Below are 113,017 nucleotides of genomic sequence, written 5' to 3' on the forward strand. Positions count from 1 at the left end.
TACCCCTCCCAAACTCTAGCCTGCCAGTATCGAATGCAGTTCCAAGGTTGAGCCTTGGGATTTCACATCCGACTTAACAAACCACCTACGATCTCTTTACGCCCAGTAAATCCGAACAACGCTTGCACCTTTCGTATTACCGCGGCTGCTGGCACGAAATTAGCCGGTGCTTCTTCTAAAGGTACCGTCAAATCAGAGCGATATTAGCGCTCATCTCTTCTTCCCAATTGAAAGCGGTTTACAACCCGAAGGCCTTCTTCCCGCACGCGGCGTCGCTGCATCAGGCTTTCGCCCATTGTGCAATATTCCCCACTGCTGCCTTCCGTAGAAGTCTGGACCGTGTCTCAGTTCCAGTGTGACTGATCATCCTCTCAAACCAGTTACTGATCATCGCCTTGGTAAGCCATTACCTTACCAACTAGCTAATCAGACGCGGACTCATCTATCAGCACAAGGCCCGAAGGTCCCCTGCTTTCCACCGTAGTGCGTATGCGGTATTAGCTTGGATTTCTCCAAGTTGTCCCCCACTAATAGGCAGATATCCACGCGTTACTCACCCGTGCGCCACTAACTTTAAATCCGAAGAAATAAAGTCCGTTCGACTTGCATGTGTTAGGCACGCCGCCAGCGTTCGTTCTGAGCCAGGATCAAACTCTCCAAAGAAAGTTGATACTATTGTATTACTTAATCCCAGCATTGATCACTAGATCAAACTCAAATATTAAACGTTAACGTTCATTGCTGAACTGTTTAGTATCAGAGTCGATCCAATCAATGCTTGGAAAGATCCGACACGTCCACAGTTCAAATAAAAATCACTAATTGTAAAGAACAAAACTATCTTTCCGCTGCCTTCAAGCTTGCGCCCTAAGGTGCGCTATCTGGCTGCGGGCGGCGAACTATAGGTCTGCCGCTTGAGGTGTCAACCTCTATCTGTGCCACCCAAATCCTTGCGGATGTTTGACTCAGATCTGCCCCCTCAAACCAGTTGCCTGTCTTGCGGGGGCGGCGAACATTAGCGTCGCGAATCGGCGCGTCAACACCTTTATGATGAAGTTATCTTAACCCTGGATAGAAAGGTTGAAAAACCACCATTTATTGCCTCAGATTGAAGCCGAATCAGCAGCGCGTCTTTACTAACGAAGCAGTTGTGCCTGAACTATCCTGGCCTGCAGTGTATTGATCTGCTCCTGAGTCAGTTGCCCCGTCAGCCCAAGATCGAACATCTGCTGAGATCCGGCAGCAACAGAACCACGCAATGCGCGTTGAATTCGCTGCACCTGCCCTGCCGCATTCTGAAATTGAACGATCAGCACCAGAGCACCGACATTACGCGGTGTTGGATTGCTGATCTGGGCCACAATTCGACCCTGCCTGTCCTGCCCGGTCTGAATCTGAATGTATTTGCCGGGATTATCCTTCAGATCAATTTCAACCAGTGCGCCATAGGCCTGTTTACCAAGTTCCCCCTGCCCACCTGCCACTTTGGCATAATACTGCTTGGCTTCATCCATCCGCCCAGCTTTGCGCGCCAGATTACCCAACGCGTTATAAGCATTGGCTGTGGGTAGCAGTTTCACACTACGCTGCAGATCCGCCTGCGCCTGAGCACTACGGTTCAGTGACTCATTTGCCAAACCGCGCTGTAGATAGAAGTAGAAGAAGTTGGGGTTCAAGCTACTAGCCTTGTCATACTGCTTAACAGCAGCGTGCAAACGCCCGTGCTTCTTTTCAAGATCACCTTTCAAGCCATAGAAGAGCGCCTCTCTCGGCTCCGCACTGATCGCCCGGTCAGCCAGACGACTGGCCGTCGCCAGATCACCCTTTGCCAGTGCCTCGCGCCCTCTGTCATAGTTCTCATACGCTGGCTTGCTGCGTATCAGCTGTTTGGTTCTACTGCGATAGCGTTCAACACCGCGCTCCCCACCCTTGGGCAGCGTGGCCAGCAGCTCAATATTAGCGTTTACCCGCTCCTGTGATGGCGGGTGGCTGGCAAACAGCCCGCTTAACCAGTCCTGCTTTTTGCCTTCAGAGAGTTTGACAAAGGTACGCTGCAGATCGACTGCCCCCTGAGGATCATATCCGGAACGCACCATATACTGCATACCATAATAATCGGACTCACGTTCAGCATCACGCCCATACTTCTGACTGATCAGCTGGGCACCAATATTGGCCCCCATTTGCGCCAGGTTGGCATAATCGGATCCCTGCGTGGCAACAACAGTGCCCAGTACAGCGGTCTGCAACAGCATGCCTTTACTCATCTGCTGTGCACCGTGGCGGGCAGCGGCATGCACGATCTCATGGCCAAGCACAGCTGCCAGCTCGGACTCACTCTTCAGTTCGGTCAGCAGACCACGGTTGATGGAAATTTTACCACCGGGAAGTGCCCAGGCATTGGGTACAGAGTTATTAAGCACGCTGAATTCATAGGGCAGTTTTCTGTCACTGACTGCAGCAAGGCGCTGCCCCACCTCATTGACATAGGCCGTGAGCTGCCGATCCACCACATAATCACCACCCTGAGACTGGCGGGCGGGGCTATATTGCTGCGCCCCAATGGCAAGCTCCTGAGCTTCTGAAACCAGACTCAGTTCATTCTTTCCTGTCACCGGATTGGTCGCACAGCCGGTGAGCAGACCGACAGTAAGCAATAGTAATAAAAGAGCCCTCTTTGCCATTGCACTGCCTCCTGGTGTTGAACGTTATTTAATGAATATATCCTGCTGCCTGCAGCTTAACTGATACACCACCATTCACACTACCGTCAGGTTAGTGAATTTACGTTTACCGAGTTTAATCAGGTAGGGACCACCCGGCTTAAGCTGAAAATCCTTGTCAGTGATTTTTTCGCCATCTATAGACAGTGCGTTCTGCTTCACCATACGCATGGCTTCACCATTGGATGCGGTCAAACCAGCTTGGGTCAGCGCTTTGACAACCCATAGCGCCCCATCTTCAGCGGCAAGAGTTGCTTCAGGCACATCATCCGGAATCTCTTTCTTGGCAAACTGGGATTCAAAACCTTCACGTGCTGCCTGCCCTGCTCCTTCACCGTGGAAACGGTCAACAATCAGAGCGGCAAGGCTCTTCTTGGCTTCCATAGGATGCTTGGCTTTAACTTCATCCAGATCCAGATCGGTGAGCAGCTCATAGTATTTATACATCAGCTCATCAGAGACGCTCATCAGTTTACCAAACTGCTCTTTGGCCGGTTCTGCCACACCGACATAGTTGTTCAGGGACTTGGACATCTTATTCACACCGTCCAGACCTTCGAGCAGCGGCATGGTCAGAATCACCTGCTGCGCTTTGCCATAGGCATCCTGTAGCTGACGACCCATCAGTAGATTGAACTTCTGATCGTTACCGCCCAACTCCACATCGGCATCGAGTGCCACCGAGTCATAACCCTGCACCAGCGGATAGAGGAATTCGTGAATGGCAATCGATTGACCGCCTTTGTACCGCTTCTCAAAATCATCACGCTCCAGCATACGGGCCACGGTTGCCTTACCGGCAATGCGGATCAGATCAGCGGCAGTAAGATTACCCAGCCACTCGGAGTTAAATCGAACCTCGGTCTGTTTGGGATCAAGGATTTTGAATACCTGCTCTTTATAGGTCTCAGCATTCACCAATACCTCATCATGCGTCAGTGGTGGACGCGTCTCATTCTTACCTGTCGGATCACCGATGGTGCCGGTAAAATCACCGATCAGAAATACCACCTGATGGCCGCAGTGCTGGAACTGGCGCAGCTTCTCAATCAGTACGGTATGGCCAAGATGAAGATCGGGTGCAGTCGGATCAAAACCCGCCTTTACACGCAGCGGCCTGCCCTCTTTCTGAGCCAGCTTCAATTTCGCCTCAAGGCTGCCGGCTGGCAAAATCTCCAGCGTACCACGACTCAACAATTCCATCTGTTCTTGAATATTCATAAATCCCTCTGTCTTTCGAGTCACGAATCATGGCAAATTCACAGCAGCACCGCCACCGCAGAGTCAGATGCGAGCCTGATCACAGAGAAGAGGCTGGCAACAGCTAGGCTGCGTGCTATTCTAACCATCATCAAACATGGCAGAGTTGAACGTCTTATATATTAAGGAGAGCGACATGGCTGAGAACAGTAATGAAGAGATTATCACAGAAACGGTAGAGGAGAAAAAAGAGTCCTGCAGCGCACATAGCGCCTGCAAACCTCACACCTCACTCTACATCTCAATCATCGCGCTGCTCCTTGCCGCCTACGCCGCTATTGCAGCGGGCACTTCTACAGCTCCAACCAATGGAGAGGCGAGACTGGCGGGATTGGAGAGCAGTGTTCAAATTCTTGGCGATCAGGTTGTTGCGCTGAGCAAAGATGTCGAAAGCAACCGGGAAAATCTGGTTCAGAATCAGCTGAAGAAAGCACTGCTTAATATTCAGGAGATCAGCGGTATGGCCAGAGAAGAGACCAAAGCCACCATTGCCGAGATTGAGAAAATCCTGCATGACCTGACATCGCCGGCAGAGGCGCCTGCAAGTGACTCAGAAACTACGCCGCCAACCACAGAGGTCGAAGCACCCGCTGAGGAGCCAGTAGTAGTTGAGCCTCAAGTTGAAGAGCCTGCTGCAGAAGTGGCACCCGAGGCATCCGTAGAAGAGATCACAGAAGCACCTGCCGCAGAAACAGTAACAGAAGAGATGCCTGCAGCAGCAATCGAGGCACCAGCCGTGGAGGCTCCTGCAGTAGAAGCGCCCGCAACAGAAGCTCCAACTGAAACACCGGCTATAGAGGTTCCCGCAACAGAAACTCCTGCCGAAATGCCGGCAGCGCCAGAGCAGTCAGCCCCACAGGCTTTTTAAGCGCACATTATCCGCATGCAATCTGATCATCAGCTGTTCATCGGCATCATGTCCGGCACCTCCGCCGATGGCATCGATGTGGCAATCACGCGCATCTCCACTCAACCGGGAAGCCGTATGGAGCTGATCCACTTCTCTGAGTATCCGATGCCGCAGAGGCTGCGCGAACCTATTTTGCGACTGGCCGCACCCGGCCTGAATGAGATTGAGAGCCTGGGAGAACTTGATCGTGCGCTTGGGCACGCCTATGCCGATACGGTACTGGCAGCCATGCACGGGGTTGGTCTGAAGCGGGATGATATCACCGCTATCGGCTGCCATGGCCAAACCATTCGCCATCACCCCAAAGCCGATTACCCCTACACGGTACAGATCGGCTGCGCCGCCACGCTGGCTGAGCAGACCGGCATCACCACGGTGTCTGATTTCCGCAGCCGTGATATTGCGGCCGGCGGTGAGGGTGCGCCACTGGTGCCATTCTCGCATCGTCACCTGTTTACCCATAAACAAAAAAATATTGCTGTGGTCAATATCGGTGGCATTGCCAACGTCACATGGCTGGGTTTAGACGGCAGCACCATCGGTTTTGATACCGGGCCGGGCAATATGATAATGGATGGGCTGATGCTCGCCTTCAGTGATGGCCGCAATGCCTATGATCAGAATGGCGTGCTGGCTGCCAGCGGCACGGTTTGCCCCGCACTGCTTGAGAAGCTTATGTTACACCCCTTTATGCAACGCAAACCACCCAAATCCACGGGCCGTGAAGAGTTCGGTGAAGATATCGTTAATCTGATTCTCGGCTGGCCGGACATCTCTGATGCGGACCGCATGGCTACAGCCTGCCAGTACACCGCTGACTCGATTGCAAACAGCATCAATTTTATGCCGATAGAACCGGCTAAATGGCTTATCTGTGGTGGTGGCGTGCGCAATGAACACCTGATGGATCTGCTGACAAGACAGCTGGCACCAGCTTCAGTGACAACAACGGATGCGGAAGATATCCCTCCGCAGGCTGTCGAAGCACTCAGCTTTGCAGTGCTGGCACGACAAACGCTGATGGGTGAGACCAATACGCTGTGTGAAGTTACCGGTGCCCGTCATGCCGTTTGCGGCGGACAGATTACCCCCGGCAACAACTGGCAGACTCTGATTACATCTATTCCGGCATGGACCCGATAACCCACGCCATCTCAGGCGCAGCCCTTGCCCGAGCCATACCCAAACATCACCTGCCACCCCTGCAGTTGCTGTTTCTGGTGCTGCTCACCATGGCTCCGGATGCAGACATCCTGTTGCGCCTGTTCTCTGAGAATCTCTATCTCCAGCACCACCGGGGCCTCACCCACTCGATACTACTGATCCCCCTCTGGGGCTGGTTGATCTACAGCCTCAGTTCCAGAAAAATAAGAGCAAACACCACCATGCCGTGGCTTATTGGTGCGGCACTACTACTGCATATCTTTCTCGATCTGATTACCACCTTCGGAACCATGATTATTGCCCCCTTCTCGGACTGGCGCGCCAGTCTCGATCTGCTGTTCATTATTGACCCGTTTTTCACTGCCTGCCTGCTTATTCCTCTGCTGTTTGGCCTGATATGGCGTCAGCACAAACGCAAAATGGGGATTCTCAGCCTGCTGCTGATGTGCAGCTATCTCGGTTTAACCTATAGCAACCAGCAGCAGGCGATTGATCTGGCCCGCAAGGCGCATCCCGACGCGCTTGCCTATCACGCCTTGCCGATGGCCTTCTCACCTTTTCACTGGCAGATCATTATCAGCCTCCCCGACTATTACCTCAGGGCTGCCGTTAATCTTCAGCCCGGCTTTTCCGGTACACAGCCACTCTTTGATGAGGCATTTGCTACAGGCTTGATCTCAAATCAAATGAATGGGCCGGAGCAGATCAACTGGCAGCAATTGCCTGCCATGCAGAGCGTTAAAGGTGTCGAGCAACTGCCCGGAACAGCATTCTATCTCTGGTTCGCCCGTTTTCCTGTGCTGCTTGGGCAGGGTGATGGCTATATTGATTTTGGTGATCTCGCCTTTGGTGGTGGTGCTCCGGGGGTGCGGCCAGCCTTCCAGCTTCACATTGACCTGAATAGCGATCCGACAGCATCGCGCGCATGGCTGATCTGGCGTAATGATCGCAAGAGTGAACTCACCCTCTCCTCTGCCCCTTTTAACTGGCTCTAGCGATTCAGCTCATACCTGCTTTAATAGTAGAATATTACGCTTGCAGGGGGATGCCATGAAACAGTTATATTCCATTTTATTTGTAGTGATGTTGATGCTGCCCACGCATGGGCTGACTATGGAAATTGAAGGCGTCACGATTCCCGAATCTGTTCAACTCGAAAACAGAAACCTTAATCTGAACGGCGCAGGCATTCGTACCAAACTCTTCTTTGATATCTATATCGGGGCACTCTATCTCGAACAGAAATCATCCGATGCAAAAGAGATTATTAACAGCAATGGGACAAAACGTATTGTCATGCACTTTCTTTACGATGAAGTAAGCAGAGAGAAGCTGATTAACGGCTGGAATGAAGGCTTTGAAAAGAACCAGTCAAAAGAGCAGATGGGCCTGCTGCGCGAACGGCTGGATCAATTCAATGCACTGTTTGCTACTGCTCATAAGGACAACAGGATTATCTTCGATCTACTCTCCGATGGTCTGTCCAAAGTCCAGATCAATGGTACTGACACGGGTCAAATCGCAGGCGCTGATTTCCAGCAGGCTCTGCTGGCCGTCTGGCTCGGTAAAAAACCGGCAGACAAGGGACTTAAACAGTCACTGCTTGGTCATTAATCTACTCAACAATAGCCCGAATCTGCAGCTTTTAATCGGCGATATGTCGTCTTTCAGGAACGCTTACATACTCATCTTCATAATCAGCCAACGCAGCCTCAATCACTTTGGCTGCATGTTCAAAGCCATAAGGTTCGCCGATTTCGACATGGTGCGGTTTATTCGGCTCAAACTTATAAGTCAGGAAATAGTGCATCAGGCGATCAATAATTGCCGGTGGCATCTCTGAAATATCATCCACCTTCGACCAGAAGGGATCATCATCAATCACGGCAATAATTTTATCATCCGCTTCGCCATGATCACACATCGGAAGCCCACCGATCACACGCGCATTGACGATAATCTCAATACGTGAAATGGGCCGTTCGGAGATCACACAGATATCCAGCGGATCATTATCGCCGCACTGCGCGTGCGGCATGAGCTGGCCTACGCGATCAGCGCAAAGTGTGCGTGGAATAAAACCGTACAGCGCCGGATGCTGAGAGCTTGAACGCACCGAGCGATCCACACGCAGATATCCGGATTTTTTGTCGACTTCGAACTTCACCGTGTCAAAAGGGCTGATTTCGATATAGGCATGTACCCGCCTGGGCGGTTCGGCTCCAGAGTCCAGCCCGTGCCAGGGGTGTGGTCGCCATTGGGAGAATGATTTCATATCTCATTTCTAGCACAAAGCACGCCAAAGCGTACAAATAAGTTCAAGTTGTGATTCAACTTTTCCCAGATACATCGTTTCACATTTTCAGTTAGCCAGAGAAGACCAGCCGAGAGCATCAACAACATCTTTGAATGATGATTCCAGAGGGGCATCGATCTGCAGTAACTGGCCGGTTTCGGGATGCCTGAAAGCAAGCCCCGCTGCAGAGAGAAAAAGCCTGTGGCAATCGAACTTTTTACGGAAAAAATCGTTCTGTTTACCATCACCATGCGTGGTGTCACCGACAATGGGATGGAAAATATGTTTCATATGACGGCGCAGTTGATGTTTGCGACCTGTCGAAGGGGTAAGACGTACAAGTGAGTAACGGGCGGTTTGATAGCGTCCGACAGGATGAGGCAGCTCAACCGTGGCCAGTCTCTCATATGCACTAACCGCTTCCTGCGCAGCTTTATCCTGCTTTGCTTTGCTGTCACTTCTCCTGTCCAGCTCCTCTTTCAGCGGATAGTCAATCAGCCCCTTCTCATCAGTGAAACCGCGCACAATAGCCAGATACTCTTTTTTCGTCTCTCTGGCCGTGAATATATCCGTCATCTTCCGGGCTGTTTCGGAATTCAGCGCAAACAGCAGAACACCGGAGGTGGGCTTATCTAATCTATGCACCGGATAGACATGCCGACCGATCTGATCTCGCAGCATCTGCATGGCAAATCGGGTCTCAAATTTGTCGATCATGGAACGGTGTACAAGCAGCCCTGCAGGTTTATTGATCGCAACCAGCCACTCATCCTGGTACAGGATATCTAACATAAAGTAATAATTCTTTTAGGGCAGAAAAAGTACTGTTTAATCCCGTAGTGGGCCGTCGAGAAATGAGAGGTCATCCCAAATCGAGGTAGGCCTGCCTTCAGCATCACGGAACTTAAGGTTTTGACGACGGGGAACCAGACGGCGAGGGCGGCCAAAGCTGTCATTCTGCACATCACATGCGACATCAGCAGAGAGAATCAACAACCCCTCATCGTGCAGAAGGTCGGTCACCTCATAAGACTCATCAAGGTAGCGAACCGGCCGGCCAATCAAACCGAACATCTCCGCATGATCGTCAATCATCGTCTGCAATAGATGAACACCCATATGGAACCTCCTGCCTGATGAACCACTACAGGATATAAAACCGCTCAATCCACGTCAATCTTATATACATAGATAGCAGGGTCTCTATCCGCAGTCGGATATAAGCCGGAGATACTAGCGAGCGCGGATGAATTGGAGATGAAATGAGACGGGCACGGCCTGTGCAATGCTCGGCAGCTTGGCGATCTGGCGCAACGCTTCGATACCGGCATCCAGTCCAAAATCAGCAGCCTTTACAATCACCGGCTGCCTGCTTGTCACCAGCAGCTTGTCTGAAAGCACGATGATCTGAACATCTGCAACAACAGGCTTCTTCATGCCATGCAGGTTAAGCAGCATGGGCAGTTGTACAGCCACTGTATCGCCAGCCTTAAGCGCCTCATAGTTAACAGTGGAAAGATCGACGCTAACAGTGGCCGATGCAAATTGGCCTACCTCAAAGAGCATTGATCTCATGCGTTCATTGCGAATCGAAATGCCTGACTCAACCGTACTCAGATCAATGCTGATCTCAGCGCTGCGCTCTTTTATGGTGCCGCTCAGCCCTTTGAAGTGATGCACCTCGGCAACACTCCCTTTTTTCACTGAAACAAAGTTAACATCAGAGTGATTAACATCCAGTGTCCAGCCCTCGGCCCACGCCGTGGCAGGCAGTAGCATCAGAATAAGCATAAAAAGTTTTTTCATCTTCTCTCCGGAAATATATTTGATGCCGAAAAGCTATGAACAGCAAGATGAAACATTGATGAAAAAGAGACCCTATTCAGCGTATTGCCAATCACGGCCTCCACGGTGTGAGATGCTGTTTTTTCGGTTATGATTGGCGCCACGTTCGATTCAAGGAGAGAGTTATGCAAGCGATATGGACCCAGTTAAGCGATACCATGTTTCTGGATATACCACTGACCCGCTGGGTTCTCACTGCCACTATTATTCTCGCTACTGTTATCGCTCGAACCTTTGTGCTCGCAGCCTTTCAGCGCCTCAGCCAGACGCTGGCAGCGCGCACAAAAACCAAGCTCGATGATGTGCTGCTGACTGCTGCCGAGCGCCCTGTCGGTCTGCTCGTCTACGTGCTCGGTATTCTACTTGCTGTGCATATCCTGAATCCTCCAGCCGAGGTGTTTCCACTGGTATCGATCGCCGATAGTGCCGGACGCATCATCTCTATTCTGGTCACCATCTGGTTTCTCTGGCGTCTGCTTGAGGGCCTTTCAGCCTACTTCACAGCCCGTGCCCAGGAGACCGAGTCGGCTATGGATGATCAGCTGGTCCCCTTTATCGGCAAAACCCTTAAAATATTTCTGGTGCTAACCGGCTTGCTGGTGCTGGCGCAGAACATGGGCTATTCGATATCCGGCCTGCTCGCCTCGCTCGGCATTGGCGGTATCGCCATCGCCATGGCTGCCAAGGATACCATCGCCAACGTCTTCGGCTCGATCATGATTCTCGTGGATCGGCCATTTACCGTAGGTGACTGGGTAAAAACCTCGGAGTTCGAGGGGGTGGTGGAGGAGATCGGCTTCCGTTCTACGAAAATCCGTACCTTTGAGCGAACGCTGGTCAATGTCCCCAACTCATCTCTGGCCAATATGGTGATCGATAATATCGATGCCAGAAACGAGCGGCGTATCAAGATGCGCATCGGCCTGACCTATGACACCACACCTGCCCAGATGGATGCAGCACTCCAAGGCATCGAAGCGATTATCAGCAACCATCCGGGTGTTGATCAGAGTTACAAACTGGTCAAATTTGATGAGTTCGCTGACTCATCCCTCTCCATATTCCTCTACTACTTCTCCTCCAGCAAGGTGTGGGCAGAGTATCTGCAAGTGCGTCAGGAGGTTAACCTTGAGATCATGCATCTGCTTGAGTCGCTGCAACTTGAATTCGCATTCCCGACACAAACAGTTCATATCGAACAGGAGAAAACGCAGTGAGCGGAAAACCTGTAGTTGAAGCATTTACTGATGGTGCCTGTTCAGGCAATCCCGGACCCGGCGGCTGGGGGGTACTGATGCGTATGGGAAACCATGAGAAAGAGTTATGCGGTGGTGAGGCCCATACCACCAATCAGCAGATGGAGTTGCAAGCTGCAGTTGAAGCGCTCAAAGCACTGACCAAACCGTGCAAGGTCACCATCATCTCCGACTCCAAGTATGTTGTACAGGGCATGAGTGAGTGGATCCATAACTGGAAGAAAAAGGGCTGGAAAACCGCCGGTAAAAAACCGGTGTCCAATCTTGAACGCTGGCAGGAGCTGGACAAACTGGCTGCTATTCATGATGTCACATGGCAGTGGGTGAAAGGTCATGCCGGGCACGCTGAAAACGAACGCGCTGATGAGCTGGCGCGTCAGGGCATTCCTACAGGCTGAACCTCTGAATGCCCCTCTGCAGGCTCAAGTGCATCTGGAGTCTGCAGCTCTGTTTCATCCGCCGCTTCATCCACTCGGGGCTGATCAAGATTAAATTCAATCATGGTTACCGGTTGTGGTGACTGCATCAGCTCATCTGATGTGATCTGTAACGGCTTCCTACCCTGATATGGTAAAAATCTGTAACTATTGCCTCGCTCCAGCGTATCCAGAATCAATGTTTTATCGCCTGCCTGGCTACTGATGCCAGATCTTAACTCACAACAGAACGCAAAATCTTTATTGGGAAGACCCCTTGCATCGTATGATTTTAAATTCGCCTCAGAAAGCCTGACCACCTTGCCATCAACAATAAAACGCAACCAGACATCTCGGCTGGCAGGAGCTGGCTGTGCGGCAGGCAGGCTTCCATCGCTGAGAAACTGAATCACAGCTATCTGCTCATCAAGACGTTTGGCCAGCGCGTGATGATTGCCTCTGATAACAATATTGTGAGCCCATGGAAGGTGGGCAGAAGAGGGCGAAACAATCAGATCGCTATCCAACAGCTTCTGATCCGCCGCATAAGCATTAAGCACCTCAATCCCTTCCAGTTCTGCACCATGAAGCGCGTTCAACTGCCAGAGAAAATCACTGCCCGGCTGAATTTCAGTTGCCTGAATATTACCCTCAGGAATAACTTTACCGAGCTGAACCAGAACCTGTGCTACATTGGTGCCGAAATGGGGGGTTGCCAAAAATGCTACCCGTCGTACCCGATGCTCGGCATGATGACTCAAATACTGCCTGACCAACAGGCCACCCATGCTATGCGCAACCAGATCCACTTCCTGATAAGGGGCCAGATAACGGTCAAGCTGCTCTTCAAGCACCTCCAATGGCGGGTAGCGGTTGGCAAAAATACCTGTGCGATAGGTAAACAGAAAGATGTCGCGCTGCAGCTTCTGCTCCAGCTCAATCAACCGCTCAGGAACAGGCCATGTGAATTCGCCACCATTCCATCCATGCACCAGTACAACCGGTACAGCATCAGGGTAATCAACCTGAGAGAGAATCTCACTCTTCTCCCATGCCGCCCATAGATCATCTGCAACCTGTCGATCCTTTACTGTAGTTGTACAGGCAGAGAGAAACAGGATAAACAAAAACAGAGTGGTGAATTTAAGGGCGCGCTTATAGCAAAACATGCGCTGCATTATTGTCGATCCGGCATCAACTGCCAACCACGGCTACCATCCAACACTGTTATTGAAAAAAGTACCTGCTACTACTTGGCAACAGCCTCCAGCTGTGGTCGGATTCAAGCCATGAAAATGTTTTTTGACTTCCTGCCCGTACTACTCTTTTTTATCGTCTACAAAATGTATGACATCTACACCGCCACCGCAGTACTGATTGCTGCCTCTGCGATTCAGACTGTAGGCCACCGCCTGATTAAAGGCTCATTTGAAAAAACGCATGTGATCACGCTGGCTCTGGTGGCACTGTTTGGCGGGCTGACCCTTGCCCTGCAGGATGAGACCTTCATCAAATGGAAGCCGACAGCCATCAACTGGCTATTTGCCATCGTCTTTATCGGCTCACAGTTTGTCGGCAAGAAAACCATTATCGAACGCATGATGGGGTCAAATATCACCCTGCCCTCAGTCATCTGGGTTAAACTTAATCTGGCCTGGGCGCTCTTCTTTGTTTTCCTCGGCGCCATCAATATCTACGTCGCCTTCTCATTCGATACCGACACCTGGGTTAACTTCAAACTGTTTGGTCTGATGGGGCTGACATTTCTATTCATTATCGCCCAGAGCCTCTTTCTTGTTCCCTATCTCAAGGAGTCCTCTACAGGCGACCAAGAGGATTAACTGGCCGCTATTGATTCAACCTGATTGTGCAGCGGCAGAAAAATTCTGAACTCTGTGCCCCTGCCCGGCTGACTGGCAACCTCAATAATACCACCCACCTTGGTGATGGCACCATGTGCCATAGATAGTCCTAAGCCCGTTCCTTCACCCACTGCTTTTGTAGTAAAGAAGACCTCAAAAATATTTTGCAGTTTATCTTCTGGAATGCCATAACCATTATCTTTGACTGATATGCATGCGTAGTGACGCTCATGCATCTCCTCATGCCGCTTGGTGAATTCAGGAGTAGCTGTAAAACAGGACACCGCAACCTTCACCCATGGCGACTCAACATTCTGTACAGCATGGACTGAATTATTGATCAAATTAATCATAATCTGTTGCGCCTGAACTTCATTCCAGCAGACAGTCAAATCATGCTCCGGCAGCTCTGTAGAAATAGAGACCCCATCCTGAGAACCCATTGATGCCATTTCACAAGCCGTTTTCATACATGCGTTGAGACTGACAGGACTCATCTCCAGCGTCTCATTCCTGACAAACTTGAGCAATTGATGTATATGTTTAGCGGCCATATCACAAACCTGGTTGATCACTGAACTCCGCTTAAGTACAGCCGCACGATCCTCCGGTTTCCGCTCTAACATCAACGCATTTGCCTTGATTGCCGTCAGTGCATTATTAAAGTCATGCGCGATGCCTCCGGCCAGGATACCTGCAGTTTCAAGCTTCTGAGACTTATAGAGCTTCTCCTCCAGCGCCTCAAAGTCACTCATATCCTCCTGGCTGGCGATAAAATTAGTGATCTGATTCTGCTTGTTAAAAATTGGTGCTATCGACATAACTACCGGGAAGTGTGATCCATCCCTTTTTCGATTAATCAGCTCTTTATGCCACACCTTACCCCTGCCAATCACCTGCCAGAGCTTCTCATAAAATTTAGGGCTCTGGCTGCCAGAGTTCAGAATTGAGGTTTTCTTGCCTATTACCTCGCTTCGCTCGTAACCAGTCATCGAACAGAATGCAGCATTAACATATTCAATGATGGCGTTAGTGTCGGTAATAATGATCGATGAGCCCGAGTGCTCCAGTGCCTGCGCCAGTTTCATGTTCTTTTCAAACTCGATGGCATGAGCGATCCTGCTTTTCCTGAGCAGATTAAGCATTAACAGAAGCATTATAACCCATACAGTGAACAGTGCGGCGAACAGGGTGGGTTGATTCTCGAGGCTTTTACTAAACTGCTGATGAATTTCGTGATCTAACTCTGCTGCAGCCCATTCAGCAGATTTAAAATAGTCATCATGGATAACATCATCCTCAACAAGTTGTGCCAATTTTTCCCTGTACTCAAGCAGATATGCCGTCAATTCTTCCACGGCATGTTTCATCTCATCATTTTCGACCTGTAGAAAGTGTGGCCTCGATATAATTCCGGAGACATCCCCCATCTGAACATACCCTTGATGAATAGCCTGCGCATCAGCCTGAATCTTTTCTATCAGTGCAGTGACATCTGCTACCTCTATAGTTTGATGACCTTCTACATACTCATGAATGATTGAATGGGTTGCAGTAATATCAACTCGCAGCTGCATAATGGAATCGACTAGCGGAATCTCCTGCGACAGAAACTGCTTACCTGACTGATAAGCCCAGCCGAACAGAATCAGTGGAATCAAAACCCCTGCTGCGAGGAATATGATTTTGCTTCTTATATCGAAATATATCTGTTCGCTAGCCATAGCTGATTGGCAGCAAGCAGAGTGCCAATTCGATGCAGGTTAGCCATGTCAGAGTTGTGTGATGCGTGTGTTAGGGCATAAAAAAAAGGCCCCGCAACGCGGAGCCTTTTAGATTTAGTAGTTAAGCTGGAAGCTTAAACTTCAGTTGCCTCATCAGCAGTAGCGATGGTGTCAACCAGTTCGATGATTGCCATAGGTGAAGCATCACCGGCACGGAAACCGGTTTTGACGATGCGAGTGTAACCACCGGCACGATCAGAACACGCTGCAGCAACATCACCGAACAGACGATCAACGATCGGACGGTAACGCAGCTTAGAGAGCGCCTGACGACGGGCATGCAGATCGCCACGTTTGCCCAGTGAAATCAGCTTTTCAGCGTAAGGACGCAGTGCACGTGCTTTAGCTTCTGTAGTCTCAATGCGGCCATGTGTCAGCAGTGCTGTAGCCAGATTAGCCATCAACGCGCGACGGTGTCCGGTAGGCAGGCCCAAAGAACCATGATGTTTACGATGTCTCATCTCTCGTATCCTCTATTCAATCGTTAAATGCGATTCAGCTGTCGAGCGAATCGGTGGCATCCTGGGGTGGCCAGTTTTCCAGCTTCATTCCCAGTTCAAGGCCCATATTTTCAAGTACTTCTTTAATCTCGTTGAGAGACTTACGGCCAAAGTTCGGCGTACGCAGCATCTCCTGCTCACTACGCTGAACCAGATCACCAACGCGGAAGACATCATCAGACTTCAGGCAGTTCATAGAACGAACAGAGAGGTCAAGGTGTTCAATTGGCTGTGCAAGAAGATCATCAAGACCATCATCTACAACTTCAACTGGTGCACCCAGATCAATCGCCGCGAAATCAACAAATACTGCAAGCTGCTGCTCAAGGATAGCTGCTGCCGCATTGATCGCCTCTTCAGGACTCAATGAACCGTCAGTTTCGATCTCCATGATCAGTTTGTCGTAGTCAGTGCGCTGGCCTACACGAGCAGGCTCAACACGTGTAGCAACACGACGGGTTGGAGAGTAAGAAGCGTCAACCAGCAGAGAACCTACTGCACGCTCATCAATTTCACGCTCTGATGCCGGATCATAACCACGACCCTTGGCAACAGCAGCTTCAAATTTGAGGTGACCATCATCATTCAGGTGTGCCAGAACCAGCTCAGGATTAAGAACCATGAAACCGGCAGGGCATTTGATATCTGCAGCAGTAACGACTGATGATCCCTTTACATCCAGAGAGATGTTTGCTGTCTCATCACCTTCCATACGAATATCGAGCTCTTTCAGAGTTAGGATAATATCCATAACATCTTCACGAACACCCTTAATCGTATCGTACTCATGGGTAACACCATCAAAAGCAACGGATGTTACTGCTGCACCTGGTAGTGAAGAGAGCAGCATGCGACGCAGGCTGTTGCCGATAGTGGTACCATAACCACGTTCCAGAGGTTCGAACACGATCTTGGCAGAACGGCCGACCACTTTTTCTTCAATGGTAATATTGCGCGGATTGATCAACTGCATCTGTCGGCCCTCGTGATTACTTGGAGTAAAGTTCAACAATCAGCTGTTCGCGGATACCCGCATCAAGCTGATCACGAGCTGGAAGCTCACGGAAGGTACCCTGACGAGTTGGAAGATCAACATCCATCCACTCAGCAGTACCACGGTTTCCTGCAGCTTCTACTGCAGCAGTCACACGCAGGTGCTCCTTGGCAGAGTCAGCAAGCTCCAGACGGGCACCAACAGGTACACGCATAGAAGGAATGTTTGCTTCCTTACCATTAAGCTTAACCAGACCATGACGTACAATCTGACGCGCTTCAGTACGTGATGTTGCCATACCCATACGGTAGATAACATTGTCCAGACGTGCTTCAATCAACTGCAGCAGATTCAGGCCGGTAATGCCAGGCATGGAATCAGCTGACTTGAAATAGCTGCGGAACTGTTTCTCCTGCAGACCATAGATACGCTTAACTTTCTGTTTCTCACGAAGCTGCAGACCATAGTCAGATACCTTGCTACGACGGTTTTGACCGTGCATACCAGGTGCATACGGGCGACGCTCGATCGGACATTTGTCCGAGTAGCATTTGCTTCCCTTAATATACAGCTTTTCGCCTTCACGCCTGCATAGGCGACATTTGGCTTCCAGATAACGTGCCATTTAATAATACTCCTAAACGCGGCGCCGCTTGGGCGGGCGACATCCATTATGTGGAATTGGGGTAACATCACGAATTGATGTGACGTTAATACCTGCGGCTGAAATCGCACGCAGTGCAGATTCACGACCGTTGCCTGGTCCACGAACCAGAACTGAACAGTTCTTCACACCATGATCCATAGCCTTACGTGCAGCATCTTCTGCAGCAACCTGAGCCGCGAACGGAGTGCTTTTACGTGAGCCTTTGAAGCCTGAACCACCACTGGTTGCCCAGCAGATTGCGTTACCAGCATCATCGGTAAAGGTGATAATTGTATTGTTAAAGCTTGCTTTGATGTGAGCAACAGCGTTAGCAATATTCTTGCGAACGCGTTTCTTAGCAGGAGCAGCTTTTCCTTTCTTAGGTGCAGCCATCGTCTATCCCCTTACTTCTTCTTGCCGGCTACTGTACGACGCGGTCCTTTGCGGGTACGGGCATTGGTTTTACTGCGCTGTCCACGAACAGGCAGCCCTTTGCGGTGACGAAGACCACGGTAGCAACCAAGATCTGTCAGACGCTTGATGTTCATGGTCACTTCACGACGAAGATCACCCTCAACATCATATGACTCATCGATCACAGTGCGGATTTTTGCAACATCACTGTCACTCAAATCTTTCACACGCGTGTCTGCATCTACACCTGCTTTGGCTAGGATATTCTTCGAACTAGTCGATCCAATGCCAAAAATGTAGGTAAGCGCGATTACTACACGCTTCTGAGTCGGTATATTTACACCCGAAATACGAGCCACTTCTTGCCTCCTTAGGCCTTAAGAAAAAGGGCGCGAACCATAGCCATAAGGCTGCAGTTGCGCAACTTACTTAACCCTGACGCTGTTTATGTCGTGCGTTCTCGCAAATAATGCGGACTACGCCTTTACGGCGAATCACACGACACTTGTTACACATTTTCTTGACTGATGCTCGGACTTTCACGCCTGGCACCTCCTCAAATTACTTCTTACCGGAAACCGGCACAGGCCACGGATGGCCTGCCAAAACCGGTCACTTGCGCGACTGGTTTTGTAAACAAGGACAAAATTACACTTTTGGCCTTGCATCATGAAATACCACATGGAGGTAGTATTTCATCCAAACAAACTATTTTTCGCGGTAGCTAATACGACCACGAGACAGGTCGTACGGAGAGATCTCCACAGTAACCTTATCGCCAGGAAGAATACGAATGTAGTACTTCCTCATTTTACCTGAAATGGTGCACAGTAGTTCATGCCCGTTTTCCAGCTTAACCTTAAACATTGCGTTCGGAAGCTTTTCAACCACTTCCCCTGACATCTCAATAATATCTTCTTTCGCCATGTTTAATTCACTACCGCCTGTTTCAGTCCGGCATACACCAGATCCATTTCCCCGGAAGCATCAATCCTGCTGAATCCATCTCTACCCTGGTAGTAACCCAGCAGCGGTTCAGTCTGTTCTTGATACACTTCCAAACGGTGCGCAATCACATCTTCGCGATCATCATCCCGCTGGTAAAGCTCGCCATTACAGCGATCGCAATACCCCGATTTTTGGGGCGGTGAATACTGCCTATGAAATCCAAAACCGCAAGCCCTGCAAATCAATCGGCCGGAGAGCCTGACCAAAAGACTCTCTTTTGGTGCATCCATAAACACAACATGGTCAATGCTAACACCATGTTTAGCCAACATTGCATCCAGCGCCTGTGCCTGTGACACATTGCGCGGAAAACCATCGAGCAGGAAACCTGCATCTTTGTCAGCAGCAATTTTCTCTTCGATCATAGCCACAACCACGTCATCAGGAACCAGCTTACCGCCGTCCATAAACGTCTTGGCCTTCAAACCAGCATCAGTACCTTCGCGTACAGCCGCACGCAGCAGATCGCCCATGGCCATGTGCTGAATACCCTCTTCAGTCGCGAGCCTTTCACCCTGCGTGCCTTTACCAACACCCGGGGGGCCAAAAAGAATCAGGTTCATTACTTACCGGTTTTCAGACGGGCTTTTTTCATCAGACCTTCATACTGATGACTCATCAGATGGGACTGTATCTGACCCATGGTGTCCATGGTAACCACCACAACGATCAGCAGCGATGTGCCGCCGAAATAGAACGGCACAGAGAGCTCGGAGATCAGCCACTGCGGCAGTAGACATACCATGCTCACATAGGCTGCACCAACAACAGTAATACGCGTTAGTACTGCATCAACATACTCAGCAGTCTTCTGTCCTGGGCGAATACCCGGAATAAAACCACCGTTCTTCTTCAGGTTATCTGCGGTATCTTTAGGGTTAAAGACAATCGCTGTGTAGAAGAAGCAGAAGAAAACAATCAGACCGGTAAACAGCAGCATATAGAGCCACGCACCCGGAGATAGAATAGCAGAGATATCTGTCAGCCATTCAAAGCCAGGGGTACCCTTGGTGAACTGTGCAAATGTTGCCGGCAGCAGAATCAGGGATGAGGCAAAAATAGGAGGAATTACACCGGCAGTATTTACTTTCAGCGGCAGAAAGGATGACTTACCACCGTAGAGACGGTTACCCACCTGACGTTTAGCGTACTGAATCGGGATGCGGCGCTGGGCACGTTCAAACCATACAACCAAGCCGGTGACTAGCAGTGTCATGGCAAACAGTGCAAGCACAGTAAAAGCGGTGTACTCACCGGTACGTGCCAACTCGAGTGTGCCACCAATCGCTGAAGGAAGACCTGCAGCAATACCGGCGAAGATGATCAGTGAGATACCGTTACCGATACCCCGCTCAGTGATCTGCTCACCCAGCCACATCAGGAACATCGTACCGGTTACCAGCGTAATCACAGTCATAGCACGGAAAGCCAGGCCCGGTTCAATCACCACACCCATACCACCGACGGAGAACTGCTCCAGACCGATGGAGATACCAATGCCCTGGAAGGTTGCCAGAACCAGTGTGAAGTAACGGGTATATTCAGTGATCTTGCGACGACCGGATTCACCCTCTTTCTTCAACTGTTCAAGCTTGGGAGACACTACAGTCATCAGCTGAATGATAATCGCAGCCGAAATGTATGGCATAATACCAAGAGCAAAAATAGTCAGGCGTGAAAGCGCACCACCGGAGAACATGTCGAACATGCCCAGCAGAGACCCCTGTGCCTGACTAAAGAACTGAGCCAGAACAGCAGCATCGATACCTGGCACAGGAATATGTGCGCCGACACGATATACGATCAGCATTGCCAGGGTAAACAGGATGCGGGCTTTCAGCTCTGGAATCTTTCCGATGTTTCCAAAGCCGCCCATTGCTCCAGCTTGTGCCATAGAATTATGCCTCAGCCTTTGCCAGGTTCAGTGTACCACCAGCTGCAGTAACTTTCGCAGTTGCCTGCGCAGACGCTGCAGTGACAGAGACGGTTAGCTTCTTGGTCAGTTCACCAGTTGCCAGCAGTTTGATCGGACCCACAGCACTGCGAACCAGACCCGCATCAAAGAGTGCAGCCGCATCAACAGCAGCGCCATCATCAAATGCATTCAACTGACCCAGGTTGATCACCTGAAAATCGTTATCGATGCGAGCAGTAAAACCACGTTTAGGAACACGGCGGATCAGTGGCATCTGACCACCCTCGAAACCGCGGGCTACTTTACCACCGGAACGGGACTTCTGACCTTTGTGGCCACGACCACCAGTCTTACCATTGCCGGACGCGATGCCCTGACCTTTACGCTTACGATCCTTACGGGCACCGTCAGTTGCTTTCAGTTCATTCAGTTTCATCTCTTACTCTCCGGACTCAATACGAACGAGATGACGCACCTTGTTCACCATACCGCGAACAGAAGGGGTATCTTCCAGCTCTACAACCTGATTCATACGACGGAAACCCAAGCCTACCAGAGTTGCTCTCTGAGCTTTGGAGTAACCGATACCGCTCTTAAACTGGCGGATGCGAATAGTCTCTTTCTTAGCCATTTGAAACTCCTAATCCGATTAAGCTGACTTGCCACGACGGGTGGCAATCTGCTCAGGGCTTTCCAGTTCTTTCAAACCGTTGAAGGTAGCACGAACAGTGTTCAGTGCATTACGGGAACCGAGTGATTTAGTCAGAATATCTTTGATGCCGACAGCATCAAGAACAGCACGTACAGCAGAACCAGCGATTACGCCGGTACCTTCTGAGGCGGGCTTGAGCATAACGCGGCTCGCATCCTGAACGCCAATCACTTTGTAGTGAATGGTGCCCTCACGGCGTGGTACAAAAATAATTGATTTCTTGGCAATGTCAGTAGCCTTGCGGATCGCTTCAGGAACCTCTTTGGCTTTGGCGTGACCAAAACCGATGTGTCCATTGCCATCACCAACTACCATCAGAGCGGAGAAGCTCATGCGACGTCCACCGGATGTTGTCTTGGCAATACGGTTGATCGTAATCAGTTTCTCGTTCAGGTCCAATTCGTCTACATTGATCATCTTCTATAATCTCCTAGAACTTCAAGCCGCCGGCACGGGCGCCTTCTGCCAGTGCCTGTACGCGACCATGGTATGAGAAGCGGCCACGATCGAAAGCAACTTCACTGATACCCGCTTTAACAGCGCGTTCGGCAATTAATTTACCTACCTCTTCTGCGCCAGTTTTGTTGCCACCGGATTTCACGGCAGCATCAAGGCTGGATGCAGTTGCCAGCGTAGTACCACTAGCATCATCGATTACCTGCGCATAAATATGGCGGGCAGAACGAAAAATACTCAAACGAAGGCGGCCACCGGCCTTAACGCGAGCGCGAACCTTGCGAGCACGGCGCACAGCGCCATTGGATTCATAACGTTTAACAGACATCTCTTATCTCCTAACCTAACGCCCTTAAGCCTTCTTGCCTTCTTTCATCGCTACATGTTCACCAACGTAGCGAACACCTTTACCTTTATAAGGCTCTGGTGGACGGTAAGCGCGAATCTCTGCAGCAACCTGACCGACTTTCTGCTTGTCGATACCGGAAACAGTAATGATACTCGCTTCAACAGCCGCATCTACGCCATCAGGCAGCGCATAAATAACCGGATGTGAGAAACCCAGGGAGAGATTCAGACTCTTACCCTGTGACTGCGCACGATAACCAACACCGCGCAGCTCAAGTTTCTTCTCAAAACCTTTAGTCACACCAGTGATGTTGTTTGCAATCAGCATGCGAGCCAGGCCGAAGAAAGACTTGGTCTTCTTGGTCTCAAGATCAGCACAGCTGATGGTGAGTGTATTACCTTCCTGTGCCGCAGTGATATCTGCGAACAGTGGAGAGGTGAGCTCACCCTTTGCGCCCTTCACAGTAACTGAGTCGTCGTTCAGACGGATCTCAACACCGGCAGGGATATTAATAGGTTCTTTACCAACACGTGACATAACTTACCTCAAAATACCGTACAGATAACTTCGCCGCCAATTGATGCAGCACGAGCTTTCTTGTCGGTCATAATGCCCTGAGAAGTGCTCACTACTGCAACACCATAACCGGACTTCACACGCGGGATCTCATCGGAGCCGACATAAACACGGCGTCCAGATTTGGAAATGCGCTTAATCTCATGAATAATCGCTTTACCTTCGTCATCATAGCGCAGGGTCAGGCGCAGAAAACGGTGGCCCTTGTGGTTGTAGGCTTTCACAGCAGCGATATAGCCTTCTTCCTTCAGTACTTCAGCGATAGCCAGCAGAGCGTTACTCGCAGGCATCTCAACTTTTTCAATTCCAGCCGTCTGCGCGTTACGAATACGCGTCAACATGTCGGCAATACGGTCCATCATCATAGTTCTATACCCCTTACCAGCTCGACTTAACCATGCCAGGTATTTCACCGGCAAGGGCATGCTTACGCAGGCAGATACGGCAGATGCCGAGTTTACGGTAAACAGAGTGCGGACGACCGCACAACTGACAGCGTGTATAAGCGCGAACTTTGAATTTTGGTTTACGATTGCATTTGACAATCATTCTTGTTGAAGCCATGAGCTAACCCTCTTAAGTGCGGAACGGCATGCTGAACAGTTTCAGCAGGGCACGTCCCTCATCGTTCGTGTTCGCAGTGGTACAGATAGTGATATCCATGCCGCGAATCTTATCCACCTGATCATATTCAATTTCCGGGAAGATGATCTGCTCTTTCAGGCCCAGCGTGAAGTTACCGCGGCCATCAAATGATTTTGGTGAAACACCCTTAAAGTCGCGAATACGCGGCAGGGCAACATTAACCAGACGGTCCAAAAACTCCCACATCTGATCACCACGCAGTGTTACGCGGCAGCCAACAGCCATGCCATCGCGCAACTTGAAGTTCGCAATAGACTTGCGAGCACGAGTCACAACAGGCTTCTGACCGGTGATGGTGGTCATATCAGCCAACGCGCCATCAATAGCTTTAGAGTTCTGTGACGCTTCACCCACACCCATATTAACAACGATCTTGGTAATACCGGGGATCTGCATCGGGTTGCTGTAACTGAACTCTTCTTTCAGTGCAGGTGCAACCGTCTCTTTATAAAATTCCTTCAAACGAGCCATTGTCGAAACTCCTAGTTATCCAGCACTTCGCCACATTTGCGGCAGGTGCGGACTTTACGACCATCTTCAAGCAGCTTCGCGCCAAGACGGACACCAGATTTACATTTGGAGCAGTAGTACTGCACATTCGAGATGGCCATAGGGGCTTCTTTCTCGATGATGCCGCCAGCACTGGCCTGACTCTGGCGGGTATGACGTTTAATCATATTCACCTTAGTTACCAGTACACTGCTATCCTGCGGCATTACACGGATGACCTTACCACGCGCACCTTTGTCGCGACCGGCAACTACAACCACTTCATCATCTCTGCGAATTCGGGTTTTAACCAACGTTGTCATTATTCTTTCGCCTCTCTTTCCGCTTACAGCACTTCTGGTGCAAGTGAAACGATCTTCATGTAACCCTTGGCACGCAGTTCACGTGTTACAGGGCCAAAAATACGGGTGCCCATTGGCTCATTCTGCTTGGAGAGCAGAACTGCCGCATTTTCGTCAAAACGGATGGAGGAGCCGTCAGAACGACGGAACTCTTTGGCCGTACGCACAACCACTGCACGCTGAACCTCACCCTTCTTCACTTTACCACCTGGCATTGCTTCTTTCACAGCTACCACGATCACATCACCAACGCTGGCGTAGCGACGTTTAGAGCCACCCAGAACCTTGATGCATTTAACGCGCTTGGCGCCTGAGTTATCTGCAACCTGCAGTACGGTTTCATTCTGAATCATTGTAAAACCTCCGGATTACAGCTGCTCAGCACGTGTCAGAACTGCTTCCATTACCCAGCGCTTGCGGCGGGAGATTGGAGCAGATTCAATGATACGTACGGTATCACCTACATTGCAGGTGTTTTCAGCATCGTGAGCCATATATTTCTTGTGTGAACGAACCGTCTTACGGTAACGGGCATGCAGGAATTTACGCTCAACCTGCACCACCACGGTCTTCTCACCTTTATTACTAACTACTACCCCTTCCAGGGTGCGCTTGTTTGTTGTTGCCTCGGACATCTCTCTTTTACCCCTTAGCCGCGCTCAGCAAGAATAGTCTTGATACGTGCGATTTCGCGGCGTACCTGACCAACACGTGCGGTATTGTTCAGCTGCATCGTGGCCCTCTGGAAACGGAGCTTCATGTGCTCTGCCGCCAGTTCATCCATGCGCTCTTTCAGATCGACATCTTTCATGCCACGCAGATCTTTTGCTTTCTTGATATCACTCATCGTCCTACTCCACGCACGACAATCTTAGTACGGATTGGAAGTTTGGCAGCCGCACGCTGAAGTGCGCCATAAGCCATCTCTTCATCAATACCGTCCATCTCATACAGGATACGGCCAGCTTTAACTGCGGCAACCCAGTACTCAGGTGAACCCTTACCTTTACCCATTCGAACTTCAGCAGGTTTCTTGGAAACCGGAAGATCGGGGAAGATGCGAATCCATACGCGCCCCTGACGTTTAACGTGACGGTTAATGGTAATACGCGCCGCTTCAATCTGACGGGCACTAATACGACCAGGTTCCATCGCTTTCAGGCCATACTGACCAAAGTTCAGGCTTGCGCCACGCGGGCTTTTACCGCGAATGCGCTGCAGCTCTTTATGGTGCTTGCGCCAGCGAATTTTCTTAGGTTGCAACATCGTTACTAATCCTCTTCAACTCAATCTTTATGCGTTGTCAGCGGCGGTGTCGCCTAGCTTCAAACCATGGAATACCCAAACCTTAATACCAACAACACCGTAGGTGGTGTGCGCTTCGGCAAAGCCGTAGTCCACATCAGCACGCAGGGTGTGCAGCGGTACGCGACCTTCGCGGTACCATTCAGTACGAGCAATTTCAGCACCACCAAGACGACCGGCGCAGTTAATACGAACACCTTTAGCACCCATACGCAGTGCGCTCTGAACCGCACGCTTCATGGCACGACGGAAAGCCACACGACGCTCAAGCTGGAAAGCGATATTCTCTGCTATCAGCTGTGCTTCTGCTTCAGGGCGACGAACCTCTACGATGAATACCTGAACTTCCTGACCGAATGTTTTGACCAGCTCGTTACGAACAGCATCGATCTCGGCACCTTTCTTACCAATCACAACACCAGGGCGTGAGGTATGAACAGTTACTTTGATCTTATCAGCAGGGCGCTCGATGATGATACGAGATACACCGGCATGTTTCAGACGAGCTTTAACATGACGACGCAGCTTAATATCTTCACGCAGGTTGTTGCCGAAATTCTTGTCATTGGCGTACCAGATCGATTCCCAGTTACGAATCGTTCCAAGACGGAATCCAATTGGATTTACTTTCTGTCCCATGACTTCTCCCCTTAACCGCGTTCGCTAACAGCAACGGTCAAGTGGCTGTGGCGGTGGAAACGTTTACGCATACGACCCATTCCTTTCGGACGGAAACGCTTCAGCGTCATGCCTGCATCAGCTTTTGCTTCAGATACAAACAGTGTATCCACATCCAGGCCGTGATTCTGCTCGGCGTTAGCAATAGCGGACTTCAGAACTTTCTCATACAGGCGCGCTGATTTTGCCGGAGACAAAGTCAGAACTGCCAGCGCACGATCAACGTCCAGACCACGGATAGCATCGGCCATCAAACGCGCTTTCTGGGAGCTGATCTTGCTGTTTTTGTGCCATGCACGTACTTGTTCAGACATGCCGATTACCTCTTCCTAGCCTTTTTGTCAGCACCGTGACCATAGTAGGTACGGGTAGGTGAAAACTCACCAAGCTTATGTCCAACCATGTTCTCAGTTACGAACACAGGAATGAACTTGTGACCATTGTGTACTGCAAAATTCATGCCTACAAAATCCGGTGCAATCGTAGAACGACGTGACCAGGTTTTGATCACAGCCCTCTTCTCTGCGGCCAGTGCAGCATCAACCTTCTTCTGAAGGGAGGCCTCAATGTACGGACCTTTCTTTAATGAGCGTGCCATCTCTTACCTCACTTCTGGTTGCGGCGGCGAATAATATCACGGTTCGACGCCTTCTTCTTTGCACGGGTCTTATGACCCTTGGTTGGTACACCCCAAGGTGTTACCGGATGACGACCACCTGATGTACGGCCTTCACCACCACCATGTGGATGATCTACCGGGTTCATGGCAACACCACGAACGTTAGGACGAACACCCAGCCAGCGTGTACGGCCAGCCTTACCTACCTTGCGGTTGGAGTGGTCAGCGTTGCCCATCACACCAATCGTTGCCAGACAGCGGATATCCACACGACGGAACTCGCCGGATGGCATCTTCAGAATGGCACGACCGCCCTCTTTACCCATCAACTGAATAGATGCACCTGCACTGCGTGCCATCTGACCGCCCTTACCAGGTTTCATCTCTACGTTATGTACCTGAGTACCTACGCGGATACTGCCCAGTGGCAACGTGTTGCCCGGACGAATCTCTGCATCAGGTCCGCTCATCACTTCATCACCTGCACGCAGGCCTTGTGGAGCAAGGATATAACGCTTGTCACCGTTGCTAAAAACTACCAGCGCGATGTGCGCTGTACGGTTGGGATCATATTCAACGCGCGCAACCTTACCGCCAATGCCGAAATTGTCACGCTTGAAATCAACCATGCGGTAAAGACGTTTGTGTCCGCCACCACGATGGGAGCTGGTAATGCGTCCATTGTTGTTACGACCACCGGATTTGGTGAGGCCTACAACCAGGCTCTTTTCAGGCGCGCCTTTGTGCAGATCTTCATTAACTACACCGATGCGGCCACGGTTACCGTTTGTTGTTGGTTTTAATGCCTTCAATGCCATGGTTTATACCTCTTCCGCCACTTCCAGACTATGTCCCTCAGCCAGACGAACCACAGCCTTGCGGTAACCGGAACGAGCACCCGTATGGGCACCACGACGCTTCGGCTTGCTAGGCATATTGATAACCTGAACTCTATCAACCTTCACTTCGAAGACTGCTTCTACAGCGGCCTTAACCTGGGTTTTGGTTGCTTTACGGGCGACACGGAAAGTGTACTGATTGGCTGCGCCGGTACCTGAATAGCTCTTCTCGGTAATTACAGGCTGACGCAGGATGTCGAAATGATTGATGTTTGCACTCATGACAGACGCTCCTCAAGTTTATCTACAGCAGCTTCGGTCAGGATCACACGCTCACACTTAAGCAGATCATGAATTGTCATCTGACCATCAAGAACCACTTTGGTATGCGGGATGTTACGACCGGAGAGCTCTACATTGCTGTTGGCTGTATCGAGAACAAACAGACCGGAGGTCAGGTCGAAAGCGCCGAGCACTTCAAGGAAGGACTTGGTCTTTGGAGCTTCCAGCTCAAGCTTGTTCACAACAGTCAGTTTACCTGAACGCACGCAATCGGAGAGCACCAGGCAGAGTGCGCGACGGCGCTCTTTCTTGTTGATGCGCGAATCAAACGTGGTGTTTGCATTCGGACCATGTGCAGTTCCACCGTGACGCATCTGCGCAGCACGTGTAGTACCCTGACGAGCACGACCTGTACCCTTCTGTTTGAATGGCTTCTTGCCGCCACCGGATACCTGAGCAACAGTTTTCACTGCACTGGTTCCGCCACGCTGTGCTGATGCAAGTGATGCATAAACGCGGTGAACAAAGCCATCATCTGCATCCAGACCGAAAACGGCCGGGTTCAGCTCACGCTTGCTCACTTCTTTATTGTTCTGATCTACGATGGTGATCTTCGCCATCTTACGCTCCCTTCACGGCAGGGCGCACTTCAACCAGTCCGTTACGCGAACCGGGAACAGCACCCCTTACCAGAATACGATTGGACTCTGCGTCCACGCGAATCACTTCAAGGTTCTGAGTTGTAACACGCTCGTTACCGTAGTGACCAGGCATCTTCTTGCCCGGAAATACACGGCCCGGCCACTGACACTGACCGGTAGAACCCATCTGACGATGTACTTTTTCAGCACCATGTGTTGCACGGCCACCGGCGAAGTTGTAACGCTTCATAACACCAGCAAAACCGCGACCTTTAGAGGTACCGGAGACGTCGATCTTCTGACCGACCTCAAACTGAGTTGCATTCAACTCCTGACCCAACTCAACCTCGGTATCAGCAGCAACACGAAACTCTTTCAGTCCACCGGTTACTTCCTGACCCTGCTTGGCAAAATGACCCTGAACTGCACGGGTGTTATGACGCTTGGCAGCACCAAAACCAACCTGTACGGCATCATAGCCATCACGATCAGAGGTACGACGTGCAATGATTTTGCACGGCTCAATATTCAAAACAGTCACAGGAACCGCAGAACCATCTTCTGCAAAGATCTGTGTCATGCCCGCTTTCCGGGCGATCAATCCAATACTCATGATTATCCTCCCGATTAAAGTTTGATCTCGACATCCACACCGGATGGCAGATCAAGCTTCATTAGCGCGTCCACGGTCTGTGGAGTTGGCTTATCAATATCAAGCATACGCTTGTGGGTACGAATCTCGAACTGCTCACGAGAATCTTTGTACTTGTGCGGAGATTTGATTACGCAAAATTTGCGAATCTTGGTCGGAATTGGAATCGGACCACGTACTTCTGCACCGGTACGTTTTGCTGTAGCTACAATGTCAGCCGCACTCTTATCAAGAATACGATGATCAAAAGCTTTCAGGCGAATACGAATACTTTGAGTTGCCACGTACGGCCCCCTTACTTAGTTATGTCGGTCACGACGCCAGCGCCGACCGTACGACCACCTTCGCGGATAGCGAAACGAAGCTCTTTATCCATTGCGATTGGGGTAATTAGTTCAACATCCATAGAGATGTTATCGCCAGGCATCACCATCTCAGTTCCCTCCGGGAGGGTAACTGAACCGGTTACGTCAGTTGTACGGAAGTAGAACTGTGGACGGTAACCGTTAAAGAATGGGGTATGACGACCGCCCTCTTCTTTATTCAGGATATATGCTTCAGCTTTGAATGTGGTGTGTGGTGTGATTGAACCCGGCTTAGCCAGAACCTGACCACGCTCGATGTCTTCACGCTTGGTACCACGAAGAAGAAGACCTACGTTGTCGCCAGCTTCACCACTATCCAGCAGCTTGCGGAACATCTCAACACCGGTACAGGTAGTCTTAACGGTGTCTTTAATACCAACGATCTCGATCTCTTCACCAACTTTGATGATACCAGCCTCAATACGACCGGTAGCAACTGTACCACGACCTGAGATTGAGAACACATCCTCAACAGGCATCAGGAATGGCTTGTCTACATCACGTGCAGGGGTAGGAATGAACTCATCTACTGCAGCCATCAGACGCAGGATAGATGGAGCGCCGATATCAGATGTATCGCCTTCCAGTGCTTTCAGTGCAGAACCGATGATGATTGGCGTATCGTCACCCGGGAAATCGTAGGAGTCGAGAAGCTCACGAACTTCCATCTCTACCAGCTCAAGCAGCTCTTCGTCATCAACCTGGTCTGCCTTGTTCAGGTAGACTACCAGATGAGGTACGTTTACCTGACGGGCAAGCAGTACATGCTCACGAGTCTGTGGCATTGGGCCATCAGCAGCGGAAACAACCAGAATACCGCCATCCATCTGGGCAGCACCAGTGATCATGTTTTTCACATAGTCAGCATGGCCCGGGCAGTCAACGTGTGCGTAGTGACGTGCTTCTGTCTCATACTCAACGTGTGCAGTTGCGATAGTGATACCGCGCTCGCGCTCTTCCGGAGCACCATCAATGTCGCCGTAGTCCTTGAACACAGCGCCGCCTGTCAGAGACAGAACCTTCGTGATTGCAGCGGTCAACGTGGTCTTGCCATGGTCGACGTGACCAATGGTACCAATGTTTACGTGCGGCTTGTTACGTTCAAACTTTTCCTTTGCCATGATCTACTCCTTAACCTTTAACAGCAGCAATGATTTCTTGCGCAATATTGTTTGGTACTTCTTCATAATGTTTAAATGACATGGTGTAGGTCGCACGACCCTGAGACATCGAACGAACGTTGGTTGAGTAACCGAACATCTCGCTCAAAGGAACCTCAGCTTCGATAACCTTGGCGTTACCACGCGCCTCCATGCCGAGCACGCGGCCACGACGACGATTCAGATCGCCAACGACATCACCCATGTAATCTTCAGGTGTTACCACTTCAACATCCATCATCGGCTCAAGAATAACCGGCTTGGCCTGCGCACAACCAGCACGCATACCCATAGAACCAGCAACCTTAAATGCCATCTCATTGGAGTCGACGTCATGGTAAGAGCCGTCAACAACGGTAACCTTGATATCAACCATCGGGTAACCAGCCAGAACACCGTTCTGCATGGCCTCTTCAGCACCCTTACCAACAGCCGGGATATATTCGCGAGGAATAGAACCGCCGGAGATCTTATCAATGAATTCGAAACCGGCACCAACTTCATTCGGCTCGATTTCAAGCCAGCAGTGACCATACTGACCACGACCACCGGACTGACGAACAAACTTGCCTTCGGCCTTGGTGAATGAACGAATCGTTTCACGGTAGGCAACCTGAGGCTTACCAACATTTGCATCGACTGCGAATTCGCGTTTCATACGATCTACGAGAATCTCAAGATGCAGCTCGCCCATGCCTGAGATAATGGTCTGACCCGTCTCTTCATCAGTGCGAACACGGAAAGAAGGATCCTCTGCAGCCAGACGACCCAGAGCAACACCCATCTTCTCCTGGTCAGCCTTGGTCTTCGGCTCAATTGCAACCGAAATCACCGGCTCAGGGAACTCCATACGCTCAAGGATAATTGGATGCTCAGCTTCACAGAGTGTATCACCAGTGGTCGTTGACTTCAGGCCAACTGCAGCAGCGATATCGCCAGCACGTACTTCTTTAATCTCAGAACGCTCATTGGCATGCATCTGCAGAATACGGCCCAGACGCTCTTTCTTCTTACCCTTGGTAGAGTTGATGACATAAGAACCAGCTTCAGCCACACCGGAGTAAACACGGAAGAAGGTAAGCGTACCCACGAACGGATCGGTCATCACTTTAAATGCCAGTGCCGAAAACGGCTGATCATCAGATGATGGACGAACATCAGGCTCATCACTATCCGGATGAACACCGGTAATCGCAGGAACGTCAGTTGGCGCAGGCATGTACTCAATAACAGCATCAAGCAGCGTCTGAACACCTTTATTCTTAAATGCGGTACCAGCCAGAACAGGAATCACGGAGATATCAAGAACAGACTTACGAATGCACTCTTTCAGTGCCGCTTCGTCAACCTCTTCGCCTTCAAGGTAAGCCATCATCAGCTCTTCATCATTAACCAGAACAGCATCAAGCAGCAGCTCGCGACGCTCCTGAGCGACCTCAAGCAGATCTTCAGGAATCTCCTGAACTTCGTACATCGCACCCATAGCTTCGTCTTTCCAGACAATCGCCTTCATGGAGACCAGGTCAATAACACCCAGGAAATCTTCTTCAGCACCAATTGGAATATTCAGAGCCACAGCGTTGTGACCCAGACGCTCACGAATCTCGTCAATTACTTCAAAGTAGCGGGCACCGGTACGGTCCATCTTGTTGACGAATGCAACACGGGGAACTTTATATTTGTCAGCCTGACGCCAAACAGTCTCTGACTGTGGCTGCACGCCACCTACCGCACAGAACACGCCAACTGCACCATCAAGTACGCGCAGTGAGCGCTCCACTTCAATGGTGAAATCCACATGTCCAGGGGTATCAATGATATTAATCTGATGGTCTTTCCAGCTACAGGTTGTTGCAGCCGAGGTAATGGTGATGCCGCGCTCCTGCTCCTGCGCCATCCAGTCCATGGTTGCAGCGCCGTCATGCACTTCACCAATCTTATGACTTACGCCGGTGTAGAAAAGAATACGCTCAGTCGCGGTAGTTTTACCAGCGTCAATATGAGCCATAATGCCGATGTTACGTACACGTTCCAGTGGGGTCTTACGAGCCACGTCGCCACTCCTTTACCATCAAATTAAAAGAACAAACTGTTCTCGGATACCGGGCTTCGCCCTCTATCCAGCAGAGAGGCAACCCTCTTCTGCAATGAACCTGTCAAACAGGTCCGGGTTCAAACAGCAGGCCGGAACCTGCAAATCGTTTTACCAGCGGAAGTGCGAGAACGCCTTGTTCGCTTCAGCCATACGATGCGTCTCATCACGCTTCTTCCATGCTCCGCCGCGCTCAGAGATAGAATCAGCAATCTCATTACCCAGACGCTGAGCCATAGTGTGCTCGGAACGCTTACGTGAAAACTCAATCAACCAGCGCACAGCCAGTGAATGCTGACGACGATCAGAAACTTCGATCGGCACCTGATAGGTCGCGCCACCAACACGGCGAGACTTCACTTCTACAGCAGGCCTAATAGCTTCAATCGCTTCCAACAATGAAGTCAGCGGATCTTTGCCGGTCTTCTGGGATGCAAGGTCCATTGCATCATAAACAATCGCTTCTGCTACGGTTTTCTTACCGTCCAGCATTACCTTGTTTATAACGTTGGAAACTGTTGTATCACCATACTTCGCGTCCGGTGTAACCGGACGGCGTGGGGCAGGTCCTTTACGTGGCATTATTCAAACTCCTCAATCTTTCCGCTATTACTTCGGACGCTTCGCGCCGTACTTAGAACGAGCCTGCTTACGACCCTCAACACCAGTTGTATCCAGCACACCACGGAGAACATGGTAACGAACACCAGGCAAATCCTTTACACGACCGCCACGGATCAGAACAACTGAATGCTCCTGCAGCTTGTGGCCTTCACCAGGAATGTATGCAGTAACTTCCATACCATTGGTCAGACGTACACGAGCAACTTTACGAAGTGCCGAGTTCGGCTTCTTCGGGGTAGTGGTGTAAACACGGGTGCAAACGCCACGACGCTGAGGACAAGCCTGCAGAGCTGGGACTTTATTGATCTTGCGTTTGTCTACTCGCTGTTTGCGAATCAACTGATTAATCGTTGGCATTGTTACCTCTTCTCCAAACTTTCACCCCGCCAATCCGCTGAAAAAAAGCACAGCCCTGGCGAAGGGTCGCGAACCTTAGTGTCGCTCTCTATTGCTGTCAACCGCTTTCATCACTAAAAAAACAGACTCGACACATTCATGCTTTTTCTTCCGCGCTTTCTGCCCTGACTGCAGCAATCACAGCGCTGAAAAACCACCTTTAACATGCTATATATATTATTAACATAGAAGATCACCGCAGGGGAGTCAGCAGCAATCAGGTTGACGACGCTCAAGCAGCCAGAGGATTAATCCAGCGCCTGAACAATCGCCTCACAGGCTTTTTTAGCATCCGAAAACAGCATCATGGTCTGATCCATATAGAACAGATCATTATCCAGCCCTGCATAACCCGCAGCCAGTGAACGCTTCACCACGATCACATGCTTGGCTTTAGAGGCCTCAAGAATCGGCATGCCGTAGATCGGACTGGCCGGATCGGTCTTGGCGGCCGGATTGACCACATCATTGGCGCCAATCACCAGCGCCACATCGGTATCTGCGAATTCAGAGTTAATCTCATCCATCTCAAAAACAATATCATAAGGCACATCAGCCTCAGCCAGCAGCACATTCATATGGCCCGGCATGCGCCCTGCCACAGGATGAATAGCAAACTTCACATCCACACCCTGCTTGAGCAGCACATCCACCATCTCTTTCATCGCATGCTGGGCACGCGCTACAGCCAGTCCGTAACCCGGAATAATCACCACAGAGCGGGCATTACCGATCATAAACGCAGCATCTTCAGCCGCACCACTCTTCACAGGCCGCTGTTCAACCGCGCCGCCAGCCGAAGAAGCCGCCACGGCATCACCACCGAAACCACCCAGCAGCACATTAAACAGCGAGCGATTCATCGCCTTGCACATAATATAAGAGAGGATCGCACCGGATGAGCCGACCAGTGCACCGGCGATAATCAGCATATTATTGCCCAGTGTAAAACCGATGCCCGCTGCAGCCCAACCGGAGTATGAGTTGAGCATCGAGACAATCACCGGCATATCGGCGCCACCAATCGGCACGATCAGCAATACACCCAGCACCAGCGCAACCGCCAGCATAATCAAAAACGGCAGCCATGCCCCACTGACACAGAACATGATACCAGCGCCAATCATTACCAGACCCAGCACCAAATTGAGCATATGCTGGCCGGCAAACTGTAGCGGTCGACCCGAAAGAAGCCCCTGCAACTTACCAAAAGCGATCAGTGATGCGGTAAAGGTGATGGCACCGATAAAGGTGCCGAGAAACAGTTCAATGCGACTGGCCAGATAGAGACCGCCCTGCGCATTGGCAATGCCATAAGCCACCGGATCATAACAGGCTGATACGGCAATCAATACCGCCGCCAGACCCACCAGTGAGTGCATAAAGGCCACAGTCTGCGGCATATGGGTCATCGGCACCTTGCGCGCCACCACACCACCAATCAGGCCACCGATAGCGATAGCCGTAACAATCCAGGCGTAGTTCTGCACCGCATCAAGCTGCAGTGTAACCAGTGCCGCAATACCCATGCCGAGCATGCCAAAGGTATTACCACGGCGGGCAGAGGCCGGACTAGCCAGACCTTTAAGGGCAAAAATAATCAGTACGGATGCGGCGAGATAGGCCAGCTCCACCATGTTTGCAGATAACATGAGTTCCCCTTAAGTCCGTTTTTTGAACATGGCCAGCATACGCTGCGTCACCATAAAGCCACCGAAGATATTCACTGAAGCAAGGCCCACAGCAATCAGCCCCAGTACGGTCGCCAGATTCATCTCCAGTGGCCCTGCCGCCAGCAGTGCACCGACAATAATAATACTGGAGATGGCATTGGTTACGCTCATCAACGGCGTGTGCAGGGCGGGTGTTACGTTCCAGACCACGTGGTAACCGACAATGATCGCCAAAACAAACACAGTGATAGAGAGAACGATAGGGTCAGCCGCCCCATCCTGTGCGACCTCTGCCGCATTCTGAACAGCATCTACATTCACGACGTCTCTCCTTTACCCAACAGATCCGGCTTGAGGAATTCGCCGTCCCGACAGATCAGCGAGGATGCGATCACCTCATCTTCCATATTGATAGTCAGACCACCAATCTCCTTGTCCAGCATTGGCGTCAGGAAATTCAGCAGGTTGCGCGCATACAAGCCACTGGCATCTGTAGCCATCAGGGCCGGAATATTGCCAACACCCACCAGCGTTACGCCATGCTTGGTGACAATCTTATCCAGCTCGGAGAGTGGGCAGTTGCCACCCATCTCAACAGCCAGATCAACAATCACCGAGCCGGGTTTCATGGTTTTCACCATCTCTTCTGTGATCAACACAGGTGCAGGCCTGCCCGGAATCAGTGCAGTGGTAATAATAATATCGGACTTGGCAACGCGCTCGGCTATCAGATCAGCCTGACGCTGCTTATAATCATCATCCATCTCTTTGGCATAACCACCGGCATCTTCGGCATCTTCATCCGAAGCCACCTCAACGAAACGGGCGCCCAGACTCTCAACCTGCTCTTTGGCAGCTGCGCGCACATCAAACACCTCGACATTGGCACCCATACGCCTTGCCGTAGCAATCGCCTGCAGACCGGCCACGCCAGCCCCCATGATCAGCAGTTTGGCCGGCTGCACAGTACCTGCAGCGGTCATCAGCATCGGGAAGAAACGCTGGTAATGTTCCATAGCCAGCAACACCGATTTATAACCGGCAATATTGGCCTGCGAAGAGAGCACATCCATGCTCTGGGCTCGTGAAATACGCGGCACCATCTCCATACAGAAGCAGGTCAGCCCCGCATCGGCATAGTTTTTAAGTAACGGATTGGTAAATGGTGAGACAAGGCTGACAACCACAGCACCCTTTTTAAGGACTTGGATCTCAGCCTCATTGAGCGGACGAACCTTTAATACCAGATCAGCACTGCCACAGGTGGCGGCAAAATCGTCTGCCAGCTCAGCACCTTTTTCGACATAAGCAGCATCCGGATAGTTGGCAGCAAGACCCGCCCCTTTTTCGACCACAACACGGCAACCGGCAGCCATAAATTTGGCTACGGTTTCAGGTGTGGCTGCAACGCGTTTTTCGTGAAGCTGGGTTTCGGCTGGAACCGCAATCAACATCTGTTCATTTTCCCCTGTGAGCAAGTTGTCTGAACTGTGATCATCATGATGACAACTCAATGGAAGTGGCATTGTAAAACCACTGCCCCGTATTACAAGCGCAATTCGACTAAGGTTACTGCATCCCCGGCACGGTCGGGAAGATCAATCGCCACCAGTTCAGCGGCAGGCACATAGGCATGCGCATAACGATAGAGCTCATCATCAAGCACCTGACCATCATACATCAGCACATCAAGATCGAGCGTGCGAGGTTTCCACGAGCCTGCAGAGCGGTCCCGCCCCTGCGCATCTTCCAGCTCTTTCAACCGGGTTTTGACCAGCGCCGCAGAGAGCTCTGACTCAACCCTGCAGCAGGCATTAAGAAAGTCCGCGCCGTCCATGCCTACAGCTGGCGAATGGTAGACCGAGGAGAAGCAGACCTCCTCAAAATCCCTGCGCAGCGCAACCGCCGCCAGCCTGAGATTCAACTCAGGCTCAATATTAGACCCCATGCCTATCAGCACTTCTGCCATCAGCCGATTTCACCCCGTTCGATAAGCACAGCCACATTCTCAGTGCCACGCACCGCCCCCGGCTTGGACATTTTCAGTCGCACCCATGGCACACCGAACTCTTCTATAATAATTTGCGCACACTGCTCGGCCAGCCTCTCAATCAGCCCGAAACTCGAAGCCTCAACAAACGAGATCAACCGTTTGGATACCGATTTGTAGTCCAGAGCATCTTCAATATCATCCGATACTGCTGCCCGTGAGATATCCCAGGCCATCTCCAGATCAAGCCTGACCGTCTGGCGAATCTCCCGCTCCCAGTCATAAATCCCGATCACAGTCCGGATCTCCAAACCCTCAATCAGTACAAGGTCTTTAGCACCCATAACACTCTCCATATATCTTTCTCAGATGATGAAAACTTGACACTTTTCCATTTTATACCAGTATTCGCCGCGCTTTTTTTTGGTACAAGGAGAGGGGTCCCAATGAGTAGTGTCGTAATCAAATCAACAGAAGAGATCGTTTCATGTTCGGACAACGGACAGCATCCCCTGATCTACATCAGCCTGAAACCGGGCAACGGTCAGTGCCAGTACTGCGGTCAGAAGTTCATCCGCACCACAACCAACACATCTGAGAACAACGAAAAAATCGCTGCCTGAAGCAGCCTTCACGGAAACATTCTCACAATCAGCCTTCAAAGCGCTGCCTGTTGATCTCAAACAGGGCAACACCTGTAGCAACCGAAACATTCAATGACTCCACATGCCCGGGCATCGGGATACTGATCAACTGATCACAACCCTCGCGCACCAATCTGCGCATCCCCTTGCCTTCAGAGCCCATCACCACTGCAGTCGCACCTTTTAATCCCGCCGCATAGATCGAACTATCCGCCTCACCTGCCAGCCCGACAATCCAGAAACCCGCCTGCTGCAGCTTCTCCATCGAACGCTTGAGATTGGTCACCTGCAACAGTGGCAATCTGGCCAATGCCCCACAGGCCGCCTTGCTCACCACAGGTGAATGCAGATCGGCAGCATGATCCTTGGGTACAATCACAGCAAGACAACCCGCCGCTTCGGCTGTGCGCACACAGGCACCGAGATTATGCGGATCAGTCACCTGATCCAGCAGCAGCACCATAGGTTTGGCATCCATATCCACGGTTTCAAGCCACTGCTCAAAGGAGAGTGCCTTTTTCGCTCCTGCAACAGCCGTGCGGGCCACCACACCCTGATGCGGAACCCCTCCAGCCAGACGAGCCAGCGCATCCTTCTGCATAAAATTAACCCGTATGCCTTTTTTCTTGGCCAGATGTATCAGCTCATTCAAGCGCGGATGCGATTTACCCCGCTCAATCATCAGCTCATCAATCGCATCACCTGCATCGAGTGCATGTTTGACGGCATGAATGCCCGCAATCACATTTCCATTACTGTTCATACTTCTCCCTGAATGCGTCGATAAATGCATCATACATCGCTGCCGGCAGTGCATTGATGCCTGCTGCCGCTTTTCTGCCGCCACCGGTCGGGAACATCATACAGAGCTCATCCGCACCGGTTTTATTGTTCAAAGGTGCCCGCACACTGATGCGGTAGTCGCCACCGGGCAGCACTGTCAAAAGCGCATGCGCCCGATCCGGATGCTGACGTGCAAGCTCGTTGCCATAGACACCGGAGACACGCCGCGTCCACGGTGCATCCTGTAACATCACCACAGCGATATGCTCCTCTTCTACCGCCACAGGAAGATTTCGCGCCTGAGTGATATCCTGCTCATATCCAGTTGCCAATTGCTGATAATCGGGCGACTCGGCAATAAAAGCGAAGGGATCAGTGTAGGGTGAGATAGCACGATAGAGATCAGCCGGATGAAAGTGTAGATCTTCGGGTGTGACTCCGTAACCGTTGTAGTTGATCAGCGTGCCTAGCAGCTCCAGCTGTGAAAGTTGGGCATCGGAGAGATTCAGAGGCAGGGCTGCAGCACGGGCTGAATCGAACAGGTTATCACCAAAAGCCGCCGTGACTGCCCACGGCAGATACGCACCATCCAGATAGTCATTTACCAGCAGACTGGTGCAGGTGTTGGCCGAAGTATCGATATGGGCCTCGAGATTCGCAGATTCAGGAATAGCACCGGCAAAGTGGTGGTCGCAGTAGAAGACGGAAGCGCCACAATCAAGAGCTCGGATAAGATCATCGCGGTTTTTATCCAGCGAGATATCCAGTACGGTTACCTTATCCCCGGCCTGGGCTTCAACACGTTTAAGCAGGGAGATATCCCGCTTCACACCGGTCACCAGCACAGCATCTACAGGCTTGGCCAGCCTCAGCTGATGCAGTGCACAGATACCATCGGCATCACCATTAAATACGTCGAAATGAGTCATAGGCAAACCCTTCGCAACCAGGGCTGCAAATGCAAGCAAAAGCACGGAATGGATGCAATTAACAGTAGGCATAATATTTATGCTCATGTATAACTCGTAAACTGCGATAGAGTAGAGGTTACAGATCGACTCTTTTCCTGCCGCCAGGAGGCCCTGCATTGAGCAACTTCAACATCAACCTGCATGAGCTTGTCTACAGCCTCTCAGATGCGCTTGATCTGGTTGGTGTGGTGCAGATTCATCATGGCAAACGTGTCGGTTTTATGGCCGCTGAATGTGGCAAACAGATGGAGATGGAAACCGAAACGCTTGATAGCCTGTTTCAGGCCGCCATTTTGCACGACTGCGGCGTATCCAACACCTCAGTACATGCCCGCCTTGCCCAGTTTGAGTGGGAGAAGGTGCATGGCCACTGCCAGATCGGCGCTGCGCTGCTCGGCATCACGCCACCGCTGGCCCACCTCTCCGATGTTATCCTGCACCACCATACCCACTGGGACAAACTCAAAGAGCTTGACCTCTCTGATGATGTAAAACTCATGGCCAATCTTATTTTCCTGGTTGATCGTGTGGATGTGCTCTCCCTGCATGCGCAGGTTAATGATGCCAATATCCTGCTCGGCTCAGATGCGATAAAAGAAAAAATCATCGAGAATCGCGGCACTTTTTTCAATCCTGAACTGGTCGATGTCTTTATGGAAGTTGCAGATTCTGAAGCCTTCTGGCTATCGCTGGAACGCGAACATGTTGATGGTTATGTCTATGAGTGGGTAGGCCACGAAACCACCCGCCCCATCCCGTTTGAAGATGTCAAAAGTCTGGTCAAGATCTTCTCTCACATCGTCGATGCCAAAAGCCCTTTCACCTATGAGCACTCTCAGGGTGTCGCCAGCCTGGCGCGTTATCTGGGAGAATTGTTTGAAGTTTCAGAGCACAACTGCGACATGCTCTATCTGGCAGGGCTCTTACATGATATCGGCAAACTGAGAGTGCCTGATGATGTGCTTGAGAAAGCAGGCAAACTATCCAATGGTGAGTTTAAAACCATCCAGCGCCACAGCTTTGATACCTTCAATATCCTGAAGAAGATTCGTGGGTTTGACGATATCGCCCTCTGGGCTGCCCAGCACCACGAACGGGTGGATGGTGGTGGTTATCCCTACCACACCAAAGAGCATAAACTATCCCTGGAAGCGCGCATTGTTGCCGTAGCCGATGTCTTTCAGGCACTGGCCCAGGATCGCCCCTATCGTCCGGCTCTAAGCCCGGCTGAGATTTTCACCATCCTCTCCAATGACTCCAACGTAGGAAAACTCGACACCGGTGTTGTTAAGATGGTGGGGGAGAATCTTGATTCCTGCTGGCGCAAGGCCACCCTGCAGGATCAAAAAGAGGCTGCAGTCGCTAAAGCCCACTAAGCCACACTATTTTCTAAATCTCATTTGGGTAGATACTTACCATAAGAGTCACGGTCCATATCTATAATTTCCACTGTGATTACCGAAGCTGGAATATGCAGTGCAGTTAAACCCGACAGAACCACCTCGCCAAGGCGTTTTTTGTTCTCTGCATCCCGGCCAGATTTAATCCGCGCCTGAATATGGATATAGGGAGAGTTTCCGCCTGCGTTGGTAAAACTTCTGAACGGATAGGCGCGTGTTTTAATTTGATCAGCTTTAAACAGACCACTCTCTGAAATAGATCGATGGATGTTCATCAGCAGAGCATCAATTTCCGAATCACCAGCCAGCTCTTGCTGATATTCAACGATAATATGTGGCACTGATATCTCCTCTATCCATTCTTGACCTGCACCCCTGAAACCGATCCAGGTTCTACGTTAGAAGTTTTAACCAAGCAGTCAGAACATGTCAAAGAGAAGCAATCCGCCAGAGGAACACAAACAACCATTGTTGCTCATGCCCGGACAGTCAGCATGGAATGAGCTTGAACTTTCACCTTGTTCAAACACCCATAAGTCTAACCTGACCTGCCTTCACATGATCTTGACCTCCAACTTGAGGGCGGAGAGCGAGGCATGCACATCCATCAGGAAGAAGATCAGGGCGGCAATCAAAGAAAACATACATGATACAAAAATAAGTGTGATGACCATTACGGCCTCAATATCCATCAACACAACAAAGAAGAGAACTATGACCAACGAGGCTGCTAACAGCAGACTGATGCAGGCGAATTCAATTGCTCGCCTCAGCAGTTGACTCCTGCGTTCCAGGATCACCAGTTGCTGCCGCACCTGATGCTTTTCACTGCCCGCCTCATCGTTCCGAAGAATATTTGACAATTCCCTTGATCGGTCGATGACCCGCGCAATGCGGTTGGTCATTGAGAGTAGTATTAGACCGACACCGGAGATCACAATAACCGGAGCAATGGATAGCTGTAGTACAGGAATAAAATTTTCTAAGGACATAACCACACTCTAGACGATGTCGGATAATATTGTCGTTCTCTTTTGCGGGTTCCATTCAATCTACAGGGTATTCCAACAACAATAAACTTGCATAAAGTCCCGCTCCAAACCAGCACAAGACTTATCTGACCGGCTCATGTCGGCCAAACCCGGACGATCAGAATTGTGCTATAGTTAGTCTAATTGGGGGATGGATGCCTGTACTTTCAGCTATAGATAATGCACACAAAAAAGCTCACAAGATTGGGTTGATATTATCAGTGGCTCACATTGTCCTGTTTTTAGTAACCTTAGCATATATAAAGTCTTCGAATGACCCTCAAGCTTCGCTAATTTGGGTTTATTTTACCTTCATTGATTTCCCAACAATCCCACTTTACTTTATTCCAAACCTTGGCTCGATTGTCCACATCCCCTATTTGGCACATGGGCTACTTGGAGCTTTGTGGTGGTATTCCTTGCCGCGTCTATTTATGAAAAAGGACTATGGTGGGGTTTGGAAAAATAAAAGGGAGTCTAAGCCTGAAAAGCTTCACACTATCTACACAGTACTCGGAACAATATTAGTGTTGTCTGGATTAGGCTTAAACAAATCTTTTGGATCCAGCTACCTGGGAATGCTCTTGTTTGCGTTTGGAATGTTTTTTGTCATGAAGGGAACAGGCATTTTCTTCAAAATCATTCCTCCGAAACCGTGGGAAAAAGGGCCTGACTAAACATCTTACTGAATGACCGCATATGGCGGTTTTGCGTCAGTCGCCAATGACGGTGTTACGCCAGGATTAATTCAGGCGACAGACCACCCGGCAAGTGAGGCGCGGGCGGTGCCGCCGCTGATATCCGGGGTAATGCACAACTCCAGAGTTGTCACGCCATTCAGATCAACGCTGTAATCTTCAAGCTGCAGGGTTGAATCCGGCGAACTGAAATTGTATTGCTGGCGTGCAATGTCATGGTAAGAGACTCCTCCATCCGAAGACCAGCGCAATACAAACTCCTGTGTGCGCTGCTGATGCTCTTCCTGAAACAGCAGGCGAATCATCGTGAGTCGTTGCGGTGCATCAAACAGCAGGCGAAGCGTCTGCTCTCCAGAGCTGGCCGCCAACCAGCAGGAGTCGGAGCCTGCAACAAAGGCCGATTCAATCGGGTGCGCCTCATCCTCGGATGTGATCTCTACCTGAGCGATCTCTTGCAGATTTAACCCGTGATATTCCACCACTGCGACTTCCTTAATATCTGACTCAATAATCCGTTTGCGCATCTGCTTCTCCCCTACATAATTATATTGAGCCCATCCATTGTACTCTGAACCATAGACTCTCGCCAGGCTATTGCATTCAAGAATGCTTAAAACCAACCATTCTCTTTGAAGGAGAGCACCTCTTTGCCGGCGATCAGGAAATGGTCGAGGATTTTGATATCCAGGGCCGCGCAGGCTTCGGATAGCCGTTTGGTCAGTTCGATATCTTCTCGACTGGCGTGCGTGGTGCCACCGGGATGGTTATGGAAAAGGATCAGCCCTTTGGCGTCCAACTCCAGCGCCCGCTTCATCAGGTTGCGTGGAAATACTGCGGTGCGATCCACGGTGCCTTCAAACAGCACCTGCGTAGCAACATGGCGATGCTGCTGATCGGTAAAGATGGCACCGAAACACTCCATGCCACGCCCCTGCACCAGAATGCGCAGATGATCTTTTACCCGTTCAGGCCGATCAAACACCTTTTTGCCCGGCAGATCAGAGGCGAGATAGCGAAGTTCAGCCTGCCGGATCAAGGTTAGAAACAGCGCTCCCTTCTCACCCATACCGGAAACCTGTGCCAGTTCAGCAGCCGAAGCGTCGAACACACCAGCCAGTGTGCCGAAGATCTCCAGCAGCCGCTTGGCAATCGGTTTCACATCGACACGTGGAATAGCATAGGTGAGCAGCAGCTCCAGCACCTCGTAATCGTGGAAGCCATCAAAGCCATGGTCTGCAAAACGCAGCCTTAATCGTTGCCGATGTCCTTTGACAGTTGCATCCATATCCTTATCAAAGCTGATCGAGCTCAAGGCGTCAATCAGGGGCGATTGCCCTTGCTGTCGCCAGCACCTATGCTGTGACCATGCGACACCTTCGCTCACAGCTTATCGACCTGCTTGATCAGGCCCGCCAGCAGCACCGTATGGAGATCATTCCAAAACGGCTGCTCGCTCTGCTGGTAAAAGAGTTTCTTGCTCTGCTGCCCGGAGAGAAGAGCAAACGGGTGGAGCTCTCTGCCCGCACCCTCACCCACGGCAATCTTCACCGCCACATCTTCACCATCCGTTGCCCCGATCAGGCCTTCTATCTGGATGCCATCAAAGGTTATCTGCTCAAGTGTGATATCCAGCCCATCGGCCAGCAGACCATGGTTGCCAAAATGGAGTGCGACGATGAGGCCTGCTATCTTGAGCTGCGCAAACCCGATATTCGGGATGAGGCGAACTTTATGTTTATCGCCCTGCACATCTCAGCCACGATCACACCTGATATCGGACCTCTGAAAAAAGATATCCAGGCCATCCTTCAAGCTGTTGATCTCTCTGTTCGTGACTACCGACCCATGCAGAAACTGGTGGCCCAGGCTGTAGCTGGACTGATGATGGCGGATGATAGTGACGGCGCATCGCTTCTCGACTGGATGAATGACGCCCACTTCCTCCACTTCGGCATCATCCACGAGAACAGTCGACTTGGTGTGGCCAAAAAGATCCGGGTACTTGATCGCATCGCTCCGGGACTGCTCGATCAGATAAAATCAATAAAACCGGCAACTGAGATCGGACTCTGCTGGTTCAGCCTGAGCGCCACTGCTCATTACCTCTACAGTGCCGCCAGCGTAGAGGTGGTACGCGCCAGCTGGAGAGGGGCTAAGGGTGAGATGCAGCAGATCATACTTATCGGCCACTTCTCGCGCAGCGCACGTTATGCCAATGCCAGCTATCTGCCTGTTCTGGCCAGCCGCTGGCGCGAACTGGCCAGTGACACACTGCTGCAGCACTCGGCATTCTATCGTCGCGAAATCCGCACCCTGTTTGACCGCATGCCCAAACGCATTCTGCTTGCCAGCAAGGGCAGCGACTGGCTGGAACCGCTGAAGGCAATCATTGATCTGGCTGGTCCTATGCAGCTGGTTGCCCGACTGATCCCTGTGCTCGAAGGCAACACCGACATCCTGATGATTACCGTCACGGCCAAACGTTTCGGCCCTTCAGTCATGCAACATATGCTGCAGGCGCTGGCCGATGCCGGGCAGATTATCCATGGCCACGACTCATTCGGCATCGGCCCCCACCGCATCATCCTCATCGGCATTGACCGCAGCTCTCCGGCCATCCCGCAGAAGAGCCTTGAGGAGAGCATCCGCCACTGCATCATCTTCTGGAAAGATATCGCACGCGCCGAGGTGATGCGCCATGCCGATATCTTTGATATCCCGGCAACCCTGAATGAGCTGGAGCAGATCCCGCCGCTTTATCAGGAGCTTTTCCCACCGGCCCAGTTCACCCGTGACCTGCAGATGCGCGAACGAGTCCTGCAGAGCGGACGCACACGCGTTTATGTTACCCCGCGCGCCAAAGCGACCGGCGATGAGGTGGAGCTGCACATCTACTCACTCAAGCAGCCTTCACTGGGCACACTTGTGGACACCATTCGCGCCTTTGGCCTGGATCCAATTCAGGAGGCGGTTGTCCCCTTTGGCAAAGATCCGGAGTGCCTTGAAAACCCGGATGACCGTTGCGGCTGCATCCATATCAGCTCGCTGATCTGTCGCGCTCCCCTCCATCTGGATAAAGAGGATGCACAACGGCTGCGTCGTGGTCTGGCACAGGCACTCAATGATGAAGCAGACCACGATCCGATCAATGTCCTGCTAATTACAGCCAAACTGGAGATCGATCAGATCGCAGTGATGATCACACTGCGCAATCATCTGATTCAACTGATCCCCGACGCCGCCAAGCTTCCGCTTTCAGACATGATCTCGCGTCATCCTGAGGTAAGCGCAGCACTACACAGACTCTTTGCCGCTCACCACCTGCCAGCCATGCCAGAGAGCTACCTTGTCGAAGCCCGCGAACTGTTTCATGAGTCGATGGGCAGCATCAGCAATCTCTCCGATGATCGCTGGTTCAGGGCACTGGCCGAACTTGTTGAGGCATCACTGCGCAGCAACGCCTTTATTCGCGCCTTCGGCGAACCCGTCGGCATTAAAATTGATCCCGGCAAACTGAGCTATGCACCTGAGCCCAAACCCTATCGGGAGATTTTTGTTCACGGCGTACATATGGAAGGTGTTCACCTGCGTGCCGGCCCTATTGCACGCGGTGGCCTGCGTTATTCAGATCGACCCTCTGACTTCCGTACTGAGGTGCTGGAATTAATGAGCACGCAGGTGGTGAAAAATGGCCAGATTGTACCGACCGGCTCCAAAGGAGGTTTTGTTGTTCGCGGCGGCACAGACTCCTCATTTGTACTGGATCAGTACCGCACCTTTATCGATACCCTGCTATCGCTGACCGACAACATGGACCAGGCCACTGCAGTCGCAGCTGAGGGAATACGCATTGCCGAGAGTGATGCCAACGACCCCTACCTCGTAGTTGCCGCTGACAAGGGTACGGCTCGCTTCTCTGATGATGCCAATGAGCGTTCGCAGCAGGCCGGTTTCTGGCTTGGCGATGCCTTTGCCAGTGGTGGTCGTTTTGGTTACGACCATAAGAAGGTAGGCATCACCGCACGCGGTGCATGGGTCTGTGTGGCCCACCACTTCGCCAAACTCGGCATTGATGCATACAGCGATCCAATCAGCTGTGTTGGCATTGGTGATATGGGTGGTGATGTGTTTGGCAACGGCATGCTGTTAAATCCGCAGCTGCGCCTTATCGCCGCTTTCAATCACCGTCACATCTTCCTTGATCCGGAACCGGATGCGACCACAGCCTTTGCTGAACGGCAGCGCCTGTTTGCCGAGATGGGGGGCTGGGATAGCTACAACCAGCAGCTGATCAGTCAGGGGGGCGGTCTGTTTGAACGCAGCGCCAAAACGATTCCACTGGCCAGAAACATGCGCAAACTGCTGATGACCGAAGAGGATAGCCTCTCGGGCGAAGCGCTGATCCGGGCTATCCTCGCAGCGCCTGTTGATCTCCTCTATAACGGTGGTATCGGCACCTACATCAAAGCCGCATCCGAAAGCCATGCCGATGTGCGCGATCCCGGCAACAATGCCGTACGCATCGATGCCACGCAGCTTCGCTGCAGAGCCATCAGCGAAGGCGGCAACCTCGGGCTGACCCAGAAGGCGCGTATCGACTATGCACTCGCTGGCGGCATCATCAATACCGATGCGATGGATAATGCCGCAGGCGTGGATATGTCTGACCATGAGGTGAATCTGAAGATTCTTCTCTCCCCGCAATCAGGAAACAAAATATCCTTTGATAAGCGCAACAGCCAGCTTAAAGCGTTGACTGAGGCCGTGACGGCTGACTGCCTGAACAATAACCTGCTGCAGTCGCGCGCCATCACGCTGGCCGAAGCGGCGGCCAGCCAGCACCCGCTTCGCCTGCGCAGACTGCGCGACCATCTCACTGAGCAGGGGTGGCTGGGTGAAGCCGTGGCGCCGAGAATGCAGGAGAATGAACTACTGCATCTGCGTCCGCAGCTCTCTGTTCTGCTGGGTCAGGAGAAGAACCGCATCCATGCCCGCCTCAGCGCAGAGATGTTTCATCAGCTTGCTGTTTTTAACCAGCAACTGCTCAACAGCTATTTCCCGGAGCCCCTGCACAAGCGTTTTGCCTCTAAATTTTCGAACCATCCTCTGGCCTCAGAGATTATTCACACCGTAGCCAGTAATCATGTCGTCAACCATATCGGGCTTGGCGCTGTCCATCATCTGGAGAGCATGGTTGATCATTCAATAAGTGATATCGCTGGTGCTCTGCTGGTCAGTGAAGCGCTGCTTGAGGCTCAGTCACTTCGCGATGCAATCTGGTCAGATGTTAAAGATCCCAGTCTGGTCATCGCTCTTCAGCAACAGCTGCAGGAGCAGCTGATCCACTTTGCCGAAGAGCTGCTTCGCCTCTGCCCTATTGCCAAACTTGATCAGGCCTGGGTGAAAAAACAGCGTAATGGTCTGGCTCGCTTCCGGGATCAACTGCTACAGGAGAAGATAGCCAAGCCTGAAGTGGCAGGGCTGGAAGCCGGATGGCTTGAGCAACTGGCCACGCTTCCTGAATTGGCACATGCCGCCTGCGCACTGCATATCTCCTCGACGCACCAGATACCACTAAACCGCTGTCTAACAGCCAGCAGGGCTTGTCTGCAGCATCTGCCGATCAGAGAGATGGAGCGGCAGTTGCGTTCAGCTGACTGGGGCGCTGCAGATGCGCACAGTTTGCGGCGGGAGTGGTTACAACGACTGGTTACCCTGAAAGAGAAGGCAATCTGCCAGCTACTCGATAAGAGTGGCATTCACTTTGAAGCAACAGCAAAAGCGCGATGGCACCAGCACCCGAGCTGGGCAAACATTGAGTATTTGATGCGCAGCGAGCATATCGGTGAGGATAGTGATACTACCCAGCCGAGTGAGCCGCGCCGCGCCGAATCAAGGCGTATGCAACTGCTTCTGGCACTAACCCGGTTAGAGTCAATTATCGAAACCCAGGGACAATAACAGGGGACAGTCAGTGCAACAGCTGATGGATGGCTTGCGATAGCTCTGCCATCTTAAAGGGTTTCTCATGCAAAAGACTCTTATCTACCCCTTCGATATCACGAAGGGCTGCTTTCTCATCGTGACCGGTGGCAAACAGGACCGGGATAGCGGGATTGATCAGGCGCATGCGATGGGCAACTTCACGACCACTCATTTTCGGCATCACCATATCAAGGATAGCCAGAGCCACCTCAGATGGCTGCTCCTCAAACAGGCGCAAAGCCTCAACCCCGTCTTCAGCCTGAATGGCCCGATAGTTCAGTGACTCCAGCGCTTCAACAATCACCCTGCGCACCATCCTGTTATCATCCGCCACCAGCACCAACTGGCCACTGCCGCGATGCAGTGTTGCATTCACTCCTACCTCAAGCCGTGCCTGTTGGGTAATAAGCGGCAGATAGATCTGGAATGTGGTGCCAACACCCTGGCTCGACTCAACCTCAAGAATGCCACCATGAGACTCGATACAACCATAAACCATAGAGAGGCCAAGGCCGGTGCCATGGCCTGCCTCTTTGGTCGTGAAAAAGGGATCGAACACTCTGGCCAGAGTCTGCTCGGGAATGCCACAGCCATTATCGCTGACAGTCAGTTTTGCCATCATCTCCTGATCCACATCGGGGTGCGCATCAGCAAACGTCTGATCAATAACAAAGCGCTCCAGTGCCACATTGATCTCACCCTCATCCGAACCGGCCAGCGCATCGCGGGCATTATTGAGCATATTCATCAGCACCTGCTGTAGCTGTGTTGCATCACCCATAACGGTGAGCGGCTGCTCACAAACATCCAGGTTGAGCTTGATATGTTCAGGCACAGAGATCCTGAGCAGGCGCATGCTGTCGTTTAACATATGGTTTAACTGCAGCGCTTTTTTCTCTCCCTTCTCATCACGGGAGAAGATCATCAGATTTTTAATCATCTCTGATGCCTGATAACCAAGCTTTTCGGCCATCTCCAGCTTTTCGGTGGTGCGAATTGGGTCGCATACGCTCTTCTTGGCCAGATAGAGATGCATCAGAAGCCCGGAGAGCATATTGTTAAAATCGTGGGCGATGCCACCTACCAGTGTGCCGATCGCATCCATCTTCTGGGCCTGCCTGAACTGCACTTCAAGCTTCTCATATTCACTCATATCCTGCTGGATGGCGGCATAAAACTCTGTCTCACCCCGGTGTTCAACCGGCACAATGGTCATCAGGGCCGGGTAATCACTGCCATCTTTTCGGCGGTTGGTGATCGTTCCTTCCCATACACGCCCTGATCGTACGGTACTCCACAGTGCATGAAAAAAGTCGGCATTGTGTTTGCCACTGTTAAGTAGTGAAAGCGGCTTGCCCTGCACCTCATCTGCTGAATATCCGTTAATGCTCTCAAAGGCCGGATTAACATACTCCACATGACCAGAGGTATCAGTAATAATAATCGCCTCTGCCGACTGCTCGATGGCCTGTGAAAACATTCGTAAGCGGCGCGCATTGGCCTCCAGCTCAGCCGTGCGCTCGGCAACCCGCTGCTCCAGCTGCTCATTCAGGCTGCGCAGCTTCTCTTCAAGCTCAACCCGTTCTGAAATATCCCGCAGTAGTCCTTCAACACCGACAGCGTTGTTGTTTTCATCAAACATCATATGCGCATTGGCAGAGGCATGGATAACAGAACCATCTTTATGCACCAGCTCCAGCTCATAATCACTCACATGCCCCTGCTGCTGCAGCATGGTCAGAAAGGTGGCCCGATCCTCAGGGTGGCGATAAAAGAAAGTGGCCGGACGCCCTTTGATCTCATCGCAACTGTAACCGGCAAGCATTGCCACCGAGGGGCTTATTTCAGTGATATTGCCCTCTACATCTGCGCTGTAGTAGACCTCATGAATAGCATTGAGCAGGCGATAGTATCTGGCCTGACTATCTTCAATCAGCTGCTTCTTATTCATCAGTCGATCATGCTGTTCACCTGTTGTTCTGTGCAGTTCATCCACATCTACACCCCCACACCCCCTGCGCTTAAAAATTACCCGCAGATTACCAATCATGATGAAATTAGTGGGAAATTCAGAGACCTGCATCACAACTGTGGCACTCTGCATCAGTTTCCACTTCATTTATTGCGCAAATCGACCCTGAAAAACGAGGGCGAAGGCAAATGAAGTTGCGCAGCATGTTTACATACAGACCAAAGTAGCTAATCATCGGCTATGTTTCCGATCTTATGCTAAGATAAGGTAAAGCACTGCTCAACGGGAGGTGACCATGACTATAAAAACAGGCGTTGTATCAATATTCATCATGGCCGTCTTCTGCATGCTGGCAGGCTGCGCCTCGGATGAGCGACAGGTAAACTATAAAGCGATTGGTGAAGAGGCGTGCCGCGACCATGGCGGTCTTCTGCTCGTTGATCAAGCTGGTGAATCTGCGGTTTACACCTGCAAATCCGGCATGACCTACAAACTGAAAGAGCCCGACCTGCTGGTTTTTTAACTGCGCACTTACTAAGTCTTTCGTTTAACCAGGCCAGACAACAGCTTCTATTAAATCAGAATGAGGAGTCCGGCTGCTTTAAAAATTCGAGTTCTTCAGGCGTAGACGCTCTGTTCAGAACAGCATTACGGTGCGGATAACGGCCGAAGCGATCAATGATCATTTTATGTTTGAGTTCAAACTCCAGATTAAATTCCACGCCCGGCTGATCAAACAATTTGACTGCCTGGGTATGAATCGCCATCGATTCACTATGCATATAGGGCATATAGAAAAATGCTTTTTCCGGTGCATCAAACTCCTGATCCGCACCGATACGCACCGCCTCCTGCGCCAGTACCAGCGCCATACCATCCCATGCAAAAGCTTCAGGGCGATCACGGTAAATATTTCGTGAAAACTGATCCAGTATAATAATTTCAGCCAAACGTCCGGATGCCTCCTCGCGCCACTGATACAACTTTCCTGCCGTAGCATCGGTATGCAGCGCGCCAAAGCGCTCCTCTATCTCCCGATCCAGCCGCGCATCTTTCACCCACCACTGGCGGGGTTCCAGCTCTACAAACCAGAATTGCAGGACATCAATCACCTGACTCATGCGTAGAAAAGCGTTTCGCCACGAAGGACACGAAGAACGAGAACATTATAGAAGGCCACCGGACTGACCAGGAAGCTGACTTTCTCCACTAATAATTGCCTGGCAAATATGCCTGAGCTTGTCATTTCTTCGTGACCTTCGTGTTCTTCGTGGTTCATATGCTCATGCGAATTCAGGCAGCAGTTCTGCAGCAAAGACCGGCCCGTCAACACAGACACGACGGTATTTCTCTTCACCCGCTTCAACGGTTTTAACGACGCAACCGGCACAGCCACCGATACCACAGGCCATATGCTCTTCAAGACTGAGAAAAGTCGGCAGATCAAACTCGCGCCCAACCCTTGCTACAGCATGCAGCATCGGATGCGGCCCGCAGGAGAGCAGCACACAACGCTGCCGCTCTTCATCATTCAGCGCGGCCAGATAATCACGCGCCAGATTCGGCACATGGCCTTCGTAACAACCATAGAGGCCGGCATTGGAGGCGAGCCTGGACGGGACACCGCGCTCCTCCAGCGAGCGAATGGCCAGAATCGCATTGCCATTGACACCGGGAAGAATGGTTGTCGAGGGTTTCAGGGCAAACGGAAACTCAACTTCGGAACCGGCAAACACAACACAATCGCCACCCCTGCCATGCAGATCATCAGCAGCAAAGATCATCGGCGGAATACCGACACCACCACCGATCAACAGATAACGCTTAGAGAGATCCGACAGGTCAAACGGTTCACCAATCGGGCCAAGCATCGGGATGATGTCACCGACCTTACGCTCTGAGAGAAGATGGGTTCCCTCACCAATCGCTTTATATAACAGATCCACCGTGCCACGTTCCGGATCAGTCAGCATGATTGAGATCGGCCGACGCAGGGCCCGCTCATCAGATACGCGCAGATGCACGAACTGCCCCGGTTTTGCTTTGGCAGCGGCCTTTGGAGCTTTCACTCTGAGTACAAACTGATCACCCGGATGCGTCACATGAGCCAGAACCTCGGCCTGTTCTTCAAAAATAGTTCCCCGCTGTTCGTTAGCCACACACTTCCCCTTCTGCAAACACAATGCGACCCGCTTTGACAGTATGGGTCACCAGACCGGTCATCTCTCTGCCGTGCCAAGGCGTATTCTTGCCTTTGGACACCATCTTTTCACGATCTACTCTCCATATGGCATCAGCATCAAAGATGGTGACATCAGCCTCGGCTCCCACTGAGAGTGTGCCCGCTTCGAGCCCCAGCAGACGAGCCGGATTAACCGTCATTTTGGCGATCAGATCGGACATGGTGAGCACACCGGCACGCACCAGATCAAGCGATACCGGCAGCATCGTTTCAAGACCGACAATGCCGAACGCGGCACAGGAGAGGCCACAGCGTTTATCATCCTCGTGATGGGGTGCATGATCAGTTGCAATCACTTCAATCGTGCCATCCCGCAAACCTTCAATCACCGCCAGACGATCCGCTTCAGTTCTCAGTGGCGGGCTCATCTTGGCATCAACGTTGTAACCCAGCACCTCATCTTCGGTGAGGGCAAAGTGGTGCGGTGCAGCTTCAGTGGAGACTTTTAAGCCTTCAGCGCGAGCCTGACGAACCAGATTCACACCGCCCTGCGTGGAGATATGGGCCACGTGGTAGCGGGCATCAGCCCGGCGGGTTAGCATAATGTCGCGGGCGATCATCGAATCCTCACCCTCTGCAGGCATGCCGGATACACCGAGCTGGGTTGAGACCCAACCCTCGTTAATGGCACCACCAGCGGTCAGCTGTTTCTCCTCGGCATGCTGAATCACCATAAAACCGTAGCTGGATGCATACTCCAGCGCCTTGCGCATCACACCCGCATGCCAGATTGGCATGCCATCATCAGAGAAGGCGACACAACCGCAGCGGAACAGTTCACGCATCTCGGTCAGTTCCTTGCCATCAAGGTTTTTGGTTACCGCACCGATCGGATGCACATTGCAGAGATTTACCTGCTTAGCTCGTGCAATGATCTGCAGGGCAATGCCTGCATGATCGATATGAGGACCGGTATTAGGCATACAGCAGATCGAGGTAACACCGCCAGCCACCGCGGCACGCGAGCCCGACTCAATATCCTCTTTCCACTCCTGACCCGGTTCGCGCAGATGCACATGCATATCAATCAGGCCGGGGCAGACTATCTTGCCATCTGCATCGATCTCCCGGTCTGCCTCACCATCATAGGCACCGATAGCGATTACCCTGCCGTCTTTGATCCAGAGATTCGTGACCGCATCAACAGCGTTGGCCGGATCGATCAGATGTCCATTTTTTATCAGCAGTGTGCCGCTCATAGCAGTGTCCTCTGTGCCTGCATCGCTTCATCAGAGAGCTGTTTCCTGCTGGCCGTTTTCTTCTCTTCCGCCTGACCGCCGCACAGTGCCGCCAGCACAGCCATGCGGATGGCCACACCATGTTCTACCTGATCCAGAATATGGCTCTTGGCTGAATCGGCAACATCTGAGGCAATCTCCACTCCGCGATTCATCGGCCCGGGATGCATGACAATGCAGTCGGGGCCTGCTGCGCGCATTCGCTTGGCATTCAGACCGTAGGCCTCATGGTATTCACGCACCGATGGAAATGCGCAGTTGTCGGTCAATCGCTCGGTCTGCACACGCAGCATATAGACCGCATCGGAGCCGGGAAGGGCAGCATCAAAGTCGTGGTAGACCTCACAGCCGTAACGCTCAATCTGGGCAGGTAGCAGTGTCTTCGGAGCCACAACCCGCATCCTGTATCCCAGCTTTTTCGCTGCCAGAAGGTGTGAGCGGGCAACTCTTGAGTGGGCGATATCACCAACAATGGTAATCACTTTTCCATCGGGAGATCCCCATGTCTGTTTCAAGGTTAACAGATCGGTGAGAATCTGGGTGGGATGTTCATGGGCTCCGTCACCAGCATTAACCAGTGCGGTGTTGGGCAGATAATCGGCCAGAAATTCGCAGGTACCTGCCAGCGAATGGCGGATCACCAGCACATGCGGCTGCATCGCCGCCAGTGTCTGACCTGTATCGAGCAGAGTCTCACCCTTTTTGGTGGCACTGGTTGAGGCAGAGATGTTGATCACGTCTGCTGAAAGCCGCTTGCCCGCCAGCTCAAAGCTGGTGCGCGTGCGTGTTGAGTTCTCAAAGAAGAGATTGATGATTGTTTTACCGCGCAGCGTGGGTGCCTTTTTCAGTGGCCGGCGATTAATATCGATAAAGGAGTCACCGAGATTGACCAGATATTCAATCTGTTCCCGATCCAGGTCTGCTATGCCGAAGAGATGTTTTATTGGTCGCACTATTTCACCTGCCTCTGCTCAATGAGCCATTCTCCTTCTGTCACCAGTTCAACGCTGCAATCAGCTGCTGCCTCATGACTAAAACCCACACATTCAGCCGCAATCGGCAGCTGCCTGCCACCGCGATCTACCAGCACAGCCAGACGAATCGATGCAGGCCTGCCGTAATCAAATATCTCATCCATCGCGGCGCGTATGGTGCGGCCTGAGTAGAGCACATCGTCCACCAGCCAGATATCTTGGCCTGCAACATCAAAGGGCAGTTCACTGCGACGAACCAGTGGGTTCGCGGCAATAGTGTCGAGATCATCACGGTAGAAACTGATATCAAGATTACCGCGATTCACGGTTGTGCCCTTTGTTTCAAGACGCTGCTGGATCGCATCGGCCACATCGGCACCGCCACTGTGAATGCCGATCAGGCAGACTTCAGAAGCGGTCATGGTATCAGCCATCTGATTCAGGGCTTCTTCAACAGCCTGAGGCTTATAAAGGATCGGGTCCGTCATGGTTTCAACTCCGGGTGTGACTGAAGGAAATCTTCCAGAATGACGGCTGCGGCCGTCTGGTCAATTTTCTCCTTCACCTTTTTCTCGTTCAAGCCCTGTGCATAAAGACGTTCTTTGGCCGTCCAGGTGGAGAGCCGCTCATCCTGAAAGGCAACCGGCAAGGCTGAGACCTTCTTGAGCTGACGTACGGCGGCGCGGGCATCTTTGGCCTGCACACCTTCCGTGCCATCCATATTTTTAGGCAGCCCTGCCACAATACCTTTAGAACCATACTCACGGATAAGCTTGAGCAGCTGCTGCGGCCAACCCTTGTCATTGCGGTGCAGATAGGTAACACCACGGCATGAGATCGCGAGGCGATCACAAACCGCCACACCGATACGTTTCATACCAATATCAAGTGCAAGCAGTGGAAGTTGTAGTTTTTCAGCTGTTTTTTCAGGCAACGAATTTGAACGGGGAGATTTCGCTCCGGAATCGAGCGTCACAGAATCAGTGGTTGAGCAGAATGCGGTCGTCATTAAATCCGAGATTCTGCAGCGTTTCGGTGCATGCGTCCACCATTGCACTCATGCCGGCAAGACAGGCCACTGCCTCATTTCCATCAGGTGCATCACTCTTCAGCGCATGTTGCACATAACCAATCGGGCCATCCCAACTATCGTGCCCCATCTCCAGCGTGATGGATACTTCGATATCGTGACGTGAAAGCTCCGCCAGCTCCTCAGTCAGCAACTGATGCATCTCGGTGAGAAAACCAGCATAGATCGCCACCCTGCCGAAATCTTCACGATGATGAATAATGCTGTGCCAGAGACTTCGCAGCGGTGCAATACCAGTGCCCACACCAATCAGATAGATATCACGCCCTTTATACGGAGAAAGATCAAAACCTTTGCCCATCGGCCCTTCAACTTCGAGCAGGGTGCCAGCTTCTACATCACAGAGGTAGGCCGAAAGCGGCCCGGCATCCTTGATAAAGAACTCGTACACTTCCGGCTCATCCGGACATGAGGCAATAGCAAAATAGCCGGGTGCAGGATCATTCAACTTGGGAATGCCAATGCGCACATACTGACCGGGACGAAAGTTCGCCAGCTGGCCGCGCAGCGGTTCAAGCGAGAGATGAATGACCGCATCCTGACAGTCAGGATCGGTCATACGGATATTCTCTTTCACCCGCATGCGATATGTAGAAGAGTGCTGCACTTAAAAATGACCTCCGGAATCAGGGGGGGCTATTGCAACGAAGGGGAGCCAAAGATGCAAGCATCAAAATGCATTGAGCTGAAAATCCGGGCGGAAGCGCTCTCTGAAGAGGCGTTCGGACTGCTAATTTCTCCGCTTGATGCACTCGGCTCGGCTGAAGAGACCGATATCGACTCCGACACAACTGTTCGCATAGCCTGGTTTGACTGCGCCCCGGATGAAGCCGTTACCAAAAACAGGGTGCTGGCTGCCGCTTTGCAGGCGGGCATCGAAAAAGAGCAGGTCACGCTGAATACACTGGCCCAGCAGGACTGGGAAACGGCATGGCAGAAAGATTGGCACGGCATGCCCATCGGCCAGAACCTCTGGGTACGCCCATCGTTCTGTGACAAGTCCACTGAAGGTCGCACGGACATCGTACTGGATCCGGGCATGGCATTCGGCACCGGCACCCACCCCACCACGCAGCTCTGCCTGGAAGCGGTGGAGCGCATCTGCGCCGACAATCCTCCGGCCACACTGCTCGATATGGGAGCAGGCTCCGGCATTCTGGCCATCGCCGCGCTTAAACTTGGCGCAGGCTCTGCACTGGCTATTGATATGGAAGAGGAGTCGGTCGAAGCATGTCTGACCAATGCGGCCATCAATGGTGTGGCACTGGAAGCTAAACTGGATGACACGCCACCTGCTGAGCAGTTCGATCTGGTCGTTGCCAATATCCTCGCCGCACCGCTGGTCTGGATGGCCAAAGAGCTGGCCCCTTGTGTAACAAAACGTCTGGTTCTCTCCGGCCTGCTTGTAGAACATGTCGATGATGTAGCTGCTGCCTATATTGCCGAAGGACTCACAGAACTCCGTCGCGATACTCAGGGCGACTGGGCCAGTGTGGAGTTTTCACCCATAAGCCGGTAAAACTCATTTACTGATTGAGAGCTGCCAGACCCTTTTTGAGGCGTGCAATAGACTCATCCTTGCCCAGCAGACCAAGGGTAAGGTCAATCGGCGGAGAGACAGGGCCACCGGCCACGAGAATACGGATCGGCTGAGCGAGTTTACCCATGCCTACCCCTTCAGCTTCACACACTTCACCAATCAGTGCATGTGCAGCTTCACCGGAAAAATCATTCATGGCTTCAATGCCAGCGATAAACTTCTCTACCAGTGCCGCAGTACCTTCCTTGAAATTCTTGGCGACCGCTTTCTCATCGTATGCGGTGGGTGCGGCATAAAAGAAACGGGCACCTTCAGCCAGATCAACCAGGTTCTTTGAGCGCTCCTGCAGCGATGCAATCACAGGCTCAAGGTCCGGGCCTGCAGAGGTATCAACGGCCAGCAGACGTGCCACTTCAGCAACCAGATCGGCAGCAGCAGCCTCACGCATGTAGTGACCATTAAGCCAGTCCAGCTTCTGCTGATCAAAGCGGGATGCACCTTTACCGACTGCCGCCAGATCAAACAGTTCAATCAATTGTGCTTCGGAGAAGACCTCTTCATCACCATGTGACCAACCGAGTCGTGCGAGATAATTGTTCACCGCATGCGGCAGATAACCCTTCTCACGGTATTCGGTAATGGCAACCGCGCCATGACGTTTGGACATCTTGGCACCATCCGGCCCATGAATCAGCGGGATATGGGCAAAGACTGGAATCGGCAGGCCAAGCGCCTGATAGAGCTGAATCTGGCGTGGTGTATTGTTCAGGTGGTCGGAGCCGCGTACGACATGGGTAATACCCATATCCGCATCATCTACCACCACAGCAAGATTATAGGTTGGTGTACCATCAGTGCGTTTGATGATGAGATCATCGAGTTCCTTGTTGGGAAAACAGACATCACCAAGCACCTGATCTTTTACCCAGGTCTCGCCCTCATCAGGGGAGCGGAAACGCACCACATAAGGGGCATCCTCAGGGATATCTGTACGACCTCTGCAGCGCCCGTCATACATCGGTTTCTCACCGGCAGCGCGCTGCTTTTCGCGCATATCATCCAGCTCTTCGCGTGTGCAGTAACACTTGTAAGCCTTGCCTTCACTGACCAGCTTATCAACAGCCGCCACATGCTGATCTTCACGTTTGCTCTGGAAAACAGGCTCACCATCCCAATCCAGACCCAACCATTTCAGGCCGTCGAGAATCACTTCTGTCGCCTCATCAGTTGAACGTTCGCGATCGGTATCCTCAATGCGCAGCACAAACTCGCCACCGTGATGGCGGGCATAGAGCCAGGCAAACAGGGCGGTGCGGGCACCACCGATATGCAGCATGCCGGTGGGCGATGGGGCGAAACGGGTACGAACAGTCATGGGGTTCTCCTAAACAGCGATCTCTATCAATCGGGCGGCGCAGCATAACTGGAAGCAGGAGCTGTTTACAGGTTCCGATTTGCCAGCAGCCGATTGAGCGTGATAATTTGCGCTTATCCTCAAGGCATGGAGAAGAGAATCATGAGCGACAAACAGCACGATCAGGAAAATCCTGTTAAACGTTATATGGGCATCGCTCTGTTTCTCATCGGCTTTCTGATGCTCGGCATGGCCATCGCCGAATTCCTCAAATAGGGGTTCTAAGCTCTCTTTGCAATCAGGTGCAGATAACGCCCCATCTGTAGATAGGGCTGCTGCTGCGCATATTTCATCTCGATACGCACCACCTCTTCAGTTGGCCGCGCCTCGCGCATTTTGCGATCCATAAAGTCATAAACCACACGCACACCGGCCCGACTAAGCAGCTCAAACTGCCACTCATCCAACCAACCCTCGACCTCTTGCAGCGTTAACGGGTTATAGGGCGTTAACCCACCCTCTTCACCCTGCAGATTATCACTCTCAGCCTTGCGCCAGTTGCCGCGAATCAGGTTGCGGAAGATCAGCGCATCACGGTTATAGAACATCAGCGAGAGATCCCCGCCCGGCCGGATCAGGGTGAGCAGATGTTCTAATGTCTCTTTCGGCTCTGCCACCCACTCCAGCACAGCATGGAACAGCACCAGATCAAACTGCCCCAGCTCTTCAGCAGACATCTCCTGCACCGGGCCATGTATATATTCAACAGCCACGTCCGGCAGCTTTTCTGCAAACAGCGTGCGGGTCTGATCCACCATCTTCTCAGAGAGATCGGAGAGCACCAGTTCATGACCCAGCTCGGCCAGCTTCAAGCCCATCTGACCCAGGCCACAACCGGCATCAAGAATACGTAGTGGTTTGCCAGCCGTTAGCTGAGGCAGCGTCTGCAACAGATGTTGCCAGACAATCGCCAGACGCACCTCACCCTTGGCGCTGCCGTAGATATTACGTGCAAAGCGTTCGGTCAGATCATCAAAGTTTCGATCAGCGTGGATCATAGGTAGTCGCTCCCGATTAAGAGCGCCTATTATTTGGGCTTAGCAGTGATTAGCAAAGGAAACCTGTAAGAGGCCTCAGGTTGAGTGATAATTATTAAAAACGCCCGACAAAGTCTTTGGCAATATAGATGGTGGCATACCAGAGGATAAGCGAGAGAATAATCATGCGCAGCGGCCTGCCGACATCCCTGGCGATCTTTTTCATCGGATGCTTTTTCACCAGCCCGCGAATCAGCATGGCCAGCAACAACAGCGCAGCCACGCCGTAGGTAATATAAAAAATTAGCCATAGATCTCTGCTCATCGCTACAGCTTAAACGATACAGCTCTGAATGCCATCCTCATCATCCAGGCCAATCGCATTAAAATTTCCTCTGTTTACGATCATTATTCAGCTTATTTCACCGCAAAGTACGCAAAGGAGCGCAAAGTAAAAAACTACAACAGATGTAATTCTCATCTCTTGCTCTCCGGTTAGGATTGTTTTTTGATCATTGTATTGATTTTATTGCGTCCTCTGCGCCCTTTGCGGTAAATGCTTTTTTACTGTTTAAATGCGATTGCCCTACCTCATCATCATATGAAAGATACGCGACGGCGGATGATGTGTAGAGTGCCGCTCCCGTCTGCAATCATGCTGTACGGCAGATGTAGGAGAGACGATATGACAGAGCAAACTACCCAGCTCCTGACGGATGAGATTGAACAGACCGTTGAAGAGGAGGCTCCGATTCAACGGGTCACCATTGAAGTATTGAAAGCCAAAGGTGGCAACCGCACGCCGCGCAAAGCAACGCTCTGCATCATCCAGACAGGTCAATCTGAAAAACATGGCAGCGTACGTCTGGCCTGCACGCCGAATGGCAAAACCTGGTACGTTGTTGCCGAGCATCCCGGCGAAGGCGTGATCGCACCGGCACCACTCAGACATGAGCGCGAGGCGTATAATATGTTCAATAGCCTCTGCGAAGCGAAATAACCCTATTCTTAGATCCATTCCTCTTGTAACCCGGCATCACATAATACAGACTGGTTCGCGGAAGAGGAGGCAATCACATGACTGAGGGTCTGTGCCTGCGCATTTATCTCACTGAATCGTCCAGAATCGATGGCAAGCCTGCAACGGAAGCCATTCTCCAGCTGTGCAAAAACTCAGGACTGCGCGGCGTTTCAGTGCTACGCGGCATTGAAGGTCTGGGTGAACATGGTGTTCGCTCGACCTCATTTCTCGATCTCTCCGCCGATCTTCCCATTCTTGTAGAAGCCATTGATGCAACCGACAGAATCAATCTGGCGTTAGAACAAATGAAATCACATCTGGGGCAGTGCATGGTCGCCACCTGGCCGGTAGCACTGATGCGCTATGGAGAAAACGATGGAAATGATTGAGATGTTAAGAAAGGTACCGCTATTTGCCGAGCTCGATGAGAACGAGCTAAGATCGGTCACAGCACTTGCCAACTCTCTTGATATTCCCAAGAAGAACATCGTCTTTCAGGAGTTCGATCTCGGCGACTCGATGTATGTGATTCTCAAGGGTGAAGTGAAAATCTCCACCTACTCTGCCGAAGGGCGTGAAGTGGTTCTGGCACTGCTGGAGAAAGGTTCATTTTTCGGTGAACTCTCACTGCTCGATGAAGAGCCACGCTCAGCCACAGTCACCACCATGGAGGACTCCAAGTTCGCCCATATCCGCAGACGCGATCTGACCTCTCTGCTGCTGGAGCAGCCTGCCATCACCCTGAAAATCCTTAAGGAGCTTGCATCACGCCTGCGCCGTACCAGCCGCGTACTTGAGCGCATCAGCAGCATGGATGTACCGCATCGCCTCTACGCCTATCTCGTTGATCACTGCAAACGTTTCAGTCAGCCGGAAGAGGATGACTGCTACTCAACCATCCTGCCCACCCACCAACTACTGGCCGATCAGCTCTCCACCAGCCGTGAAACCATCTCGCGTGCCATTAGTCAGCTGAAAAAAGATGGTCTTCTGGTTCAGGGCGAAGGGCGCGGAAAAATGCGTGTTGATGTGGATGCACTGGAAGATCGACTCGACGATTTTTAAAATCTTTTTTTACCACAAAGGACACGAAGGACGCAGAGAAAGAAACAGAAATATCACAGGGTTCCTGAATTTTGTCTGCTCAGCCGTATAAGTGACGGATTGTACTCCTGTTAACTCTTACTTCGTGTACTCTGTGATCTTCGTGGTGAATGCCTTATCAGAGAGAGAGTTTAACTTTCAGGCCACTGGCTTCGATCCTTGCCGCGACCATTTTCATCCAGCCCGCATCCAGCGGCTTCAGGTGTTTGGCCTCATCCTGTAGTGATGGACGTGCCAGACCGTAAAGTAGTACCCCGCAAACAGGAATCTCATCGCGCTGCAACTGCGCAAGAAACGCGATATAACTCTGCATCTCTGTCTCTGCCGGTGGCTGATCATCCCATGCCATCAGGCAGGTCTGAATCCATGTCGGACAGAGAGATGCCACCGCCTCAACCTGTTTGCGCAACCGTGAAGCATCAAGTTTGATGCCGTTGATGCGAAGGATCGCCTCACTGCTAACGGCATCCACCTTGATCCACACCTCGCCATGTTTGGCAGCCATCAACGTTAATCCGCGCTGCACATCTGCTTTATGCAGATAAGAGCCGTTACTGATCAAGCGCAGCGGCACACTGAGAGCGAACTCCGCCATCACGGTGAGGATCACCTCAACCACCGAATCAAAAGCCCTGCAGCTGGTCGGCTCACCATTACCTGATATGGCGATATCGCAGAGTTGGCGGCTATCTTCAGCCACACGCTGAACCATAAAATCACCATTAAGCATATCATCGAGCAACGCAGAGAGCTCACTGCGCAATAGCTGCAGATCAATCTCGGGTGCTACGCCGCGCGTGAGGTCAGGCACCTGACAGTAGGCACAGTGCCAGTTACAGGCATTATTGGGATTGAGGTTAATGCCAATAGATACGCCACCAGCCCGGCGTGAGATCACCGGATAGACGTAGCGCATACCGACCGCATCGCGATCATGATTGCGACTGTGAAGTTGTTTGCTCACTGATAAAAAATCAGGCGTAGGTATCCAGCAACAGGCCACCGGCAACAGGCAGGCGAGCACCACCTTTCTGGTTGTAGGTTAGAGGCTGTTGCTGCTGTTGTTGTTGCTTAAGAAGTTGCATCATATCACCAGCACGGGAGGGCATGCCGCGAAACATCTGACCAGAGCGGGTGGTGATGGCAGGCTCTTTCACAGCCTCGACATCGATAACCAGATTGTTATTGAAATGCGCAGGCTGAGACTGCGGTGGAATAGCAACCGCAGGCGGGGAGGTATCAACCCTGAACATAAGACCTAAGGTAACAGCCATCGGGGCAGGCTACTCCCGGCCTCTATTTTGAGTCAAACAGCGTACAGACAGAGCTCATCGCAGCGGTGATACGACTCAGCTGTGCAGATGAGATAATAAAAGGCGGCATGGTATAGATCAGCTTGCCGAAAGGACGCAGCCAGACGCCCTGCTCAATCAGCGACTCCTGCACTGCAGTTACATCAACTGCCTCTTTCATCTCGATCACACCGATTGCACCTTTAATGCGCACATCGGCCACAGCAGGCAGATCACGACAGGCAGCCAGCTCAGTCTCCAATTGTGTCTCAATAGCCGACACACGCTGTTGCCAGGGCGAAGCCAGCAGCAGATCGAGACTGGCATTGGCCACGGCACAGGCCAGTGGATTGGCCATAAAGGTTGGCCCGTGCATCAACACGCCGGAGCCATCACTATGAATGCCCTCACACACTTTTGCCGAGCAGAGCGTAGCTGCCAGACTCATATAACCGCCGGTCAACGCTTTACCGACACACATAATATCGGGATTAATTCCCGCCTGTTCAGAGGCGAACATCGTGCCGCTGCGTCCGAAACCTGTAGCAATCTCATCGAGGATCAGCAGCAGATCGTACTCATCACAGAGCCTGCGCACCTGCCTTAGAAATTCCGGGGCATAGAAACGCATGCCACCAGCCCCCTGCACAATCGGCTCAAGAATCACAGCCGCCAGCTCATGATGATGGGTTCTGATTCTCGACTGCAGTGATGCCAGCTGCGAAGCGTCCCACTCCTCATCACTGCGGGCTGTGGGTGCCGAAGCAAACAGCTGCTGGGCCAGCACGCCGGAGAAGAGATGATGCATGCCTGACTCTGGATCACAGACACTCATCGCACCGAAGGTGTCACCATGATAACCGCTGCGAATGGTCAGCAGTCGCTGTTTTTCAGGCGAGCCTTTAGCCTGCCAGAACTGCAGCGCCATCTTGATCGCCACCTCTACCGATACAGAACCGGAATCAGCGAAGAATACATGGGCCATATTCTCAGGTGCAATCTCAAGCAACTTGCTGGCCAGATCGGCGGCAGGTCGGTGGGTCAAACCACCAAACATCACATGCGCCATCTGTTGCAGCTGCTGCTCTACCGCACTATTGAGCTCAGGCACATTATAACCGTGGATGGCAGACCACCACGAAGACATACCATCGATGACAGAGCTGCCATCCTCAAACTCCAGTTCAACACCGGCTGCCCGCTTAACCGGATAGACCCGGGCCGGATTGATCATCGAGGCGTAGGGGTGCCAGACATGCTGGCGTTCAAATTCCAGCCAGCTCTGTTGCCCGCTCATGGCAGTAGTCGTCCCGGCCCAACCAGATCAAGGGTCAAGCGCTCAATCACCACAGGACGATCTTCAATGGTAGCACCCTTGACCAGCTTCTCTGCTGTAATAATCCGCTGCATGGCCAGAGCAAGTTCACTACCCTTCCAGGCGCGTGACTCATCTGCGACCTTACGACGGGCATCGCCAAACACCTTGGCTGCCTGCAGTGCATTGCGATCACGCTGTGACTGATACCAGCGGTACATCAGCAACTGCTGCATGCGCGTACCCAACCAGGAGATCATCTGCACTTCAGCCACCTGCTGCTCTTTCAACAGCTGCCGCACCAGACTCAAGGCATCAGGGCTGCGCATCGCCACCGCATGGCACCACTCCTCCAGTGCCCCCGGCGCACGCTCGCCGAGCAGTTCGGCCACCACATCAAGAGCCAACTCGTCCCCTGCACCGTTGTCGTACCAGTTCAACCGCTGAATCATCTGCCTTGCCGCCAGACGCATGCCAGAGAGCCGCTCACTCATCCAGACTACCGCATCAGACGCCACATTGAGGCCACTCTTTCTGATCTCACTATCAAGCCAGCGCCCGAAGGCCGCCTCATCAGGACGGCTGAATTCACACTCGGCCACAGCCTGTTCAGCCTTCATCTTCTTATGCAGGGCTTTTTTCCAGTCGATTCCCGCTGCACATATGATCAAGCGGTTATCAGTAGCGACAGAAGCAGCGAGCTTGAGCAGATGCTCACTCTGTTTGGGGTTGGCTGACTTGGCATTACGCACCAGTGCGAAACAGATCGAGGGACCAAATAGTCCCTGATTACGAGATTCACTCTCCACCCGTGCCAGCTCATTGATATCAACGCGGATACGCACTGCGTCCGCAGTCCCTTCAGCCAGCAGTGCTTCAGCCGCTTCAAAGATCGCATCCTCATCCTCACCATGCAGGTAGTAGGCGTTAAACTCAGCCGGCAATAGCCGGCCAGGGATCAGGCGCATGGGAAACTCAACCTTTTATCCCGCACTCTGCTTTAGAACCCGGATCGCAAACGACCCAGTGCATCCTGCAGCCACTGCTTACGCAGATCCCTGAGCAGCCGCTCGCGTGATGCTTCAATGCTGGTTGGGCCACCGGCCACATAGACATCACCTTGAGTCTGGATCGGGCCACTCTGCCAGCTATTTTTGCCATCCCGCTCAAGCGTCAGGGAACCGGAGAAGAGCATATGGTACTGGGTTGCCACACCGGCCGCATCGTAAGCAGATGGTCTGAAGCTAAGCGGCGCAATGCTCACATTCAGATTGGCATGGCCCTGCTGATCAACCACATCCTTCGGCTCAATCAGTGCATACTTATCAGAAGCCAAACGCTGCTTCAGACTGCTGATAAACTGGCGATCACTGGTGCCCCTCAGAATCAACGACACTGTTTTCACATCCGCAGTGATAGCACCCTCACCCTCACCGTGACCCACCAGATGATAACCACACCCCGATAGCAGTAGCACTGCTGCCATCAGACTGGAAAGCAGCAGCTGCCTCATGCCGGTTTCACCACAATGTTCAACATACGTCCCGGCACCAGAATCACTTTAACCACCTGCATATTCTCAAGCCACTTGGCAATGGATGCATCAGCTCTGGCCGCTGCCATCGCCTCATCCTGACCTGCATCTTTGGCGATGGTAATCTCACCACGCCGTTTACCCTGCACCTGAACAGCGATAGTAATCTCATTCTGCTCAAGTGCGCTCTCATCCACCACCGGCCACTGGCTGACAATAGCCATCTCACTCATACCGATAGCCTCGCCGATTTCGCAAGCGAAGTGCGGCACAAAGGGTGCCAGCATCGTAGCCAGAACCTCAATGCCCTCGCGATAGGCGGCGCTGCCACTTGGCCCTTTCGGCTCAAAAGCTTGCAGTGCATTGGAGAGTTCCATCTGTGCCGCGATTGCCACATTAAAGGCAAAGCCGTGTTCAAAGGCATGCGTGACTCGCTGGATGGTTGAGTGAATGGTAAAACGCAGTGCTTTCACGGCTGCGGCATCATCCTCACCCTCCATCGGAGCTTCGAGTTTTTCCAGCAGACGCCAAACCCGTTTAAGGAAGCGGTGGCCACCCTCAACGCCGGCATCATTCCACTCCAGCTCCTTCTCAGGCGGCGCAGCAAAAAGCGTGAACAGGCGTGCAGTATCAGCTCCGAAACGTTCAATAATCGACTTGGGATCAACAGTGTTACCTTTGGACTTGGACATCTTGGTGCCATCTTTGAGCACCATGCCCTGTGTGAGCAGATTCTTAAACGGCTCATCACCGCCCTGCTCAGAACTGAACAGACCGGCATCACGCATCAATTTATGATAAAAACGGGCATAGAGCAGGTGTAGCACCGCATGCTCCACGCCACCGATATACTGATCCACAGGTGCCCAGCGCTGCATCGCACTGCTCTCAACCATGGCTCTGTCACTACGCGGAGATACATACCGGTTCATATACCAGGAGGACTCCATAAAGGTGTCGAAGGTATCCAGCTCGCGCATAGCAGCCTTGCCGCATTTCGGGCAGTCAGCATGTTTAAAGTCGTGGCAATCCACCAGCGGTGACGCACCGCCGGTAGGTTGCAGATGGGTTGGCAGCTCAACAGGCAGCTGATCATCCGGCACCGGCACTGCACCACAATCGTCACAGTGAATCACCGGAATCGGTGCACCCCAGTAACGCTGTCGGGAGACAAGCCAGTCGCGCAGTCGATACTGAACCCGCTCACAACCCTTGCCCTGTTCACTCAGCCACTCGGTAATGCTCTGTTTGGCGGCAACTGAATCGGAGCCATCAAACTGCGCCGAGTTGATCAGTTCACCGGCTTCAGTAAAGGCAGCGGCATCAATATCCCACTCACCCTCTACAGGTTTAATTACCTGTTTGATCGGCAGATCGTATTTCTTCGCAAATGCGTGGTCGCGCTCATCGTGGGCAGGCACGCTCATCACCGCACCGGTGCCGTAACCCATCAATACAAAGTTGGCGACCCAGACAGGCACCGAAGCGCCGGTTATCGGGTGCACGGCATTAAAGCCGGTTGGCATGCCGCGTTTCTCCATCGTTTCGATATCCGCCTCTTTGGTGGAGATTCTGCTGCACTCATCAATAAACCTGGCCAGATCCAAACTGCTTTCAGCCGCCTTCTGCGCCAGCGGATGGGCTGCTGCCACAGCCATGTAGGTCACGCCCATCAGGGTATCAGGACGGGTGGTAAAGATATCCAGTGTCTCATCAGAAGCCTCAAGGCGGAATGAGACCTCAGCCCCACTGGATTTGCCAATCCAGTTGCGCTGCATGCCGACAACCTTCTCCGGCCAGCCCCCTCCGTCAGAGCAGACCAGTTTATCGAGATCAGCGAGCAGCTCCTCGGCATAATCGGTGATACGGATAAACCACTGTTTGAGATTTTTTTTGATCACCGGTGTATCACAACGCCAGCAGACTCCATCAACCACCTGCTCATTGGCCAGCACGGTATGGCATGGATCACACCAGTTCACCTCGGCATCGGCCTGATAGGCCAGCCCCTTCTCCATCAACTTGGTAAACAGCCACTGTTCCCAGCGGTAATATTCAGGCCTGCAGGTGGCAATCTCACGCGACCAGTCGTAGGAGAGGCCGAGCCGTTTAAGCTGCGTGCGCATCTGATCGATATTGGCGTAGGTCCACTCGGCAGGCGGACGATTATGTTTGATCGCCGCATTCTCAGCAGGCAGACCGAAAGCATCCCAGCCAATCGGATGCAGCACATTAAACCCGTTCATGCGTTTATAACGAGCCACGGCATCACCCAGACAGTAGTTGCGCACATGGCCCATATGCAGATTACCGGAGGGGTAGGGGAACATCACCAGACAGTAGTAACTCTCACGTGAGTCGTCCGGATCATCGCAGGTGCTATCGATATCTGCATCGATCCATCTCTGCTGCCATTTTGCTTCAATCTGCTCTGCTTCGTAACGCTCTGACACCTGCTATCACTCCCAAGGCCTTTCAGGCCGCAATATAAGAATCCGGATAATGAGGGCATCACCCCATAATGAAAAGAGGCAGTCCCATCGGGACTGCCTCTTTAAATCAAAAATGGCCTGATCGACGCCATCGAAATTAGTGTGAACAGGCCCTAGTTGGCTACAGCCTCTTTCAGTTTTTTCATCGCCCGTGCTTCCAGCTGTCGCACCCGCTCAATAGAGACACCGAAATCTTCAGCAAGATCTTTCAGTGTTGCAGGCTCTTCAGAGATGTGACGACGTTCGACGATCAGGCGATCACGATCAGAGAGCGTGCTCATTGCTGAGTAGAGCGCACTCTTGCGGTGATCATCCCAGTTGCTTTGCATAGTGATCTCTTCCGGCGTTGCACTATCAGAGGGCAGGCCATGCACCAGCGCATCACCCTCATCATACTCAGCATCCAGTGATACATCGCGCTGCAAAAATGCGTTGGCCGCCTCCTGATACTCACCACCGGTAAGTCCGTAATCAGCACCCACCTCATCAGCTCTGCTACCACCATCAAGCGCGGCAATGGCATTCTTGGCCTTCTGCAGACCAGCGAAAACGCGGCGCTGCAACTTGTTGGTACCAAGCTTAACAATGCTCCATGAGCTGAGGATGTAGTCGTGAATCGAGGCGCGCACCCACCATGATGCGTAGGTCATCAGGCGGAAACCCTTGTCCGGGTCAAAACGTTTCACCGCATGCATCAGACCCATCGTACCTTCCTGAATCAGATCCATCTCAGGCAGACCGAAATGCCGGTATTCACGAGCAATAGCAGCCACACCACTTAAATTGGCAACCACCAACTGGCGTGCTGCATCGCGATCTTCATGCTCATGCCACAACCGTGCAAGACGAATCTCCTCCTCACGATCGAGGCGCTCCACTTTACGCATATCACGCGAAAAAAGAGCCAGACTTGTCATCTCTGCTGTTGTTGCTACCACCTGAAAATCACCTCCAAATCGATTTGAAACCTTTAGCACTCAGATTGTAAGAGTGCCAATTTAATAATTAAAACAGTGTTAAGCAAGCCTATTGCCAATTTAACCAGATCAGCAGCTCTTCTTCGCCGGCAACCTCAACACCCAGTTCGCGCGCTCTGCTCAGCTTGGAGCCCGCCTTCTCACCGGCAATAAGCAGGTCGGTTTTTGCAGATACCGAACCTGTCGGTTTAGCACCAAAGCTGCGTAACTTCTCCTGGGCATGACGCCGGTTCACTGATGCAAAGCTGCCGGTCAACACCACCGTCTTTCCTGCCAGCGGGTGATCAGTAGCCGCAATCGACTCGGCCGCAGGCTCTACACCCGCGGCCAGCAATCTGTGTATCACATCACGATTGTGCGCTTCGGCAAAGAAGCTGCGGATACTGGCTGCCACTTCCGGACCAATATCAGGCACGGCCAGCAGCGACTCCTCATCAGCTTCCATCACCGCATCAAGATCGCCAAAGTAGGCGGCAAGCGACGCACCTGTCGCACTACCGACATGGCGAATACCAAGCGCATGCAGAAAGCGGCCCAGTGGCCGCTGCCTGCTCACTTCCAGTGCATTCTGAATGTTGGCGATCTTCTTCTCACCCAGCCCTTGCCAATCGGCAAGCTGGCTGTAATCAAACTCATAGATATCGGCGATACTTCGCAGCTTCCCTTCATCCACCAGTCGGGCCACCAGCTTGTCACCCATGCCATCAACATCCATCGCTCCGCGAGAGACAAAATGGCGAAGGCGCTCCTTCAGCTGGGCGGAACAGGAGAGTCCGCCACTGCAGCGAATTGCAACCTCGCCCTCAATCCTGAAAACAGATGCAGCACAGACCGGGCAGTGGGTTGGTATGACAGGCTTTTCTGCCGACTCATCGATATTCACTGTACGCACCACTTCGGGAATCACATCACCGGCTCTGCGCACAACTACCGTGGCTCCGGCATAGACCGCTTTGCGCTGCATCTCATCAATATTATGCAGCGTGGCCCGCGACACCACGACACCGCCCACACTGACCGGCTGCATATCGGCCACCGGGGTAATGACACCAGTGCGCCCCACCTGCCAGATCACATCACGAACGGTTGTTGTGACCTCTTCAGCTGGAAATTTGTAGGCAATCGCCCAGCGCGGTGAACGGGCAACTGCACCGAGTCGATCCTGCAGTTCAAAACTATTCAGCTTATAGACCAGACCATCGATCTCATAAGGCAGATCCGGTCGCTGTTGCAGAAGCTTCTGATAAGCAGTGAGCAGGGCAGGCAGGCTGTCGGCCATATCAGTCTGCTGAATTGCAAAACCGAAGCCCTGCAGCTTCTCCAGAAGCTCTGACTGACTGCTTGCCAGTGCCCTGCCGCCAAGGCCTACACCATAAGCGAAAAAGGCCAGCTTTCGTTTGGCGGTGATACGCGCATCCAGTTGACGCAGTGAACCTGCCGCCGCATTGCGTGGATTGGCAAACGGCGCTTCACCTTCAACATCGCGCCCTTCGTTGAGCGCGGCAAAAGCCGCTTTGGACATATAGACTTCGCCACGCACCTCCAGAACCGAAGGCAGCAAACCCTGTTGATCTGTTTTCAGATGCCAGGGAATACCGGCAATGGTGCGCACATTATCGGTTACATCTTCGCCACTGATGCCATCACCACGTGTGGCAGCAATGGTCAGCGCCCCTTGCTCGTAACGCAGATTCACCGCCAGTCCGTCCACTTTGGGTTCAGCAATAAAAGTAAAATCATCCCGTCCCAGACCGTCAACGGCACGTGATACAAACGCCGCTATCTCGGCCTCATCAAAGGCGTTGGCAAGCGAGAGCAGTGATTCGCCATGTTTGCGGCTGGTGAATGTTGTGGAGGGTGGTGCACCGACAATGCGGGTGGGTGAATCATCCGGAACCGCTGCGCCAGACTCTGTTTCAAGCGACTCAAGTTCGCGCAGCAGACGATCGTACTCGGCATCCGTGATTTGCGGTGCATCGAGTGTGTAGTAGCGGTAGTTATGTTCCCGAAGTTCGTTGCGAAGAAGGGTGATACGCTGATCTATAACTTCTGATTCAGCCGTTGTTTTCAAGCTCTCCACTACTGCTCCCATTCGTTTGGAGAGTCGGCTCAGCCAGCATCCCCTCAATCGTTTTCACCAATGGCGCTGACATCCAGTCCACTGCACCGAGCAGATGGTAGCGAACCTTGCCCTGTTTATCGATCAGGAATGACTCAGGAAAGCGGAACACACCATAACCCTGTGAAACAAGGGTATCGGCATCGTGCAACACCTGAAACGGCATCTGCTGCTCACGCACAAAACTGCTCAGATGATCACGATTCTGATCCACGGAGACGGCAACCACCTTCAAACCCTGAGCCGCAAACTTCTCATGCAACTCTACCATGGAGGGTATCTCTTTGCGGCATGGCGGACACCAGGTCGCCCAGAAGTTGAGCAGCACCACCTCACCCTCTGGAAGCGATTGCATCACCCCCTGCAGATCAGGTAATTTGAAACCGGTCCCGGCCTCGCTGATACGCACCGCTGCCGGTGCTTTGGGCATGCCGAGCCAGACCGTCGATCCGATCACGCCCATAATCAGCAATACCAGCAACCAGCGATACTTCATATTACCCACCTTCTAGCATCCATGTTTCAGCCCAATCCTGCCAGTGCTGAGGTCAGGCTATCCTGAGAGACCCGATGTTTAAAGAGCACCTTGCCATCAAACATCAGAACCGGCACATCCAGCCCGAAGCGAACAAGCAGTGCTTTATCCCGATCGACATCCACCGCCTCCCAGCTGCAGAGGCCACCAGCGGCACCGGCTTCAAGCACCGCCTTGGCCTCATCGCAAAGGCAGCAGTTACGGCGCGTCATCAGCTGGATATGCGGCAGACTCATCAGTTAACGATCAATCGCTCTTTTGCGGCAACTTCACCAGTGCAAAGACCTGATCACCGCGACGATCCATCATCACACGCAGTACTTCACCATGTTTAAAGTTTTTAGCCAGCTTGGCGAAGGCTTTCATATCAGGCACATCTTTACCGTTAATACGATAGATCACATCACCACGTTGAATGCCTGCATTGGCGGCGGGCAGGCCCTTTTGCACCTGTTGCACGACAACACCGTTTTTCACGCGTGTACGCAGTCTGGCTGCCATATCGGTGGAGAGATTCTCTACCACCATACCCAGTCGCACCTTCGACTTATCGACTTTCTGCTGGCCGTTGCGTGCCACCTGATCATCCGGCATCGCTTCAACGACAACATTGAGCGTTTTCTGTCTGCCATCACGAATGATGCCAACCTTCACCTTGTCTCCAGGTGCATGGCGGGCCACGCGGATCGGCAGATCATGGGCTTTAGTGATCAACTCACCATCAATAGAAACAATCACATCACCGGCACGAATACCCGCTTTATCGGCTGCTGAACCCGCTTCAACCTGCGGCACCAGGGCGCCGTGGCGATCTTTGAGGCCGAGCGCTTTCATGGTCTCTTTATCGACATCAGTGATATGTACACCGAGCCTGGCACGGGTCACATGCCCCTTCTCTTTCAGTTCATCAAGGATTGGCTTGGCAAGATTGATCGGGATGGCAAAACCGATACCGTTATTGCCGCCACTGCGTGAATAGATGGCAGTATTGATACCGACCAGTTCACCTTTGCTGTTAAACAGCGGCCCGCCGGAGTTGCCGGGGTTAATGGCGGCATCGGTCTGAATGAAATCATCATAGGGGCCGGAGCCGATCACTCGTCCTTTGGCTGAAACAATACCCGCAGTGACAGTCTGGGAGAGACCGAACGGGTTACCGATGGCAACCACCCAGTCACCCACACGCAGAACATCGGAGTTACCGATCTTCACTGTTTTAAGGTTTTTGCCCTTCACCTTGAGCAGCGCCACATCCAGTTTGGAGTCGGTACCGATGATCTTGGCCTGTAGTTCAGTGCCATCGCGCATCTTCACGACCACTTCGTCTGCACCGTCAACCACATGGTTGTTGGTCACCACATAACCATCAGCAGAGATCACAAAACCTGTTCCCAGTGCATGTTTCTCCTGCTGCTGGCGAGGCATGTTACGGAAGAAATCGTTAAAGAAGTCATCAAATGGCGTGCCCTGCGGGCCACCGAATCCAGGTGGAATACCACCTTGCAGTGCCTGTTTGGCATGCTGGGTGGTACTGATATTGACAACGGCATCAGCCTGCTCGGCAGCCAGATCAGCAAAACTTTCAGGCATAGCCTGTGCAGGCAGGGCCCATGTAACGGCAATCAACAACATCGGAATCAATGGTCTGAAATAGTGCAAGTAGTACTCCTTTGATAAATAGTCAGGGCGCTTTTTAAGCTCCCCAGATGAATAAAAGATTAAAACAATACTAATAAGGATGCTCTGACAAACTACATGGACGCAGTTTTTTCAGCGTTTCCCTACACAGGCTTGATCGGGATATGGCATCCGCCACGATTCACAATACGCAGCATTCGTACATCCAGATCAGTTTTAGCACTGCTACTGTTACGCAACAGCAGCAGATAGGTCAGCGGCACAGAGCCCAATGCCGCCAGTGCAGCGAGAAGCTCCGGAGCAGGCCAACTCATCTGCGCGGCAAGCCAGGCCACTGCTGCGCCGGTCAGTACAAACACCAGCATCGGTAGTGCATAGATACGAAATGCCACTTTCAGGAGCAGGCCATCAGGCACCTCCAGCAGCACCTCATCACCCGTTTGTGCTCCGATTGTGTTTTTCACATGCAGATCAATCAGCCGCTCCCGCCAGGAGCCCATCGTTGAGCAGGACGCCTTGCCGGCACAATCACCGCAGGCAGATGCACGACGACCACGCACGGTGGCGTCACGGCCATCTGTCTGAATCACTGTTACCTGCTGCTCCAATAGAACTCCTGCCACATCTGATACGAATCAACCATCAGGGCGGCGTATCTTATACCAATCCATTCAACGATAGCTATCCCCTGCCCGCCGCACAAATTACCCCTGCCACAACCGGCCAGATAAACGCTGAATAGTGCATGCGGGAAATTCCGGCGTAGGGTTGGCAACCATGAGCAGTGGCAAAAAACGCCTTAAGGCGGACTACCTGATTCTCGGCAGCGGCGCGGCTGGTCTTCTGGCGGCACGCCGTCTGGCTGAGCACGGCAGCGTCATCATCGTCAACAAAGGCTCCTTTGAGGAGTCCAGCACCTGGAATGCACAGGGAGGCATCGCCGGCGTACTCTCCGGCAGTGATTCAGTGGCGTCGCATGTCAAAGATACGGTGGCCGCCGGTGGCGGTCTCTGCCATCCGGAAGTGGTGCAGTCGGTCATTGAGCGCGGCGCTGAAATTATTGAAGAGCTGATCGCTATCGGCACCCGCTTTGATCGCAGGGATGGTGAACTGCATCTCACCCGGGAGGGGGGCCACAGCAGCCGTCGCGTAGCCCATTCGCAAGATGCAACCGGCCGCGCCATAGGTGAAGCACTGCTCTCCAAAGTGGCTCCGCATCCTAATGTGCGCAGATTGGAACAGCACACCGCAATTGATCTGATCACCACGCGCCGCATCGGCCACGGTATTGATAACCGCTGTCTGGGTGCATATGTGCTGGCTCCGGAAGGGCGTGTTGTGACCATTGAAGCGCAACAAACCATCCTTGCCACGGGTGGCGCAGGTAAAGTCTACCTCTACACCTCCAATCCGCACGCCTCCTCCGGTGATGGTATTGCCATGGCCTGGCGAGCCGGTTCTCCGGTAATGAACCTTGAATTTATTCAGTTTCATCCCACCTGCCTGTTTCATCGACAGGGTTCGAACATGCTGCTCTCCGAGGCGCTGCGCGGAGAAGGTGCCTATCTGGTTGATAGTGAAGGGCGGCGTTTTGTTTTTGATTACGACAAACGCGGAGAGCTGGCCCCTCGCGATATCGTCGCCCGTGCCATCGATTATGAGATTAAAAAACAGGGTGCCGACTGCATGTATCTCGATGCCCGCCCCATCGGCCGCACACAGCTGCTAGACCACTTCCCCAATATTCATGAACGGCTGCTGAAGCTGGGGCTGGATATCACCACGCAACCGATCCCCATCGTCCCCGCTGCACACTATATCTGCGGCGGCATCAAGGCCGATATCCACGGTCGAACCGAGATCGATTCACTCTATGCCATCGGTGAAACCGCCTGCACAGGGCTGCATGGCGCCAACCGACTGGCCAGCAACTCACTGCTGGAGTGTCTGGTGATGGCTGAGTTTTGCGCTACCGACATTATCAAACGCGAAGCCAAACCACTGCCGCCGATCCCCACCTGGGATGATTCCGGCATTGTGCCGGAGACCGAGCGCATCCAGATCAAGCAGAACTGGGATGAGATTCGTGCCACGATGTCTCACTACGTCGGCATTGTGCGCTCTGATGAGCGCCTGCGCCGCGCCAAGCGCCGCCTCTATCTGATCCGTGAAGAGATCGCCACCTACTACTGGAAACATCCGGTCAGTCAGGATCTGCTGGAGTTGCGTAATCTCGAGCTGATCGCTGAACTGATTATTACCAGTGCCCAACAGCGCCTTGAGTCGCGTGGCCTGCACTACTCCACCGATCACCCTGAGACAGATGAACAGGCAAAAGATACCATCCTGTGGCCCAACACCCTCTAAACCGAGTCTGTCTGCTGGCCCGCATTCATGGCCGCGTGCAGGGCGTCTGTTTTCGTCACTACACACAAGTCGAAGCCAATCGCCTTGGCCTGCATGGCTGGGTGCGCAACCTGCCTGATGGTGATGTTGAAGCCTGTATCGCCGGGCCTGAGCCTCAGATAACCCTGATGAAACAGTGGCTGCATCACGGGCCAACTCATGCCAGTGTTGAGCGCGTCGAATTTTCCCCGTCGACACTGCCGGAGAGCTGGGAGAGATTTTCCATTCGTTACTAAGATAAAAAAGGATGCGTTAATGCCATACAGTGCCAAACAGTCATTTGAACATAAACAAGAGCCTGCCGTTGGCATCCTGCTAACCAATCTCGGCACCCCTGATGCGCCCACCACAGCGGCTGTACGCACCTATCTCAAGGAGTTCCTCTGGGATCCGCGTGTAGTTGAGCAGCCGCGCTGGCTCTGGTGGCTGATCCTTAACGGCATCATTCTTAATACCCGTCCGGCCAGATCAGCAGCGCTCTACGCCAAGGTGTGGAGTGATGAGGGTTCACCTCTGCTGGCCACCGGCAAACGCCAGCGAGAAAAGCTGGAGGCTGCACTGCGCGAGCAGATTGCGCAGCCACTGCATGTTGAGCTGGCCATGCGTTACGGCAATCCATCAATCCGCAGTGGCCTTGAAGCGCTGCGTGAGAAGAACTGCAGCAGCATCATTGTGCTGCCACTCTACCCGCAATACTCCGCTACCACCTCCGGCTCCACCTTTGATGCGGTCACTGAAGCCCTGAAAACATGGCGGCGTGTACCGCAACTGCAGTTTATCGATGCCTACCACGATTTCCCTGCCTATATCGAAGCACTGGCAGAGAGTGCTCGCAACCACTGGCAGGAGCATGGCCAGGCTGAGCGACTTCTACTCTCCTACCACGGTATTCCCGAATCCTACTTTAACAACGGCGATCCCTACCCCTGCCACTGTCGCAAAACCACCCGCCTGCTTCGCGAAGCACTGGGGCTGGATGAGACCCAACTGCAGATGTCATTTCAGTCCCGCTTCGGTAAAGATCCGTGGGTTCAGCCTTACACCGATGAGACACTGGAGCGCTGGGGCAAAGAGGGTGTTGAGGGCGTGGATGTGATCTGTCCCGGCTTCCCGGCAGATTGTCTGGAGACCATTGAGGAGATCGGCATGGAAAACCGCGACATCTTCCTCGAGGCTGGCGGTAAAACCTACCGCTATATCCCAGCCCTCAATGACAGTGATGCCCACATTCAAGCCTTGGCCCAGATTATTTTAACACAAATCTAAAAAAAACTGACTGTCGGATTAGTGCTGTGCCCTGACATCCATAAACTCCGTCAGAATCAAACGCCATGCATCTTATTCAAAGAGACCGTTAACTTAATTCAGTCTATTGATGCTCTTTCTGAATCTCCAGAATTTCATCCAGACAGTTAAAAAACGCATCCACAACCTGTGGGTCAAAATGCTCCCCTTTTTCATTTTTTATAAGCGAAAGCGCATCCTGCAATGGCCAGGCGTTTTTATACGGCCTCTCATTTACCAGGGCATCGAATACATCGGCAACCGCAACGATTCTGGCCGCCAAGGGAATATCCTCTCCCTTCAAACCATCCGGGTAACCGTTCCCATTCCACTTCTCATGGTGATGCAAAGCAATCTCTTCGCTCAGTTTGAGTATTTCAGTATCTGAACCTCTAAGTATGGAAGCGCCCTTGTTCGAGTGCGCTTTCATCTTCACCCACTCGTCATCATCCAGCTTGCCGTTTTTACCTAATATGGCATCAGGAACCCCCACTTTGCCAACATCATGCATGGCGGAAGCATGAAATATACTCTCCTGCTCTTCTGTCGAAAAACCAAGCTCCCTGCTAAGGATTTTTGAACTATATCGGATTCTCTGGATGTGTTTAAACGTATCCTCATCCTTATACTCTGCAGCATAGCCAAGACGTGCGAGCGTCTCTAAATATGCTTTTCTCAGGGACTCCTGTAGCCTCATATTGATGATACTGACAGCTGACATCACCGCAAAACTTTTCGCTATGCCCAGATTTAACTCGTGAACAAGCTCCTCTTTTGGATTGATGATTTCTAAAGCACCAATGATCCCTTCTGTCGGGTGTCGCAGAGGAATCGCTAAAATAGCCTCCGTTTTGAAGCCGCTCAACTTGTCTATGGAGCCATCAAATTTATATGGTACAGATTCAGACACATGATAAGGATCATCAACCAGAAGCAGCTCACCGGTCATAGCTACGTGGCCAGCAATACTCCTGTGATTTAGAGGTATTCTCAGATCATCCCCATTTTGATCTCTTGATATGGAACTGGTGTCGATTTCATCATTTTGAAACGACAGAAAGTCGAGGGAATCTCCGTCTACAAAAGCGATACTTCCAGCAGGGGCCTCAAAAATCCGCCGGGCATGTTTAAGGACCTTCTCTACAAATATGGTTTGATCCTTTTCCATCTCAATGTCTACTGCTGCATCAAAAATAAACATCAGCGTCTGTTTAGCTTCTTTACTTGAAATCTCTTCAAACACTGCAACCTCCTAAAAATCCACAAACGACTGTATACCCATAAGCTATAGCACACACACAAAGTAAAGTATATGCTTCCTAGCAAAGATGAATATTGCAGGCCGGTATTGTCAAGCTGGCAATTACAGCCTATAACTTATCCAGTATGGGTGAACTATTTTTAAGTCTTCGTGATAGTTGTTGCACATAGGAGGAATGGTTCTTGATCTCTTTTTGTAGGCATTCGATTCACAAATTCATCCTGCCTCTGGTCATGGTGGCTACTGTCTCTTGCTGCAGTGCTGTTCAGGCTGCCGATCAAATTACATTCGTAGATGATGAGCAACTCATCCAGAGAGCACCTGTAGGAGCATTTTCTGCAACCATCAACAAGGTAAATCACCTTAGAAAAGGAGCAGCCAGCCCCATTGATGCACAGATCGGCAGCGACGTTGAAATTAAGGATCTTGTGACAACGCTGGAGAGGTCTCGAGCTCAAGTAACTTTCGTAGATAAAACGGAACTTCGAATAGCCTCCTCTTCTCAGGTTGAAATTACAAAGTTCATGTTCGACAACAGCAAATTGAAAGATGGATCTTTAAAGATACTCCGGGGCACGCTTCGCTCCATCGTTCATCATGATATTTCCGAAACACCCCATTTCGAGGTTGTCACCCCCACTGCTGTTGCAGCAGCCCGTGGCACCGATTTTTTCACGATCGTCAAAGGTCTTTCAACCCGATTTGTCTGCCATGACGGCATGGTGGAGATCAGGAACATCAATGCAGGCGTGGCTGGGACAGAGATGTGCGCAGCGGGACAGACTGTTGATGTCACTGAGGGAAACCCACCCACCACCCCGACAGCAACAGATCCCGAAGTTCTTGAACAACTGCTGGAGGCCACAGAGATGACGCCAGCCGCCCCGATAGAGTCAGCGCCTGCGCAGGGCGCTGGAGCAGTGGAGGTCGCAGCTGCAGAGGTAACCACCATTAGCGCTACCACGACAGCTCTGGGAGCCGCCGCCCTTGGCGCAGTGGCTATTGGTGCCGTCGCTTCCAGCAACACCCCTGCCGGAGCCATTCCTGCCCCTACTGGCACTGTTACAGTGGAAGACTCTGTTTATGTCATGCAGCAGTGGAATGTTGCAGCCTCTCCTCTGGGTGCGGCAAGTGGCCCGGATGCCAATCATGTTGTGACTGTTACTCGCGATGCTGGCGGCAACATCACCAGCGTTACCATCGCTGGCACCCATAACGTTCCCGGCGGCACCAACAACGGTCCCTTCAGCTACACCTTCAATACACCGGTCGCGGCCAATGAGTTTGCTCTAGGTGGCGCCGCCACAGACACCCCTGCCGCTCTAGGTGCAGGCCCTAACTCTGTTATTCTCAATCAGATTGAGGGGCTACCGATCGTTGCATATCAGTATGTATCTCTATTCCACTGGGGGGTGCAGCTCAATCTGGATGACTGGCTCGCCGGAACCGGCGTCACAGGCACACTAACACCGCTAGCATCCATTCCAACCGCTGGCACCGGCACCTATACCGGTATAGCTCAGGGCTGGATCTATTCAACGGCCGCTCTGCTCGATCATGACTTCCGTTTCAACTCGACCTTGAATGTGACAGCCGATTTCGGCACAAATCAGATCACCAACTTTGCAACCACAGGCACCATCACCAACGCCAATCTTGGTGGTGGTACCTATGGTGCTAATGTGGCCAATCCTAACTATGACCTGAATATGGTGCCTGCAGCCCCGGGAACAATTACCGGCAACACCTTCACTGTTGGTGTTGTCAATGTTGGCAGTGGCTTTACCGGAACGGCAAATGGTGCTTTCTTCGGCCCTGCCACCAAAGCACCTGCGACAGGCGGAGCCAATGTTCCTGCCAATATAGGAGGCGCATTTACCGCATCACAAGCCACTGGCCCAGTTGGCCGAATGCATGGCGTGTTTGTTGGCCAGTAAAGCGTAAGTGGAGCTGAGGGGCGAGCTTTCAAGGGCATCGATGCTTTTTCGGCTAGTGGTGATCATTGGCTTCTCTCTCACCTCTTTCACCACTGTCGCCGAGACTTCCGGTGCAGACTCACTACCAGTAGTCACATCATCAGAAAACACTCAGGCAACTCCCGAAGAACTAGCACAGGTAGCGACACAACTGCTGATTGAGAGGAAACCGAACATGGCTGCCCTGATCGTAGCAGAGCTACTAAAACAATCCGCGCCACCGATGCAGGCTCTGTTTGTCGCTGGCAAACTGGCTGAATTGCGCGGCGACTGGAATAGCGTGCTCCTTTTTTACCGGGCTATGCTTGAGCGAGACCCCTCTGTCTTACGGATACGCCTTGATCTGGCACGTGCACTGCTCATAAATGGCGACACCGAAGCTGCGCAGCACCATTTTCAGCGGGTACTGGGTGAGCCCGGACTTCCGGAAAATGTGCGTGCCAACGTATTGTTGTTCCTCAATCAGATTGACAGACTGACCTTCAGTCAAACCCTCTCATTTGAGATTCTTGGTGACAGCAACATCAATCAGGCCACCGCCAGCGAGGTGGTGATCATCGGCGGCCGCCGCTTTATCCTTAGTCCAACTGCACGCAAGAGAAGCGGCAAAGGCCTCGGCCTTAACTGGCAGGGGCAGTATCGCTTTGGCGATGCACGCCAGTTCAGTGTGCGAGCCGTCCTCCAGCATCAGAACTACCCCTCGGCCAATCAGTACAACCTGACCTATCTGATGGCATTCGCTGGCTGGACAAAGCAGTGGAGCCCAGCCCATTCGCTCTCTTTCGAAGCCGGCGGACACGCCTCCTTTTATGGCGGCCACAACCTGTTTGACGGAGCGGCGTTCCGCATATCAGATATTTATCGAACAACATCAGGCTGGACATTCAACCCGGCACTGGAGAGCAAACAGTTGCGCTATCCTGACTATCCGCTTCGTAACGGCTGGCAGCAGTGGTTCACAGTTGATATGACCAAAGCAATGCCCAGCGGTCTGGTCTGGAGCTCTGGCGCAAGCATCGGACGCAACAAGGCGCACGATGAGATTTATGACTTCATCTCATCAGGGGCCAAGCTGGGGTTATCTCTGGAGCTACCCTTACGGGTAACAGCATCAGTGATGCTGGATTATTTGGAAACCCGCTATGCGGGCATAGACCCGTTTTTCGCAGAGCGCCGAAGGGAGAGAAAGCAGTCAGTAGAGATCGGTCTGATCCCACTGGCACTGAACATGAAGGGGTTTGCACCACGCATTGTCTTCGGTCATATTAAGAACTGGTCCAATATCGACCTGTATCAGTTTCAGAGGACATATGGCAAGCTTGCTTTTGTACGCGATTTTTAATGCGTCAAGCAATAAGCGGATGAAGCTTGTCCGCTCCTGAGGTATATCGGCATGACCAGAAACAAATGCGATGATAGCTTCTGATCTTCCCGCAATGAGCATGAGGCTACGGAATGCGCGTCGTTAAACATAAAGGCCCCTATTTCCTACTGGCCTCACTTATAGTTGCCGCTGCCATCTTTGCAACTGTCACACCGCCGATGTTTGTCGACTACCTAGAATCCAAAACTTTCGACATCCGCACGCTGCTGCGCGGTGAGCGATCCGTCAGGCCGGATATTGTCATTGTCGCTATTGATGATAAGACACTGGAACAGTTCGCACTGAATATCTGGACACGGGAGTATATGGCTGCGCTGATCGACAAGCTCACCTCAATGCAACCAAAAGTGATCGGCATTGACTACCTCTACCAGCTTCCGGAGGTGAGCAAGGGGCTGGAGTCGTTACGCGAACTTAACAGGTCATACCAAAGCCTGGCATCGGTGGATAAAAACTTTCTTGGTGAACTTCAGGCTATGGAGCAGATCAATAATGTTGATGCCGCACTCATTACTGCGGTCAACAAGGCAGGAAATGTTGTACTGGCCTTTGCCCCGCATGTGTTTGAAGCCATGGCATCGATTGATAATAAAGCGAATGTCCAGCTTCCGGGATATATGCTCTGGCATGCATTCATGCTGAGTAAACCCGGGCCTGCCTACAAGCCTGTGTTGGCACAGACCGCGCTAACGCCATTTGAGGGGCTGGCAGAGGTGGCTGCATCCATCGGCCATGTCTATTCGCTCTACGATCAGGACGGCGCTATTCGTTGGGAACCTCTTTACGTCAAAATGGGAGCTGACATTTATCCTTCCTTTGGACTGGAAATAGCAAGGATGTTTAAAGATCTGAGGCCGCAGGATGTGAAGGTGATCACGGGTGACCGAATCATCATGGGGGATAAGATTGATCTACCTACAGACATTTCCGGCCGCATTCTGATCAACTATCCAGGTAAACGCGGAAGATTCACCACCTATTCGGCCATCGATATCCTTGCAGGCACTATTCCAGCCACTGAACTACAAGGTAAAATCGTGCTGGTCGGAGCCACGGCTCTTGGCACTGGTGATATCCATGTGACTCCCTTCACTGAACTCGCAGGTGTAGAGAAACAGGCCACTGTGGTTGAGAACATCCTTAGCCAAAACTACCTGGTGAAAGAGGAGTTAACCACACTGATAGATATAGTCGCCATTATTTGCTTTGCCTTCATTATGGCACTTGTTGTTCCCTACTTCGGTGCATTTGCAAGCGGCCTGTTTTTCGGTTTTCTGCTTATCGTCTACTTGGGATTAACCCAGTACGCCTTTGTCGCCCATGATATCTGGGTACATGTCGTTGTACCTGCACTGACGCTAAGTATTCTCTATACGACATTAACGACATACCGCTTTTTTACTGAAGAGCGGTTAGCTAGGCAGATTCGCAATACCTTCTCCAAATATACGACCGAGAAGGTGGTCAAAGAATTAATAGATCACCCCGAGATGGCAAAACTGGGCGGCGCAAGAAAAAACATCACGGTTCTCTTTTCCGATGTGCGCAGCTTCACAACCTTCTCGGAGAACCATGAGCCGGAAGAGGTCGTTGAAGCCCTAAACGAGTTCCTCTCTGCGATGACCGAGGTGATCATGGCATGGGATGGAACTCTGGATAAGTTTGTTGGCGATGAGATAATGGCTTTCTGGGGGGCTCCGGTCGCGCAGGAAAATCACGCTGAACTGGCCGTGGGGTGTGCGCTGGCGATGATGAGGCGACTGCATGAGTTGCAAATAAAGTGGCGCGCGGAGGGGCGAGCTGTACTCGGCATCGGAATCGGCATCAATACAGGGGATGTGGTTGTCGGCAACATCGGATCTGAAAAAATGAAAATGGACTACACCGTAATTGGTGATGCGGTAAACTTGGGGGCACGCGTTGAAGCTCTGACACGCAACTATGATACCGACATAATCATCACTGAATTTACACTCAACCAGATCCGGGAACTGTTATCCAAAAGTGAAAAACCTGTAATTTTCTCTCATTTACAAGTAACAAAACTGGATGAGGTTAAAGTAAAGGGCAAAGAAAATGCTGTTGTGATCTATGCCCTCTCTGAATCTGAATAGAAGCAAATAGATTCAAGGAATACTTTCGACTAATACAATGTGAAAGAGAGTGTTACTTATAGGCTGGATCGAGGACTTTGATGCGAGACTCTTTTTCAACGCTTTCATACCAGCGGTCTAACTGGTTTTTCTCCAGAATACTGATGATCTCGTGGCGCACTTCATCCAGTGGTTTCTGCATGGCAGAGCGGCGACCGAGCTGTTCGATCACGTGCCAGCCGAAACGGGTTTTGACCGGCTGGCTGATGCCATTCTCCTTCAGTTCAAAAGCGACATCATCAAAGGCTTTAACCATCACACCGCGCTGGAACCAGTTGAGATCACCACCGCGTGATTTGTTGCTGTCATCCAGCGACTCACTGGCAGCCAGTGCTGCGAAATCACCTTTGTTGCGCAGTTTTTTAATGATGGCCAGCGCCTGCTCCTCTGAGGCAACGAGAATGTGTCGGGCATGCACCTGTTCAGGCACCGCAAACTCGGCAAGATGCTGCTTGTAATAAGCGGTAACATCACTCTCCTGAATCTTCTCCATATGGGCCAGCTGCCACTGTCTGGCCGCCTCGATAAGAATCTGGCGACTGGCATTTTCGATGCGCTGACGTGTAGCAGGGTCGAGATCGAGCCCCATCTCTCTGGCCTTCTGACTAATGGCATGGCGACGGATCAATGAGCGCATAATATGAGCACGGGTGTGCACATCGTTGCGGTAACGGTTCATCTCATCCGGCAGCAGCGCCAGTTCAAGATCGATGTCCGATTCATGGATGGTGATGCCATTCACCGTTGCCACGACAGGGCTGGGGTTGATCGGATCGGCAAGTGTAACCTCATCCTGCTGCTGACAGGCCGACAAAAACAGTAGCAGGCCAAGCATGATTGAAATTCGCATCGAGACTCCCCTTATCCAATAGTGGCGCCAGGGCCTGATAACACAAATTTCGGTGTTGGCGCTGCTGCTCCAAATGTGGCCAATCAAGGCGTAAGGAATGAGATTTGGTGATTCCAAATACATTCCGAACAACGCAGAGTGGCCACATTTGGAGCGCAGCCTTTCAGGATAGACCATTTTTCCGGCCTGCTACGTTATCGCAAGCTTAAGTGCAACAAGCACATGGCGCTTACGATGCCTTGCAGGGCAAAAAAATGGTCGTATCGCCGCCATCGAAATTTATGTTAACAGGCCCTAGAGTAGCGTCGCACACTGCTGTGACCAAGGATGATCTGACGATTTCAGAATATCTAAGGTACAGTAGCAACAGGGAGGATCACGAATGACACCAGTTGTCATGGCCATCACAGTACTCTGCCTCTACCTCATCTTTTTCCGCTTTTATGCCAAACGGATTCTGGCTAGAAAAGTGTTTGAGCTGGATGATGCCAACGAGACGCCAGCGCATGCCATGCGTGATGATGTTGATTATGTTCCTGCCAACAAATATATCCTCTTTGGTCATCACTTCGCCTCCATTGCCGGTCTTGCACCGATGCTCGGGCCTGCCATTGCGGTAATCTGGGGCTGGGTTCCGGCCCTCTGCTGGGTGGTGTTCGGTACCCTTCTGGTCGGTGCCGTACACGACTTCTCTGCACTGGTGCTATCGATTCGCCATAAGGGGCAGAGTGTCGGCACCATCGCCCGTGATGTGATCAGCCCGCGCACCCGCCTGCTCTTTCTGCTGGTGATCTTCTTCCTCGTAGCGCTGGCTATGGGTGTATTTGTACTGGTGATCTCAGGCCTCTTCGCTGCTCCTGATCTCGCCAATATCCCGGCAACTTCGCATCCTGAAGCGATATTCCCGACCTACTCGCTGATGCTGATCGCCATGGTGATTGGTTTCCTTGTCTACAAGAAAAACATGCCGCTCTGGCCGATGATTGCCGTCGGTTTTGTCTTGATGCTTCTAACGACCTATATCGGACTGGATATGCCGATCACCGGTTTCACGGCCAGTGACTGGACATGGGCGCTGTTGGTCTACGCCTTTATCGCCAGTGTGTTGCCGGTCTGGTTGCTCTTACAGCCGCGTGATTTCCTTAACTCACTACTGCTCTATCTGGCGATCTTCGCCATGCTGGCCGGTTTTTTCGTCCTTGATCCTGAGTGGGCTGCACCTGCCATCAATCCCAATCCGGTCGGTGCCCCGCCGCTGCTGCCATTCCTGTTTATTGTCATCGCCTGTGGCGCAGTCTCCGGCTTCCACGGTCTTGTTGCTTCCGGCACCACCTCCAAGCAGCTGGACAAGGAGAGTGATGCGCCGTTTATCGGTTATGTCGGCATGATCGGTGAATCACTGCTGGCACTGCTAGCTGTTCTTGCCACCACAGCAGGTGCCTTCTCATCACGCGCTGACTGGGAATCCTTTTACGGCTCATGGGACAAAGCGGTCGGCCTGCATCAGAAGCTCGGCATCTTTATTCAGGGTAATGCCAACTTTATCCATCAGCTCGGTGTGCCGCTGGATTATGCTGCGGCATTTATCTCTGTGGTGGTGGTCGGTTTTGCCATGACCAGTGTCGATACCGGTGCGCGACTACTGCGTTTTAATCTTGAGGAGATCGGTCAGACCATTGGTGTGAAAGCACTCGGCAACCGCTATCTGGCCACTTTTCTGGCTGTATCTGCCATCGGCTTCTTCGCCTTCTTCAAGGTCGATGGCAAACCTGCAGGCCTCTTCCTCTGGACGCTGTTTGGCACCACCAACCAGATCCTTGCCGGACTCACCCTGCTCACCGTCACCATCTATCTCTACCGCAAGAGAAAACCGATTCTCTACACCCTGCTACCGATGCTGCTGGTGCTCGGCGCCACCATTGCCGGCATGGTGATGGGCATCTTCGGCGCAATTGGCAAAGAGCAGTGGACGGTTGCAGCAGTAGGTCTTGCCATCTTTATGCTGGCTGGCTGGGTGCTCATCGAAGCAGTGCTGGTGGTCAGAAAGGTGCGACAGGAGAGAACTCCCGGTTAGCAGCCGGGAAAGAGCTCTTCTCCGCAACTGGACGGGTGCAAAATCTCCATCGCGTGGCTAAACTCGCGGGATGCGTTTTGCTCCCTTTGTCCATCTTCATAACCACTCCGATTTCTCGCTGCTGGGGGCAACCACACGTGTAGGTGATATGCTGAAGAAGGTAGCGGAGCTCAAGCAGCCCGCCGTTGCCCTGACCGATTATGGTAACCTGTTCGGGGCGATTGAGTTCTACTCCAAAGCGATGCAGATGGGCATCAAGCCGATCATGGGCTGTGAAGTATTCCTCTGTGATGATCACACCAAACGTGTTTCGGAGGGGCCGCGCGGCCCCCGTTTCCCGCAGATGGTACTGCTGGCGCGCAACAATCAGGGCTGGAAGAATCTACTCAAACTGATCTCCATCTCCTATATCGATGGCTTCTACTACAAACCTCGTGTCGGCAAGCCGATGCTGGATCAGTACAGCGATGGTCTGATTGCCCTCTCCTCCGGATCGAACGGTGAGGTGGAGCAGCTGCTTCAGAAGGGTGATCGCAAGGGTGCCAAAGCAACCGCCCGCGCCTACAAAGAGATGTTCCACGAGCACTGCTTCTTCCTCGAGATTCAGCGCCACGGCAGCAACGGCCAGGAGGAGGTGAATCGCCAGGTGATCGAGATTGCTCATGAACTCGATATCCCGTTGGTCGCCAGTAATAACAGCCACTTTCTCGAACGCGATGATTTCAACTCATTTGAAGCGATTCTGGCTCTGCAACAGAACCGCACACTCAGTGATGATGTCTCCGGCATCTTCACGCCTGAGCACTACATCAAATCCTATGAGGAGATGCAGGATCTCTTCTCCGATATTCCCGAAGCCCTTGAGAACAGCATCCATATCGCCAACCGCTGCAATGTCGATCTGCGCTTTGGCAATTATCAGCTACCCGATTTCCAGCCGCCGGAGGATATGGAACTCAACGCCTATATGCGCCAGCAGTCACGAGAAGGGCTTGATCTGCGCTGGCCAACGATTCTGCATGGTGAGCCCGAAGCTGATCGCGATGTGTACGATAAACGCCTTGAATTCGAACTCGACATCATTGAGAAGATGGGTTTCCCCGGCTACTTCCTGATCGTATCGGACTTCATTCTCTGGGCTAAAAACCACGGCATTCCAGTCGGGCCGGGGCGAGGTTCCGGTGCAGGATCGCTGGTCGCCTATGTACTGAAGATCACCGACCTTGATCCGATTAAATACGGACTGCTGTTCGAGCGATTCCTCAATCCTGAACGTGTATCGATGCCCGATTTCGATATCGACTTCTGCATGAACCGCCGTGAAGAGGTGATCCGCTATGTGACCGACAAATATGGCGAAGAGAAAGTTTCGCAGATTATCACCTTCGGCAAGATGAAGGCCAAGGCCGTAGTGCGCGATGTCGGACGCGTGCTCGCTATGGAGCTCTCCAAGGTAAATCTGATCGCCAAACTGATCCCTGTCGATATGAAGATGACACTGGAGAAAGCACTGATTGAAGAGCCCAAGCTGGCCAAGATGGTGGATGACGATGATGAGGTAGCTCGCCTGTTTGAACTGGCTCTGCGCCTTGAGGGATGCCACCGCAATGCAGGCAAACATGCCGCAGGTGTAGTCATTGGACGCCAGGATCTCGATGAAACGGCACCGCTATTTAAGGTGGCCGGTGAAGAGGGCAAGGTTGTTCAGTGGGATATGGGCAGCAGCGAGAAGATGGGGCTGATCAAGTTCGATTTCCTCGGTCTGAAAACGCTGACAGTGATCGATATCGCCTGCAAACTGATCAAACAGTATGACCCGCGCCCCGAAGCCCAGGCCTTTGATATAGAAACCATCCCTATGGATGATCCTGCCACATTCAAGCTGATGCAGCGCGGCCAGACCGGCGCGGTATTTCAGGTGGAATCATCGGGCATGCGCGACCTCTTAACCCGCCTGCTACCTGACTGCTTTGAAGATATTATCGCACTGGTGGCGCTGTATCGACCCGGCCCGCTGGAGTCGGGCATGGTGGACACCTTTATCGAGTGTAAACACGGCCGTCAGGAGATTGTCTATCTGGTGCCGCAGCTGAAGAAGATTCTACAGGAGACCAACGGCGTTATTCTCTATCAGGAGCAGGTGATGCAGATCGCCCAGGTTCTGGCCGGATATACACTGGGTCAGGCGGATATGCTGCGTCGCGCCATGGGTAAGAAGAAAGCCTCTGAGATGGCCGAACAGCGCCAGATCTTTATGGATGGTGCCGAGAAACAGAAGGTACCACTGGATCGGGCTGAGCAGATTTTCGATCTGATGGAGAAGTTTGCCGGTTACGGATTTAATAAATCACACTCCGCCGCTTATGCCCTGATCTCCTATCAGACTGCCTACCTTAAAGCGCACTATCCGCAGGCATTTATGGCCGCCACCTTCTCCTGTGATATGGGCAATACTGATAAAGTTGCCACACTGGTGACTGACTGCCGCAACATGGGCATCGAAATCATGCCACCCCATATCAATGAATCGGACTGGGAGTTCAGGCCGGAGGGCGAGGCGATTCGCTACGGTCTGGGCGCCATCAAAGGGGTGGGCGAAGCAGCGCTGCGGGAAGTGATAGCCGTACGCAAAGCCGACGGCAAGTTTGAAAACTTTGAAGATATGATCATGCGCGCACCGACGCGTACGCTGAATAAACGTATTCTTGAGGCGATGATTAAAGCCTCTGCACTCTCAGGCCTGATTCCCAACCAGCGGGCCGCGCTTGAAGGACTGTCTCAAGTGTTGGAGCAGCTAAGTCGCAAACGCAAAGAGTACGCCTCCAACCAGTCCACCCTGTTTGAAGTGGCCGAACCGCAAGCCGGTGATGGTGGTTTCCCGCTACTGCCATCGTGGAATGCCGGAGAGCAGCTGCAGGCCGAACGCGAAGTACTCGGCTTCTATCTTACAGGTCATCCACTTGAGGCCTACCTCGACAGAAGTCAGGGGTTAGGAGACTGCAACCTTGCCGAGCTTGGCCAGCGCCAGCATGAGAGCCAGATCGTGGTTCCGGTTGGCATCTCAAGCATCCGCCCCTACAACGGACGCAGTGGCACCATGGCATTTGTGCAGGTTGAAGATCTGCACGGGCAGGCGGAGATGATTGTCTTCGCCAAGCTCTATGCGGAGGTCTCCGAGCTACTGAGCTCGGACAAACCGCTGCTGATTGCTGCCAAGGTGGACACCGCCAAAGAGGATCCGGTACTGATTGCCGAGGCGATCACCACAGTCGATGATATTCTGCCGGAACTGGTACATGAGATTCAGATCTCCACAGCCAGTATCGCCTGGGATGAGATGACGCTGGCTCGACTGAAATCGATGGCCACAGGTGGCAGTGCAAGGCTTGCATTCCATGTACGGCTTGCAGACGCTAGTCTTGCGCAACTGATTACCGGTCCGTGCATCAGCTGGAGCGATGCGGTTCGGGATCAACTTGATGCCCGCTTTGGTGCAGAATCGATTCGTGTACGCTGCAGACCATGGCAGCCGCCACGTAAACAGCAGGCACGCAGAGGATAAGAGAGGATTTTATGGCTAACAGCTATCTTGAATTTGAACGCCCGATTGCAGAACTGACATCTAAGATTGAAGATCTCTCAGGCATGGGCAAAGACTCCGGTGTGAATATCGCCGAAGAGGTAGAGCGTCTGAACGCAAAAAAAGATAAGATGGTTGAGCAGATCTACAGCAAGGCGACCCGTGCCCAGATCTGTCAGCTCTCCCGCCATCCTGATCGCCCCTACATTCTCGATTATATTCCGCATATGTTTGACGACTTTCAGGAGCTGCACGGCGACCGCGCCTTCTCCGATGATGGCGCCATTGTCTGTGGTATTGCCAATTTCCGTGGCAAGAGCGTTGTCGTGGTTGGTCATCAGAAAGGGCGCGACACCAAAGAGAAGATCAAACGCAATTTCGGCATGCCAAGGCCTGAGGGTTACCGCAAAGCACTGCGCATGTTCAAACTGGCGGAACGTTTTGAGATTCCAGTACTCACCTTTATCGATACCGCCGGTGCCTGGCCCGGCATTGATGCTGAAGAGCGCGGCCAGAGTGAGGCGATTGCCCGTAACCTGCAGGAACTCGCGGCACTGAAGGTCCCTGTCGTCTGTACGGTAATCGGTGAAGGCGGCTCAGGCGGCGCACTGGCCATTGGTGTTGGCGACCGCATGTATATGCAGCAGTTCTCCACCTACTCGGTAATTTCGCCGGAAGGTTGTGCCGCTATTCTCTGGCGCGACAGAGCGCACGCCGATGAAGCGGCAGAAGCACTCAAACCCACCGCACTGGATCTGCAATCATTGGGGCTTATTGATGCGATTATCCCTGAACCCAAAGAGGGTGCCCACCGCAACATCAAAGAGGCTGCTGAACTGATGGGTGATCTACTGGAGAAGTCACTGGATGAGCTGCTCAACACACCTGTAGAGAAACTACTGAAAGGTCGTGCAGATCGACTAAGAAATATCGGAGCCTTCAGCGGCTAGGTCTCTCTGAATGTGGTCCAATACTCTGAGCCGAAGTAGCCTGGCCGTAGTTGTTGCGATCATCTTTATCATTGTTGTTGTCCTGTTTCATAATCCTGATCGACTGCTATCGGATGAACGGGCACATCTGAACAGTCAGATCACAGCATCGCTTGATGCCATCAAAAATGATCTCGATACCGACCTGCAGCATCTGGCCTACTCCACGCTGTTTATCGTAGATCAGGCACGGCTGCATAACCCCTTTGGTTCATCTGATGATACCAGCATTTTTGCTGAAGATTTCATCTCACTGCTCACGACATCTGCATTTTTTGATCAACTGCGTCTAATTGATAGCCAGGGCATGGAGCGCATTCGTGCCAATTACAATGGTGGCGACCCAAGCCTCTCCGATGATGATCAGCTGCAGAACAAAAGCAGCCGCTACTACTTTCAGGATACCATGAAACTGGCTGAACATGAGGTGTTTCTTTCGCCGCTGGATCTGAACATTGAAAACGGCCGTGTCGAGCAACCCTTTAAACCCACATTAAGAATCGGCATGCCCTCATTCAACTATCGCGGCGAGAAAGAGGGCATTATCATGATCAACGTGCTGGCCGCAGCGTTGATAAAACACTTCTCCGATCGTGCTAAACTCGTGCCTGCACAACAGGTTTCATGGCTCAATGGAGACGGCTACTGGTTTGCCGGAGAAGAGGAGTCCAAGCTCTGGGGCTTCATGTATGAGAGCACCAAAAACAACTCTTTCGCAGCACTTCATCCGCAGATATGGAAATCAATAGCCACAGCTGAACAGGGTACTATTACGGCAGAGGGGGGTACTTATCTCTATACCACCATCTCCCCGTATGATGCCTTCTCTCACGCCAAAACCATGCACCTGAATACAGCACGGCCCTACAAGTGGAAAATCATCGCCTACTATTCCGATGACTTTATTCATCACTATACAGCAGAGAAACGCTTTTCCAGCCAGCTTATCATGCTTCTCTCAGGCCTGCTGCTCGTTGCCATCTTTCTTCTCTTCGGCTTCTGGTATCGCCAACATCTGATCAAAGTAGAAACAGAGAAGTCTGCCAGCAAAAACGAGCAGGAACGGTTGCGCATGAAATCAACAGGCATTATTGCCGGCGGCATTGCCCACGAATTTAACAATATTCTCTCAGCCGTGACGGCCAATCTCTACCTGTTGAGAACCAACAGTGGTGATCCCGAACGTAACATGCGCGCATTAAATAGTATGGATCGCCTTGTTGAGCGGGCAACCCGGCTTGTTAAATATCTACTCACCTTTTCCCGCCATGGCTTTAGATCCAATGAGCAGATCAATCTATCCAAGCTGGCCGCCACAGTTACCCAACTTGCTATAGAAGAGATGCCAGAGCGATATCAATGTGAGATTAATATATCGCCGGATATAGAAATTATCGGAGACAATGAAAAAGTGAGTGCCATGCTTAAAGAGCTGATCAGCAACGCTGACGATGCCATAAAAAATAGCGCGCAACCGCAACTATCCGTCAAACTTGAGATGATTGAAAAAAACTTTGAAAGTAGCCCGGATCAAAACCAGACCGGCAGCTTTGCCATGATTACAGTGAAGGACAATGGCATAGGCATCAGTGAGGAGAACCTGCCACACATCTATGACCCATTCTTCACCACCAAAGAACCCGGCAAGGGCACCGGTCTTGGCCTCTCTGCAGTGCTGGGCACAGTAAAAGTTCATCATGGTGAGATTGAAATAGAGAGTCGTGAAAATCTGGGTAGCGAGATAAGGGTCTATTTGCCACTATCGCCCCAAGAGAGCCCATCCGACGTGGCATAAAATATCAGCGGATATCTCCCAATATCACTAGAAGTAGGATTCGGAATGGGTGAAAAACTCAAACATGGTCAACAGTGAGATCAGAATCCAGCAGCTCACCCAGAGTGAGGCCACCACCAGAGCAGCACGACGATGACGCAGACTAAATGCTGCAAACCTCCCGGGTTGATAGCCTCCGGCTCCACTTTGGTACAGATCAGATAACAGAAACCTGATGAATTCGATGCCAAGCAGTATTGCTAGTCCGAAGGCAATTGATGCAATAATAATCAGTCCCAAAACCATCTCCAAAAAAAAGCACCCCGCCGAGGCGAGGTGCTTAAATAATTAGTGAAAACTAATTTTTGGTAATTCTTACTGAGGGTAAACGTTACGAGCCTGTGGGCCCTTCTGTCCATCTTCAACTTCGAATTCTACTTTCTGGCCTTCAGCCAAAGATTTGAAGCCATCACCCTGAATTGCTGAGAAGTGAACGAATACGTCGTCACCGCCGTCATCCTGTGCGATAAAACCAAAACCTTTAGAGTCATTGAACCACTTTACTGTACCTGTTGCCATTTTAAAAATCCTCGATTAATCTAATTTAAATATTTTGCATAAACGTTTATTTAGATGAGATTTTACTTAAGAGAAATCAAGAAGAAACTTCCGAATCGGCCTAGAAAAACCACCAAAAACTATGTTCTGCGGAACGCACTGTATGTCAGCCTCAACCATTATACCAGAAAAAGATCGCAACTGTGTCGAATCCATGACACTTTCATCACCTAATAAGCGGGAGTAAGTCCCATGCTGGCGGCGGCAGGTGCGGCGACTGGCATCAGCTGCGGCTGGTCAATTGTTCCACCAACCACTGCCTCACCGGAGAGCCCTGGCATTCCTGCAGCCTTCAGTCTGCCACTCAATCTGTAGTTGCCGGTTACCAGCAGATCACCGGTTGCATTGATCAGCGGAGAGAAGGCTTCAATGCTATTGAGGTGATGATTCATACCCCGTGTCTGCAGGTTAAAGCGAATCAAGTCATATCCAGCGGTGATACCGTTAAACATCACCTTACCCGAACGCGTGCGCACAGGACCATCAATCTGCAACCCCTGTTGCAGCGCCATAGCAGAAGCACCACTGGCAGTGATATCCAGCTCCGCACTTAACCTGCCACTCAACTGATGACGCGAACCGAGATCGGCAAGCAGCGCCTCTATCTGGACGCCATGCACTTTAGTCCGGCCAGTGATTGAAACAGAGCTATTGTTTGCAAGAGCAACATCCGCATCCAGATTCACTTCACCGCCATAGAGCTCGGCCTTTAACCCGTTTAGTCTGGCACTGTTGAGATTCAGATGCAGCTGCCCTGTTACCCTGTTGATGCGCAGAACAGCCTCCTTTGAACCACTGTAGTGAGGAATCTGAATCGCCAATGCTGTGAAATCGATGCCATTAAGCTGCAGCTCACCACTAAGCAGTGGCATCAGACTAAGGGATGCGCTGCCCGAAGCCGCATGCAGAATCGGAGTTTGATCAGCTGTTTTACCCAGCTGCAGCTCTGCCATGACCACCTGCGCAGAGGGGAGTAGTCGGATTGAGACCTCTGCAACCTCAACAGGCAGGCCGGTGGCTCTGGATGCCTGCTCCTCAACAACACGCTTGAGTGCATCAGAGGGAATCAACATCGGAGCCACAAACAGCAGCACGGCCAGCAGCACAATAAACAGCAGTAGATTACGCAACACTTTCCCCATCACTCCCCTTCCCCAAAACAGAAAAGCCCGACCAACTGGCCGGGCTTTTTGTTGCTCAGAAATTTACTGAATATCCGAATCCGGAACGATCAGCATCTCAACACGACGGTTGAGCTGCCTGCCCGCCTCACTCTCATTGGTCGCCCGTGGCTGCATCTCTCCACGTCCATCGGTAACTACGCGTCTGGAATCAACACCGCGATCAGAGAGATACCATCCAACTGCCTGCGCACGCTGCACAGAGAGCTGCTGATTGTATTCAGCAGAACCGCGACTGTCGGTATGGCCGGTAATCTTGATGGTGGTGCGTGGATAACGAGTCAAAATATCGGCCACCTTATCCAGTGATGAGTGGAATGCAGGTGTCAGCTGCGCAGAGTTATATGCGAATGAAACTTCAGAGTTCATGGTAATCTTCAGGTTCTCATTCTGCAGTCGTTCAATCTCAATCTGATTGGCGCGGCGCTCTTCTGCCAACACACGTTTGAACTCAGCTTCCTGATTATCCATATAACGACCTGCACCGGCTCCGATCACACCACCGGCTGCACCACCAATCAGTGCACCGCGCAGTGCACCACCGGAGCGATCCTGCTGATGGCCAATTACAGCACCGGCAATCGCACCAATCGCAGCACCCATCGCAGCTTTCTCTTTGGTATGCTTATTTGGATCATCAGGGTTACTTGCACACCCGACCAGGCCAAAACTTACTGCCACCATCAACAACATGACTCTTTTCATCTCTTAATCCTCCGTAAAACGTAACCTGTTTGGTTCATGATACACGCTTTGTATCACCCGGAAACACACTAGCTCCCGATTTTTAACTATATCTCTGCTCGTAAGCTTACCGATTTATCTATCAACGCATAGTAAGCATAGCAGATATTTCAGACTGCCGAACTATAACAGTTAGCCACAGGTTAGTTTCTATGACAATTATCACCAAGGGGAATTTACACGCCGCAGTGCGTAGTAACCTTGCCACTGTTCTCTTTTCATTCAGACTCCTGCTATGGATGAACCGACCCTCAGACTCACCGCCTTTATAACCATCTTTGGTTGTATGGCACTGGCTCAGGCTATGGCCCCTCGTCGGCCACTGCGCTTTGGTTATCGCCGCTGGCCAGCCAATCTCGGCATTATTCTTATTGATATCCTGATCGTGCGCCTGCTCTTTCCAGCCGGTGCTGTCGGTACTGCGCTCTGGGCTGAGGCAAACGGGATTGGGCTGTTTAACGCTATCGAGCTGCCTGCCAACGCAGAGATTGCCATCTCAGTCATCCTTCTCGATCTGATCATCTACTGCCAGCATCTCATCTTCCATGCTGTACCACTGTTGTGGCGACTGCACAGGGTACATCACGCTGATTGTGATATTGATGTCACTACCGGCCTGCGCTTTCACCCGATTGAGATCCTGTTATCGATGCTGATCAAGCTCTCATTTGTTATCGCGCTCGGCGCCCCTGCCACTGCTGTGGTTATTTTTGAAATTGTTCTCAACGGCATGGCGATGTTCAACCATGCCAATTTCAAGCTTCCTGAAAAGATGGATGCTCTGATTCGGCTACTGCTGGTCACCCCTGATGTGCATCGTATTCACCACTCGGTCATCCCAACAGAGACCGACAGCAACTTCGGTTTCAACCTCAGCATCTGGGACCGCCTGTTCGGCACATGGCAGGAGCAGCCCAGGCTCGGGCATGAGAAGATGAGCATCGGGCTGGAGACCCTACAACAGGCTCCCACCCATAATCTGTTCTATATGCTGCGCTTGCCGTTTCAAGGTAAGTTGGGCCAGTATCCGAAACCAGATCACCAACAGGAGAAGCGAGATGTGTGATGAAATGGTCAATCGCTGCGAATGCATCAGCAAAACATTCGAGCAGTTGAAAGGCTTTGAAAACCTTGAAGCCGCGCAGAAAGCCACCGCATGCGGCGTTGAATGCGAAGGCTGCCTGCCCTATCTGAAACTGATGTTCGCTACCGGTGAAACCGCATTTGACCTTGATGACCCGCGTCTGGTCGACTATCAATAGCCTATGGGTTCCCACAACAGCATCAACATCCTGATTCCCGCCGCCGCATTTGTGGTGGTGGTTGCAGGCATGCAGGCGGCTACCGACATGCTGGTGCCATTCCTGCTTGCCGCTTTTCTCGCCATTATCTGCCTGCCACCACTGAAGTGGCTGACTGATCGTGGCCTCTCGGCAGCCATATCGGTGCTGACCATCGCCATGACACTGATCCTGCTCGGAACCCTGCTCGGCATCTTTGTCGGCGCCTCCATTGCCGATTTCTCAACCAACCTTCCCACCTATCAGGCTCGCCTGAATGATCAGGTTGCAGCCCTGATCACCTGGCTCTCCGGCTACGGGATCCATCTCAACACACAGATGTTACATGATCGCTTTGATCCCTCAGTAGCGCTTGGCATGGCGGGCAACCTGCTCTCCGGATTCGGCAACGCGCTGGCCAATACCTTTCTGATTGTACTGACGGTGATCTTCCTGCTTATTGAAGCGGCGGCCCTGCCACACAAATGGCGCGCGATTGGTGATAAAGCACCATCCACCATCGGCATCGAAAAATTCCTGAGCAGTGTGAACTCCTATCTGGCTATCAAGAGCTGGGTCAGCATGGCCACCGGCACATGCATCACCCTCTGGCTAACACTGCTGGGTGTGGATCACGCCATTCTCTGGGGACTGGTGGCATTCCTGTTTAATTTTGTTCCCAATATTGGGTCGATTATTGCCGCTATACCTGCGGTTCTGCTGGCGCTGGTGCAGCTGGGCGTTGGTGACGCGGTGCTGACCGGACTCGGTTTTATCGTCGTAAATATTGTCATGGGTAACGTCATTGAACCGCGATTCATGGGTAAAGGTGTTGGCCTCTCCACGCTGATCGTCTTTGTTTCACTGGTCTTCTGGGGCTGGATTCTCGGCCCTGTCGGTATGTTGCTCTCTGTGCCACTGACCATGATTGTGAAGTTGGCACTGGAAGCGAATGAAGATACGCAGTGGATCTCCGTCCTGCTCGGCCCTGACATTGAACCTGAAGAGCGCATCGACAAAGAATAGCCTTTATTACCGCAGAGGACGCAAAGTTGCGCGAAGATAAGCAGAGAAAAGTAATCGGGCGGCAAGGTCCATATTGGACTTGGATAGGTTTTCTACTTCGCAGGGTAGAAACATCTATGTACTACAAACTGTACTCAACCCAACAAACCACTGAATTCCCCCAAAAGATAACTGTTTTATCCTTTGCGAAACTTTGCGTCCTCTGCGGTTCAATTTTAGCCTTTGACTTATAAGGCTCTTATTCCTTCTCTTTTAACAACGCAGCCAGTCCGGCCAGCCCTTTGAAGCTCGAACCACTGGCCTCATCGCGTTTGATATCACCCTGTGCATCAGCCTCCATATATCGCTGATGTTCATTATCGTGGCAGTAGATGCAGAGCAGTTCCCAGTTGCTGCCGTCGGGCGGGTTGTTGCTGTGGTTGTGGTCCCGATGGTGCACGGTCAACTCTTTCAACTGCTTGCCTGCAAAGTCCCGTCCACAACGGCCGCAGACCCATGGGTATAACTTCAGTGCCTGTTCTCGATAACTCTCGTTGCCCATAACTTAAAACTGCTTGGGACCGAAATAGGTCTCAATCGATCCGAAGGTTGCTCCCATCAGGGCAAAGGTGATCGAACCGATAATCGAAAGGATGATAAAAGCGGGAACTGAAGCGATCGCCATTTTCACCATAAATACAACCATCGACATAAATGGCATTTTAATATCTGTAATCGTAACCTGATCACTCATTTCTATTCTCCTTCATTTCCGGCAAGGCCGGAGTGACGCAGCAGCGCATCCACACTTGGCTTGCGGCCACGGAAGGCCACGAAGGCATCCATGATCTCCTTACTGCCGCCAATACTGAGCAGCTCCTTACGCAGACGTCCTGCAGTCTCGGCATTGAGCACACCCTCCTCTTCAAAGGTGGCATAAACATCGGCCGACAGCACTTCGGCCCACTTATACGAGTAGTAACCCGCCGCATAACCACCGGCAAAGATATGGCTAAAACTGTTCTGGAAACGGTTGAAGGCGGGCGGTGAAATCACCGACACCTCACTGCGCACCCGATCCAGAAGTTGCTGCACCGACTCACTGCCTGCCGGATCATACTCACTGTGCAGCAGCACATCGAACAGGGCAAATTCAATCTGGCGCAACATAATCATTGCCGACTGGAAATTCTTTGCCGCCAGCATCTTATCAAACAGGGCTTCAGGCAGCGTCTCGCCTGACTCGTAATGTTTAGCAAAGAGCTCTACCACCTGCCGCTCCCAGCAGAAGTTCTCCATAAACTGACTAGGCAATTCAACGGCATCCCACGGCACGCCACGGATACCGGATACACCCAGCTCAGAGACCGAGGTCAGCATATGGTGCAGGCCATGGCCGAACTCATGGAACAGCGTGGTCACCTCATCATGGGTCCACAGCGCTGGTCTATCACCAACTGGCGCATCGAAGTTGCAGACCAGATAGGCCACCGGCAGCTGCAGGGAGCCATCGGGTTTGCGCCAACGCACAATGCACTCATCCATCCATGCACCACCACGTTTATGGGCTCGCGCATAGGGATCGAGATAGAAGGCTGCGATCTGCTCACCACTGCTATCGAACAGTTCGAAGTAGCGAACACTCGCATGCCATTTCGGCACGTTCTCATTCTCACGGATTGAGATACCGTAGAGCTTCTCCACCAGCCCGAACATACCGTTCACAACACTCTTTTCAGGGAAGTAGGGCTTAAGCTCCTCCTGTGAAATCGCATAGGTTTTCAGACGCAGCCTCTCAGCAGCATAGGCCACATCCCAGGCCTGCAGATCATCCAGCCCCAGCTCTGCCGCGGCAAAGGTCTGCAGTTCAGCAAACTCCTGCTCGGCAATCGGTCTGCTTTTGGCTGCCAGTTCACGCAGGAAACCGGTCACCTCATCCACATCTGTCGCCATCTTGCTGGCCAGCGATGATGCCGCGTAGTGTTCAAAATCGAGCAGAGAAGCAGCCTCCGCACGCAGAGCAAGGATCTCAACAATCACCGGCGTATTGTCCAACTCACCGCTTGAAGCGCGGGTCACATATTGCCGATACATCGTTTCGCGCAGCTCCCGCTTCTCGGCAAACTGCATAAACGGCACATAGGAGGGGGCATCAAGGGTAATCAGCCAGCCGCCCTCTCTGTCTGACTGCGCAGCACGCTGCGCCGCAGAGGCGAGAATAGATTCCGGTAGCCCGGCAACATCAGCCGCCTCGGTGATGTGCAGTTCAAAAGCCTGCGTGGCATCAAGCACATGCTGACCGAATGCCGTGGTCAACTCAGAGAGTTTCATCTGAATGGCTTTAAATCGCGCTTTGGCATCACCCTCAAGCTCAGCACCGGAGAGTTTGAAATCACGCAATGCATGTTCAATCACCTGTCGCCGCTCTTGAGACAAGCTTGGAAAATCATCCCGATCCGCCACCTTGCGGATCGCCGCATAGAGCGCCTCATTCTGCGCCAGCTCACTCGACCACTCGGTCATCTTCGCCACACCCTGCTGGTAGATCGGACGCAGCTCTTCAGAATCACAGACCGCGTTGAGGTGGCCGACCGGCCCCCAGACACGCCCCAGTGACTCCTCAATCTGCTCAAGCGGCAGCATCAGTGAATCCCAGTCGGGGTTGGAAATATCGGTCAGTCCGGTAACAACCTGACGTGCACGATCAAGTTCGGCATCAATAGCCGGCAGCACATGTTCAGGTCTGATCTGATCAAAAAGTGGAAGTTCAGTGGTGATCCCTTTCAGGATCGGGTTGGTAGTAGAGTCATTCATGTCCTGAACGATAAATCACCCCACCCCGGACGCAAGTCTAACGATTTTAGGTGAATAAAAGCAGAGTACAAAAAAAGGCCCGACACAAGGTCGGGCCATTCAGAGCATCTCTTAATTAGTGTTTATCGTCACTCTTGTCATCACTCTTATCATCGCTTTTGTCGTCACTTTTATTATCTTTGGATTTACTGTCTGACGCAGACTTGGAGTCATGACCATGATCGCCTGCATAAGAAGCTGGCACCACTGCAAATGAAGCTGCGATAAGCAGTGTGAACATAAAAATAAGTTTTTTCATTATAATATCCCCGTAAATGTGAATTAAACAGCAGCGCAAAATGGCAGGTTCACAAAACATTGTCACTAACATTTCACATCAACAAGATGCAGGACCTTGGAAAGCTATCTACACCAACAAACCTGCTGGTTTCGTGACTATGTGATGCGCACGGATACACTACGGCGCACGGAGTGGTCTGGACGGTCGCGTTGGGTGCTTGCATCCACCGAGGAAAGTCCGGGCTGCACAGGGCAAGGCGCCGGTTAACGGCCGGTGAGGGCGACCTCGAGGAAAGTGCCACAGAGACTTAGACCGCCAACCGCCTCTTCGGAGACCGTTGGTAAGGGTGAAAAGGTGCGGTAAGAGCGCACCGCCCGATCTGGTAACAGGTTGGGGCATGGTAAACCCCGCCTGCAGCAAGGCCAAATAGGGAAGTGCTAAGCGTGGCCCACGTTTACTTCCGGGTAGGCTGCTTGAGCCTGCTGGCAACAGCAGGCCTAGATGAATGACCGTCTCCTCCCTCGGGAGAGACAGAACCCGGCTTACAGGACCACTCCGTATTTTATCTTTGTTCGATTACCGTTAGCGTTGGGATTGAAGTATACAAACATCTGCTTCCATGCAGATGTTCTTAACGCAAAGGGAAAAACGTCGTTTCCCCTTTGCTTACAAAATCAGGCATCTCCATGCATGATTTTGGCGGCCCTTCCATGGCCCGCAGGCATGCTCTGAACTTTTCAGATCATGCTTAGACTGGAGGTAGAGGAACTGATATGAGCTTAAGCTTCGCAGATGCCGCCAAAGCCAAACAGCTGCGGGAATATTTCGCCGAACATGGCCGTATCTATATTGTAGTAGATGCCACCAGCGATGATGTGGATGTTCCTGATTCACTCAAAGGTGATCCGGCTCTGCGCCTGGTACTTAACTCCCGCATGCCTCAGATCATTCATATCCGGGAAGATTCCCTTGAGTCCAACTTCTCTTTTTCCGGTGTCTCCTACCCCTGCAAAATACCGATGTTCAAGATCTGGGCTGCCTATCTTCCTGAGGGTGATCTGGAGCAGGGCATTATCTGGGACGACTGTGTACCAGAGATGATCAGAGCCATTGTTAAAGCGGTACGCAGCAATATGAGTGATGAAGAGCTTGAGGCCGATGTGAGTGAAGAGATGCAGGCCTCAGCACCGGAAGCCAACAATGCCGATGCTGCGCCCACCTCAATGATCACAGTGATTGAAGGCGGCGGCTCAAAAGCTGATGGTCAATCGGATGAGCCTGCAAAAGAGCGTAAAAAAGGTCACCTGAGGATCGTAAAATGATCAGACGACTACTGCCCTTTCTGCTGCTTTTACTGCTTCCACACACGGCTCTGGCCGCCAATGATGCCCGCATGCAGATCGAAATCCTTGCCGATGATGAAAAGGGCCAAACGGTGGAGTACCTGCACGGCAACATCCGCAAAGCCGCCGATCTGGCACTGCCACAACTCTGGCAGCGCATCGTGCTGCAAGCCGATCAGCATAAAATTCCCAACAACGTCAAAGCGGTACTCTTCCTTCAGCGCGCCACCCCGGTTGAGAACGGTGTCTCCGTCACCTTCAATCAGCGCCGTGTAATATCATTTCTGAAGAAGAATGACATTGCTCATATTCCTGAACAACCCAACTGGATTCTCTCTGTTCAACTCTCCAACGCTTCCGGCCGCTCCATGCCTGAATCTGCTGCCATGCTGCAGGAGTATGCCGCAAAAACCGGTTCGGACTGGGGTTATGGTCTTGATGGCGGCAGCGAGTCGCTGGTGCTGCACTGGCGCTGGCTCGATAGCAGGCAGATCACCCTCAGTGTGCGCGGCACATCCAAACTGGGTGAACTCGCAGAGACCCGCACAGTCAGATCGGGTGACCCTTTCAGACAACTTAAACCATGGCTCTCCGAGATCATGTTGCAGGCACGTGATGCTTACGCCTCCAATGCAATCCCTGTTGAGGTTGCCCCGACGCTTACCACAGGTGCAACAAAAGAAGCCAGCCCGCAGAAAACGTTCCTGACCCTCAGCATTGAGCGGCAGGCATCGCTACCTGAACAGGTACTCTTTGAAGAGGAGTTGCGCCGTGATCCGCGTATTCTCGACCTCTCACTCAAGCAGGTGAACCCGGATGGCCAGCAGTATCGCCTGCAACTTCGCGACGCAGATGATCAGTGGCTGACTCACTGGTTCAAACGCAGAGGTCTAACTCTCTCACCAACCATCGAAGGGTGGGTGGCACGCTGATAACAGAGCCAACTTAGTGAACGATCGCATCCTCAATATCCCGAACATTCTGACGCTGGCCCGCATCGTCATTACCCCCTTTATTGTCTTTGCAATTCTGGAGGGCGAGGCTACCTTTGCACTGGTTCTGATGGGTATTGCCGGCATCACCGATATGCTTGATGGCGCCATTGCCCGCCACTTCAACCAGCGCAGCATTGTCGGCGCATTTATGGATCCACTGGCAGATAAGCTGATGCTGCTGAGCACCATCGTTACTCTCTTTTTCATCAACGAGATCCCTCTGTTTCTCTTTCTTGCCGTGGTCTTCCGCGATCTGGTGATTATGGTCGGCGCCATCGCTTATGAGGTGGTCACCGGCAAACTGGAGATGCTGCCCACCATGAGCTCCAAGATCACCACGGTACTACAGATCACACTGGTGCTGACCGTGCTCGCCGATATGGCCTGGCAGTTGCCTGCTGAACTTTTCTCTCAGACCGTCATCTGGACAACCTTTGCCTTCACCTGCATCTCAGGTGTTCAGTATATGGTGGTATGGATGCGTAAAGCGGTCACCGACGAAGACGCAGCCTGATGGAAAAAAATCAACTGCGTCTGCAGCTGCCGCTACCGGTGAGCTATGACTACCACAACTGGTTTCGCCATGATGGCGTCGAGGATGCCTGCAATCGCCTGGCCCTGTGGACCGTACATGGTGGCCGCATCTGGTTGAACTCCGAATCAGCGGCAGGCAAAACGCACCTCTTACGCACCATCAGTGAAGACCACCCCAGCGTCGCACTGCTCACCATCGACGCAACGCAGGCGCTGGATGCAAGCTGGGCGCTGGCGCAACAGTGGGTTAAAAGGCTTGAAGCCAAGAGTCACTGGATGATTGATGTGGAGGCTGGCGATCTGCCTCAAGCCGCTGCACTGGCCCTATTCCACTGCCTTGAGCGGGCTCGTGACCTGCAACGACCTCTGATTATCGCATGGCGCGGTAATATCGAACTGCTGCCACCAGAACTATCATCACGGCTGCTGGCTATGGAGAGCATCACCCTGAGCCCGCCACAGGATGATGCAGGACTACTGCATATCCTCGGTAATAGCGCTGGCAAACTGCAGTGGGATATCCGCGAGCAGGTACTGCAATCAATGCTCACCTACCTGCCACGCCAGCTCGATATTCTGATTCCTGCACTCAGAGAGCTGGAGCGGCTCTCCTTTGAGCAGAAACACAAACCCGGCCCCGCCTGGGTAAAACAGCAACTGACCCGTATTGCCGAAGCGTTACATCCCCGTCTGCTTTAATAGCTTCTGAGATTCCCTGACATAGGTGGCAAGACGTTTACGCCAGCCGGGTAGCCAGCGCAGTTCATTGCGTTCAGGCGGAGAAAATTCTACTCGCCGGGTTAGCATCTGATCTGCCGATTCAGAGAAGGATTTGACAGCACTCACGCCCACATCGTTTCCCTGCATGTTTTCAAGCACCTGCAGCAAGCCCCAACCTTTATTCTGATAACGCTCTTTGGGATTGCTGCCTTCACCCTTGAAATTGACATAGTCGATCAGGGCATACATGCCCATGGGAGATTTCGCCACACGCTCAAACTGCTGCCGAATCTGTTTCTGTTGGGCGCTATTCAGACCTGCCAGAAGGGTGGGTAGAGCCTGCTCAAAGCGCTGCAGCATAAACTGCGTCTGCAAGGGTTTTGTCTCGATGAGCAGCTGGCGCAATTGAGAGAGGCTTGCGGAATGCGAAGCTGCGATAAAATGCTGTCGATCTGACCACGGATTCGGACGTGTGGGATCAGCCTCCAGCCAACCGGGCAGCTGAACACCCCGCTGCGCCATAAAGGCAAGCAGCGCCGGAAAACTTTCGCTGAAAGGTTTCTCACTACCTGCGGGATACCAGATAAAATGACCAATACCGAGGGAGGCGAACGCTTCACCCTCATTCCATGAGGTCAGGCAGCTATCTTTGGCAGCACACTCATTCTGGAAAACAAGCCCTGCAATCTGCTGCAACTCAGCCTCACCGATATCTCGCGCCTGCGCGGATAGCGGTAGCAGCAATAGCAGCGCTAAGAGGAGGGGTTTAACCATTCATCCAGTGCGAGCAGTGCAATATCAGAGACCGAACGCCTGCGCTCAGCTCTTGAGAAGCGGCGTTTGCCTTCGCGTTTTTTACCCGGAGGCAACAGGCCGAAATTGATATTCATCGGCTGAAAGTCTGCGGTTCTGGTCTGGGAAATATGCGCCAGAAGTGCACCGTGCGCGGTGTTCTCCGGTGGTGCTTCGGGCTCTTCACCCTGAGCAAGGGCAGCAAGGAAACGCCCAGCCATCAAACCCATGGAGGCCGACTCCACATAACCCTCCACACCGGTAATCTGACCGGCGAAGAGAACGCGCGGATCAGATTTCAGGCGAAGCGTGCCATCAAGCAGGTCGGGCGATTTGATAAAGGTATTGCGATGCAGCGAACCGAGTCGGAAAAACTCGGCATTCTCTAAGCCCGGAATCATGGTAAAAACGCGCTTCTGCTCCCCGTAGGTCATTTTGGTCTGGAAGCCGACCATATTCAGCAGTGAACCCATACGGTTATCACGCCTGAGCTGTACCACGGCGTACGCCTTCTCGCCAGTTTCAGGATGATCCAGCCCGACCGGTTTCATCGGCCCGAAACGCGGCGTGTCTTCACCACGCTCGGCCATCTCTTCGATCGGCATGCAACCCTCGAAAAAGGGAATGTCCTCGAAATCTTTAAACGCCACCTTCTCAGCGCTGACCAGCTCGGCGATAAACGCCTTGTACTGCTCGGCATTCATCGGACAGTTGAGATAATCACCTGCCTCACCCTCTTCGACATTTTTATCGTAGCGGTTTTTCCAGTAGCAGATATCCATGTTAATCGATTCAGCATCAAGCACCGGCGCAATCGCATCAAAGAAACAGAGACGATCTATACCCGTCAATTTCTGAATCTCATCATAGAGGCCATCGGAGGTGAGTGGACCCGAGGCGATCAGCACCAGGCCATCAGCAGGGATCTCTGTGACTTCACCCTCAATAAATTCGATCAGTGGTTCCGCACGCAGCGCTGCAGTCACCATCTCGGAGAACTGCTCGCGATCCACCGCCAGTGCGGTTCCGGCAGGGATACGCGCTTTGTCACCACAATCCATGATCAGCGAATCCATGCGCCGCATCTCTTCATGCAGCAGACCTACAGCATTCTCCAGATGATCGGCGCGGAAGGTGTTGGAGCAGACAAGTTCAGCACAGTTGCCGGTATTGTGGGCCGGTGTCATTTTCACAGGCCGCATCTCATGCAAGCGCACCGGCACGCCACGTTTGGCCAGCTGCCAGGCCGCTTCTGAACCGGCAAGTCCGGCGCCAATAATGGTTACAGTTTGTATATTACTCATGGCGTAAACCTAACCTTCAGCCAGAGAGTACAACAACTGAATCTCTTCGGGCCAGATGGTCTCATCAATCGTCTCAAGCACCATCGGGATATCATCAAAGGCTTCGTGATTCATAATGAAACGGAATGCATCCAGCCCCATCTCACCCTGGGTGAGCGAGTGGTGGCGATCCACGCGTGAGGCAAACTTGGCTTTGGAACCATTGAGATGCATGCCGCGCAGATAGTTATAGCCAACGACGGCATCAAATTCAGCAAAGGTTTTTTCGCAATCTTCAGGCGTACGCAGATCATAACCGGCAGTAAAGGTGTGGCAGGTATCAAGACAGACACCAACACGCGCCTTATCTTCAACACCATCAATGATCGCAGCCAGATGCTCAAAACGAAAACCCATATTACTGCCCTGACCACTGGTATTCTCAATCACCGCTGTCACACCCTCGGTTTGATCCAGCGCCCAGTTGATCGATTCGGCAATGCGTTTCAGGCAATCCTCTTCAGAGATCTTCTTCAGGTGTGAACCGGGATGAAAGTTGAGTAGTGGTAAGCCCAGCTGCTCACAGCGCTGCAACTCATCAAGAAAAGCGTGGCGTGATTTCGCCAGAGGCTCCTCTTCAGGATGCCCCAGATTAATCAGGTAGCTGTCATGCGGCAGTACATGTTTAGGCAAAATACCCGCTTTTTCCAGGTTAATTTTGAAGGCAGCAATGCTCTCATCTGTCAGAGGTTTAGCCGCCCACTGGCGCTGATTTTTGGTGAACAGCGCAAAGGCACTTGCTCCCATCTCCATAGCTCTTAACGGTGCGTTTTCAACGCCACCTGCTGCACTGGTGTGTGCTCCGACAAATTTCACATCAAACTCCTAGCCTGCATTATTCACAAACAGTACTGCACCCTTGCTTGTTCCTTCACTCGCAACGAATCCCTTATCAGTCGTTCGTATGCACGGCTACGCACTCTTTCTTCTGAATCCGTTGCGAGTAAAGCCCCGGCGCAATCATCACAGCGATTTATGAATAATGCAGGGTACAACTTCAATTCGGAGCGCAGACTAGCGAATCCCCACTGCAATCACAGACCCTTATGCCGATAGCGATCCAGCATCGTCTCATTACCCATCAGGCCGCCACTATGAACATAGAGAATGGTGCCTTCGATAGTGTCGATGTTTTGTAGCAACGTATGCCACATATTAGCCCCGTAGATCAGATCAAATTCTATACCCGCCTCTTTCAGCTCCCGGTATATATCGAGAAACTCCGGATAGGGTCTGGCAAAATGATGCTTCTTTTCATTTTCCAGAATGCGAAGATTCAGAGGCACGGCTCCCAACATGTCCATTTGCTGGATCAGATAATTGCTATCGCCAACGCAAGCGGTGGTCAGCACATTCACACCAGGAAGAGCCAAAGCAAGATAACAGGCCGTTGTTCCCGTGCCTGAAGGGGTGACCACGTTGAGCTTCTCAATACCCCGCTCCTGCTGCCACTGGCTTATCTCCCGGGCCAACACATTAATGCCGAGCTCTGCGATTGGGTCGGCACCGCCTTGCGGCACTAACAGTGTAGATGTATCAGCTGGCGAGCTGAGTGATGCAATGGCCGCGTCGTACTGTTTATGCTCCACTTCATGCAGCTGCATGCCGAGCTCCAATGCTCTCTTTAAATTGCCGGTCGGATTGGCCTTAAGACGTTCCGGCAGAAGCTTGCATGTGTAGTGAAAGGCCCACCCTTTCTGCTGGCAGAGTGCGGCAATAGAGAGCATGGCATTGGACTGTGTTCCACCGTAGGAGGTAATGCCGCGATAGCGCTCTGCCGGTGTCTGAATCAAACTATAAAGTTTACGATATTTGTTACCGCTGAGCAGTGGATCGATAAGTTCATCGCGTTTAACGAAATAGTCCCGGCCACGAAATCTAAAGGACTCCACATCAGAAAGAGGCTGCATCGCCTAACGTGTCAGCTTCTTTATTGCAGTCTGATGTTGCGGGTATTGTGACAACAGATGCTGGCGCGATGGCATCTCAAAATCAGCAAACTCAAAACCCGGTGCCACCGTGCAGCCAACCAGTGCAAAACCACCACTTGGCACACTTGCCCCGAACCAGTCACCCGCTTCCACCACCTGCTGAAAAAACTCGCCCTTTTCAGGATTTCGCCCCAGCCTCTTTTCCGAATAGTTACCTGCCGCATCAATGACATGCACAGTTAAGCCATCACCATCATAAAAGTGCCACAGCTCATCCTGTCTGATGCGGTGAAAGGCTGAGAATTCATCTCCGCTGAGCAGAAAGTAGATGCTGGTGCAGAAAGAGCGGGGCCCATCGAACTGGGCTGGCAGTCCCTGTTGCGGAATCATACTGGCAGAGCGATAAACCTCTCTGTACCACCCCCCTTCAGGGTGCTTCTGCAATCCTAACGATTCTATCCAGCCATTGGGTTCCATGCTTCCCCTTTTTGTTCAATTAATCTGGTGAGACCATATGAAAATCAGGGCACCTATGCAAAAGTGCATTTGACTGCTTTAATAAGCCTGAGTGGATAAAATTAACCTTTTGCCCATTTTTTCCGATAATCAGGTTACAGTCTGGTACGGATTCAACTATAACAACAAATGGGGGCGCAGATGATTTCAGTATATCTTGTTGATGATCACACCATGGTGCGCGCCGGATTCCGTCGCCTGCTGGAGACCGAAGATGACATTAACATCATCGGTGAAAAGGGCTGCGGTGAAGATGCCTACCCTGAATGTCTGGCTTTACAACCGGATGTGGTCGTGGCCGATATTGCCATGCCCGGTGAAGGCGGCCTCTCTTTTATCCGCCGACTGCTGAACAAAGATGAGAGTGCCAAAGTACTGGTGATGAGCATGCACGATGATGAAACCTTCGTATCCCATGCCATTCAGCTTGGTGCCAGAGGTTATCTCAGCAAGTCGGGAGACCCCAATGAATTGGCACAGGCCGTACGCTCTGTCGCCAAAGGTGACAGATGGGTCTCTCCGGAGATCGCCCAGCGCATGGTTTACAGTCTCGGTACTGGCAATGAATCACCCGTTGAGATTCTTACCACGCGCGAATTTGAGGTGTTTATTCTGCTCAGTGAAGGCAACAGTGTGATTGAGATCGGTAAAATCCTGCATATCAGTCCGAAAACCGTAAATGTGCATCGGGCCAACCTCATGGAAAAATTGAAGGTGAAAAATACAGTGGAGCTAGCCCATATCGCTATTCGCACGCAGATGATCCAGCCATAAACAGCTACACTCTTTTGTACACGCTTCACTAAACATTATCTTTCCGGGACAGGACAAACCTACTTCCTCAGAGTCATGCCGCTACAGGCGCTGCTGAATATTCACCTTGCAGAGTCTCAGAACCGCTCTCATACTGATCTCATGCGATTCCTACTTACTCTCTCCCTACTGCTCCTGATGCCTCTTCATGCTCAGGCTGAAGCCCCACAGCCTGCCGGCACACGCATTAATATCTCAGCCACCGCTGAAAGTGAGCTGCCCAATGATGAAGTGGTGATCTCCTTCCGCATTGAAAAAGAGGGCAAAGATGCCAATGCCATCCGCCAGCAGGTAAATCGGATCACCAGCCTGATTCAGAAACGGTTAAAAAAAGAGCAAGGTCTGAAGATAAAAACTACCAGTCGAAACATGCAGCCGGTATGGCACCATCCAAAGAACCAGCCTCGCATCCGCACCGCCTGGCGCATGAGCCAGACGGAACAGATCACCAGCAACAATCTTGAGGCCGTCCCGCAGTGGCTGGATGCGATTGAAAGCGAAGGCGCACAGCTCTCCAACCTGCAGTTCAAAGTGAGTCGAAAACTCTCGTTGCAAACGCAGGACACACTCCGACTCCAAGCTATCGAAACATTTCGCAGCAAGGCAGCCACGCTGGCCCAGGGGTTGGATGCCACAAGTTTTCGCATCATTCATCTCAACACCAGCAGTCAAACACCTCGCCCCGTTTTGTATCGATCTGAAATGGCGATGATGAGCAAATCAGCCGATGCAGGAGCGCCTGCCCTGTCAGCGGGAGAGGGCACTGTGCGCATCACCATCACTGGTGAAATCGAGATTCCGTTCACTGATTTCCCTTTGAAATAAAGCATTTACAGCGACTGGGCTGACAGGGGCCGATGTTTGTGATACCATAGCTATATATAGCTACGAAACAGGGAGGGGCTGGCTTGAATCAATCCAAGATCCTCATCGTTGAAGACCAGACCTCGCTAAGGGGTGCATTTGTCCAGATTCTGGAGAATGCAGGTTTTCTCACCTGCAGTGCTGAAGGTTATGATCAGGCTGTTGCCCTGCTCGATTCATCTATTGATCTTGCCCTGCTTGATGTTCAGTTAGAAGGGCGATCAGGACTGGAAATTCTCTCCTATATTCGGCAACACCATCCCGACTGCCCATCGATCATGATGTCCGGTTATGCTGACAAGAAAAACACCATCGAAGCACTGCGCCAGGGTGCCGTGGAGTACCTTGAAAAACCGGTCTCAGCGCATGAACTGGTTCATAGTATCAAGCACTGGATCGATTTTCGTGACCTGAAACAGGAGAACCAGCGCCTGCAGGATTTTCAGGCCATCTATCAACGACTCAAGGCTAATGAGATTCAGATACGCATGGCCAACGAACGACTGAATTTCCTTCTCACTTCAACCTCAGCAGTCATATATGCATCCGGGGTATCCGACAAATTCCCGACAACCTTTATCAGCGAAAATATTAAACGGCTATGCGGTTATGAAGCAGAGGAGTTCACC

The 113,017-nt window shown here is 52.1% G+C and carries 129 protein-coding genes, 1 rRNA gene and 1 other RNA gene (2 of these 131 cut by a window edge); 38 read left to right on the top strand and 93 right to left on the bottom strand.

Going from position 1 to position 113,017, the window contains the following annotated elements:
- The 3 genes from F3F96_RS03995 to tyrS form a co-directional block, all read right to left on the bottom strand.
- Positions 1-663 (bottom strand): 16S ribosomal RNA (locus tag F3F96_RS03995) (it extends 874 nt beyond the left edge of the window).
- Between the two features lie 473 nt (positions 664-1,136).
- Positions 1,137-2,684 carry a M48 family metalloprotease gene (locus F3F96_RS04000; RefSeq protein ID WP_176961953.1) on the bottom strand — a complete coding sequence of 516 codons (1,548 nt, stop codon included), beginning with the start codon at positions 2,682-2,684 and terminating at the stop codon, positions 1,137-1,139.
- Positions 2,685-2,759: 75 nt separating this feature from the next.
- Positions 2,760-3,944 (bottom strand): tyrosine--tRNA ligase, encoded by a 1,185-nt coding sequence (gene tyrS / locus F3F96_RS04005; protein WP_176961954.1) that lies wholly within the window; start codon positions 3,942-3,944, stop codon positions 2,760-2,762.
- A 175-nt stretch (positions 3,945-4,119) separates the two neighbouring features.
- Here tyrS and F3F96_RS04010 point away from each other — a divergent pair, with 175 nt between their 5' ends.
- The 4 genes from F3F96_RS04010 to F3F96_RS04025 are packed head-to-tail and all read left to right on the top strand — an operon-like array spanning position 4,120 to position 7,671.
- The gene (locus tag F3F96_RS04010; protein WP_176961955.1) at positions 4,120-4,851 is read left to right on the top strand and encodes a hypothetical protein; all 732 of its coding nucleotides are present in this window, start codon (positions 4,120-4,122) and stop codon (positions 4,849-4,851) included.
- Positions 4,852-4,866: 15 nt separating this feature from the next.
- On the top strand, positions 4,867-6,036 hold the full coding sequence (locus F3F96_RS04015; RefSeq protein WP_176961956.1) for an anhydro-N-acetylmuramic acid kinase: 1,170 nt from the start codon (positions 4,867-4,869) through the stop codon (positions 6,034-6,036).
- Complete coding sequence (locus F3F96_RS04020; RefSeq protein WP_176961957.1) at positions 6,024-7,052, top strand: metal-dependent hydrolase; 1,029 nt, start codon at positions 6,024-6,026, stop codon at positions 7,050-7,052. Before F3F96_RS04015 ends, F3F96_RS04020 begins: the two co-directional genes overlap by 13 nt.
- A gap of 55 nt (positions 7,053-7,107) precedes the next feature.
- Positions 7,108-7,671: a chalcone isomerase family protein gene (locus F3F96_RS04025; RefSeq protein ID WP_176961958.1), complete on the top strand. Its 564-nt coding sequence runs from the start codon at positions 7,108-7,110 to the stop codon at positions 7,669-7,671.
- Between the two features lie 31 nt (positions 7,672-7,702).
- On the opposite strand, the gene F3F96_RS04030 is transcribed toward F3F96_RS04025, so the two are convergent.
- The 4 genes from F3F96_RS04030 to F3F96_RS04045 form a co-directional block, all read right to left on the bottom strand.
- The gene (locus tag F3F96_RS04030; RefSeq protein WP_176961959.1) at positions 7,703-8,332 is read right to left on the bottom strand and encodes an inorganic pyrophosphatase; all 630 of its coding nucleotides are present in this window, start codon (positions 8,330-8,332) and stop codon (positions 7,703-7,705) included.
- Positions 8,333-8,419: 87 nt separating this feature from the next.
- Positions 8,420-9,145, bottom strand: a complete 726-nt coding sequence (truC, locus tag F3F96_RS04035) for a tRNA pseudouridine(65) synthase TruC (RefSeq protein ID WP_176961960.1) — start codon at positions 9,143-9,145, stop codon at positions 8,420-8,422.
- Positions 9,146-9,181: 36 nt separating this feature from the next.
- Positions 9,182-9,472 carry a hypothetical protein gene (locus tag F3F96_RS04040; protein WP_176961961.1) on the bottom strand — a complete coding sequence of 97 codons (291 nt, stop codon included), beginning with the start codon at positions 9,470-9,472 and terminating at the stop codon, positions 9,182-9,184.
- Between the two features lie 114 nt (positions 9,473-9,586).
- Complete coding sequence (locus tag F3F96_RS04045) at positions 9,587-10,159, bottom strand: YceI family protein (RefSeq protein WP_176961962.1); 573 nt, start codon at positions 10,157-10,159, stop codon at positions 9,587-9,589.
- Positions 10,160-10,323: 164 nt separating this feature from the next.
- Between F3F96_RS04045 and F3F96_RS04050 the strand changes: the two genes are divergently transcribed.
- Both F3F96_RS04050 and rnhA read left to right on the top strand, forming a co-directional pair.
- Positions 10,324-11,415, top strand: coding sequence for a mechanosensitive ion channel family protein (locus F3F96_RS04050; RefSeq protein WP_176961963.1), 1,092 nt, complete (start codon positions 10,324-10,326; stop codon positions 11,413-11,415).
- Complete coding sequence (gene rnhA, locus F3F96_RS04055) at positions 11,412-11,852, top strand: ribonuclease HI (RefSeq protein ID WP_176961964.1); 441 nt, start codon at positions 11,412-11,414, stop codon at positions 11,850-11,852. Before F3F96_RS04050 ends, rnhA begins: the two co-directional genes overlap by 4 nt.
- Here the strand turns inward: rnhA and F3F96_RS04060 are convergent.
- Positions 11,831-13,039: an alpha/beta fold hydrolase gene (locus F3F96_RS04060; protein WP_176961965.1), complete on the bottom strand. Its 1,209-nt coding sequence runs from the start codon at positions 13,037-13,039 to the stop codon at positions 11,831-11,833. The genes rnhA and F3F96_RS04060 overlap by 22 nt on opposite strands.
- Before the next feature lie 120 nt (positions 13,040-13,159).
- On the opposite strand from F3F96_RS04060, the gene F3F96_RS04065 reads away from it, so the two are divergent.
- A complete protein-coding gene (locus tag F3F96_RS04065) occupies positions 13,160-13,711 on the top strand; it encodes a septation protein A (protein WP_176961966.1) in 552 nt (183 codons plus the stop codon).
- On the opposite strand, the gene F3F96_RS04070 is transcribed toward F3F96_RS04065, so the two are convergent.
- The 40 genes from F3F96_RS04070 to folB all read right to left on the bottom strand — a co-directional run bounded on the left by F3F96_RS04070 (position 13,708) and on the right by folB (position 38,242).
- A complete protein-coding gene (locus tag F3F96_RS04070; RefSeq protein WP_176961967.1) occupies positions 13,708-15,393 on the bottom strand; it encodes a nitrogen regulation protein NR(II) in 1,686 nt (561 codons plus the stop codon). The two genes, F3F96_RS04065 and F3F96_RS04070, sit on opposite strands and share 4 nt — an antisense overlap.
- Before the next feature lie 197 nt (positions 15,394-15,590).
- Positions 15,591-15,977 carry a 50S ribosomal protein L17 gene (gene rplQ / locus F3F96_RS04075; RefSeq protein WP_176961968.1) on the bottom strand — a complete coding sequence of 129 codons (387 nt, stop codon included), beginning with the start codon at positions 15,975-15,977 and terminating at the stop codon, positions 15,591-15,593.
- A 34-nt stretch (positions 15,978-16,011) separates the two neighbouring features.
- Positions 16,012-16,989, bottom strand: coding sequence for a DNA-directed RNA polymerase subunit alpha (locus F3F96_RS04080; RefSeq protein ID WP_176961969.1), 978 nt, complete (start codon positions 16,987-16,989; stop codon positions 16,012-16,014).
- Positions 16,990-17,005: 16 nt separating this feature from the next.
- Positions 17,006-17,635 (bottom strand): 30S ribosomal protein S4, encoded by a 630-nt coding sequence (rpsD, locus tag F3F96_RS04085; protein ID WP_176961970.1) that lies wholly within the window; start codon positions 17,633-17,635, stop codon positions 17,006-17,008.
- Positions 17,636-17,647: 12 nt separating this feature from the next.
- Positions 17,648-18,049, bottom strand: a complete 402-nt coding sequence (gene rpsK, locus F3F96_RS04090) for a 30S ribosomal protein S11 (RefSeq protein WP_176961971.1) — start codon at positions 18,047-18,049, stop codon at positions 17,648-17,650.
- 11 nt (positions 18,050-18,060) lie between these two features.
- Positions 18,061-18,429, bottom strand: coding sequence for a 30S ribosomal protein S13 (gene rpsM / locus F3F96_RS04095; protein WP_176961972.1), 369 nt, complete (start codon positions 18,427-18,429; stop codon positions 18,061-18,063).
- 70 nt (positions 18,430-18,499) lie between these two features.
- The gene (gene rpmJ / locus F3F96_RS04100) at positions 18,500-18,613 is read right to left on the bottom strand and encodes a 50S ribosomal protein L36 (RefSeq protein WP_100266064.1); all 114 of its coding nucleotides are present in this window, start codon (positions 18,611-18,613) and stop codon (positions 18,500-18,502) included.
- A 165-nt stretch (positions 18,614-18,778) separates the two neighbouring features.
- Complete coding sequence (infA, locus tag F3F96_RS04105; RefSeq protein ID WP_018288171.1) at positions 18,779-18,997, bottom strand: translation initiation factor IF-1; 219 nt, start codon at positions 18,995-18,997, stop codon at positions 18,779-18,781.
- Positions 18,998-18,999: 2 nt separating this feature from the next.
- Positions 19,000-19,641: an adenylate kinase gene (locus F3F96_RS04110; RefSeq protein WP_176961973.1), complete on the bottom strand. Its 642-nt coding sequence runs from the start codon at positions 19,639-19,641 to the stop codon at positions 19,000-19,002.
- Entirely contained in the window at positions 19,641-20,972 is a 1,332-nt protein-coding gene (gene secY, locus F3F96_RS04115) for a preprotein translocase subunit SecY (protein ID WP_176961974.1), read from the bottom strand. The genes F3F96_RS04110 and secY overlap by 1 nt, the downstream gene beginning before the upstream one ends.
- Before the next feature lie 4 nt (positions 20,973-20,976).
- Positions 20,977-21,429, bottom strand: a complete 453-nt coding sequence (gene rplO, locus F3F96_RS04120; protein ID WP_176961975.1) for a 50S ribosomal protein L15 — start codon at positions 21,427-21,429, stop codon at positions 20,977-20,979.
- 3 nt (positions 21,430-21,432) lie between these two features.
- A complete protein-coding gene (rpmD, locus tag F3F96_RS04125; protein ID WP_176961976.1) occupies positions 21,433-21,624 on the bottom strand; it encodes a 50S ribosomal protein L30 in 192 nt (63 codons plus the stop codon).
- A gap of 18 nt (positions 21,625-21,642) precedes the next feature.
- On the bottom strand, positions 21,643-22,122 hold the full coding sequence (gene rpsE, locus F3F96_RS04130) for a 30S ribosomal protein S5 (protein WP_176961977.1): 480 nt from the start codon (positions 22,120-22,122) through the stop codon (positions 21,643-21,645).
- A gap of 13 nt (positions 22,123-22,135) precedes the next feature.
- Complete coding sequence (gene rplR / locus F3F96_RS04135) at positions 22,136-22,489, bottom strand: 50S ribosomal protein L18 (protein ID WP_176961978.1); 354 nt, start codon at positions 22,487-22,489, stop codon at positions 22,136-22,138.
- Between the two features lie 24 nt (positions 22,490-22,513).
- Positions 22,514-23,047 carry a 50S ribosomal protein L6 gene (rplF, locus tag F3F96_RS04140; RefSeq protein WP_176961979.1) on the bottom strand — a complete coding sequence of 178 codons (534 nt, stop codon included), beginning with the start codon at positions 23,045-23,047 and terminating at the stop codon, positions 22,514-22,516.
- Between the two features lie 8 nt (positions 23,048-23,055).
- A complete protein-coding gene (rpsH, locus tag F3F96_RS04145) occupies positions 23,056-23,451 on the bottom strand; it encodes a 30S ribosomal protein S8 (RefSeq protein WP_176961980.1) in 396 nt (131 codons plus the stop codon).
- A gap of 13 nt (positions 23,452-23,464) precedes the next feature.
- Entirely contained in the window at positions 23,465-23,650 is a 186-nt protein-coding gene (locus F3F96_RS04150; protein WP_100276764.1) for a type Z 30S ribosomal protein S14, read from the bottom strand.
- Positions 23,651-23,662: 12 nt separating this feature from the next.
- A complete protein-coding gene (rplE, locus tag F3F96_RS04155; RefSeq protein ID WP_176961981.1) occupies positions 23,663-24,202 on the bottom strand; it encodes a 50S ribosomal protein L5 in 540 nt (179 codons plus the stop codon).
- An 11-nt stretch (positions 24,203-24,213) separates the two neighbouring features.
- Entirely contained in the window at positions 24,214-24,543 is a 330-nt protein-coding gene (rplX, locus tag F3F96_RS04160; protein WP_176961982.1) for a 50S ribosomal protein L24, read from the bottom strand.
- Positions 24,544-24,566: 23 nt separating this feature from the next.
- Entirely contained in the window at positions 24,567-24,935 is a 369-nt protein-coding gene (rplN, locus tag F3F96_RS04165) for a 50S ribosomal protein L14 (RefSeq protein WP_176961983.1), read from the bottom strand.
- A 15-nt stretch (positions 24,936-24,950) separates the two neighbouring features.
- A complete protein-coding gene (gene rpsQ, locus F3F96_RS04170) occupies positions 24,951-25,217 on the bottom strand; it encodes a 30S ribosomal protein S17 (RefSeq protein WP_176961984.1) in 267 nt (88 codons plus the stop codon).
- Between the two features lie 14 nt (positions 25,218-25,231).
- Positions 25,232-25,429 (bottom strand): 50S ribosomal protein L29, encoded by a 198-nt coding sequence (gene rpmC / locus F3F96_RS04175; RefSeq protein WP_176961985.1) that lies wholly within the window; start codon positions 25,427-25,429, stop codon positions 25,232-25,234.
- Positions 25,426-25,848 (bottom strand): 50S ribosomal protein L16, encoded by a 423-nt coding sequence (gene rplP, locus F3F96_RS04180; protein WP_176961986.1) that lies wholly within the window; start codon positions 25,846-25,848, stop codon positions 25,426-25,428. Before rplP ends, rpmC begins: the two co-directional genes overlap by 4 nt.
- Before the next feature lie 27 nt (positions 25,849-25,875).
- Positions 25,876-26,526, bottom strand: a complete 651-nt coding sequence (gene rpsC, locus F3F96_RS04185; RefSeq protein ID WP_176961987.1) for a 30S ribosomal protein S3 — start codon at positions 26,524-26,526, stop codon at positions 25,876-25,878.
- Positions 26,527-26,537: 11 nt separating this feature from the next.
- Positions 26,538-26,879 (bottom strand): 50S ribosomal protein L22, encoded by a 342-nt coding sequence (gene rplV, locus F3F96_RS04190; protein WP_176961988.1) that lies wholly within the window; start codon positions 26,877-26,879, stop codon positions 26,538-26,540.
- A gap of 5 nt (positions 26,880-26,884) precedes the next feature.
- A complete protein-coding gene (rpsS, locus tag F3F96_RS04195) occupies positions 26,885-27,163 on the bottom strand; it encodes a 30S ribosomal protein S19 (RefSeq protein ID WP_176961989.1) in 279 nt (92 codons plus the stop codon).
- Between the two features lie 8 nt (positions 27,164-27,171).
- A complete protein-coding gene (gene rplB, locus F3F96_RS04200) occupies positions 27,172-28,002 on the bottom strand; it encodes a 50S ribosomal protein L2 (protein ID WP_176961990.1) in 831 nt (276 codons plus the stop codon).
- A gap of 3 nt (positions 28,003-28,005) precedes the next feature.
- Entirely contained in the window at positions 28,006-28,305 is a 300-nt protein-coding gene (rplW, locus tag F3F96_RS04205) for a 50S ribosomal protein L23 (protein ID WP_176961991.1), read from the bottom strand.
- A complete protein-coding gene (gene rplD, locus F3F96_RS04210; protein WP_176961992.1) occupies positions 28,302-28,925 on the bottom strand; it encodes a 50S ribosomal protein L4 in 624 nt (207 codons plus the stop codon). Before rplD ends, rplW begins: the two co-directional genes overlap by 4 nt.
- A gap of 1 nt (position 28,926) precedes the next feature.
- Positions 28,927-29,559 (bottom strand): 50S ribosomal protein L3, encoded by a 633-nt coding sequence (gene rplC / locus F3F96_RS04215; protein WP_176961993.1) that lies wholly within the window; start codon positions 29,557-29,559, stop codon positions 28,927-28,929.
- Between the two features lie 14 nt (positions 29,560-29,573).
- Positions 29,574-29,882 carry a 30S ribosomal protein S10 gene (rpsJ, locus tag F3F96_RS04220; RefSeq protein WP_100266087.1) on the bottom strand — a complete coding sequence of 103 codons (309 nt, stop codon included), beginning with the start codon at positions 29,880-29,882 and terminating at the stop codon, positions 29,574-29,576.
- An 11-nt stretch (positions 29,883-29,893) separates the two neighbouring features.
- Complete coding sequence (gene tuf / locus F3F96_RS04225) at positions 29,894-31,084, bottom strand: elongation factor Tu (RefSeq protein ID WP_176961994.1); 1,191 nt, start codon at positions 31,082-31,084, stop codon at positions 29,894-29,896.
- Positions 31,085-31,094: 10 nt separating this feature from the next.
- Positions 31,095-33,176 carry an elongation factor G gene (fusA, locus tag F3F96_RS04230; RefSeq protein WP_176961995.1) on the bottom strand — a complete coding sequence of 694 codons (2,082 nt, stop codon included), beginning with the start codon at positions 33,174-33,176 and terminating at the stop codon, positions 31,095-31,097.
- Positions 33,177-33,326: 150 nt separating this feature from the next.
- Complete coding sequence (rpsG, locus tag F3F96_RS04235) at positions 33,327-33,797, bottom strand: 30S ribosomal protein S7 (protein ID WP_176961996.1); 471 nt, start codon at positions 33,795-33,797, stop codon at positions 33,327-33,329.
- Positions 33,798-33,824: 27 nt separating this feature from the next.
- Positions 33,825-34,196 carry a 30S ribosomal protein S12 gene (rpsL, locus tag F3F96_RS04240; RefSeq protein ID WP_176961997.1) on the bottom strand — a complete coding sequence of 124 codons (372 nt, stop codon included), beginning with the start codon at positions 34,194-34,196 and terminating at the stop codon, positions 33,825-33,827.
- Positions 34,197-34,483: 287 nt separating this feature from the next.
- On the bottom strand, positions 34,484-35,887 hold the full coding sequence (locus tag F3F96_RS04245; RefSeq protein WP_176961998.1) for an NAD(P)(+) transhydrogenase (Re/Si-specific) subunit beta: 1,404 nt from the start codon (positions 35,885-35,887) through the stop codon (positions 34,484-34,486).
- 9 nt (positions 35,888-35,896) lie between these two features.
- On the bottom strand, positions 35,897-36,229 hold the full coding sequence (locus F3F96_RS04250) for a proton-translocating transhydrogenase family protein (protein ID WP_176961999.1): 333 nt from the start codon (positions 36,227-36,229) through the stop codon (positions 35,897-35,899).
- Positions 36,226-37,362 carry a Re/Si-specific NAD(P)(+) transhydrogenase subunit alpha gene (locus tag F3F96_RS04255; protein ID WP_176962000.1) on the bottom strand — a complete coding sequence of 379 codons (1,137 nt, stop codon included), beginning with the start codon at positions 37,360-37,362 and terminating at the stop codon, positions 36,226-36,228. The genes F3F96_RS04250 and F3F96_RS04255 overlap by 4 nt, the downstream gene beginning before the upstream one ends.
- A 92-nt stretch (positions 37,363-37,454) precedes the next feature.
- Positions 37,455-37,877: a 2-amino-4-hydroxy-6-hydroxymethyldihydropteridine diphosphokinase gene (gene folK, locus F3F96_RS04260; protein WP_176962001.1), complete on the bottom strand. Its 423-nt coding sequence runs from the start codon at positions 37,875-37,877 to the stop codon at positions 37,455-37,457.
- On the bottom strand, positions 37,877-38,242 hold the full coding sequence (folB, locus tag F3F96_RS04265) for a dihydroneopterin aldolase (RefSeq protein WP_176962002.1): 366 nt from the start codon (positions 38,240-38,242) through the stop codon (positions 37,877-37,879). The genes folK and folB overlap by 1 nt, the downstream gene beginning before the upstream one ends.
- Positions 38,243-38,344: 102 nt before the next feature.
- Here folB and F3F96_RS04270 point away from each other — a divergent pair, with 102 nt between their 5' ends.
- On the top strand, positions 38,345-38,521 hold the full coding sequence (locus F3F96_RS04270) for a zinc-finger domain-containing protein (protein ID WP_176962003.1): 177 nt from the start codon (positions 38,345-38,347) through the stop codon (positions 38,519-38,521).
- A gap of 28 nt (positions 38,522-38,549) precedes the next feature.
- Here the strand turns inward: F3F96_RS04270 and rlmB are convergent, their stop codons facing one another.
- On the bottom strand, positions 38,550-39,305 hold the full coding sequence (rlmB, locus tag F3F96_RS04275) for a 23S rRNA (guanosine(2251)-2'-O)-methyltransferase RlmB (RefSeq protein WP_176962004.1): 756 nt from the start codon (positions 39,303-39,305) through the stop codon (positions 38,550-38,552).
- Positions 39,295-40,254 (bottom strand): DHH family phosphoesterase, encoded by a 960-nt coding sequence (locus F3F96_RS04280; protein WP_176962005.1) that lies wholly within the window; start codon positions 40,252-40,254, stop codon positions 39,295-39,297. Before F3F96_RS04280 ends, rlmB begins: the two co-directional genes overlap by 11 nt.
- Before the next feature lie 158 nt (positions 40,255-40,412).
- Between F3F96_RS04280 and F3F96_RS04285 the strand changes: the two genes are divergently transcribed.
- A complete protein-coding gene (locus F3F96_RS04285; protein ID WP_176962006.1) occupies positions 40,413-41,672 on the top strand; it encodes an HD domain-containing phosphohydrolase in 1,260 nt (419 codons plus the stop codon).
- 20 nt (positions 41,673-41,692) lie between these two features.
- On the opposite strand, the gene F3F96_RS04290 is transcribed toward F3F96_RS04285, so the two are convergent.
- On the bottom strand, positions 41,693-42,037 hold the full coding sequence (locus F3F96_RS04290) for a 5-carboxymethyl-2-hydroxymuconate Delta-isomerase (protein WP_176962007.1): 345 nt from the start codon (positions 42,035-42,037) through the stop codon (positions 41,693-41,695).
- Between the two features lie 213 nt (positions 42,038-42,250).
- Entirely contained in the window at positions 42,251-42,688 is a 438-nt protein-coding gene (locus F3F96_RS04295) for a DUF2721 domain-containing protein (RefSeq protein ID WP_176962008.1), read from the bottom strand.
- Between the two features lie 194 nt (positions 42,689-42,882).
- On the opposite strand from F3F96_RS04295, the gene F3F96_RS04300 reads away from it, so the two are divergent.
- A complete protein-coding gene (locus tag F3F96_RS04300) occupies positions 42,883-43,404 on the top strand; it encodes a hypothetical protein (RefSeq protein WP_176962009.1) in 522 nt (173 codons plus the stop codon).
- 71 nt (positions 43,405-43,475) lie between these two features.
- Here the strand turns inward: F3F96_RS04300 and F3F96_RS04305 are convergent, their stop codons facing one another.
- Both F3F96_RS04305 and radC read right to left on the bottom strand, forming a co-directional pair.
- Positions 43,476-43,949 carry a hypothetical protein gene (locus tag F3F96_RS04305; RefSeq protein WP_176962010.1) on the bottom strand — a complete coding sequence of 158 codons (474 nt, stop codon included), beginning with the start codon at positions 43,947-43,949 and terminating at the stop codon, positions 43,476-43,478.
- 86 nt (positions 43,950-44,035) lie between these two features.
- Positions 44,036-44,737 (bottom strand): DNA repair protein RadC, encoded by a 702-nt coding sequence (gene radC, locus F3F96_RS04310; protein ID WP_241697642.1) that lies wholly within the window; start codon positions 44,735-44,737, stop codon positions 44,036-44,038.
- A 53-nt stretch (positions 44,738-44,790) separates the two neighbouring features.
- Between radC and F3F96_RS04315 the strand changes: the two genes are divergently transcribed.
- Positions 44,791-49,386, top strand: a complete 4,596-nt coding sequence (locus tag F3F96_RS04315; RefSeq protein ID WP_176962011.1) for an NAD-glutamate dehydrogenase domain-containing protein — start codon at positions 44,791-44,793, stop codon at positions 49,384-49,386.
- A gap of 10 nt (positions 49,387-49,396) precedes the next feature.
- Here F3F96_RS04315 and F3F96_RS04320 read toward each other — a convergent pair whose 3' ends face one another.
- A complete protein-coding gene (locus F3F96_RS04320; protein ID WP_176962012.1) occupies positions 49,397-51,529 on the bottom strand; it encodes a PAS domain-containing sensor histidine kinase in 2,133 nt (710 codons plus the stop codon).
- Between the two features lie 148 nt (positions 51,530-51,677).
- On the opposite strand from F3F96_RS04320, the gene F3F96_RS04325 reads away from it, so the two are divergent.
- Positions 51,678-51,905 carry a hypothetical protein gene (locus tag F3F96_RS04325; RefSeq protein WP_176962013.1) on the top strand — a complete coding sequence of 76 codons (228 nt, stop codon included), beginning with the start codon at positions 51,678-51,680 and terminating at the stop codon, positions 51,903-51,905.
- A 55-nt stretch (positions 51,906-51,960) separates the two neighbouring features.
- On the opposite strand, the gene F3F96_RS04330 is transcribed toward F3F96_RS04325, so the two are convergent.
- Genes F3F96_RS04330 through F3F96_RS04365 form a run of 8 tightly spaced genes read right to left on the bottom strand, consistent with a single transcriptional unit; the run spans position 51,961 to position 57,533 of the window.
- Complete coding sequence (locus F3F96_RS04330) at positions 51,961-52,503, bottom strand: DUF924 family protein (RefSeq protein WP_176962014.1); 543 nt, start codon at positions 52,501-52,503, stop codon at positions 51,961-51,963.
- Positions 52,500-52,661 (bottom strand): hypothetical protein, encoded by a 162-nt coding sequence (locus tag F3F96_RS04335; RefSeq protein ID WP_176962015.1) that lies wholly within the window; start codon positions 52,659-52,661, stop codon positions 52,500-52,502. Before F3F96_RS04335 ends, F3F96_RS04330 begins: the two co-directional genes overlap by 4 nt.
- A gap of 4 nt (positions 52,662-52,665) precedes the next feature.
- The gene (locus tag F3F96_RS04340) at positions 52,666-53,541 is read right to left on the bottom strand and encodes an FAD-binding oxidoreductase (protein ID WP_176962016.1); all 876 of its coding nucleotides are present in this window, start codon (positions 53,539-53,541) and stop codon (positions 52,666-52,668) included.
- Complete coding sequence (locus tag F3F96_RS04345) at positions 53,534-54,823, bottom strand: dihydroorotase (RefSeq protein ID WP_176962017.1); 1,290 nt, start codon at positions 54,821-54,823, stop codon at positions 53,534-53,536. Before F3F96_RS04345 ends, F3F96_RS04340 begins: the two co-directional genes overlap by 8 nt.
- Positions 54,820-55,815, bottom strand: a complete 996-nt coding sequence (locus F3F96_RS04350) for an aspartate carbamoyltransferase catalytic subunit (protein ID WP_176962018.1) — start codon at positions 55,813-55,815, stop codon at positions 54,820-54,822. The genes F3F96_RS04345 and F3F96_RS04350 overlap by 4 nt, the downstream gene beginning before the upstream one ends.
- Positions 55,815-56,324 (bottom strand): bifunctional pyr operon transcriptional regulator/uracil phosphoribosyltransferase PyrR, encoded by a 510-nt coding sequence (gene pyrR, locus F3F96_RS04355; protein ID WP_176962019.1) that lies wholly within the window; start codon positions 56,322-56,324, stop codon positions 55,815-55,817. Before pyrR ends, F3F96_RS04350 begins: the two co-directional genes overlap by 1 nt.
- Positions 56,321-56,770 carry a Holliday junction resolvase RuvX gene (gene ruvX, locus F3F96_RS04360; protein ID WP_241697643.1) on the bottom strand — a complete coding sequence of 150 codons (450 nt, stop codon included), beginning with the start codon at positions 56,768-56,770 and terminating at the stop codon, positions 56,321-56,323. The genes pyrR and ruvX overlap by 4 nt, the downstream gene beginning before the upstream one ends.
- A gap of 46 nt (positions 56,771-56,816) precedes the next feature.
- Entirely contained in the window at positions 56,817-57,533 is a 717-nt protein-coding gene (locus tag F3F96_RS04365) for a hydrogenase (protein WP_370465498.1), read from the bottom strand.
- A 54-nt stretch (positions 57,534-57,587) separates the two neighbouring features.
- On the opposite strand from F3F96_RS04365, the gene F3F96_RS04370 reads away from it, so the two are divergent.
- Complete coding sequence (locus F3F96_RS04370; protein ID WP_176962021.1) at positions 57,588-58,445, top strand: 50S ribosomal protein L11 methyltransferase; 858 nt, start codon at positions 57,588-57,590, stop codon at positions 58,443-58,445.
- 7 nt (positions 58,446-58,452) lie between these two features.
- Here the strand turns inward: F3F96_RS04370 and gltX are convergent, their stop codons facing one another.
- Complete coding sequence (gene gltX / locus F3F96_RS04375; protein WP_176962022.1) at positions 58,453-59,841, bottom strand: glutamate--tRNA ligase; 1,389 nt, start codon at positions 59,839-59,841, stop codon at positions 58,453-58,455.
- 126 nt (positions 59,842-59,967) lie between these two features.
- Between gltX and F3F96_RS12525 the strand changes: the two genes are divergently transcribed.
- Entirely contained in the window at positions 59,968-60,096 is a 129-nt protein-coding gene (locus tag F3F96_RS12525; RefSeq protein ID WP_255461196.1) for a hypothetical protein, read from the top strand.
- Positions 60,097-60,101: 5 nt separating this feature from the next.
- On the opposite strand, the gene F3F96_RS04380 is transcribed toward F3F96_RS12525, so the two are convergent.
- Together F3F96_RS04380 and F3F96_RS04385 are read right to left on the bottom strand one after the other, a co-directional pair.
- Complete coding sequence (locus F3F96_RS04380; protein ID WP_176962023.1) at positions 60,102-60,878, bottom strand: methyltransferase domain-containing protein; 777 nt, start codon at positions 60,876-60,878, stop codon at positions 60,102-60,104.
- 94 nt (positions 60,879-60,972) lie between these two features.
- Positions 60,973-61,182 (bottom strand): hypothetical protein, encoded by a 210-nt coding sequence (locus tag F3F96_RS04385; protein ID WP_176962024.1) that lies wholly within the window; start codon positions 61,180-61,182, stop codon positions 60,973-60,975.
- Positions 61,183-61,542: 360 nt separating this feature from the next.
- Between F3F96_RS04385 and F3F96_RS04390 the strand changes: the two genes are divergently transcribed.
- From F3F96_RS04390 to F3F96_RS04400, 3 genes are all read left to right on the top strand, one after another.
- Positions 61,543-61,857 (top strand): hypothetical protein, encoded by a 315-nt coding sequence (locus F3F96_RS04390; RefSeq protein WP_176962025.1) that lies wholly within the window; start codon positions 61,543-61,545, stop codon positions 61,855-61,857.
- Between the two features lie 77 nt (positions 61,858-61,934).
- On the top strand, positions 61,935-62,267 hold the full coding sequence (locus F3F96_RS04395; protein WP_176962026.1) for a DUF190 domain-containing protein: 333 nt from the start codon (positions 61,935-61,937) through the stop codon (positions 62,265-62,267).
- The gene (locus F3F96_RS04400; protein ID WP_241697644.1) at positions 62,254-62,943 is read left to right on the top strand and encodes a Crp/Fnr family transcriptional regulator; all 690 of its coding nucleotides are present in this window, start codon (positions 62,254-62,256) and stop codon (positions 62,941-62,943) included. Before F3F96_RS04395 ends, F3F96_RS04400 begins: the two co-directional genes overlap by 14 nt.
- Positions 62,944-63,100: 157 nt before the next feature.
- Here F3F96_RS04400 and F3F96_RS04405 read toward each other — a convergent pair whose 3' ends face one another.
- The 12 genes from F3F96_RS04405 to F3F96_RS04460 all read right to left on the bottom strand — a co-directional run bounded on the left by F3F96_RS04405 (position 63,101) and on the right by F3F96_RS04460 (position 75,492).
- Positions 63,101-63,946, bottom strand: coding sequence for a radical SAM protein (locus F3F96_RS04405; protein ID WP_176962027.1), 846 nt, complete (start codon positions 63,944-63,946; stop codon positions 63,101-63,103).
- Between the two features lie 10 nt (positions 63,947-63,956).
- Entirely contained in the window at positions 63,957-64,256 is a 300-nt protein-coding gene (locus F3F96_RS04410) for a hypothetical protein (RefSeq protein WP_176962028.1), read from the bottom strand.
- 22 nt (positions 64,257-64,278) lie between these two features.
- Positions 64,279-65,571 carry an adenosylmethionine--8-amino-7-oxononanoate transaminase gene (gene bioA / locus F3F96_RS04415; RefSeq protein ID WP_176962029.1) on the bottom strand — a complete coding sequence of 431 codons (1,293 nt, stop codon included), beginning with the start codon at positions 65,569-65,571 and terminating at the stop codon, positions 64,279-64,281.
- Entirely contained in the window at positions 65,568-66,557 is a 990-nt protein-coding gene (gene holA, locus F3F96_RS04420; RefSeq protein WP_176962030.1) for a DNA polymerase III subunit delta, read from the bottom strand. Before holA ends, bioA begins: the two co-directional genes overlap by 4 nt.
- Positions 66,558-66,589: 32 nt before the next feature.
- Positions 66,590-67,102, bottom strand: a complete 513-nt coding sequence (locus tag F3F96_RS04425) for an adenosylmethionine-8-amino-7-oxononanoate aminotransferase (RefSeq protein ID WP_241697645.1) — start codon at positions 67,100-67,102, stop codon at positions 66,590-66,592.
- Positions 67,099-69,576: a leucine--tRNA ligase gene (gene leuS, locus F3F96_RS04430; RefSeq protein ID WP_176962031.1), complete on the bottom strand. Its 2,478-nt coding sequence runs from the start codon at positions 69,574-69,576 to the stop codon at positions 67,099-67,101. Before leuS ends, F3F96_RS04425 begins: the two co-directional genes overlap by 4 nt.
- A gap of 152 nt (positions 69,577-69,728) precedes the next feature.
- A complete protein-coding gene (locus tag F3F96_RS04435; RefSeq protein ID WP_370465499.1) occupies positions 69,729-70,553 on the bottom strand; it encodes an RNA polymerase factor sigma-32 in 825 nt (274 codons plus the stop codon).
- An 88-nt stretch (positions 70,554-70,641) separates the two neighbouring features.
- On the bottom strand, positions 70,642-72,684 hold the full coding sequence (gene ligA / locus F3F96_RS04440) for an NAD-dependent DNA ligase LigA (protein WP_176962032.1): 2,043 nt from the start codon (positions 72,682-72,684) through the stop codon (positions 70,642-70,644).
- On the bottom strand, positions 72,647-73,207 hold the full coding sequence (locus tag F3F96_RS04445) for a peroxiredoxin (RefSeq protein WP_176962033.1): 561 nt from the start codon (positions 73,205-73,207) through the stop codon (positions 72,647-72,649). Before F3F96_RS04445 ends, ligA begins: the two co-directional genes overlap by 38 nt.
- 26 nt (positions 73,208-73,233) lie before the next feature.
- Positions 73,234-73,482: a glutaredoxin family protein gene (locus F3F96_RS04450; protein ID WP_176962034.1), complete on the bottom strand. Its 249-nt coding sequence runs from the start codon at positions 73,480-73,482 to the stop codon at positions 73,234-73,236.
- 10 nt (positions 73,483-73,492) lie between these two features.
- Positions 73,493-74,905, bottom strand: coding sequence for a DegQ family serine endoprotease (locus F3F96_RS04455; RefSeq protein WP_241697646.1), 1,413 nt, complete (start codon positions 74,903-74,905; stop codon positions 73,493-73,495).
- A 122-nt stretch (positions 74,906-75,027) separates the two neighbouring features.
- Positions 75,028-75,492: a SoxR reducing system RseC family protein gene (locus F3F96_RS04460; RefSeq protein ID WP_176962035.1), complete on the bottom strand. Its 465-nt coding sequence runs from the start codon at positions 75,490-75,492 to the stop codon at positions 75,028-75,030.
- Positions 75,493-75,661: 169 nt separating this feature from the next.
- On the opposite strand from F3F96_RS04460, the gene nadB reads away from it, so the two are divergent.
- The 3 genes from nadB to hemH are packed head-to-tail and all read left to right on the top strand — an operon-like array spanning position 75,662 to position 78,556.
- Complete coding sequence (gene nadB / locus F3F96_RS04465; RefSeq protein WP_176962036.1) at positions 75,662-77,251, top strand: L-aspartate oxidase; 1,590 nt, start codon at positions 75,662-75,664, stop codon at positions 77,249-77,251.
- Positions 77,233-77,526 carry an acylphosphatase gene (locus F3F96_RS04470; protein ID WP_370465500.1) on the top strand — a complete coding sequence of 98 codons (294 nt, stop codon included), beginning with the start codon at positions 77,233-77,235 and terminating at the stop codon, positions 77,524-77,526. The genes nadB and F3F96_RS04470 overlap by 19 nt, the downstream gene beginning before the upstream one ends.
- A gap of 19 nt (positions 77,527-77,545) precedes the next feature.
- Positions 77,546-78,556, top strand: coding sequence for a ferrochelatase (hemH, locus tag F3F96_RS04475; protein WP_176962037.1), 1,011 nt, complete (start codon positions 77,546-77,548; stop codon positions 78,554-78,556).
- A 103-nt stretch (positions 78,557-78,659) separates the two neighbouring features.
- Here hemH and F3F96_RS04480 read toward each other — a convergent pair whose 3' ends face one another.
- Positions 78,660-79,817 carry an HD domain-containing phosphohydrolase gene (locus F3F96_RS04480; protein ID WP_176962038.1) on the bottom strand — a complete coding sequence of 386 codons (1,158 nt, stop codon included), beginning with the start codon at positions 79,815-79,817 and terminating at the stop codon, positions 78,660-78,662.
- A 200-nt stretch (positions 79,818-80,017) separates the two neighbouring features.
- On the opposite strand from F3F96_RS04480, the gene F3F96_RS04485 reads away from it, so the two are divergent.
- The 3 genes from F3F96_RS04485 to F3F96_RS04495 all read left to right on the top strand — a co-directional run bounded on the left by F3F96_RS04485 (position 80,018) and on the right by F3F96_RS04495 (position 85,309).
- A complete protein-coding gene (locus tag F3F96_RS04485; RefSeq protein ID WP_176962039.1) occupies positions 80,018-81,772 on the top strand; it encodes a FecR domain-containing protein in 1,755 nt (584 codons plus the stop codon).
- A 40-nt stretch (positions 81,773-81,812) separates the two neighbouring features.
- Positions 81,813-83,153, top strand: coding sequence for a porin family protein (locus F3F96_RS04490; RefSeq protein ID WP_176962040.1), 1,341 nt, complete (start codon positions 81,813-81,815; stop codon positions 83,151-83,153).
- A 113-nt stretch (positions 83,154-83,266) separates the two neighbouring features.
- Positions 83,267-85,309, top strand: coding sequence for a CHASE2 domain-containing protein (locus tag F3F96_RS04495; protein WP_176962041.1), 2,043 nt, complete (start codon positions 83,267-83,269; stop codon positions 85,307-85,309).
- 52 nt (positions 85,310-85,361) lie between these two features.
- Here the strand turns inward: F3F96_RS04495 and F3F96_RS12435 are convergent, their stop codons facing one another.
- Positions 85,362-86,198, bottom strand: coding sequence for a peptidylprolyl isomerase (locus F3F96_RS12435; protein WP_176962042.1), 837 nt, complete (start codon positions 86,196-86,198; stop codon positions 85,362-85,364).
- 382 nt (positions 86,199-86,580) lie between these two features.
- On the opposite strand from F3F96_RS12435, the gene F3F96_RS04505 reads away from it, so the two are divergent.
- The 4 genes from F3F96_RS04505 (at position 86,581) to F3F96_RS04520 (ending at position 94,636) form a co-directional block, all read left to right on the top strand.
- Positions 86,581-88,272, top strand: a complete 1,692-nt coding sequence (locus F3F96_RS04505) for a carbon starvation protein A (RefSeq protein WP_176962043.1) — start codon at positions 86,581-86,583, stop codon at positions 88,270-88,272.
- Between the two features lie 70 nt (positions 88,273-88,342).
- Entirely contained in the window at positions 88,343-91,834 is a 3,492-nt protein-coding gene (gene dnaE, locus F3F96_RS04510) for a DNA polymerase III subunit alpha (RefSeq protein ID WP_176962044.1), read from the top strand.
- An 11-nt stretch (positions 91,835-91,845) separates the two neighbouring features.
- Entirely contained in the window at positions 91,846-92,802 is a 957-nt protein-coding gene (locus F3F96_RS04515; RefSeq protein WP_176962045.1) for an acetyl-CoA carboxylase carboxyltransferase subunit alpha, read from the top strand.
- 10 nt (positions 92,803-92,812) lie between these two features.
- The gene (locus F3F96_RS04520) at positions 92,813-94,636 is read left to right on the top strand and encodes an ATP-binding protein (protein ID WP_176962046.1); all 1,824 of its coding nucleotides are present in this window, start codon (positions 92,813-92,815) and stop codon (positions 94,634-94,636) included.
- A gap of 27 nt (positions 94,637-94,663) precedes the next feature.
- Here F3F96_RS04520 and F3F96_RS04525 read toward each other — a convergent pair whose 3' ends face one another.
- From F3F96_RS04525 to F3F96_RS04540, 4 genes are all read right to left on the bottom strand, one after another.
- The gene (locus F3F96_RS04525) at positions 94,664-94,915 is read right to left on the bottom strand and encodes a hypothetical protein (RefSeq protein WP_176962047.1); all 252 of its coding nucleotides are present in this window, start codon (positions 94,913-94,915) and stop codon (positions 94,664-94,666) included.
- A 75-nt stretch (positions 94,916-94,990) separates the two neighbouring features.
- On the bottom strand, positions 94,991-95,194 hold the full coding sequence (locus tag F3F96_RS04530; protein WP_176957251.1) for a cold-shock protein: 204 nt from the start codon (positions 95,192-95,194) through the stop codon (positions 94,991-94,993).
- 209 nt (positions 95,195-95,403) lie between these two features.
- A complete protein-coding gene (locus tag F3F96_RS04535) occupies positions 95,404-96,375 on the bottom strand; it encodes an AsmA family protein (protein WP_176962048.1) in 972 nt (323 codons plus the stop codon).
- A 63-nt stretch (positions 96,376-96,438) separates the two neighbouring features.
- The gene (locus F3F96_RS04540; protein WP_176962049.1) at positions 96,439-97,119 is read right to left on the bottom strand and encodes an OmpA family protein; all 681 of its coding nucleotides are present in this window, start codon (positions 97,117-97,119) and stop codon (positions 96,439-96,441) included.
- Between the two features lie 274 nt (positions 97,120-97,393).
- Between F3F96_RS04540 and F3F96_RS04545 the strand changes: the two genes are divergently transcribed.
- Genes F3F96_RS04545 through F3F96_RS04555 form a run of 3 tightly spaced genes read left to right on the top strand, consistent with a single transcriptional unit; the run spans position 97,394 to position 99,464 of the window.
- On the top strand, positions 97,394-98,224 hold the full coding sequence (locus F3F96_RS04545; protein ID WP_176962050.1) for a sterol desaturase family protein: 831 nt from the start codon (positions 97,394-97,396) through the stop codon (positions 98,222-98,224).
- Positions 98,217-98,420, top strand: a complete 204-nt coding sequence (locus F3F96_RS04550; protein ID WP_176962051.1) for a hypothetical protein — start codon at positions 98,217-98,219, stop codon at positions 98,418-98,420. Before F3F96_RS04545 ends, F3F96_RS04550 begins: the two co-directional genes overlap by 8 nt.
- 3 nt (positions 98,421-98,423) lie before the next feature.
- Complete coding sequence (locus F3F96_RS04555) at positions 98,424-99,464, top strand: AI-2E family transporter (protein WP_176962052.1); 1,041 nt, start codon at positions 98,424-98,426, stop codon at positions 99,462-99,464.
- Between the two features lie 238 nt (positions 99,465-99,702).
- Here the strand turns inward: F3F96_RS04555 and F3F96_RS04560 are convergent, their stop codons facing one another.
- The 4 genes from F3F96_RS04560 to F3F96_RS04575 form a co-directional block, all read right to left on the bottom strand.
- Positions 99,703-100,005, bottom strand: coding sequence for a YajD family HNH nuclease (locus tag F3F96_RS04560; RefSeq protein ID WP_176962053.1), 303 nt, complete (start codon positions 100,003-100,005; stop codon positions 99,703-99,705).
- Between the two features lie 3 nt (positions 100,006-100,008).
- On the bottom strand, positions 100,009-100,197 hold the full coding sequence (locus F3F96_RS04565) for a hypothetical protein (RefSeq protein ID WP_176962054.1): 189 nt from the start codon (positions 100,195-100,197) through the stop codon (positions 100,009-100,011).
- A gap of 2 nt (positions 100,198-100,199) precedes the next feature.
- Positions 100,200-102,257 carry a M3 family metallopeptidase gene (locus F3F96_RS04570; RefSeq protein WP_176962055.1) on the bottom strand — a complete coding sequence of 686 codons (2,058 nt, stop codon included), beginning with the start codon at positions 102,255-102,257 and terminating at the stop codon, positions 100,200-100,202.
- Positions 102,258-102,372: 115 nt separating this feature from the next.
- The gene (locus tag F3F96_RS04575) at positions 102,373-102,555 is read right to left on the bottom strand and encodes a hypothetical protein (protein ID WP_176962056.1); all 183 of its coding nucleotides are present in this window, start codon (positions 102,553-102,555) and stop codon (positions 102,373-102,375) included.
- Positions 102,556-102,725: 170 nt separating this feature from the next.
- Here F3F96_RS04575 and rnpB point away from each other — a divergent pair.
- The 5 genes from rnpB (at position 102,726) to F3F96_RS04600 (ending at position 106,108) form a co-directional block, all read left to right on the top strand.
- Positions 102,726-103,098, top strand: an RNA gene (rnpB, locus tag F3F96_RS04580) — RNase P RNA component class A.
- A gap of 212 nt (positions 103,099-103,310) precedes the next feature.
- On the top strand, positions 103,311-103,859 hold the full coding sequence (locus tag F3F96_RS04585; protein WP_176962057.1) for a ClpXP protease specificity-enhancing factor SspB: 549 nt from the start codon (positions 103,311-103,313) through the stop codon (positions 103,857-103,859).
- Positions 103,856-104,812, top strand: coding sequence for a hypothetical protein (locus tag F3F96_RS04590; RefSeq protein WP_176962058.1), 957 nt, complete (start codon positions 103,856-103,858; stop codon positions 104,810-104,812). Before F3F96_RS04585 ends, F3F96_RS04590 begins: the two co-directional genes overlap by 4 nt.
- Before the next feature lie 16 nt (positions 104,813-104,828).
- Positions 104,829-105,389 (top strand): CDP-alcohol phosphatidyltransferase family protein, encoded by a 561-nt coding sequence (locus F3F96_RS04595; protein WP_176962059.1) that lies wholly within the window; start codon positions 104,829-104,831, stop codon positions 105,387-105,389.
- Entirely contained in the window at positions 105,389-106,108 is a 720-nt protein-coding gene (locus F3F96_RS04600; RefSeq protein ID WP_241697647.1) for a hypothetical protein, read from the top strand. The genes F3F96_RS04595 and F3F96_RS04600 overlap by 1 nt, the downstream gene beginning before the upstream one ends.
- Here the strand turns inward: F3F96_RS04600 and F3F96_RS04605 are convergent.
- The 5 genes from F3F96_RS04605 to F3F96_RS04625 all read right to left on the bottom strand — a co-directional run bounded on the left by F3F96_RS04605 (position 106,088) and on the right by F3F96_RS04625 (position 110,672).
- Positions 106,088-106,903: a hypothetical protein gene (locus F3F96_RS04605; protein WP_176962060.1), complete on the bottom strand. Its 816-nt coding sequence runs from the start codon at positions 106,901-106,903 to the stop codon at positions 106,088-106,090. The two genes, F3F96_RS04600 and F3F96_RS04605, sit on opposite strands and share 21 nt — an antisense overlap.
- Positions 106,882-108,225: a methylenetetrahydrofolate--tRNA-(uracil(54)-C(5))-methyltransferase (FADH(2)-oxidizing) TrmFO gene (gene trmFO / locus F3F96_RS04610; protein ID WP_176962061.1), complete on the bottom strand. Its 1,344-nt coding sequence runs from the start codon at positions 108,223-108,225 to the stop codon at positions 106,882-106,884. The genes F3F96_RS04605 and trmFO overlap by 22 nt, the downstream gene beginning before the upstream one ends.
- A gap of 9 nt (positions 108,226-108,234) precedes the next feature.
- Positions 108,235-109,080, bottom strand: a complete 846-nt coding sequence (gene nfo, locus F3F96_RS04615; RefSeq protein WP_176962062.1) for a deoxyribonuclease IV — start codon at positions 109,078-109,080, stop codon at positions 108,235-108,237.
- Between the two features lie 218 nt (positions 109,081-109,298).
- On the bottom strand, positions 109,299-110,174 hold the full coding sequence (locus F3F96_RS04620; RefSeq protein ID WP_176962063.1) for a pyridoxal-phosphate dependent enzyme: 876 nt from the start codon (positions 110,172-110,174) through the stop codon (positions 109,299-109,301).
- Between the two features lie 3 nt (positions 110,175-110,177).
- Positions 110,178-110,672 carry a cupin domain-containing protein gene (locus tag F3F96_RS04625; RefSeq protein WP_176962064.1) on the bottom strand — a complete coding sequence of 165 codons (495 nt, stop codon included), beginning with the start codon at positions 110,670-110,672 and terminating at the stop codon, positions 110,178-110,180.
- Positions 110,673-110,852: 180 nt separating this feature from the next.
- Between F3F96_RS04625 and F3F96_RS04630 the strand changes: the two genes are divergently transcribed.
- The 3 genes from F3F96_RS04630 to F3F96_RS04640 form a co-directional block, all read left to right on the top strand.
- On the top strand, positions 110,853-111,485 hold the full coding sequence (locus F3F96_RS04630) for a response regulator transcription factor (RefSeq protein WP_176962065.1): 633 nt from the start codon (positions 110,853-110,855) through the stop codon (positions 111,483-111,485).
- A gap of 141 nt (positions 111,486-111,626) precedes the next feature.
- On the top strand, positions 111,627-112,349 hold the full coding sequence (locus tag F3F96_RS04635; RefSeq protein ID WP_176962066.1) for an SIMPL domain-containing protein: 723 nt from the start codon (positions 111,627-111,629) through the stop codon (positions 112,347-112,349).
- Between the two features lie 83 nt (positions 112,350-112,432).
- Positions 112,433-113,017, top strand: partial view of an EAL domain-containing protein gene (locus F3F96_RS04640; RefSeq protein WP_176962067.1) — the start only. It continues 1,557 nt past the right edge of the window; the window shows 585 of its 2,142 coding nt (coding positions 1-585); it begins with the start codon at positions 112,433-112,435; its stop codon lies off the right edge, out of view.

This window comes from Mariprofundus sp. NF (assembly GCF_013387455.1).
GTDB lineage: Bacteria > Pseudomonadota > Zetaproteobacteria > Mariprofundales > Mariprofundaceae > Mariprofundus.

Bases quoted from the DNA above. Each gene is read 5' to 3' on its own strand.
- F3F96_RS04575 (WP_176962056.1), bottom strand. From the start codon at position 102,555: ATGAAAAAACTTATTTTTATGTTCACACTGCTTATCGCAGCTTCATTT.
- folB (WP_176962002.1), bottom strand. From the start codon at position 38,242: ATGGGTGCTAAAGACCTTGTACTGATTGAGGGTTTGGAGATCCGGACT.
- F3F96_RS04545 (WP_176962050.1), top strand. From the start codon at position 97,394: ATGGATGAACCGACCCTCAGACTCACCGCCTTTATAACCATCTTTGGT.
- F3F96_RS04600 (WP_241697647.1), top strand. From the start codon at position 105,389: ATGGAAAAAAATCAACTGCGTCTGCAGCTGCCGCTACCGGTGAGCTAT.
- F3F96_RS04050 (WP_176961963.1), top strand. From the start codon at position 10,324: ATGCAAGCGATATGGACCCAGTTAAGCGATACCATGTTTCTGGATATA.
- F3F96_RS04390 (WP_176962025.1), top strand. From the start codon at position 61,543: ATGACAGAGCAAACTACCCAGCTCCTGACGGATGAGATTGAACAGACC.
- F3F96_RS04425 (WP_241697645.1), bottom strand. From the start codon at position 67,102: ATGAGGCAGCTGCTGCTTTCCAGTCTGATGGCAGCAGTGCTACTGCTA.
- rpsH (WP_176961980.1), bottom strand. From the start codon at position 23,451: ATGATGATGGACCGTATTGCCGACATGTTGACGCGTATTCGTAACGCG.
- rpmC (WP_176961985.1), bottom strand. From the start codon at position 25,429: ATGAGTGATATCAAGAAAGCAAAAGATCTGCGTGGCATGAAAGATGTC.
- rpsK (WP_176961971.1), bottom strand. From the start codon at position 18,049: ATGGCTGCACCTAAGAAAGGAAAAGCTGCTCCTGCTAAGAAACGCGTT.
- F3F96_RS04030 (WP_176961959.1), bottom strand. From the start codon at position 8,332: ATGAAATCATTCTCCCAATGGCGACCACACCCCTGGCACGGGCTGGAC.
- rplF (WP_176961979.1), bottom strand. From the start codon at position 23,047: ATGTCACGTGTTGGTAAAGAACCTATTAATATCCCTGCCGGTGTTGAG.
- rplR (WP_176961978.1), bottom strand. From the start codon at position 22,489: ATGTCTGTTAAACGTTATGAATCCAATGGCGCTGTGCGCCGTGCTCGC.
- F3F96_RS04410 (WP_176962028.1), bottom strand. From the start codon at position 64,256: ATGGCTGTTACCTTAGGTCTTATGTTCAGGGTTGATACCTCCCCGCCT.
- F3F96_RS04015 (WP_176961956.1), top strand. From the start codon at position 4,867: ATGCAATCTGATCATCAGCTGTTCATCGGCATCATGTCCGGCACCTCC.
- F3F96_RS04020 (WP_176961957.1), top strand. From the start codon at position 6,024: ATGGACCCGATAACCCACGCCATCTCAGGCGCAGCCCTTGCCCGAGCC.
- F3F96_RS04315 (WP_176962011.1), top strand. From the start codon at position 44,791: ATGCGACACCTTCGCTCACAGCTTATCGACCTGCTTGATCAGGCCCGC.
- F3F96_RS04325 (WP_176962013.1), top strand. From the start codon at position 51,678: ATGACTATAAAAACAGGCGTTGTATCAATATTCATCATGGCCGTCTTC.
- rplD (WP_176961992.1), bottom strand. From the start codon at position 28,925: ATGGCGAAGATCACCATCGTAGATCAGAACAATAAAGAAGTGAGCAAG.
- F3F96_RS04560 (WP_176962053.1), bottom strand. From the start codon at position 100,005: ATGGGCAACGAGAGTTATCGAGAACAGGCACTGAAGTTATACCCATGG.
- dnaE (WP_176962044.1), top strand. From the start codon at position 88,343: ATGCGTTTTGCTCCCTTTGTCCATCTTCATAACCACTCCGATTTCTCG.
- F3F96_RS04395 (WP_176962026.1), top strand. From the start codon at position 61,935: ATGACTGAGGGTCTGTGCCTGCGCATTTATCTCACTGAATCGTCCAGA.
- F3F96_RS04295 (WP_176962008.1), bottom strand. From the start codon at position 42,688: ATGTCCTTAGAAAATTTTATTCCTGTACTACAGCTATCCATTGCTCCG.
- rplQ (WP_176961968.1), bottom strand. From the start codon at position 15,977: ATGAGACATCGTAAACATCATGGTTCTTTGGGCCTGCCTACCGGACAC.
- F3F96_RS04060 (WP_176961965.1), bottom strand. From the start codon at position 13,039: ATGTTTTGCTATAAGCGCGCCCTTAAATTCACCACTCTGTTTTTGTTT.
- folK (WP_176962001.1), bottom strand. From the start codon at position 37,877: ATGGCAGAAGTGCTGATAGGCATGGGGTCTAATATTGAGCCTGAGTTG.
- rpsG (WP_176961996.1), bottom strand. From the start codon at position 33,797: ATGCCACGTAAAGGACCTGCCCCACGCCGTCCGGTTACACCGGACGCG.
- F3F96_RS04550 (WP_176962051.1), top strand. From the start codon at position 98,217: ATGTGTGATGAAATGGTCAATCGCTGCGAATGCATCAGCAAAACATTC.
- rplE (WP_176961981.1), bottom strand. From the start codon at position 24,202: ATGGCTCGTTTGAAGGAATTTTATAAAGAGACGGTTGCACCTGCACTG.
- rplV (WP_176961988.1), bottom strand. From the start codon at position 26,879: ATGTCTGAACAAGTACGTGCATGGCACAAAAACAGCAAGATCAGCTCC.
- F3F96_RS04630 (WP_176962065.1), top strand. From the start codon at position 110,853: ATGATTTCAGTATATCTTGTTGATGATCACACCATGGTGCGCGCCGGA.
- F3F96_RS04445 (WP_176962033.1), bottom strand. From the start codon at position 73,207: ATGAAGTATCGCTGGTTGCTGGTATTGCTGATTATGGGCGTGATCGGA.
- F3F96_RS04385 (WP_176962024.1), bottom strand. From the start codon at position 61,182: ATGAGCAGAGATCTATGGCTAATTTTTTATATTACCTACGGCGTGGCT.
- F3F96_RS04305 (WP_176962010.1), bottom strand. From the start codon at position 43,949: ATGCGCAAACGGATTATTGAGTCAGATATTAAGGAAGTCGCAGTGGTG.
- F3F96_RS04335 (WP_176962015.1), bottom strand. From the start codon at position 52,661: ATGAACCACGAAGAACACGAAGGTCACGAAGAAATGACAAGCTCAGGC.
- gltX (WP_176962022.1), bottom strand. From the start codon at position 59,841: ATGACTGTTCGTACCCGTTTCGCCCCATCGCCCACCGGCATGCTGCAT.
- F3F96_RS04270 (WP_176962003.1), top strand. From the start codon at position 38,345: ATGAGTAGTGTCGTAATCAAATCAACAGAAGAGATCGTTTCATGTTCG.
- F3F96_RS04065 (WP_176961966.1), top strand. From the start codon at position 13,160: ATGAAAATGTTTTTTGACTTCCTGCCCGTACTACTCTTTTTTATCGTC.
- F3F96_RS04515 (WP_176962045.1), top strand. From the start codon at position 91,846: ATGGCTAACAGCTATCTTGAATTTGAACGCCCGATTGCAGAACTGACA.
- tyrS (WP_176961954.1), bottom strand. From the start codon at position 3,944: ATGAATATTCAAGAACAGATGGAATTGTTGAGTCGTGGTACGCTGGAG.
- F3F96_RS04040 (WP_176961961.1), bottom strand. From the start codon at position 9,472: ATGGGTGTTCATCTATTGCAGACGATGATTGACGATCATGCGGAGATG.
- infA (WP_018288171.1), bottom strand. From the start codon at position 18,997: ATGGCGAAAGAAGATATTATTGAGATGTCAGGGGAAGTGGTTGAAAAG.
- rplX (WP_176961982.1), bottom strand. From the start codon at position 24,543: ATGACAACGTTGGTTAAAACCCGAATTCGCAGAGATGATGAAGTGGTT.
- F3F96_RS04585 (WP_176962057.1), top strand. From the start codon at position 103,311: ATGAGCTTAAGCTTCGCAGATGCCGCCAAAGCCAAACAGCTGCGGGAA.
- F3F96_RS04380 (WP_176962023.1), bottom strand. From the start codon at position 60,878: ATGATCCACGCTGATCGAAACTTTGATGATCTGACCGAACGCTTTGCA.
- F3F96_RS04300 (WP_176962009.1), top strand. From the start codon at position 42,883: ATGCCTGTACTTTCAGCTATAGATAATGCACACAAAAAAGCTCACAAG.
- F3F96_RS04000 (WP_176961953.1), bottom strand. From the start codon at position 2,684: ATGGCAAAGAGGGCTCTTTTATTACTATTGCTTACTGTCGGTCTGCTC.
- rplC (WP_176961993.1), bottom strand. From the start codon at position 29,559: ATGAGTATTGGATTGATCGCCCGGAAAGCGGGCATGACACAGATCTTT.
- tuf (WP_176961994.1), bottom strand. From the start codon at position 31,084: ATGGCAAAGGAAAAGTTTGAACGTAACAAGCCGCACGTAAACATTGGT.
- F3F96_RS04490 (WP_176962040.1), top strand. From the start codon at position 81,813: ATGCTTTTTCGGCTAGTGGTGATCATTGGCTTCTCTCTCACCTCTTTC.
- rplN (WP_176961983.1), bottom strand. From the start codon at position 24,935: ATGATTCAGAATGAAACCGTACTGCAGGTTGCAGATAACTCAGGCGCC.
- rlmB (WP_176962004.1), bottom strand. From the start codon at position 39,305: ATGAACAGTAATGGAAATGTGATTGCGGGCATTCATGCCGTCAAACAT.
- F3F96_RS04625 (WP_176962064.1), bottom strand. From the start codon at position 110,672: ATGGAACCCAATGGCTGGATAGAATCGTTAGGATTGCAGAAGCACCCT.
- rplW (WP_176961991.1), bottom strand. From the start codon at position 28,305: ATGAGTGCAAACATCAATCATTTCGACATCCTGCGTCAGCCTGTAATT.
- F3F96_RS04505 (WP_176962043.1), top strand. From the start codon at position 86,581: ATGACACCAGTTGTCATGGCCATCACAGTACTCTGCCTCTACCTCATC.
- truC (WP_176961960.1), bottom strand. From the start codon at position 9,145: ATGTTAGATATCCTGTACCAGGATGAGTGGCTGGTTGCGATCAATAAA.
- rplB (WP_176961990.1), bottom strand. From the start codon at position 28,002: ATGGCATTGAAGGCATTAAAACCAACAACAAACGGTAACCGTGGCCGC.
- rplO (WP_176961975.1), bottom strand. From the start codon at position 21,429: ATGAAACTGAATGAACTGAAAGCAACTGACGGTGCCCGTAAGGATCGT.
- F3F96_RS04555 (WP_176962052.1), top strand. From the start codon at position 98,424: ATGGGTTCCCACAACAGCATCAACATCCTGATTCCCGCCGCCGCATTT.
- F3F96_RS04530 (WP_176957251.1), bottom strand. From the start codon at position 95,194: ATGGCAACAGGTACAGTAAAGTGGTTCAATGACTCTAAAGGTTTTGGT.
- F3F96_RS04540 (WP_176962049.1), bottom strand. From the start codon at position 97,119: ATGAAAAGAGTCATGTTGTTGATGGTGGCAGTAAGTTTTGGCCTGGTC.
- F3F96_RS04110 (WP_176961973.1), bottom strand. From the start codon at position 19,641: ATGAACCTGATTCTTTTTGGCCCCCCGGGTGTTGGTAAAGGCACGCAG.
- F3F96_RS04370 (WP_176962021.1), top strand. From the start codon at position 57,588: ATGCAAGCATCAAAATGCATTGAGCTGAAAATCCGGGCGGAAGCGCTC.
- hemH (WP_176962037.1), top strand. From the start codon at position 77,546: ATGCCATACAGTGCCAAACAGTCATTTGAACATAAACAAGAGCCTGCC.
- F3F96_RS04620 (WP_176962063.1), bottom strand. From the start codon at position 110,174: ATGCAGCCTCTTTCTGATGTGGAGTCCTTTAGATTTCGTGGCCGGGAC.
- F3F96_RS04255 (WP_176962000.1), bottom strand. From the start codon at position 37,362: ATGTTGATTGCGGTTCCAGCCGAAACCCAGCTTCACGAAAAACGCGTT.
- F3F96_RS04520 (WP_176962046.1), top strand. From the start codon at position 92,813: ATGTGGTCCAATACTCTGAGCCGAAGTAGCCTGGCCGTAGTTGTTGCG.
- secY (WP_176961974.1), bottom strand. From the start codon at position 20,972: ATGGCACAAGCTGGAGCAATGGGCGGCTTTGGAAACATCGGAAAGATT.
- rpsL (WP_176961997.1), bottom strand. From the start codon at position 34,196: ATGCCAACGATTAATCAGTTGATTCGCAAACAGCGAGTAGACAAACGC.
- F3F96_RS04495 (WP_176962041.1), top strand. From the start codon at position 83,267: ATGCGCGTCGTTAAACATAAAGGCCCCTATTTCCTACTGGCCTCACTT.
- F3F96_RS04045 (WP_176961962.1), bottom strand. From the start codon at position 10,159: ATGAAAAAACTTTTTATGCTTATTCTGATGCTACTGCCTGCCACGGCG.
- F3F96_RS04535 (WP_176962048.1), bottom strand. From the start codon at position 96,375: ATGGGGAAAGTGTTGCGTAATCTACTGCTGTTTATTGTGCTGCTGGCC.
- bioA (WP_176962029.1), bottom strand. From the start codon at position 65,571: ATGAGCGGGCAACAGAGCTGGCTGGAATTTGAACGCCAGCATGTCTGG.
- F3F96_RS04400 (WP_241697644.1), top strand. From the start codon at position 62,254: ATGGAAATGATTGAGATGTTAAGAAAGGTACCGCTATTTGCCGAGCTC.
- rpsC (WP_176961987.1), bottom strand. From the start codon at position 26,526: ATGGGACAGAAAGTAAATCCAATTGGATTCCGTCTTGGAACGATTCGT.
- F3F96_RS04565 (WP_176962054.1), bottom strand. From the start codon at position 100,197: ATGAGTGATCAGGTTACGATTACAGATATTAAAATGCCATTTATGTCG.
- F3F96_RS04330 (WP_176962014.1), bottom strand. From the start codon at position 52,503: ATGAGTCAGGTGATTGATGTCCTGCAATTCTGGTTTGTAGAGCTGGAA.
- rpsE (WP_176961977.1), bottom strand. From the start codon at position 22,122: ATGATCAATGTAGACGAATTGGACCTGAACGAGAAACTGATTACGATC.
- F3F96_RS04025 (WP_176961958.1), top strand. From the start codon at position 7,108: ATGAAACAGTTATATTCCATTTTATTTGTAGTGATGTTGATGCTGCCC.
- F3F96_RS12525 (WP_255461196.1), top strand. From the start codon at position 59,968: ATGGAGAAGAGAATCATGAGCGACAAACAGCACGATCAGGAAAATCCT.
- F3F96_RS04080 (WP_176961969.1), bottom strand. From the start codon at position 16,989: ATGCAGTTGATCAATCCGCGCAATATTACCATTGAAGAAAAAGTGGTC.
- rplP (WP_176961986.1), bottom strand. From the start codon at position 25,848: ATGTTGCAACCTAAGAAAATTCGCTGGCGCAAGCACCATAAAGAGCTG.
- F3F96_RS04570 (WP_176962055.1), bottom strand. From the start codon at position 102,257: ATGAATGACTCTACTACCAACCCGATCCTGAAAGGGATCACCACTGAA.
- F3F96_RS04280 (WP_176962005.1), bottom strand. From the start codon at position 40,254: ATGACTCATTTCGACGTATTTAATGGTGATGCCGATGGTATCTGTGCA.
- F3F96_RS04605 (WP_176962060.1), bottom strand. From the start codon at position 106,903: ATGGTTAAACCCCTCCTCTTAGCGCTGCTATTGCTGCTACCGCTATCC.
- F3F96_RS12435 (WP_176962042.1), bottom strand. From the start codon at position 86,198: ATGCGAATTTCAATCATGCTTGGCCTGCTACTGTTTTTGTCGGCCTGT.
- trmFO (WP_176962061.1), bottom strand. From the start codon at position 108,225: ATGAGTAATATACAAACTGTAACCATTATTGGCGCCGGACTTGCCGGT.
- F3F96_RS04150 (WP_100276764.1), bottom strand. From the start codon at position 23,650: ATGGCTTCAACAAGAATGATTGTCAAATGCAATCGTAAACCAAAATTC.
- F3F96_RS04010 (WP_176961955.1), top strand. From the start codon at position 4,120: ATGGCTGAGAACAGTAATGAAGAGATTATCACAGAAACGGTAGAGGAG.
- pyrR (WP_176962019.1), bottom strand. From the start codon at position 56,324: ATGACGGACCCGATCCTTTATAAGCCTCAGGCTGTTGAAGAAGCCCTG.
- F3F96_RS04450 (WP_176962034.1), bottom strand. From the start codon at position 73,482: ATGAGTCTGCCGCATATCCAGCTGATGACGCGCCGTAACTGCTGCCTT.
- rpmD (WP_176961976.1), bottom strand. From the start codon at position 21,624: ATGGCTAAGAAAGAGACTATTCGCATCCGCCAGTTTAAGAGCGGTATC.
- nadB (WP_176962036.1), top strand. From the start codon at position 75,662: ATGAGCAGTGGCAAAAAACGCCTTAAGGCGGACTACCTGATTCTCGGC.
- rpsQ (WP_176961984.1), bottom strand. From the start codon at position 25,217: ATGTCCGAGGCAACAACAAACAAGCGCACCCTGGAAGGGGTAGTAGTT.
- F3F96_RS04245 (WP_176961998.1), bottom strand. From the start codon at position 35,887: ATGTTATCTGCAAACATGGTGGAGCTGGCCTATCTCGCCGCATCCGTA.
- F3F96_RS04635 (WP_176962066.1), top strand. From the start codon at position 111,627: ATGCGATTCCTACTTACTCTCTCCCTACTGCTCCTGATGCCTCTTCAT.
- F3F96_RS04320 (WP_176962012.1), bottom strand. From the start codon at position 51,529: ATGAAGTGGAAACTGATGCAGAGTGCCACAGTTGTGATGCAGGTCTCT.
- rpsD (WP_176961970.1), bottom strand. From the start codon at position 17,635: ATGGCACGTTATCTGGAAGCCAAATGTCGCCTATGCAGGCGTGAAGGC.
- holA (WP_176962030.1), bottom strand. From the start codon at position 66,557: ATGCGCCTGATCCCTGGCCGGCTATTGCCGGCTGAGTTTAACGCCTAC.
- F3F96_RS04345 (WP_176962017.1), bottom strand. From the start codon at position 54,823: ATGAGCGGCACACTGCTGATAAAAAATGGACATCTGATCGATCCGGCC.
- F3F96_RS04590 (WP_176962058.1), top strand. From the start codon at position 103,856: ATGATCAGACGACTACTGCCCTTTCTGCTGCTTTTACTGCTTCCACAC.
- rpsS (WP_176961989.1), bottom strand. From the start codon at position 27,163: ATGGCACGCTCATTAAAGAAAGGTCCGTACATTGAGGCCTCCCTTCAG.
- ligA (WP_176962032.1), bottom strand. From the start codon at position 72,684: ATGGGAGCAGTAGTGGAGAGCTTGAAAACAACGGCTGAATCAGAAGTT.